Source organism: Nitrospira sp. KM1, assembly GCF_011405515.1.
In the GTDB taxonomy this organism is placed as follows: domain Bacteria; phylum Nitrospirota; class Nitrospiria; order Nitrospirales; family Nitrospiraceae; genus Nitrospira_C.
On sequence record NZ_AP022671.1, the window covers coordinates 1,036,691 to 1,152,033 of the forward strand.

Below are 115,343 nucleotides of genomic sequence, written 5' to 3' on the forward strand. Positions count from 1 at the left end.
TCGATCAGAACATTCTGGTTGTGACTCATTTCCTTGGAGTGAATCCTCAGGAAAAAGTCAGCTTTCTCAGATAATCCTCGCAGCAAGTACGTATCGATGGTCATTTGCTCTGAATACTTCTGGAACACACTTTTTGCCTCCGCCACGGCTTTCGTCCGGGCATCGCGATCCAGTTTCCACCACTCGTCCCCAACCTTGAAGACGGCGAAGGTGGCATAGATCCCGGGTTCCTTCAATAACTTCTCCCGATCCGCTTCAGCACCAGCTATTTGCGCACAAAGCATGAAAGTCAAAACCATCACGGCGAGGATAGATCGCTGTCGCATCACTTCTCCTTAGGCATAAGGTTGTCCCATTGTCGGAACCGGTCCCGCTTAGTGTGAAATTTTCGCGGCGAGCACATCGACTTGTTCGATTTGTGGGGGTTTAGCCAACAGATCAGGAGCTTTCGCCATCAGGGCGGCCGCAATCTGCCCAGCCAGGTGCGCTTTACGCCCCGCCTCGTCAGCAAAGGCATCGAAGATGCCAAATGTGGTTGGCCCTAACTTTAGGGCAAACCAAATCGGTGTGGCGGCTTCCTGATTTGCCAAGGCAAGGCCACCTTCGAGAAAGCGAGCCACCTCCGCTTCCTTGCCTGGCTTGGCCTCCAACCGCACTAGCAATGCCACTCGTACCATGTTTTCCATCCTTTCAGAAATTAACTAATTGCTATGCGCATCCTAGCATGTGAGTTAAGGATTGGTCTATTGGCAATAATGCCAATTATGCTACAGTTCTCGCCATGCGAATTTACATCGTGGCACTACAGAACACCTTCGATACTGGCTTATCTACTCTTCTTGATACCTTCAGCGTGGCAAATGAACTCGCAGCATCTTCGAAAGCATTGACGACGCGCTTCGATGTCACCATCGTGGGTGTCCGATCCCGAGTGACCACGAGTCACGGCCTGTCGATCCCGGCAAGACGAGCAACGGGACTGGCTCATCCCGATATCGCCCTGGTGCCGGCCGTGGGGGCGAAGATGCCCGATACGTTGTCCCGCCTTCTTGACCAACGAGAGATCGTGGACGCACAAAGCCTCCTGCGGCACTGGTTCCAGCGGGGCACCATGCTTGGGGCTGCCTGCACGGGCACGTTTATCCTTGCAGAGGCCTCCCTACTCAACGGCCATCATGCGACGACTTCCTGGTGGCTGGCTCCTTTCTTTCGTGAACGGTATCCCCAGGTAGTACTGGACGAGTCGCGTATGATTGTCCACTCGTCACCCTTCATCACTGCCGGAGCCGCGCTGGCGCATCTCGATCTAGCATTGTGGCTCGTGCGCCACCGTAGTCCCGCATTGGCGGCCCTGACTGCCCGTTACCTTGTAATTGACTCGAGACCAATGCAGGCGACCTTCGCCATTCCTGACCACCTGGCTCACGCAGATCCATTTGTGGAGCGGTTCGAACGATGGGCCCGCCGTCGTTTGGGTGACGGCTTCTCGCTCCATGATGCCGCCCGTGCCGTGAGGACAAGTCCACGAACATTGACGCGTCGGCTGCACGCCGTGATCGGGAAATCTCCGCTTGCCTATTTCCAGGATCTTCGTGTCGAGCGCGCCGTCCATCTGCTACAGACCAGCAACCATAGTGTGGACCAGATTGCCGACCGGGTAGGCTATGCAAGCGGGGCCACGTTGCGAACCCTCATCCAACGGAAAATTGGACGCGGCGTACGTGAGCTGAGAGCACGGGCCTAGTAGTTGTGCAAGATTGGAGGTTGTTTCATAACTTACCACTTATGAAGCAAGGTACTTGCAGAGAATAATGGAGAGACAATCCACTTTTCCGAGGCAGCGACTCATCTGCATTGCCACTCACGGATAGGGTTGCTCGGCGAGCTGGTTGATCTTCGGCTTGCGCGAAAACCAGAACCGGCACGAGTACTAGAATGCATCCAACGACAATTCCCAAAAATACTTTGAGTCGGCCCATTGGTCCTCAGATTAACTGAATATCCAACCGTCTTTATACATCAGCAGTAGAAGAGAGGAGCAGAATAGTTTATACGAGCTTGGAAGTTGTTACAGAGGTTACCACTTACATAGAAAACGACCTTATCGGTCACGATCGTTTCCTCGGTTCCGCTCCATGTCCGGAGTACGGCCTCGTCCCCCGAGATAGCGCACCAGATCCACAGCGAGCTGCCGGTCTGCTCCTTGATCAGATCGTGCGAGCGTCTTCAGAACCTGCTCGTAGTGGTGCATGACCTCCCGCTGCTTCCTCGGCATGTGGGTGACTCGTCGCTGACGATCGAGCACCTTCGCCTCGGTCGTGCGATCACGTAGATGCTGAACCTTCCACCGTTCCTGTGTCGTACGGTGAATTCGGCTTGTCGTCGTGGCCTCAATGCCATGCTCCCGTAACGCCTCCGCAAATCCCTCCCGCCAGCGCTGCAGATCGGCCTTCCTGGCATTCAAACGAACTCCATCAAGACCTGCGGCTTTCACCGTCAAATGCACATGTGGATGTGGAGAGGGATGGGGATCCGGATCGGTCTCGAAGGTATGAAGCACCATTGCGTACTGAAACCCGGAGAACTCCCGTGTGGCGAAGTCACGGGCCGCCCGCTGCACTGATAATGGATCGGTCCTGGTCGGCATGGAGAGGACGAGGTGAAAGGCGTCGCGCATCGTCGAGTCTGCCGCGATGGGCATCCCGCCATCGCGCCATTCAGCTTTCAGATCGGCCACGGCCTCCTTCCCGACAATCACTTGGCCGCCTTGATCCTCGATCTCAAGCTGGCCATCACGCGAAATGTAGGTGAGGTTGTTCGAGATGCCCTTCATCCCCTTCGGTGCCCTAACGAGTTTCACCACGACTTGTGGCGAACGGCGAACCATGGCCTGAAGTTTCTGCCGCACATAGGTCGCACGAGCCTGTGCCGTGCTGAGCCGTCCGCCGGTACTCACGAACTTAGCGAAACTCAGACGAACATTCCTGCTGCGACGCGGTCGCGGGAGGGTCTCCGTTGAGACATTGAAGAGCCGACTCCCCCACTCATCCAACTTCTGGTCAATTTGGCTGCCTGTTGAACTCATTGGAGATGCCAGCGGTCCACGGACCCGCGTAAGACATCGGACACCTTCTTTGTATGGGCCTGGATCACGCGAGAGAGTTCGGTGATGACTTCAACCCGAAAGGCGGCTCGGTTCTGAGGCGCGGTATTCAAGACTTTGGTAATCTGGTTCAGGTTCCTCCCCAAGGCGAGGAGTTGTTGATTCGACCGGGCCAAGGTCTCCAATTCCGGCTGTCCGACCTGTGGCTGCCCGGTCAACTTGGTGCGGACCATCGCCACCAGCCATTTCGTCGGCACATAGCCTTCTTGACCGGCCATCTTCTTCAGGGCGGCGAGCTCTGAGGCTGTCAGGTTCAGTTCGATGCGAGCGATCGCCCGTTCTCGCTTCGGGGTGACACGACTCCGAGGCGTAGGGGCCGGGGTGGCTCTCCGATCCATGGTCTGCCGAATGGCGTTCCGCAACGCATGGCTCGGTGTGAGTCCGTGGGCCTGACACCAGGCCTGCCAGGGCACCTTCAGTTCCCCCAAATCCACAGTCACCGTGGTCGTCCGTTTCGCCCGCTCCCCCATCAACTCACCCATACCAGCCTAAATTTGGCCACCCCGCGCCCCTCACCAAACCGGTGTCGAAGTCTGGCTATCGGAGGGTCACAGAACAGTCGCACAAGGATACGATAAACCCATAATGTAAGACAACTACGGGCAACAGCCATATCCTGCAACCTCCTAAAATCGGCCTTACACCATGCCTACGACGATACGGATCTAAGACCACCGGTCAACCGTTCGCACTGGGCTAAGGACGTCAGAAATGGGCCCCGGATCGGCCGGTCGGTGGAGCCTCAGGCAGGCCGGGTATGCCGGCACCCCCGATCAGCTGGTATGGTTTCCAGCCATTCTGGGCTCCCCCATGTGAAGGAGATGCTCTTCTTGTTATCCTGAGACACAAGGCACCGCCTGTGCGTTATTGAGGCGACAACCATGCGCATGACCGGGCCGAACGTTCTTCGATGCCTTTTGGCCATCTGCTTGATGAGCGGGCTCGTGGCCTGTGGCAGCTTTGCCAACTGCTTCAATAGTGGGTTCGCTCCCGCCGCCTGTGGCGGGGGGTATAGCGAGAGCAACGTTGCTTCTCTACCGCAGCCCACGGCCACCTCGGCGGAAGGTCGCTGGACGGGGGTGACGCCCACAGGTCGCACCGTTTCTGGACTGGTCCTCGAGGACGGCTTCTACTGGCTGTTCTATACGGCAAGAGACCATCCCAACATTCTGGCTGGACTGGTGCAGGGAACTGGCACGTCCCACTCTGGCTCCTTCGGTTCCTCGAACACCAGGGATTTCAATCTGGAAGGCGCGGGCCTTCGCTCAGCGACAACGAATGGCAGCTATGTTCCGAACAAGAGCTTCCTCGCGACGATCGCGTATGTCACTGGCGACACAGAGAGCTTCACGAGTACCTATGATGTGGACTCGGAGCCTGCCCCAAACCTGAATCTGGTCGCCGGGACCTATGCTGGGCTCCGCGCCGACAACTCCACGGTCACAGTGACCGTGGATTCCACCGGGACGCTTTCAGGTCATTCCACAGATGGATGCACCGTTACGGGGACCTTGTCTCCTCGGGGAAAGGGAAACGTCTTTCATACCTCGGTGACATTCGGAGGGGGCGCCTGTCGCCAGAGAACCGAGACGGTCACGGGGGTGGCCTTGTACGATGCCGCGACCAACCGGCTGTACATTGCCGCGCTCAACAATGTCCGGACCACCAGCTATCTTTTCCTCGGCACAAAGCGGTAAGCCCCACCGGTTCGATGTTCTGCCCTAGGGTATCCATTTTGATGGGGCATGATGGGATCCCATCATGCCCCATGAATGGATCGATAAGATCACGAGGACAGGATCTCTCGAACCGCAGTAGAGGCAAAGAAGCCCTGATCCTTCAGATTGGCAAACCAGCTCTCGGCAAACTCCGTCAAGTCCTGTTTCAACGTGGGCAGGACATGGGTGTGTTTGCCCGCCTCGTCATACCGATAGACTTCTTGCACGATCCCCAGGTAGTCATTCCAAAAAGACACCGGTTCGGCTGCCATGCCATCGGGTACATTGTGAAACAGAAACACGATATCGGGATCTCGCATGAGGTCGCCGTTCTGTTCGCCGTAATGGCACAAGGACACAAGCCGGTATCCTTCTCCACTGGATCCAATCTCCTCGACCGAGAGTGGCATGTAGCCGGGCACGGTGATACGCACCGCACGTGCGCCATTGAGCAGTTGATTCAGATCCGTCGCAAAGGCTTGATACATATTCATCATTCTGTTCCTTTCTTCCGATGCAGGAAGCCCCCGGCGCGAGGGCCGGAGGCTTCCCGTGACGGTCAGCGGTCTGACCGCTCCGCGATCCAGCGTGTCGCCTGTTGGGCGACGACGATCAGCGCATCAAGGTCTGTGACTCCGAAGGAGTCGGAATTCTTCCAGACCCCATCCCGGTCCTTGTACGAGCGGGCCACAGTCACGTTGTAGAACGGACCGTTCATGCCCTCGTTCTTCCAGATGCTCGCCTTGATGCGGCTGCATCGCAGCGTGGTGACCGGCTGGGGTTTCTTGTCTTGAGGTGCCATAGTGTTGTCTCCTTTAAGTTAGAGTTGATGTGTTGGCCTCTCACCAGGCGTGGAGGCCACACAGCGACGACAAAGGAGCCAGAGAGGCCGCCGCCACCTGGTGGGCCGGTGGGCGCGAAGCGGAGGAATGCCCGCGGAAAAGGGCGCCCTCAGAGGCGGCGCGCGGGCGTGATCGACGCAGCCCGCCGGTGGAAAGCCAGGACGGCGACCGGATGCGCACAGGCACCGAACCGGAAACCATAAGCAGGTCCCCGCTCATCACCAGCACGGCAGAGCAGATTCAACGGACGAGGCGAGAAGGTCCGCTTCAGAGAGACCGAGACTAAGCCAGTTCGCCAAGATGGAAGAGAGTCAACGAATCGGCTTCGAGATGATCTTGAGCTTGTGGCGGTTATCAGCCAGCAGGCGACTATGCATATGTCACAGGAGTCGCTGAACGTGGTGGAAGACCGAACGGCCTGCGAGGCCGGAGGGGAACTGTCATGTGATGGGAGGCGAGAAGTCGTTGAGATGCGCGACTGACTGAGCCGGATGAACGAGTCGTCAGCGAGGTCGAGAACAAGCCATCTTCCTGGAAATGCCTCACCGGCCGTTGATACGGCGTCTGATCGTGTTCACACTCGCCGTCAGTCAAACAGGTCGGCGTGCGTGCCTGTCCGTTCGAGGATGAGGAACGTGGCCTCAATTCTGTAGATCAGAAGCCAGTCTGGCTGGATATGGCATTCTCGATGGTGGATCCACTCACCGGTAAGAGTATGGTCCTTGTTCTTGGGAGGCAATGGTGTTTGGGCCTGAAGAAGATCAACGATGGCTTCGAGTTTGTCGAGATCGTAGCCCCGTTTTTTGGCAAGCTTGAGGTCTTTGAGAAAACGGCTGGTGGTTTTGAGGAGCAGCACGACTTAGATGCCCGTACGGCTTCTGAGTGCGCGAAAGTTCTTGAACGAGGGGAGTTTCTCTGGATGCTTTGCTTCTTCAAAAGCCTCCAGCGTGTGCGCGTTCGGAATCATGAGAGGAAAAGGGATACCCTGGTGGAGTTCAACCTGGGCATAGAACAGGCGTATGGCTTCGGCTTCGGTCAAACCGAGTCGATCGAAGACTTTCACCGCCTTCTTTTTCAGACCAGTGTCGATACGAGTATTGATGCGATCTGACATTACGGTCTGTCCTGCTTTTCTCATGCTCCTATTGTACGCCATTTGTCGTGCGAATGAAAGATGATTCTCTGTGCTACTCATGTGTAAGAAGGTCAAGGACTAGAACGTGACAGTAGACCCTGCTACAGACCGACGGAATGATCAACAGACTATGTTTCTGACAGCCTTGAAGAAATCATACAGGTGGGGCCGATCCCGCAAAGCACCAGCGGGCTCCTCTCTCGGCCCTCCTCCCCTACCGAGGTCTTCGCGCACGACGAGATTCTCCAGGCACCCACCCGCATGGTAGACTTGCGTGGCACGACAAACGTCGCTACTGTCGAACGTGCGTGATAAGAGGATCATGGTGATGGCTCACGCCCCGGGTGGGCAGGACATGACGCGCATCATCTCCATGAGAAAGGCAAATCGCCGTGAGCAAAAAACCTATGATCAAGAGCGACCTGAAGCGACTGGACCGCATGACGGATAAGGATATCGACTACTCCGATATCCCGCCATTAGATGACGCATTTTTCAAGAAGGCCAGGATGGTCGCCTGGCCACCGGCGAAGCAACAAGTGACTGTACGTCTCGATGCGGATGTGCTCCGCTGGCTGAAGGCCTCCGGCAAGGGGTACCAGACACGGCTCAACTATATTCTCCGTGCGGCAATGGAACATCAGGGGCCGCGGCGACCGCGTGCCACAAAGCGCCGGCGCCCCCATGCGGCGTAAGGAAAGAGCGACGACATGAACTTCGCCAGCTCCACGGCAATCCCCACTTCCTGCTCCGCCTTCGCAAGAGCCTTGGCGAATTTTGGCTCCTTCCTCATCTGTTCGTTGATGTACTGTCTATGCGTTTTCATCGTGACGCCTTGCGCGTGACCTCCTCGTATCGTTGCTCCGCAATGGCGATGTCTCGTTCTCGCAGTTTCTGCCGTTTCTTCCGGATCGCATGCAGGATGACGAACCGCTGCCTTACGAATGCGGCATAAAAGAACCGGTACTCAGTCCCCGACAATTCCGGACGCAGCTCCCAGATCTTGCCTCGAACATGTGCCGCGATGGAGCGGATCCACGGTGATCCGTTCGATCAGACCGGGACGAGATGCACACTCGGTTGGTCTACGGAAGCATCTGACACACCGGACCATAGGGCTTCAAACTCGCATCACACGTGAGCATGCGCAGGTGTTCAACCTGGGCTTGCGCCACCAAGATACGGTCAAAGGGATCACGATGATGCAGCGGCAACCGTTCAAGCGCCAGGGTGTGGAGCACAGACACCGGTAATTCCTGAAACCCACTGTCCGCGATCTTCGCCGCGAGTTCGTTGGGATCCGCGGCAAGCTTGTTGAGTTGGATCTTAATGACGATTTCCCACAGGGACGCGGCACTGATATAGACCACGGGCGTGGTCTCGATCTGGTGATAGATGGTTTTCGAGAGTCGTGGAGACTGAATCACAAACCACAAAAACACGTGCGTATCTAATAACAGGTTCATGGCCCAGCCTCGAATGCAGCCATCATGTCCGGTGGTAACGGCGCATCAAAATCGTCAGAGATGGTCACGCGTCCTTTCAAAAGCCCCGAGCGGCGACGTGGTAGCTTGGCCTCAAGCGGTCCCAGCTCGGCCACCGGCATTCCATCTTTGCAAATCGTAATGCGCTGCCCTTTTGCAACGGCGGCAAGGAGTTTGGAAAAATGGGTCTTGGCCTCATGGACATTCACCGTTTTGGTGGCAACTTTCATACACCCCCCACATGGACTAAGATTAGTCTACTTCGGACTGGTGCGGGAGTCAATCCATTCGTTCCCGCGCACAGGAGGTCGCCCCCATGCGCCCATCATGATCCTTGAACATGAGGCACGCCTCGATATCCGGATTCCCGTCATGGAGGTAGTAGACTCGCACCTCTGCTCCTCGATGCTCCCTGAAGAGCCATCTCGACCATGAGTGGACTCAGACACCAACTCGCGCACCGACCTCTTTTCACCATCGTGTTGCGCCCCTCACCGACACCGGGGCGCAACAGAATCCCCCCAGTCTGTGGTCACGCACGACTGCAGGCGTGACACCGTCCTCACTGGCACGGTTGCCTCGGGCGTGCCACACCCCCTGACGGGCGACGGGTATTGGCTCGGCACGGTCGAGTCGCATTGTGAGACACGACGGTGCCAGACTTCACCTGGCACGGCGTCTCGAGACGCGGTGCCTCCGCAGACAATCGTGCGCCACTGCGCCGCTCTGCAGACCTAGGTGAGTGCCTCCCGGAACGCGGCCGGCACCAACACCGGAGTCCCTTCACTTCTCTGGCCACCCCTACTTTTTCGGTATGGTTATAAAATCTGAACCTTCTCATAAGTGCCTGAGAGAGCAATGACTGAACAGTGGATCACTATTAGGAAAGCGTTTCGAGACGATTCACTGAGTAGGCCACATCGGCAGGGTGCTGAGCGTTACCTAATTGGTCACTGAATGACGGAGCGTCCAGGATTTCTCCCACTGAAGGAAGCAGCTGTCTGGGCGGGCGTTTCTGCCCGTACGGTCAAGCGTTGGCTCGCTGATGGCTTACCGTGCTATCAAGCTGGCCATAGGACCAAGGTGCTTATTCGTCCGACGGATATTGACCAGTTTTTGACCAGGCGGCAGGTCACAAAAGTCGATATCGATGCTCTGGTTGAAAATACTCTACGAGAGATGCAAGAGGCGCGGCACAGGACGGATGTAGCCTAATACCCCATCATAGGTTTATCCTTTGACCTTGTACTTCTTGAGAAGGTCACGAACGGCTTCCTCCACTCTGGCATGTGGTCGCCGTTTTTGCTGAATGGGCAGGATCTTCGTCTGTATCGCTCACCGAGAATCGATGCAGAGATTAAACTGCTCCTTGGATGAGGTATCCTATTTCATTGTTCACACCCTACTGTGCCCTGCTATGGGCGTCAATAGCGTTGTTGCAGTGCCATTAGATATTATGCCAGCATTATAACATTACGCCACGTGTGGATGGATGACTGAGAGCAGGAAGAAAGATGGTGACAACATGTCAACCAATCATGCTGTAGGCAGAAACGTCTAATCCAAGGAGGATGAATTGGGAGTCAAAGTTACACAACGAACTGGAAAGTCTGGCTGGTGGGTTTCCATCATCCACAATAACAGCCGCAAGAGGAAGCGGTTCTCTGACAAGAAAGTAGCCGTAGAGTTTGCCAAGAAGATTGAGGCAAAGATCAGATGGGCCGAGGTCAATGGCAGTCCTGTAGTCTTTTCACAACCCGAACAGAACATGCCAACCCTGAAAGGGTACATGGAGAATTGGCTCAGTGCCTACGTGGATAACAACTGCAAATTCTCAACAGCCTCAGGCTATCGGCAGGTTTGTAAGAAGCACCTCTACCCTGCCCTAGGCTCTCGCACCTTGGATCACGTGACCAGAAAGGATGTGAAAGACTTGGTCGCCACCTGGAACAGCCAGGGGCTCAAGAAGCGGACGATTTTGAATATCCTGACTCCGCTGCGAGAAATGTTCAACCATGCCATTGACGATGGCACCGTTACCGCCAATCCTGTGTCCAAAGTTGGGATGATCGTGAAGGGATGTAAGGCCTCAAGCGCCCATATCGAACCGCTGACCGCAATCGAGGTCAAGGCTTTACTTGCCACCACTAAGGAGCGGTATTCGTTTCTCTATCCGCTTTTCCTTTGTGCCGTACGGACAGGCATGAGAGAGGGAGAATTGATCGGCCTCCAATGGGAAGATATTGACTTCCTGGGATCCTTCATTGAAGTCCGGCATAATGTTGTCAGGCGGCAAGAGACATCCACCAAAACCAACCGGATTCGGCGCGTAGATCTCTCTCCCCAGTTACAAGCCGAGTTGCTCAAGTTGAAAGAAAATCTTCAGCTTGAAAGCTCGATGAAGGGATACGCTTTCCCGAAATGGGTATTCTTGACGCCACATGGCAACCGTATGACGAATGAGGTCCTCAGGAAAGGCTTCTACGCCTGTCTCGAAGCGGCTGGGCTGCGTCGGGTACGATTCCATGACCTGCGGCACACCTTCGCCAGCCTGTTGATTCAACAGAATGCGAACGTAAAATATATCCAACAACAACTCGGTCACAGTAGCATCAACATCACGTTGGATGTATACTCGCATCTCTTTGAGGGAGACCATCGGCACCAGGTCCAGCGTCTGGACGATGAGCTATTGGAGACAAGTCCGAGGAGGTTAACTAACCCAGAAAACGCGCCCCAGCCGGACCCTCACCGAGAAGGGGCTCAGACGCCTACCAACGAAACAATTGAATTTACAGCGAATCTAAGACACGGAGGGGTGACGGAGTGGCCGAACGTGCCGGTCTTGAAAACCGGAGACCTCGCAAGGGGTCCGCGAGTTCAAATCTCGCCCCCTCCGCCATATATCAGGAGGTTCCCTCAACCTTGCCCGTAGCAGACCTCCTTCATGGTCACCTGGTCACGGTTCGGTCACGATCATCAAGTCTCTGTCCACCACCTTCGAACAATGATTCAGTGTCTCTTGTCGTCCTCCCATCGCTGTGGTTATGTTGGCTTGCGGAATGACAGGCTCACGACGTTGTTGGCTTGGTCAGGGGAATCGTTGGATCACAATAAAGTAACCCCTATCATATTATCGACATGCGAAGTTCTTAAATATTTCTTCTGTGCGTTCACCAGAGCATTAGGCCGATGCCATTCGATTCGAGGTCTAAAACAACGCAAACGCAACCAGGCTCAGAACGGCAGAAATGGCGACCACTATAAGCCAAGATCTTGCGATCTCCTTGAGTGCAATTTCAGCTTCGTCAGCATTCCAGATAGAACTTATATACGGTGACCACCGGTGAGGTGCTTCAGCTGGAACATTGCGGTGTGATGAGGGGAGTGACTCATGAACCCGGGAAGATTCATTTCCTTCCATGGCTCCCTCCCAATCGCTCCCCTGTTGTACGCAGGATTTCTGCTTGGAATATATAGAACGATTGGGGGGGAATGCTTTTGGAACTGACGGCTAAAAAGACCTGAAATTCGACTGGACGTTCTTAGGTGACAGAGCGCCACCGCCGGTAAATGAGGTGATTACCCTGCCCGACGTCTTTTCCGACTTGAGGCGAATCAGAGCTATAGGAGACCCGTATGATTGCCTGGGTTGAATGCCCGTCACTCACGGTTAAGGAAGAGCATGCCGCATTGGTGGCCGCCATATACCAATTTACAAACGAACACATGCATGTCAGTGCGCCATACGAGGAATAACCATGACGAGTTGCACGGCCTTGCGCGCTTTGTTCTCCCAACGGTGGGGGGTGCCGGCCGGGATAGTGATGGCATCGCCACGTCGAAGAAGACTTGTCTTCTCATCCAGCTGAAGCCACACTTCTCCAGAAAAAACGATGGCGAACAGTTCTATCTCTCGGGAGTGGAGCCGCCCTCCGCTGAATCCCTCCGGACGTATCGTGATCAACAACGCCTCTAACCTACTGCCTGTCGATGCAGGACCTAACGACTCGATTTGTGAGCGCGACCATCCACTCTGGAGCATAAGTCGCTGTGAGGCTTTGATGACGGCCGGAGCATGGGGCTCGGCCGCCTGAAAGAATTCTCCCAGCGTGACCCCAAGTCCGGCTGCAATGCGTTCGAGAGACGACAAGGATGGCGAAGCTTGATTTAATTCAACTTGCGAAATGAAACTGGCTGAAAATCCGCACTTACTGGCCAGTGTTCGCACGGACAGCCGATGTGTATCCCGAAGCCGCCGAATCGCCGCACCGAGAGATTGCTCGATTGGACCACCCTCTTTGTGGCTCGCTCGGCCGGCTGATGCACGTCGGCTTCCCTCTTTCTTTTGTTTCGGCATAATCACCCTTTGAAATCTACATTGTTAGCTCGCTCACGAAGAAACATTGAAGAGTTGTTGATATACCGATTGGAGTCGCACAAGCATTCCCTGCAGAGTACGCGATCTTAAGTAAGCATTGCCCATCTATGCCGAGCCACTGCCCTGAGTAGATCGTTCTCCAGCAATATGTAGTTCCCCCAAAGGACGAGCCATCTCATGGTCCATCCTGCCTTTTTCTATACATAATAGTGCACGATAGTGCACGACATCGTGGACCAACGCAAACGATGTCATACTCACTTGGGTTCCGACCGCCGACGCTTGCATGGGATGCATGGAAACCATGTCTGTTTCCACGGAGACAGCGCGATATCAAGCGACCTCATTGCCGAGATTCTCATCCTGGCGATAACTCAAATAGTAGCACTCGGTGGACACCGCCTGGCCGCGCGATTTGCGAATCTTTTGCTTCAATTCTTCCGACGATGACGTACGGCACATTCTGTCTCGCGAGAGGCTCGAGTGCTGCTCCGCGAAATACAGTGTCCTTTGTAGTCGCACATAGGACACTATTACCGATTTCTTGTCCACTCGAAAATAATCAAGCAGACAGCCGAAGATCCCTTGAATAGCATGTAAAAATATCTGTACAGTAATACTGTACATTTGTCTTGTAGCGGCACGGAGACCGTCCGGAGCCGGTTAGCAGCAGTGAGTCTCGCGCTCACGAAGGAGGCACATCGTCATGAACAATGATCAGGGTCATGGAGATTCATTCGAAATTGTGTTGGCATTTCTCATTGGAGCGGCTCTTGTCTCCGTCGCCGACCCACAACTCACGACGCAGTCCGCGGCGGACTCACCCGAGCAATTGCCCGGTTATACGGAACGCATCGGAGATGCTGTGGAGTCTGTCTCGGGACGGGTCAACGAAACATTTACAGAGGTGGTCAACCAGGGGAAAGAAATGCTGGAGGAAATGGGCGGTGCTAGTTCTAAGGCCTCCGCCTCATGACCTGTCTGCAGTCCATCGGGGTGCCACTCTGCTGGAGGGCCTTCCTTCAATGAATCTCTCAGCGCTGCACCTTCCTGAAGTGACTTCTGAAGCACCCTTCTCTGAAGCACCGCCTCATTGTTAGACGGACGACTTTGCCGCTTCTTGAGCGCGTAATCCGAGCACCTATCGACTCTTGGCCGGATTGCCCATGACCGTCACACCGGGCGCGATATCACGGGTAACCACGCTGCCTGCTCCGATAATGGCGTCATCGCCGACCGTCACGCCGGGTAGAATGATCGCCCCGCCCCCGATCCACACATTTCTCCCGATGCAGATCGGTCTGCCAGATTCAAGACGCTCTCTTCGCAACGCCGGATCTCTCGGATGGTCCGCCGTCAAGATTTGAACGTTCGGTCCGATCTGGCAATCGTCACCAATGTCTATCCTGGCAACATCGAGAAACACACAACCGAAGTTCGCAAAGATTCCTGTACCCAGACTGATGTTGTAGCCGTAATCGCAGAAGAATGGCGGGCGCAGAATAACTCCCTGCCCTATCGAGCCCAATAACTCTTTCAGGATGGTCAAGCGTTGCTCCGTCTGATCCGCCCCCGTTGTATTATACGCACGCAACAATCGATCGGCCCGTAGTTGATCCGAGGCGATTTCCGGTCCCTCTGCCCGATAGAGCCGGCCTGCAAGCATCTTTGTCTTTTCACTTACCTCGGATTGCGTGAGCGCCTGTGCAGATTTCGATTTGGACATGCCGCCTCCTTCTCTCTCATCATCCATCATGGAAGACACTGTATGAAAGAGGTCATCATATCAACCTCTAGCTGTATGACATACCGGATGACAGTCTGAATCGGACGTTGAAGGGAGAATCAGTAACCTGTTCGTTACGTCTTGAGAAAGACCGAGAGATGGCAACCTTTTTCCAGGCTAGCCCTGGCATGGAAGCAGGATATCGTGAAGCCTCCGCTATCTCGAACGGTAAACAGATAGTTGATTGCGCACTGAGTGCATAGTGCGAAATCTCACAGTTATTATGAATGCTCGATGAGTTCGCACGAACCCCATATGGCTGATCGGCGTAAGTAAATGATTTTAAATTGTTTTCATCTCCACCAAAAATGTAATGCAACCGGCTTGTACCTGCTCAAAATGGCACTGTATTTGCTCATGAAAGCATCATCCAGCTTGCACGCCAATTCAGGAATACAAACCAGTCTGGAATAAAGGAGCAAAAGCGACATGAAGTCAATTTGCAATTTCTGGAGGATGCTCATACCGCTCGGCTGCATGCTGGGAATCCTGGCAACAAGCGATCCGATTCAGGCAGAATCTCTGACAGTCGGAGCAACCCATACCCTAAAAGCTGCGTTTGAAGAGATCATCCCCTTGTTCGAACGGGAGTATGGCGCAACCGTCGATGTCGTGTACGCTCCGTCCAAGACGCTCCGTCGCCAGATCGAAAAGCGGGCTCCGATCGATGTGTTTCTCCCCGGATCAGTTGATGAGGTCATGAAACTTCAGAAGAAAGGACTAGTCCTGGGGGACTACCGCGTGTATGCACAGACGTCCCTGGTCCTCGTCATGCCGACAAATTCTCCGGCTACTCCCATTTCATTTCGTGAGGGTCCACCGAACCGTGTGACACGCATCGCCGTGGGCGATCCTCAAACCTCGGGATTGGGAGACATCACCGCCAAAGCGCTGACGCAAGTTGATCCTGCGTACATGAGCCGATCGCATTTTGTGCAGGCGCCGCACAGCCATGATATTGTCGACCTCGTACGCTCGGGTGCGGCTGACGTCGGTCTTTTGTATCGTGTCGATGCAATCAATAGCGCACAAATGCGCATCATCGATGAAATACCTGCCGGATCGCATACTTCCGTTCAGTTTGGTCAGGCTATCCTGTCAACCTGTCGCAGCGAGTCATTGCGGGTGGCGGAACGATTTCTCGATTACATGATGAGCGCCCGCGTGCAAAAACTCCTGCTCAAATATGGATTCGATGCTGCCCATATAACCACCTCGCCCATGGCTCAGCTCATACGCGAGTAGCTGCGATTCGTGCCCGACTTATGGTGACCGGATCGAACAGCCCCGCGTTGATATGGCGGATACACTGCGACCTGTTCCCTATAAAAGACTCATTCTCAGATCATCATCACTTTAACGCTTGACCAATGGTCTTTCGGCAAGAGTATGCCGCAGGAAGCATGCTGTTTCCAGTCTGCATGGTACCTTCTCGTTCACTTGACGGTGACCCAACAATAAAGCCTTGTGATTGTAAGCGATTCTGCTTCGGTCCCTATGTCGTCCGCGCATGCTGACTCGTACATTAGAAGAGATCCCTAGAGATGAAATACTCATATCATCGGCACGGCATGAGGTCTGGGAAAGTCCTGCCCCCTCAGACCCTCAACCATCTGATGTTTCGATCAACCATCAATGTATCTTGCGCTTCACATTGTGGTATAAACAGCTCCCGTCGCCATGACCCTCACCACCATTCGGGGCCGGTCATGAATGCCGCTTTTTCCTGGAGTGGTGTGACAAAGCCGTTTTTTGGTACACTCCGCGCATGAATGAAATTGTCCTCATTGCCCTGCGAAGGCCGTATACCTTCGTCGTTATGTCCATTCTTATCGTGCTGTTGGGCACCAAGACGGTGCTGCACATGCCGACCGACATCTTCCCGAATATTACGATTCCGGTCACCTCCGTGGTCTGGATTTACTCCGGTCTGCTGCCGCAGCAGGTGGAAGGACGCATCACCTATCTGTTCGAACGCTTCCTGACCTCAACGGTGGAAGGCATCAAGTACATTCATAGCCATTCCTACTTCGGCAGCAGCATCACCAATATTTATCTCCAGGACGGAGTCGACGTGGGAAGAGCCGAAGCGGATATCGTGGGCATCGCGCAGAATGTCGTGAAAGCTCTGCCGCCCGATATCTCCCCGCCCATGGTCATGCGTCTCGCACCATCCTCCATACCGGTGGCCATGCTCCAAATCAGCTCCGATAAAATGACGCCCGCGGAGCTCTATAATCTTGTCTATATGCGAATCCGCCCTCTCCTCGTGACGGTGCCGGGCATCGTCCTGCCCCACCCATATGGCGGCCAGGACATGCAGGTCATGGTCAACCTCGATCAGCAGAAATTACTCGCGAGACAACTTACTCCCGCGGACATTCACAATGTCCTGATGAAGCAATATCTCGTGCTGCCGGCGGGTGACATCAAGATCAAGCAAACCGATTGGATCGTCCTGACGAACGCATCACCGTTGAACATTGATCATTTCAACGATATCCCGGTCAGGCGGGAAGGCAATGCCTATGTCTATCTGCGTGACGTCGCCACGGTGCAGCTCATGGGACGGGTGCAACAGAACGCCGTGCTGGTGAAAGGCAAACAGACCGTCATTCTCGTCGCGATGAAGAGCACGGAGGCCTCCACCTTAGACGTGGTTGATGGCATCAAGAAGATGATCCCGCGCGCCGAGCAAATCTCTCCGGAAGGCGTGGAGATCAAGCTCCTCGACGACGCCTCGACCTTCGTAAAGGATTCGATCTCGGACGTCCTGCATGAGATGCTGATGGCCGGCGCGTTGGTCGGCCTCATTGTGCTGTTACTGCTCGGATCATGGCGAGCCACGCTCATTGTCTGGACATCGATTCCACTCTCCATTCTGACCGCAATCATCGGCCTGCATCTGCTCGAAGAAACCATCAATGTCATGACCTTGGGAGGACTGGCGCTGGCCGTCGGCATTCTGGTGGACGATGCGACCGTCATGATCGAGAATATCGATCGCCATATCGAAATGGGCAAGCCGCTCGAGACGGCCATCGTCGACGCGGCCAATCAGATCGTCGTCCCGACGCTCGTCGCAACGCTCTGCATTGCCATCGTCTGGCTCCCGCTCTTCGAACTTGGCGGGGTCGCCGGCTACCTGTTCAAACCCATGGCTGAAGCCGTCATCATCGCCATGATTGCATCCTTCATTCTGTCGCGTACGCTGGTACCGACCATGGCTAAATATTTGATGAAGAGTGAACATGCCGAACATGCCGAACCCGCCTGAATCTCACGGACAGACCGGCGCTGCGCCGTCAGGGAACATTTTCGTCCGGTTCCAAAAGGGGTTCGAGCGCCGCTTCAATCGGTTCCGGGAACGCTACGGCGAGCTGCTCGAACTGTCGATCGCCCATCGCAACACCTTCGTCACAATCTCTTTGGCCGTTGCCCTGGCCTCCTTGTCCCTCTTTTTCTTCCTCGGACGCGATTATTTTCCCGAGATCAGGTCTGGAATTATTACCATGCATATGCGGGCACCCCTCGGAACACGTATCGAGGTGTCAGGACGCATTGCCACGTTGGTCTCGAATAGTATCGAAGAATTACTGCCCGGTGAGGTCGAAAACGTCGTCAGTAATTGCGGCCTGCCGGTCGGTCCGCATAACCTCGCGTTCATTCCGACGCCGACGATCGGCTCTCAAGACTGTGACTTGACGATCCTTTTGAAGGATGAAAAGTCTCCGGTATGGGACTTCCGCCGTATCCTCCGCAAGGGATTGAGGGAACGCTATCCCGGCACTGAATTCACGTTCCAACCGTCCGATCTGACCGCAAAAATTCTCAACTTCGGGGCTCCGGCGCCGATCGATGTGCAGGTCAATGGGCCGGACGTGTACCCCAGCTACGAGTTCGCCCGCAAATTAGTGGGCAAGTTTCGCGAGATCCCCGGAGCCGCGGACGTGGTGATCCAGCAAACGATGCGCACCCCCACGCTCATGGTCGAAGGCAATCGCACCTTTGGACTCGGCGTCAACAGAACTGAAAAGGATATTGCCGACAATCTGCTCATGACGACCGCCGGCAGCCAACAGGTGGACCAGGTCTACTGGCTCGACCCCAGTACCGGCATGTCCTATCTGATCAATGTCTATACGCCACAACCGCAGATCAACAGCGTCAACAGTCTCAATACCATTCCGGTCGACTCATCGGATAATTCCTCCAACGATCGTTCGGTGCAGCTTCTGGGCAATTTGGCGAATATTACAGCAGAGGGAACACCGGGCGTGGTCACGCACGGGAACATCATGCCATTGTTCAATATCTATGTCTCCGCCGAAGGACGTGACCTCGGTGGGGTCTTGGCGGATGTGCAGGAGGTGACGAAGAGCATGGAGCACGAACTCCCTCGCAGCGCAGCCATCGAAATTCACGGCCAGGCCTCGCTGATGCATGACGCCTATTTCGAACTGATCTTTGGACTGCTCACCGCAGTCGCGCTGGTCTATCTCCTGATCGTTGTCAACTTCCAATCATGGCTTGATCCGTTTATCATCATTACAGCCTTGCCAGGCGCGCTGGCGGGCATCGCCTGGTCGCTGTTCCTGACCCACACCCGGCTGTCAGAACCCGCGCTGACGGGCGCAATCATGACGATGGGTACGGCAACTGCGAATTCGATTCTCGTCGTTTCCTATGCGCGCGAGCGGCTCGAAGAGCACGGCAATGCCATCCAGGCCGCGATCGAGGCCGGAACGACCCGCTTCCGTCCGGTGCTCATGACAGCTTCGGCCATGATCATGGGGATGGTCCCTATGGCGACCGGGTATTCCGCGAATGCGCCGCTGGGTCGCGCCGTCATCGGCGGCCTGTTTGTCGCCACATTGTTCACTCTGTTCTTCGTGCCCTGTGTGTACGCCATCCTCTATAACCGGCGAGCGACTCGGCAGAAGGGACACGTTTCATCATGAAAACACTCAATGGAAGACACATCGCCCTGTTCGCGGTTCTGCTGTGTGTGCTTTACATTGGCTATCGGATCTATGAAAGTAAAAGCGACGCCGCGCTGTTGCGCGAAAAGACGCTCGAAGATGCCATCCCCACCGTTGCCATCATCAATCCAAAGCCGGCGGATCCGACTGAGACGATTACGCTTCCCGGCAATATTACGGCTTGGTTCGAAGCGCCGATCTATGCGCAGGTCTCCGGCTACGTCAAGATGTGGTACAAGGATTATGGTGCGCTCGTAAAGGCAGGCGACATCCTCGCCGAAATCAATGCGCCGGCTCTCGACGCCCAATACGCGCAGGCCAAGGCGGATCTGGAGTCTGAGCGAGCGAAATACGCTCTCGCCGATGTGACCGCAAAGCGCTGGCTGGCGCTGCGCAAAAACCATGCGGTCTCGGAACAGTCGATCTCCGTCCAGGTTGCCCATGCGAAAGCCGAAGCCGCCAAGGTCAAGGCCGCGGAGCAAAACGTCAGGAATTTTGAGGCACTGATCCGATTCAAAACCATCGTCGCGCCCTATGATGGCGTGGTCACCGTACGCAATATCAATGTCGGCGACTATGTCAATAAGGAAGGAACGATCAGCGCGCCCAGTGCCGTGAGCAACCTTTTCACCGTAGCCGACGTCAGCATGATGCGCCTCTTCGTTTCGGTGCCCGAATCCTTCGGCCCATTTCTCAATCCAGGCCTGACGGCGACGGTGACCGTACCGCAGTTGCCTAACCGTCACTTTACAGGAAAATTCCTGACTGTCGCCCGTGGATTTGATGTGAGCACACGCACTGCCATCACCGTTTTCACGGTCGACAACGAGGACAGAGCTCTTTGGCCCGGCTCCTTCGCCAAGGTTGTGCTCACGGCGCCGGTGGATCGGAAAGTCTACATGATTCCGTCTACCGCACTGGTGTTCCAGGAACACGGCACCCAAGTGGCGCTGGTGACGGAGGAGGACCGAATACACTTACAACCCATCACCGTGAGCCGACTCCTCGACAACGCAGTCGAAGTCTCTGAAGGGATCTCCCAAACCGACCGCGTGGTCAACAATCCCAGCGCGGCGCTTCTCGAGGGTGACAAGGTACGCATCGTCACACCGGCGCCCGGATATGATCTCACTACCGGGGGAGGGAGTTCCGAACAGAAAGCAGCACCGAAGTCCCCGCCGAAGTCCCCGCCGACATCACAGCACGTGCCGGTCCCGCCGGAAACGCCTGGGGAGCAGGACACTCCGGCACCACCGACGCAGCCTGCAAAATAGCGGCTACAAACACATGATCGAACGTGAACGAGCGAAATCACTAAGACTATCGCGCATGCGCCTCAGCCGTCAGCTGTGCGGCGGCCTGTTGCTGGCAGCAGGGCTATCGGCATGTAATGGATTTCCCGCTGCCGATCTGTCTCCTACCTACGAACCTCCTCAATTCGTTGTGCCGGATTCCTGGTCAGGAATCAGTCCCTTCGTGAAGGCCAATCCAGCCGATGATGAGTTACGCCAGGACTGGTGGAAACTCTACAACGATCCGGTTTTGGACAACCTTGAAGAGCAGGCGATGGCCGCGAACCCCGACCTGCAGGCCGCCGCCGAGCGCTTCGTCCAGGCTCGCGATATGATGATGAAGGCCAGGTCCCAATATCTTCCCAAGCTCGGCGTCGGGTTCGACGCCTCGAACAATCGACAGTCGGTCGATCGTCTCTTTCGTGCTCCGGACATTCCCAACCAAGAATCCAGCGTGATTGCGGGCGGGATCGCCTCATGGGAACCTGATTTCTGGTCCAAGCTTCGCAATGCCATGCGCGTGGAGTTGTATCGAGCTGAAGAACGCGCAGCCGATTATGGACTGGCGAGGCTGAGCCTGCAGGCCGAAGTCGCGACGAATTATTTTGTATTGCGTGGCTATGATGCACAAGTAGCGATCTATACCCAATCCATCGACTACTATAGAAGCTCCTTGGACATCGTAAACGCCCAATTCGCCGGCGCCATCGCGTCCGCACTGGACGTCGCGCGCGTGGAATCCCTGCTGTTCAGCACGGAAACAAAGCTGGCGCAAATTCAGGGTTTGCGCCAAGTTACCGAGCAGTCCATTGCGATTCTTCTGAACCAAGCTCCAGCCGGTTTCAAGATCAAGCCGGTGGATATCCTGCGGGTGGCCAGCTTCAACCTCCCGCGTACGATTCCCTCCACGTTGCTCGAACGTCGACCTGATATCGCCGGGATGGAGCGTCGCATGGCGCAAGCCAACCGCGCCATCGGCATTGCGAAAGCCGCCTTTTTTCCGGACGTGAGCTTTCGGGCTGGCGGAGGGTATGAAGACGCCGGTTTCAACCTGGTCTCTCTCGCCAATAGCTTCTGGTCCTACGGCGCCGGCGTGTCGCTGCCGATTTTTCAAGGCGGGTATCGGCGAGCCCAGTTGCAACAATCCTGGTCGGCATACCGCGAGACGGAGGATCGGTACCGATCGACGGTGCTGAATGCCTTTCGTGAAGTCGAAAACAACCTCAGCTTGACCAATCGCCTGACGCTTGCAGCGAATCGGCAGGATGCCGCTGTCGGGGCGACGCTCAAGACGCAAAACCTGACGATGGAATTGTATACGGGGGGACTGATTTCCAGTCTGGATTTGATTTATGCGCAGCTCAATACACTTGTCGCGCGCATTGACTCGGTGGAGATCAAGGCCGATCTGCTGAAGTCTTCAGTGGCGCTGATTCGTGCCTTGGGTGGCGGCTGGAACCGGAACCAATTACCGACCGACGATCAGATTCAACCCTTCGGCACGTTCCAATACGCTGACCTTGATAAACCGCCGCCGGCCGGAGGAATCGACGTCAACGCGGTTAACAATCGAATCCACAACGATTTGACAAAGCCGGCCTCTCGATAGCCCGTCCGCCGGCCATTGAAAGAATCTCTGATCCTTTAATCGAATTCACTCCATCGGCCCCCGATCAATAGATGATCGGGGGCCGGTTCTCATCGATCACCAGCATCAATCGACGATGCTTGAGTGGTCGATCAGGGTCTCTCGTGTAATGTGTCGGATCTTCCGAAACTTCGATTCGACTCAACGTTATGGAAATATTCTGCTTCAGATGCGGGACGCGGGTCTCAAGAGCCAAATCGACCGATTCATCGCTGCAACCCGTCACCTCCCCATTGAGATCCCGCTCGTCCCGAAAATGTACCGAGACCCTTTCCTCAGGATCAATCCAGGGACGGATCAGTTTGGACTTTTCTTGATTGGTCATTCGTCCCCTCCAGATCAATCAGACATGCAGACATGCCTGGAAAGATGCCGGTGCCTGCCGTTTGCTTGGAGCATTTAAGAGGCGCCGGACTCGATCGACACTCCGAGACCGATCCAAGCCCTGAGCAAATCATGCCGTGTAACAGAATACGCAACTTTACCGCCCTGTATGACAGGGAGGCTCAACAGACGCTTTTCCTCCATGGTTTTGACAGCCTGGTCGATCGTGGTATCGCTGGTGACTGAAATTCGATCCTTGGCCATCACATCTTCAGCGGTCAAGGAGTTCAAATCTCTCTTGGCTTCCAACGCGCGAAGAATATCGAACTCACTGACAAAGCCGATGAACTCGTCATTCTCATTCACGACCGGTGCCCCCGGCATGTGTTCGGACAATAATTCGACCGCTACCCCCATCGCATTTTGACTGCGGCGAAAAATCAGATCGTTGGTTGCATGAATCTGTCCAACGGTCTTAAATCCTCCGACAGGAACCCCTGGTCTCGTGAGCGTCGTCATGTCTACCTCCTCTTGTTGGTGCGCACGATGATCACAATGAGCGCTATCGTCCCTTTGCGATAGATGTGCCTTGCTGCGATCGATCGTCCCGAGAAATATCGATGCGCAAGCGCCTGATTTCTTTATTAAGACTATTTGCAAATGGTTTCCATTCAGCAACATCAATCTCAGCTTGAAAGACAAGAAAGCCTTCACTCGTGCAAAATGTCCTCCGTACGCACCGTGAAAGGAGTTTGCCGCTTTACAGCCAGAATCGCGGATCAACCACTGGAAACAATCTGTCAGAAATGCAATAGCGGTCTCGTTAGTGTCCCTTGTGAGCCGGCCCTATGCAAGGATCTCCAACCTAGGTCTTCTACTAGCTTGCCGATGGTCACATTCCCTTGGTTTAATGAAAGTGGGCGGAGGTGTCTGCTTCGGTGTGCCCACCCCAGAGCAGCAAGAGGTCCCTGCTTCCTCCTGGGGGACCTGCCTCCGCCCGCCATAGCAATCCGGAGCCTTCCATACATCCTCGTTACGGGTCTACGTGCTTTCCGTTCTTAGATTACCTCTCTTTATCGTTTGAGTAATCTACATAAGAATTTGATATTTAAGGTTTAAAATTATCATGATTGCAAGGCCACCCATCTTTAGTCTTAACTCACCTACCTCCAAGGTATTTTCAAACTTCTGATTCTGCATGAAGATCGGCCATCCGACATTCGATCGCCAAGCGCGATTTTTCACGGAGGGTGTCATGCAGAAACAACTGGGCAAGATCGGCGCAATTCGAAGAGAGCTTCGAGGAAAAGCCTGCCCCTGCTGCGGAAGCCGAACCTACCAACTGGTATTACGAAGCGATGTCCCTGCGCAGACTGGAAAGCTGTATGCCAGATGCACACAATGCCAGAGGCCTAGAGGAATCGATGAGGACCTAGGTCGCATTTTGTGGATGTAATCGGCAGGCAGTTTATCAATGAGGTGAAATCATGTCAGGATTGGCATCACCCATTCATGCTGTAAGACACCGCCTCGCCCGGCGCAGACAATTACGCACCGCCTTACGGATGTTGTCGGCGAGCGGCGTGATCCGTGCCGGCCATGTCGAGCTTCGCTACGCCTCACCGATTACGAGAAAAGGGCTCGCCCCTCAATATGCGGTTCGCACGGAAGCACGGCCTGCTACCCGAACAGCAACTTTTCCGTCCTTCAGAAGTATGAAATCCGGACTTTCCCGGGTCAGACAGTGGGCGATCGGAGTGTCTCCGAGCGTTCCATTGACAGGAGAGTAGCCTTCTCCAAAGGCACATTCGTCTGCTCGCCCAACAGCGACTCCTGTTGCACTTGTACCGCATAGGCCGCTCAGGTATTATCACCTCACTTGCCGGCAATCCCGCGATCGTCGCCTTCAACGATGGTCAGGTAACCCGCGCACATCTGGAATGTCTGGAGAGGTGGCCGAGCGGCCGAAGGCGGCGGTTTGCTAAACCGCTGTAGGGGCTAAAACCTCTACCGAGGGTTCAAATCCCTCCCTCTCCGCCATCCACCATCACAAATCCATAACATAGGGGACAAGTATTACAACCAGCGGCCCGGAGGCCAAGCAGATGCTATCGCTCTTGAACTGGCCGACAGAGCTGGGAGCAGAGATATCTTGGAAGGAACATCCAAACAGCATGCAGTACTTTCAGATTGCTACAAATTCTTGTGCGAATTCTGCCATCCTAATTGTCATTCTTTCGCTGTTGCTTTTGGAAAATCGTCAGGAACGAATGAATTTGTGATGCAATACGGAGAGGAGCTGACGAAACGTGAACTAGGCATTATGGGCGGCCTTGTATTGTCTGCCGGTATTTTTTCCGCACTGTACAACCGCGTTGGGGAAATAGTTTCAACCGCATGGCCGCCTCAGCAAAGGCCAACTGTCCATCCTGTGACTGATGGCTGGCAAAACGCAGAACCGCAAGAAATCCTGCCCCTAAACTGTCTGCATGAAGCACAAGGACGGCATCCCCCACATTGGGTCGAGCGCAGCAACACTGCCAGCGCCCTGAAAGAAAAGCTGATCCGGACGAATCAACCAAACTTCACGGCTTCCCTGTATTAAAACGGCATCAGGGCCATTTAACTTTGCCATTATTCATGTAGGGACTATTCAAGAGGCCCAGATCTCGTTACCATGAATGAATTACCAGACCAATAGGAGACTGCCATGGGGTAAACATCCTGGTTATCGATGGGAACGATGCCGACCGCTCGTACTTCGTCGCTTGCCTCCAACAGACCTTCCCTGACTGTCGCATTCTAGAATCGATCACAGGAGAACAAGGATGCCTGGTGCTGCGACGGGAGCGCGTCGATTGTCTCGTGCTTGAGTTAGACCTGCCTGATATGTCCGGATTTGAAATCTTGATCAACGCAGTGCCGTTAGTGGGCAAGCCCTATATGCTTGTTCTTGTACTCACGCGCGTGCCCAATCCCGCCATCTGGGAATTGGCCGAGAAGAACGGCGCGTATGCCTGCCTACGGAAGTCCGATACGACAGGTGACAGTCTCTCTCTTGCCGTGGCGAGAGGCCTCGCGCACATCGCCCCGCGATGGAAGGATCAAATTACGCCACTATTCCCATTAGCGCAGACTCAGTAATCGAATCTTCCTTTTCCGAGGAGAGAGGTGGCCTTATGCCGAGACCTGGTGTTCCCTCGCTTCGTTCTGAGATACACAACTTCGTCCTGTCCAACGAACGGCTGCTCTCCACCATGTCGTCACACACATCGACACCTCTCTCACAAGAAGAGGTGCAGATCGTGAAGTACTACGTGGTTGAACTGACAAAAAGTCTGATGCCCTTGTACGCGACGGTGGAAACGGCCGACAAAGCAAGACAAGGTGCCTTGCAGAATATCCTTGAGCGTCTGAGATAGGTATTTCATGGCAGTATCTCTCTAGCCTGGCCAATCTATCGGTTCGATCCGAAGAAAATAAGCACGTAGCTTGGCTGATACATGTTTCAGACCTTGCAAAACCCGGGTTCAGCTCTTCCCTATCGAAAAATCGTTCGAAGTCTGTGAAAGAATCTCTGAATTCAGACAGCAAAATTGGCCATTGCACCCGTCCTTAATCCACCGCCCAGTTATACAGCGATTTGAGGAGCGTATTCGCCGGCCGGAGGTGCCTTCCGAAGGCGTGTTGGTACTGGCACAACTCAAAGATACGTACCGTTGACTAGCACAGTGGGGAAGAGTAGGCTGACCGCAATCTCCCAGCCTGGTCATCAACCATGGAGTGAATGGAGAGGGATCGATGCCTTCAATGCAAGCGTTCTTGCGGTGGCGTCCGATGATCCTGACTTGGCTGATCGCCTGGGTTCTCGCGGTTCCACTCTTCCATACACATGTTCCTGATACAACTGATCTCTGGTCGACACTTCAGAGCGGAGGAGTTCATACTGTTTTTTCGCCGGACTTACCGGGCGAGTTCTCTCCTCCCAGAGCGTCCGGTGAGCAGAAACATTCCCGCCATCTGACTCAGCGTGCTGTTCACTCGCCCGAGCTTGAAGTTTCCATTTCAGATGACAAATCCGAAGATAGAAAAATAAAACGCTTACATTGGCTCAATATTCCGCATCACTTCCCCGATGCGCCGCTCCAGTCCTTTGCCCTTGATGTTTCAAGTGACCGCAACAACCGGCATCTTTCTGAATCTTTCTCCACATCGCGCGCTCCACCTCATTCCTTTATATAAACCTGCCTGGCGACAGTCTGGCCGCTTTCGGCCCGTCATGCCGGGACGGGTGCCGGCCGGCGTCCCTCTACCTTGCTTCCTACGAGAAAAGAGGATCGTCATGGTAACCGTTCACGACATACCAACAGCAAACTCGAAGGCCGTACTCTTTATTGACGGCAACGATCAGGATCGTCATTTCTTTGCAGACCGGCTCAAGACCTGTCTTCCTGGCCACCGCATTATTGAGTCGGAGACAGGACAGGCCGGCCTGTCCCTCTACCAATCGCGTTCGATTGATTGCGTCGTTCTCGAACTGGATTTGCCGGACATGTCAGGGTTTGAAATTCTGTTCGAGCTGATCCCCGCCTTTGAGCTTCCGGACTTCGCCGTGATCGTGCTCACGAGGTTCACGAACCCGGATATTGCCGCACTTGCGGTCAAAAACGGAGCCATGCAAAGTTTGGTCAAGGCTCGCACAACCGGTGAAGTCCTTTGCCAAGCAGTCGTCGGAGCCATCGCACATGCAGCCGCAAATAAGGCGGAGCGATATCGACGTGTCGATTCTCAGCCGTGTGAGACGCTCTAGCTTTCTTGGAGCGGCGTGCGCTGAAAAAAGACTACCGGCAATACATCTGCGATTCGACAGGCGTGTTCAAACCCAGGCAGGTCATGCCGTTCGGCGTGGGACGATCGACCTCATGATCGAAGAATGATCCGGCTCTATTGGAGTAGGCGACGCAATCCATTTGCGAAGATGGCCTCTCGGCTGAACCCTGGCGTGCCTGATTGAGCCGTTCGCAAAAGTTGTGCGCCTGCTCATACCCATTAGGCCCGTCGGCGCAGCCTGATGCGATCAACATGACAACGGTGGCAAGCAGCTTTCTCATGTCGCCATTATATGCTCCCCAAGATTCTCAAATCATCAACGAATCTCTGCACCTCCCTGTGAAACTCACCATATCCCCTTCCTTCAGGAGACGCCTCTCACCGTGCAGAATACGGCTGGCGCCGCTCAAACTGCCCGTCACGACACGCTGAGCGCACCCATACGGAAGCACCACTCGTCGGGACGCTTATCAATCCGAGACTGTATATCAAAAGAGTAACTGATCAGGCCGGCGACTCGATCGCAGACACGCGCGACATTGGCGAAACAGGCGTCCGACATTCCCACGCACTCCAGCTATAGTCTGTGGAAATGACTTGGAATTCCCTCAACTTCGTGAAACCTCCATGCCCTTCCAGATAGGATTCTTCGACCGGACAGGCATACGCCACCAACACTTGATGGCCGGTTGTGACATGAAATTGATGGAGCCGGTCAAGGACGCCTTGAAATACAGGCCCCAGGAAGGGTCGATACATGTACACGAACAGGTCCGTGCGCGGGAGATCGAATTCAAGCGCATTGCCGCAAATCACCCCAATGTCTTTACACTGCATCCTGTGCTTTTCGATACGGTAACGAGTCAGATTGTCGACGGCCGCTTGATAAAGCTGAGAGGACAATTCCACTCCGACGACTCGCTTGAAGGGAAACTGTCCCGCAATGATCAAGGTCCGCCCCTTGCCGCACCCCAGATCTACGAACGTGCTCTGACGGATCAGAGTCATGTCGCAGGCATTATTGAGGATATACTTCATGACGCATTCCCGAGTCGGGACATATTCCACCGCGTAACGATCGGCAGCCGGCGTCTCTTCTTCTCGGCCCGTGCCTTTCGGCTGATATATCGTGCCGACATTGTAGCGTTGGTCGAAATCGTCTTCCGGTCTGTCACCCAGTAAATAGAGGATGATCTCTCTGACCGTTTCTCTAAGGCCGAGGAGTTTGTACGTGTTCATGACGATCCGAAGTTTTTCCCTTGTCCCGGGATCAGTATTCATGATGGCTCATCGCATCATCGCGTTGAGGATCGCTCATTCACGCCATTCAGGATTTCGCTGATTCGCTGATGCACCTCGATGCTTTGGACGGCTTCCATGTGATCGCCGTCGATCGTATGACATCTCACCGCTCCTACAGTGTACTGCTGCCAATCGAGAGGAGCGTTGCCATGTCGCTTCAGGGTTCGACTCGTCCACCAGGCATGGATTGGTGCGCGCAAAGCACCTGTGGCGATCGAATTCAGTACGCAAGCCGCGCTTTTGTCCACTGCATATCCGATCTTCAGTGCCTCGACGGACGCATCGGACTCCTCTGACGAGAGAAGACGATGCTTCTGTGCCCAGCGAATCGCGAACTCCACACGTTCTTCGACCGGACGCTGGAGTAATTCTGCGCGCAGCCCTTCGCCTTCCGACTCCAACAGCGCAGAGGCCTCCTCTCGTCGCTCCCATTGCAGGTACGCCATGACTTCCTCGACGACGTCAGGGCTCTCGTACGAATAGATCTCCACCGGCAACTGCGTGTCGAGAATGCCAAGAAATTCTACTGTCTGTCCCTGACTTTCCAGAATTCCAGCGATCGCCAAGGCGGTCACACCTCCATTTGACCATCCCAGCAGCCGATAGGGGCCGGCTGGCTGGTGAGTCCGTATGAGACGAGCCGTGTCCGCGGCGATCTGAGCAATCGAAATATCCGCCCAGCGGAGGGAGAAGATCCGATCGAGCGAAATGCCGTACACCGGCTGATCGTTTCCCAACGCATAGGCCAGGGGTTGATACGCTAAAACGTGCGTGCCTGTCGGGTCGATGCAATACAACGGATTCCTGGTGCCTTCGGCTTGCAGGGTGACAAGCGGCGAAGACGGTTGACGGGATTTCGACACCAGAGACGACGCCAGCGTCGCCACCGTCGGATATTGAAAAATCGCCAGCAGCGGTACCGGGCTCCCCATCGATTGTTGCAGCCGATGCACCAGTTGAACCGCTAAAAGTGAATGCCCGCCGAGGTCGAAGAAATTGTCGTGGATTCCCACCCGTGCAACTCCCAAGACGTCAGCCCACATCTCGGCCAATGAGGTCTCCATTGGAGACCGCGGCGCCGCGTAGCCGTTTGCCAGTTCACGTTCGAGATCGGGAACGGGCAAGGCTCCGCGGTCAACTTTTCCGTTCCGGTTGCGCGGCAGTCGATCAAGTTCAATCAAGATAGACGGCACCATATAATCGGGCAAGTGTTCCTGCAGACAGCGCCGCACATCTTGTACGCCATAGCCTGCCGCGCCTCGCGAAAAATAGGCCACCAGGCGCCGGTCGCCCGGACGGTCTTCACGGACAACGGCCACCACTTCCTGCGCAGCGGCATGACGTACCAACACGGATTCGATTTCGCCCAACTCGATCCGAAATCCGCGGAGCTTGACCTGATGATCCACGCGTCCAAGAAATTCGATCGTGCCATCGCTCCGGTACCGTGCACGGTCCCCTGTCCTGTACAGGCGGGCTCCTGCCTCGGGCGAAAATGGATCCGGTACGAACATGCCGGCGGTCCGTTCGGGCTCGTTGAGGTATCCACGCCCCACCCCGATGCCTCCGACGCAGAGTTCTCCCGCAATGCCGGGAGGCACCGGGATCATGGCGGATGAAAGAACGTAGAGCTGAATGTTTCTCACAGGGCGGCCTATGGGCACGACGGTGTCATCTTCATGGGGTGAGCTCATGATCGAATGCAGCGCCACGTCGTCAGCGCATTCTGCCGGGCCATACGCATTCATGAGGGGGATGTGTGGGAATCGAGCCAACCACCGCCGGCACAACCCAGGGGAGAGGGCTTCCCCCGTGGGAAGCACCCACCGCAGTCTCGGCATGGGGCCCCCGGCAGTGGTTTCGGCTGCATCGAGAACGCCCTGTATGAGTGCCGGAACCGTTTCCCATACAGTCACCCCGGCCTCGGCCACATACTTGAGCAGTTGAGAGGGATCATGGGCGATCTCATCGGGGACAATGCAGATCTCCGCCCCGCACAACAATCCGGCGAGGAACTGCCAGACCGAGATGTCGAAACATTGCGACGCCGTCTGCGCCACCACATCTTCCGATGACAACTGCAGCGTGACGCACTTTTCGGCCAAATGATTCAGCAGACCGCCTTGTTCAACCATCGCGCCCTTTGGAGTTCCCGTCGATCCAGAGGTGAAAATCACATAGGCAAGCTGCCGGTATGAGAATGAGGGACTCTCCATACCGCTTGATGTGGAATCATCGACCAACCGTTCGATGACAGACATGGGTGGAATAGAACCGGTCCCATCGGACGCGAGATCACGCGCGAGTTTATCCGCAATGGACTCGCCAATGAGCATGTGGGCGGCTCCGCTCAGTTGCAATGCCCGACGCAGGCGATGTGGCGGATGACCAGGGTCCAATGGGAGGTACACCCCGCCGACTTTGAGCAGGGCGAGCATCGCCGCTAACAGTCCGATGCCTCGATCCGCTATCACCGCCACAATCGTTTCGGGACCGATGCCGTTTCGGCGTAACGCCCGCGCGATTCGATCGGCCTCACCGGACAATTGACGATAGGTCCGCGTGCAGTCGCCGCACCGAACCGCAATGGCATCGGGAGTCTGTTTGACTCGAGCATTAAATAAATCGGCAAATCCGAGGCCGGTGAACGGCTTCGCAGGAACATTCCATTCGCCCAACTGGCGCTGCTCCTCCTCCGTCAGCATCTCCAGATCCGTGATGCAGTCATCAGGCCGGCGCACCATGCTCCTGAGCAATCGACGAAAGTGATCCGACATCCGTGAGATTGTCGACTCATCGAACAGGTCGGTGTTGTATTCGATCGATACATCGAACTCGGCGCCGGTGTCCAAGACGGTCATCGAGAGATCAAACTTAGCGCTTGGCGTCACAACGGGCAGAGCGCGGCATACAAGCCCGGGAATCTCGGGTGCCGGCGGAGTGGCTTGCTGGAAATCGAACATCACCTGAAAGATCGGCGATTGGCCGACCAGCCGTGCCGGCTGCAACACCTCGACGAGCTTCTCAAAAGGCACATCCTGGTGACCGTACGCCTGAAGACAAACCTCCCGCACTCGTTTCAGCATCTCCTTCGTGGATGGTCTGTTCGCCAGATCGATTCGCAGAGCCAGCGTGTTGACGAAAAACCCGATCAAGGACTCGATTTCTGGTCTTGTGCGGTTGGCAACCGGCGTCCCGATAATGATGTCTTCGTCTTCCGTATAGCGTGAGAGCAGAACAGAGAAGGCAGAAAGCATGAGCATGAAGGCCGTTACGCCGTTTCGGCGGGCGAAGTCCCTTTGTGCATCGCTCTCGTCAGTCGGCAACCTCATCGAACGGAGCGCGCCGTGCGAAGTTTGTGCGGACGGTCTCGCCCGATCGGTCGGCAGCTCGAGCTGCGGCAATTCCCCTCCGAGCACGTTCCGCCAATAGGCCAACTCGCGATCGAGGACCTCTCCATCGAGCCATGACCGCTGCCACACGGCAAAATCCGCATACTGCAATGTCAGCGTGGGCAACGGTGACGGTCGCGCATAAATACATGTCTCATAGAGCGCGGTGATTTCACGAACGAGAATTTCGGCCGACCAGGCATCGGAGATGATGTGGTGCAGTGCGACCAGTAACACGTGCGACTCGGCCGCCAATCTCAGTGCGCTGATACGGATCAACGGCCCGTATTGGAGATCGAACGGACGCTGCGCATCGGCAACCGCAAGCCGGGACACCGCCGCCTGCCTTGATTCGTGATCCAGGTGACGCAGGTCGATAAGGGGCAGCGGGACCTCCAGCGATGGTGCGATGTCTTGAACAGGCAACCCTCCGGCGACTTTGAACGTGGTACGCAAGATCTCGTGACGCCTGACGACCTCCGCGAAACTTCGCCGGAGGGCTTCGAGATCGAGCGGACCGTCGATGCGCAGCGCGATGGGAATATTGTAGGCTGTGCCGTTCGGATCCAGCTGAGCTAACACCCACAAGCGTTGCTGGGCGAAGGAGAGCGGAAGCGGTCCGTTCCGTGTGGCCGGAAGGAGAACCTCGGCCGGCCGGGACGTGATTCTGGCCGAATCGACTGTTCTGGCCAACTCCTGCAAGTCGGTGGCTTCAAACAGCGTCCGCAGCGGCAGATCGACGGAGAACATCTGCCGGAGCCTCGACATGACCTGGGTGGCCAAGAGCGAATGCCCTCCCAGGTCGAAGAAGTTGTCACGGATGCCGACCCGGTCACGCTTGAGGATATCGCACCACAGACCGGCCAGAATTTCTTCCGTCACGGTATTGGGAGCGACAAACGTCCGGGCATTGACTGCCATCTCATCCGGGGCAGGAAGAGCACGGCGATCGATCTTGCCGTTGGAGGTCAGCGGCAACGCCGGCAACGAGGTCCAGCACGCCGGCACCATGTAATCGGGAAGACGCGAGCGAAGGAATTCCTGAACCGCCGGCAGATCGATGGCAGACCCGCGCGCGACGAGATATGCGGAAAGGAACGGCTCTCCCTGCGCATCCTCTCTGACAGTCACAACCGCCTCTTGAACCGACGGGTGCTGTGCCAGCACCGCTTCGATCTCCCCTAGCTCGATCCGGAATCCTCGGATCTTGACCTGATAGTCCACCCGCCCGAGAAACTCAATCGCGCCATCGGGCCGAAATCTGCCCAGATCGCCCGTGCGATACAGCCTCGCCCCCGGAGATTCTGAGAAAGGGTGCGGAACAAAGCGTTCTGCCGTTCGATCGGGTTGACCAAGATACCCCCTTGCCAATCCATCTCCCCCGAGATACAGCTCACCCGGCGCACCAACCGGCGCAATCTCGAGACGGTCGTCAAGCACATAGGCTTCCAAGTTGGAAAGCGGACGTCCGAGCGCAACGGTGCCTGAAATTTCTCCCGCGGTGCCATCCACCAACGCGTGAGTCAACGCACCCACCGTCGTTTCGGTCGGACCATAGTGGTTGACGATCTTGCAATCCGAACGAAGCTCGATATCCTGCACCAGAGCCCGGGTCAGCCGTTCACCGCCCAGGACGAGATACCGGCGAGGGCATACTTGGCTGTTCTCAGCAGTTGCCAGCAAGGCTTTGAAATGTGATGGCACAATCTTCAAGACATCAATGGCATGACGCGCCATATAGGAGGCAAACAATCGTCCGTCAGTGGCCGTCTCGTATCCAACGACGTGAACGCACCCCCCGGTCAGAAGCGCCGGGAAAATGGATGTGTTGCCCAAGTCCGCGCTAAGCGTGGACACCGTTGCGAAGTGCAATGGATCGGTAATGTTCAACCGGCTTGCCAACGCTTGCGAATAGTTCATCAGATTGCGATGCGAGACGGCTACCCCTTTGGGCATTCCGGTGGAACCGGATGTGAAGATGACATACGCCAGTTCGTCGGCAGACATTGATAGGTCCAAGTCGGCCGGGTCTTCCCCGATGAATCCCCCAGCCACGGAGAACACCGTGCCTTCATACCCTGCAACGGATTCCAGGTGAGTCACCAGATGTACCGCCCCTATTTGAGACAATTGCGGCACGAGGCGGACTCCCGCGTGCGCGGGATCGATCGGCACATAGGCCGCTCCCGCCTTGAGCACTCCCAATAGTCCAACGACCATGTCAGCCGATCGTTCCAAACACAGACCGACCAGCGTTCCCCTATACACCCCCTGGCGTCTGAGCCCATGCGCCACCTGATTGGCTCTCGCATTAAGTTCGGCATAGGACAAGATGCAGTCGTCCGCTGCGACAGCCGGTGCATCGGGTCGGCGCCTCGCGTGTTCCTCCACCATCCGGTGCACGAGCAGCGGCCCGTCCGGCTGCCACACGGTACGGTCACATCCCGCCTTGAGTCGGTTCCGCTCTTCATCACCCGCTATATCCAACGTTTCAATCGATTCAGTTGGTTCCTCCGCGGCACTCTTGAGCAGCCGGACAAGTTGATCGGCCACGATGGAAAGCGTGGAGGAGGAATAGCGGTTCGGATCGTAGTGCCACGTCATGCGGAGCATCGGCCCTGCATGCGTACAAGACAGACGGAGTTTGAACGGTTCAAGAGACAAAGCCATGCGCTCGATGATCATCCTGCCGGTTGCAATAGGAATGATTCCAAGACCGGGGTCATACTCAAATGCAATGCCCTCCGGCGATCTATCGGCTTCCGTATTGGGATACGGACCAGAGAAGTTTTCCTGCCGTTGTTCCGCCTCGGTCAATGTCTTAACGCTTCTGGATAGGACATCGTCAAACGACAGACTTCCGTCGACGGGCATGGCCACGGGAATCCATTTCTCGAACAAGCCGATGCCGGACGCCAATTCTTCGTAGCTACGGCCGTCACATCGCCACCAACACAGTAGATTTTGCTCATGGGTCAGGCGTCTGAGCAGGATCAGCCACGAGGCGAACACAACTCTGCCGATTGACCGGTTGGCCGTACAACGTTGTTGAAGAGGCAGTAGCTCCTCCGGATTGACCTCGCGCTGTATCGTGTCTTGAGGTATCCGGCCTCCGACAGGTGCGGGTGGTTGTTCAAATGGCAGCGTCACCATAGGATAGTCTTGCAACGGCTGTTTCGCCCACCATTGCCGTCCTTCTTCCGCTTCGGCTTCTGTCAGGAGTTCATTCTGCCACTCCGAAAACTGCGTGTATTGAATGGGTTCCTCGTTCGTACTCTCCGCATATGCCGAATCGTATTCCAACGCGATCTCACGCAGAATATTGTGCAGCGAGGCGCGGTCGGCACACAGTCCTGAAATGTCCAGGCACAGCCATGTACGTGTCTGTTGCAGGCTATAGAGCGTGGCCCGCACGAGCGGTCCGCGTTCCACATCGAAATCGACTCTTGTCTCAATGATGGAATCGGTCCATATGGCATCTTCGCCGAGCGCGCTCGCCGGCTTGATGAGCTCCACACACTTCCAAATCGGATCACATTCTTCGGAGACGATTTGAAACGGCATCTTCACGCCCGGCTCACGATAAAAATTCGTCCGCAAGCTTTCGTGCCTGGCGATGATGTTTCGTATCGCCTGCCGAAGTCGATCGGCTGTAAATATTCCCTCCAATCGGACGACAACACGTCCGCCCTCCCCAAAGCCGCTTTCGCGAAGCGTCCATAACCGCTTCTGGTGCGGTGACAGTCGATGTCCCTGAACGTGGATGTCTTGTCGCATGCCTGCTCCGCTAGATCATCATCGACTGCCCCATGGGCTGGCCGATCATGTCACCCATGGCGACTACAATTTTTCTGGGCCCTACGAACGGATCGCGTGCATGGGCAACCAGCATGTTGTCCAACATCACGATGTCGCCCTCCTGCCAGGGGAACCGCACCGCGGTTCGTTCGTACAGCGCGCCGATTTCATCGACGATGGCATCGTCGATAGGAGAACCGTCTCCGTAGTACACGTTGCGCGGGACGGAATCTTCGTCGAGCATCGACAACAACGATTCGCGCACGGCCGGTTCGAGGCATGACACATGGTGAAGTTGAATCTGGTTGAAGAACACGGATTCCCCGGTCACAGAGTGCTCGATCACGGCCTTGCAGACCTGCCTGGTGCGGAGCACATCACGCTCCAGCCACTGACAGTCCATACCGTTTTCTGCACACAACCCCTCGACGACCGACTTGTCGGACGTCCGGAAGAAATCCTGCCACCGGACATCGACCCCCGGCACGAAATTGCGCACATACATGAGCTGCTTCTCGCGCAGCCGGTCACGTATTTCCGGACGGAGCCCCCGCAGCATGGCCCTGCAATCAACGAGAGGCGTCGCACCGCCTTCCACCGATGCTTGCTGACAGAAAAAGAACTGTCTCTGCGGCCAACGATGCATGTGGGAGCTTTCGTTGTGAAACAGGATCGCCTTATCGGACGGGTATGGCGTCGAGCCATAGACGTGCCGGCCGCTCTTCTCCCGCGGCAAGTCTCCGTATTCCCCGAACAGTTCGTCGCACACCGCCTCGGCCACGCTTTCGAAATCTCCCGCCGTTCGTATGGCGAAGCCGCGAAATAAGAGCGCTCCGTACTTCAGGAGTTCTTCGCGCAAGCGAGACCTGTTTTCGCGAGCCCATCCGGCAAGATCCACGTCATCCACGGCCGGACTGAACATCAAAGGGAGAGGATGCGCATCTGAGAGCAGACGACTCGCGACCAGCGTCCGTTGCGACAGATTGACGGCTTTCGGTTTGATGCGTCTAAGCCGCTGGAGCTTGAGATCGCTCTGTTGTTTGCTCTCCATAGCGCGTGATTCCTTTTCTTTCTCGGTGAGTAGGTCGAATGAATCTATCCCGGACTCCGGGGCCCGTCCGATGTGCGAGAGCAGCGTGACGAATTGCGTCGACATGCGGATGATCGTGTCAGGTTCGAAGAGATCCCGGCTGAACTTCCACACACCCTCCAACCCTTCGCTGGTTTCCTCCATGAAGAGGCCCAGGTCAAATCGCGAAACGTCATGCTGGAACTCAAGCGCCTCGACGGTCATGCCGGGCAGTTGGAAGACCGGCGGCGGCACGTTCTGCAGGACCAACAGTACTTGGACGAGCGGATTGCGGCTCGTGTCTCTGACCAGCTTCAGCGCTTCCACGATTTTTTCGAAAGGAACGTCCTGGTGGGCGTACGCGCCCAGCGCCGTGTCGCGCACCCGTTCCAGGAGCGAGACGAAGGAAGGATTACCGCTCAAGTCCGTGCGCAGCGGCAGCAGATTGACGAAGAATCCGATCAGACGTTCGGTTTCGGCACGGTTGCGATTGGCTACGTCGGTGCCGACCAGGATATCCGTTTGTCCACTCTGGCGGGACAAGAACACTTTGAACGCCGCCAGCATGGTCATGAATAGCGTCGCCCCGTGACGCCGGCTCAACCGTTTCAATTGCCCGGCAATCTCAGACGGCACCTGAAACGTCACTCGGCCACCGTGGTACGTTCGCCGGTCAGGCCGAGGATGGTCTGTCCGCAACTCCAGCTGTGGAGGGTTGGACCCCAGACGCTGTCTCCAATAGTGCACCTCCCGTTCGAGCACGTCGCCCTGCAGCCAGCGCCGCTGCCAGGAGGCGAAATCCGCATACTGCACCGGCAGGACCGGCAGGTCGGCCAATGCATCATTCAATGCGAGGTCCGTCCCTTTACCTGCGTCGAGCCCCGCGTAAATCGTCGCCACCTCTTCCGTCAAGAGCGCCAGCGACCAGGCATCGGCCGCAATATGATGGATGGTCACGAGCAGGACGTGTTCCTCCATACCGGTCCTGACCAAAGTGGCGCGGATCGGCAGCTCCCCTTCCAAACTGAATGGGCGGACGGCCTCCTCTTCGGCCAGATGCCTTACGGCTTCGCCCCATTCCTGCTCGGGCAAGCCGGACAAGTCCTCGTCCGTCATGGCGAAGGTCTCCGGCGGAACGACGGCCTGAAACGGGGCTCCGTCCGAGGACGGGAACGTCGTCCGCAAGGTCTTGTGGCGACGTATCACTTCCAGAATACTTCGCTCCAAGGCGTCTCGATCGAGCGCACCTTCAAGGCGAAGCGCAAAGGGAAGATTGTAGTTGCCCTTTTCCGGATCCATTTCCGAGAGAAACCAGATCCGCTGCTGAGCAAAGGACAACGGGGCCTGCGCTGATTCCACCATCGGCACGAGCGGTGGCGCGGCTAACTGCTCGCCATCTGCCAAGGCCCGGCCGATCGCGGCGGCAAATTCACCGACGGTCGGATGATCGAAGAGGCTGCGGAGCGGAAGTTCGATCTTGAATGACGCGCGGACCCGTGACATGACCTGCGTGGCCATCAGTGAATGCCCGCCCAGTTCGAAAAATTGGTCTTCACGGCCGACGCGGTCCATTCCGAGAATCTCCCCCCAGATGCCGGCCACGAGATCTTCAGTCGGCGTGGCAGGCGCTTGAGTCTCCGACACCGTGCGATCGTTCTCCGGTTTCGGAAGCGCCTTCCGATCAATCTTTCCGTTGGGGGTGAGCGGCAAGACGTCCAGGAAGATCACGGCCTGTGGAATCATATAGTCCGGCAGGGTCCGCTTCAGGAACCGCCGCAGTTCGTCGGCCGTCAGCTCTCGTCCGGCGACGACATAGACAGCCAGCTGCCGGCGGCCCGGCTGAATTTCCACCACCATCGCGACGCATCGCTCGACATCCGGATGCTGCGCCAACCGCGACTCGATCTCGCCTAACTCAATGCGAAAGCCGCGAAGCTTAACCTGATGATCCCGCCGGCCGATGAATTCCAGTGTTCCATCCGTTCGATATCGGACCAAATCGCCCGTCCGATAGAGCCGCGTCCCGGATTCCCGCCCGTATGGATCGGGCACGAATGCCGAGGCGCTTCTTGCGGGATCATGCAGATACCCGCGACCGACTGCGATGCCGCCCACACACAGCTCGCCGGCCACACCCGCCGGAACGAGATTGAGCTGCGGATCGACCACGTAGAGTCGAACCCGGTCTATCGGCCGGCCGATCGACACGCGTGTCTCACTGTCGTCCGGACTCTCCCTCATGCAAGCCATCGCCACGTCGTCGGAACATTCCGCCGGACCATACGCGTTCATGAGCGGGATCTGCGCATAGCGGGCAAACCATTTGCGGCACAGCTCGGGTGAAAGCGCCTCGCCTGTCGGCAGCAGCCACCGCAGTCCGTTCAGTTTCTTCCCGTCGCTTTCCAGCATTCCGGCAAGCAACGACGGCACGACTTCCAAGATCGTGACGCTCCTGGCGACCACTTCAGCCTGGAGCTGCTGCGGATCGCGTACGACCTCGTCCGGGATGATCTGCACTCTGGCACCACACAACAACGGAGTCAGAAACTGCCAGATCGAAATGTCGAAACATTGCGACGCCGTCTGACCGATGACGTCGGACGGCGAAAGCGCCAGCATCGGAATCTTGCTGAGCAGATGGTTGAGCATGCCTCGGCTTTGGACCATCGCGCCCTTGGGAACGCCGGTCGATCCGGAGGTATAAATCACATATGCAAGCTGATCCGAGTTCGCCGTCGGCAGCGATGGATTTTCGGCGAATGGCCGCTGCCGTTCGATGGTTTCGACCGTCAAGACGGTCGGTCTCGACTGCTCCGGCAACCGCGCGACGACCGAAGCGATCAGGTCGGCATGCACGTCCGTGGTCAACACGACCTGCGCACGGCTGTTCGCCAGCACTTCCACAAGCCGCTCCTGCGGATGATGGGGATCGAGCGGAAGATAGGCGCCACCGGCCTTCAATGCCCCGACGATCATCGACAACAGGGCGAGCCCTCGCTCATCAAACACCGCCACGATGCTGTCCGTCCGGATTCCGGCTCCAAGCAGCGAATGGGCGATCCGGTTCGCCGCACGGTTCAGACCGTTGTAGGTGAGCGTCTGATCTCCGCATTGAACCGCCAGGGCCATCGGCGTCTTCACCACCTGAGCTTCGAACAGCGCGGGAAACTGTGCCTCCGCCCAAGGCTCCGGTTCGTGGTTCCACTCTTCGAGCATCCGGTGAATTTCGCGGTCGCCGAGCATCGGCAATGAATGCAGCGGCGCCTCAGGGTTCGCTGCCATGGCTTCGAGCAACGTCTTCAAATGCCCCGCCATGCATTCCACTGCGGCGTGGTCGAACAAGCGGCGATCGTAGGACAACCGCACGCCCATCGTGTCGCCGGGATACCCGACCACGGTCATGGGGTAATTGGTGTGAACACGATCTTGATCGTATGAAACGGTCCTGTCGGCCCGTTCCTCGCCAAGGCGGGCGTCCTTGGGAGCATTCTCAAAGACCATCAGGCTTCGGAAGAGCGACTGTCCGGGTGGAATCTCGCTCCATTGTTGAATGCTGACCAACGGAGCATATTCGTACTGCCGGATCCGGTAATTTTCGGCCAGCACGTGCTTGAGCCAGCCCATCAGCGACGCCTGCGGAGAAACGGTCAGACGAAGCGGCAGCGTGTTGATGAACAATCCGATAATGCCTTCGATGCCAGGCAATTCCGTCGGCCGTCCCGCCACGGTGACGCCGAAAAGAATCTGCTCATCGCCGCTGTAACGGCTCAGCAACAGAGCCCATGCGCCCTGGAGAAAGGTGTTCGGCGTGATCTGATACCGCTGCGCCAGTTCTTTCAATCGGACAGACACGTCCGGCGACAGCTCCATGAAGACGTCGCCGACCGAGGCCCCCGCTCCAGATTGATCGGGATCGACGCGCTCGATACCGAGCGGGGTCGGAGCAGCGAAACCCGCCAGCTCGTTCCGCCAGAACCGCTCGGCGGCGTGCTGATCCTGTCGTTGCAGCCAGGCAATGTAGTCTCTGTATGGGGCGGGCGCAGCCTGTTTCAGCTCCCGGCCTTCGACGAAGGCTTCGTAATATGCCAAGAAGTCCATCATCAGCAGGGAGAAGCACCAGTCGTCGGTCAGAATATGGTGAAAACTCCGCACGATGGCATAGCGGTCCGGCCCGCGTCGAACCAGGCGCATGCGCATCAGCGGCGCTCGGGTGAAATCGAGCCCTGCGGCCAATTCCTGTCCCATCACTTCCGTCATCTTGACCCGTTGCTGCTCTTCATCCAGATGCGTCCAATCGAGATCCTCGATGACCTCGGCGGCGTTGACGTTGCGATGCACCGTCTGGAGCGGTCGCTTGAGATCCGTCCACATGAACGAAGTCCGCAGCATCGGATGACGGTCGATGACGCACTGCCAGGCGCGGCCGAATGCGTCCCGATCGAGGCGGCCGTCCCACATGTAGAATTGCTGCATGAGATAGATGCCGGAGCCGGGATGCATCAACGTGTGGAACAGCATGCCTTCTTGCATCGGCGACAGCGGATAACAGTCTTCGATGCCGTCCCAATCCTTCCGTAGAGGCGCAAGCTCGGCCGGCTCCAATCCAGTCAGCGGATACAATGGAAGCGCGGGAGTTTCGCCCGACTTCTGAACGGGAGAAGACTCGCCGGATGGAGAACTGCCGTTTTCCTCCCCTTCGTGGGACGCTGATGCAGGCGCCGGTGGAAGGGATTTCTGTTCGGCAGTTTTCGTCATGCTCGCCGTGGCGGCGGCCGACGCCACGGTCTGATGTTCGAATAATTGCTTCGGCGTCAGCTTCACGCCTTTCTGGTTTGCTCGCGCAATCACTTGGAGCGTCCTGATGGAATCCCCGCCGAGAGAAAAGAAATTGTCGTGAACGCCGACCCGCTCCACCTGCAGCACATCTTTCCAAATTCCCGCGAGAATCTCCTCGGCGGGCGTGCTTGGCGCCACGTACGCAGGTTCAGGCAATGATGCCTGCATCGGCGGCTCCGACAGCGCTGCGCGATCCAGTTTGCCGTTGACTGTCAGGGGAAACGCATTCAGCCGTACGATCGTCTGCGGCACCATATAGTCCGGAAGCTGGCGGGCTAGATCGGAACGCAAGGCATGTGGATCGACCTCCGAATTCCCCGTCACATACGAAACGAGCTGCCGGGTTCCATCCGCCGCCTCGCGAACGAGCGTCACCGCCTCATCGACCGCCGGATGTGCCCGGAGGCGGGCATCGATTTCTCCCAACTCGATGCGAAATCCTCGAATCTTGACCTGGTGGTCGACACGACCAAGAAATTCTATTGCTCCGTCGGCTCGATACCGTGCCCGATCACCCGTGCGGTACGCGCGCGCTCCCGGTTCCGTCGCGAAGGGATCCGGCACGAACCGCTCCGCCGTCTTGTCTGATTGTCCGAAATACCCGCGCGCAACGGTGTCTCCGCCGATATACAGTTCACCAGGGACGCCGGCAGGCGCTAATTGCAGCGCCGCATCCAACACATAGGCCCGTGCAAACGGCAATGGCCTGCCGATCGGAATGTCGCGCTCTCCACCGTTCTCGCTGCTCAAGAGATGCGTCAGTACGCCGACCGTCGTTTCCGTAGGTCCATAGTGATTGACGACGGCACAGTCCGGGGCGAGTGCTTTGATACGCGCCAACAGATCACGGCGTACCGCCTCGCCGCCCAAAATCAAGCAGCGCTTCGGCAACACCTTTTCCGGATGTTCGGCATGCAACAAGCCGCTCAGATGGCTCGGAACGATCTTGAGAACCTCGACACCTTGTCCATCTATGTAGGCAGCCATGGCATCGGGGTCGAACGCGTGATCGGCTGATATGACATGAAGCGGACGACGGGAGCAGAGCGCACCGAATAGAGCGGTATTGCCCAGGTCCGCCGCGACGGTCGAAACCGCGGCCATCCCCACGCCCTCCGGAACATTCAAACGCTGCAACACTCCGCGCACGTATGCCGCCACCTGACGATGCTCCACGGCGACACCCTTCGGCCGGCCGGTCGAGCCGGACGTATAAATAATGTAGGCAAGATTCTGCGGACCGGCGGTATCCGCAGGCGCGCGATCGGACAGCTCCGCAATCACTTCGGCCTCTCGGTCCACCAGAACCAGCTTTTCGGCCATCGCCGATAATCCCTCGGCAGACTTGCCGTCACTCAGCACCAGACGCGATCCGCTATCCTCGATCATGTGCGCCAACCGATTGACCGGATAGGTGGGATCGAGCGGCACGTAGGCCCCCCCGGCCTTGAGCACCGCTATGATGGCGATCACCAAATCCAGCGAGCGTTCGAAACAGAGCGCCACTGGCTCGTCTGCTCCGACGCCGCGCGCGCGGAGATATTGCGCCAGGCGGTTCGCCCGCCGGTCCAATTCCCGGCGCGTCAGGCGCTCGCTGCCGGTGATGACCGCAATGGCCTCCGGAGTTTCCTCCGCAAGCGCGGCGACTACCCGGTGGATGCACGTCGTCTCGCCGAGTGACTCCCGATTGGCGGTCTCCCATGCCTGGAGCTGCTTACGTTCCGCATCGGTGGCAAGAGGCAGGTCGCACAGCCGCGTTTCCGGTGACGCGATGATGTTGTCCAACAGCGCTTCCAGACGGACGAGCAAGTCCGACATGGCGTCGTGTGCAAACCGTCCGCACTGATACGACACGATGAACTGCATATCGATTCCAGGCTCGATCATGAGAGAGAGCGGATAATTGTTGCGGCCCGACGTCAGCGCATACGCGTCGCGCGATGATCCGGATGACAGCGCTTCCACCGTCACGGGGAATGTCCCATCCTGATCCGCGGCCGGGTAACTTTCGAAGACGACCAGACTGTCGAACAGGGGTTGTCCGTTCGGAATCTCACTCCATCGCTGGATATCGGCAAGCGGCGTCCATTCATATTGGCTGAGCCGGCTGTTCCGGTCTTGCAGATCACGCAGCCAATCGGTCAACGGCATCTCCTGGCGAATCGCTACACGGACGGGCAGAGTGTTGATGAACAGGCCGATCATTTCATCCGATCCGGACAATTCGGCAGGACGGCCGGACACCGTGGCGCCGAACAGGATGTCGGTGGAACCGCTATACCGATGAAGCAACAGGGACCAGGCTCCCTGAACGATCGTATTGACCGTGAGCCGCAGTCGCTTCGCCAGCGCATGAAGGGCGGCCGTGCGCGTTTCCGTGATCCTCCTGGATTGCTCGGCGAATGGCCGCGCTTCAGGCATGGTTCCCGAAGCCGGCCCATCGAAACTCAACGGGGTCCGGCTCTGAAATCCCGCCAGGCTCTCTCTCCAGAACGATTCGGCTTCGTTCATGTTCCGTTTGCTGAGCCAGGCAATGTAGTCACGGTAGGGGCGCGGAGAAGATAACTGCACCGCCGCTCCTCGTTGTTGCCCTTCATAGGCGGTCAGCAAATCTTTGAGCACCAGGGCCAGACTCCAGCCATCCACGATCAAATGGTGATGACTGTTCACCAGTATCCACTCTGCAGCCTGCACGCGTATGAGTTGCAGACGCATGAGCGGCGCCATGAGCAGATCGATACCGGCCGTGCGGTCCCGATCCAGGAGAGCGTCAAGCTTCTGCACATGCTCGGACGCAGGAATCGCCGTCCAGTCGTGCCGTTCGATTCGAACATCGGCATGGCGTCGAACAACTTGCACGGCCTTGTCCAGGTTTTCCCACGCGAACGCAGTTCGCAGGACTGCATGGCAGTCGACCACTTGCTGCCAGGCACGCTCGAATGCCTCGATGTCGAAAGGGCCCTTGAGTGTATAGCGATACTGATAGAAATATGGGTCGGCGCCGGCGTCCGTAATCCGGTGGAAGAGCAGTCCCTGCTGGAGCGGGGACAAATAATACATGGCCTCTATTCGAGGTTTGTCTCGCTGCTGTTTATCTTGCATGGCTCTGTTCCATTTTTTCCAGAATGGCATCCAATGCACCTTGCTCGATTGCCACGTCCGGAAAATCCGAAGGTGTATACCCCCCGGCTTCCTCCGATGAGCAGTGCGCGATCAGTGCGCAGAGGTTGCGTTGATAAGAAGCGGCCAGGGATTCTATCGTCGTGCGGCGATACCGTTCGCCGCCGTACACCCAGGTCAGTCCCAACCGCCCGTCCACGATCTCGGCTTGGAGGGTCAGTTCATACCGCTGCGGATTCGACGGCGCGTGTTCTGTTCCGGGAGAATCCTGGCAAAGGGAGAAGAAAGATTGTGCGGGCGTGCCTTGATCGATCTGCCCCAGATAATTGAAGCAGAGCTGTGAGGGCGGATGTGTGCGCAATTCCGCGGCCTCCGGCATCTTCGACAGGTAGTGAAGCACTCCGTAGCCCGTACCCCGTGAAGGAATATCTCTGAGCTGCTCCTTGACGTCTTTCAGAACGTCTCCCAAGGACCCCTGCGGCAGTCGGAGAACAACGGGGAAAATGCTGGTGAACCAGCCAACCGTTCTCGAGACATCCACATCGCCAAACAGTTCCTCGCGACCATGACCTTCCAGATCGAGGCGCAGATGGTCCCGACCCGTCCATTCGGCAAATGTCTGAACCAGCGCTGCGAGCAGCACGTCTGAGATCTGCGTCTGATAGGCGGCGGGCACCTCCCGCAAAAGCGCCGTCGTATCTTTTTCCGATAACGACGACGAAACCGCTTGGGCCTGTCGTTCATCCTTGATGCCGGCCGGATCATCGACCGGCAGAGGCAGAGACAGTCCCTGTTGCGGCCTCGTCCAATAATGCAATTCTTCCTTGAGTCGGTCCGACTGCGCAAAAGCCTCCAGCCGTTCCGCCCAGTATTTGACGGACGTCGTTTTGGGCGGAAGCGAGATGATCTGATCACCGTGCTGCTGCAAATAGGCGTTTTGCAGGTCTTCCAGGAGAATCCTCCATGAGACGCCGTCTATGACCAGATGATGGGCAACCAGCAGCAGCCGCGGCGGTCGCGCCTTTCCTAAATCGAAGACGGCCGCCTTGAAGACCGGTCCTTCACTGAGATGCAGGCTGCACTGGAAATGTTCAGCGGTCTGCTCGACCGCTTCGGCTTCGCCTCCCGCAGGGACGTCGGACAGATTCACATAGCTGAGGACCCGCGTGCTGTCTTCCGCCGGCAGAATGTTTGCGGCTTGGCTCGATGCCGTCATGAACCTGGTCCGGAGACCGTCGTGTTGTGCGAGCACCTGTTCGATCGCCGGCTCTAAGACCGCGCGCTCCGGTACTTCCCGCATAGTGACGAGGATCGACTGGTTCCAATGATGAGGATGCGGCCAGGCTTGTTCGAAGAACCACCGTTGCGCCGGGGTCAGCGGTGTCGTTCCTGTCACCGCTCCCTGTTCGGCCTCAACCTGTGGAGTCTGATCCTGCTTGTCGTCCACCATGCGCGACAGTTCGGCCACGGTCTGATGCTGGAACACATGACGAGGAGTTAGAGATAGACCGGCCTCGCGCGCACGTGAGATCACTTGGAGAACCAGAATCGAATCGCCGCCGAGTTCGAAGAAGTTGTCGTGGCGGCCGACCTGCACAAGCCCCAGCACCTGCGCCCAGATGGCGGCCAGCCGCGCCTCCGTCTGCGTCGCCGGCGGCTCAGAGGCCGTCGCCCGCCCCGCCTCCGGCGCCGGGAGCGCCTTGCGATCCACCTTCCCGTTCGGACTCAACGGCAGCTGCTCCAGCGCGATGATGACCGCCGGCACCATGTACTCCGGTACGCGCTGCGCCAAGCCCTGCCGGAGGGTGGCTGTCTCTCCAGCCCCCGCTCCCGTCACATACCCCACCAGCCGCTTCGTCCCCGTCGCCTCCGTCCGCACGACCACCACCGCCTCGCGGATGCCCGGCTGCGCCAACAGCGCCGCTTCGATCTCGCCCAGCTCGATCCGGAACCCGCGGAGCTTCACCTGATGATCGAGCCGCCCCAGATACTCCAGCGTGCCGTCGACCCGCCACCGCACTTGATCGCCCGTCCGGTACAGCCGCTGCCCCGGCTGCGCACCCAACGCATCCGGCACGAACCGCTCCGCCGTGAGCCCCGGCCTACCGTGATAGCCCCGCCCAACTTGCTCCCCCCCAATGTAGAGTTCACCCGCGACGCCGACCGGCACGGGATGGATGTGCCGGTCCAGCACATAGATCTGTGTGTTGGCGATCGGCCGCCCGATCGGAATCACCGCCGGCGCCGGCACCGGACACCTCCATGCCGTGACGTCGATCGCCGCTTCCGTCGGCCCGTACAAGTTATGCACGGTCGCCCCCGGCAGCACCGCCTGCGCCCGCGCCACCACGGCCGCCGGCAACGTTTCGCCGCTACAGACGATCTGCCGCACGCTCGTGCACCGCTCCACCCCCGCCGTCTCCACCAACGCCTGCAGCATCGGCGGCACGAAGTGCAGCGTAGTGATCTGGTGCGTCACAATCCGGTCGATCAGCCGCGCCGGCTCCTTGTGCTCCCCCGGCGCCGCCAGCACTAATTCCGCACCCACCATCAAGGGCCAGAAGAATTCCCATACCGACACATCGAAGCTGATCGGCGTCTTCTGCAGTACCCGGTCGGCTGCCGTCAGCCCATAGGCCTCCTGCATCCACTGCAGCCGGTTGCGGAAGCCCCCGTGCGTGTTCCCCGCCCCCTTCGGCTGCCCGGTGGACCCCGACGTATAAATCAGGTAGGCCAGCTGCTGGTCCGCCCATACCCCCGGCGGCGCACTCGTCGGATAGCCGGCCCACTGCGCCCGGTCGCGATCCAGGCACAGCAGCAACCCCGTATACGGCAGCTGGGCTTGCCACGCGGCCTGCGTCAGCACCACCGGCACGGCACTATCTTCGAGCATGTAGGCCAGCCGCTCGGGCGGATAGCTCGGATCCAGCGGCACGTAGGCGGCCCCGGCCTGCAGCACCCCCAGCAGGCCCACCACCAAGTCCAGCGAGCGCTCCATCGCGATGCCCACCAGCATCTCCGGGCCCACGCCCCGTTCCCGCAAGGCCCACGCCACTTGGTTCGCCTGCGCGAGCAGCTCCGCATAGGTCAATGTCGCGGCGTCCAGCCGCACGGCCACCGCCTCCGGCGTCCGCGCCGCCTGCGCCGCAATCTGCTCCGGCACCGCCCCCCGCTCCGCGTACCGCCGCCCCGTCGCATTCCACCCCGCCACCACCGCCGCCCGCTCCTCCCGCCCCAGCACCGCCACCGCCGCCAGCGATTGCTGCGGCTTGGCCACGACGGACTCCAGCACAGATTGGAAATGCTGCGCCATTCTCGCGATCGTAGCCGGCTCGAAGAGATCCGTGTTGTATTCGAAGAATCCGGTCAGTCCAACCGGTCCGCCGGCTGACCCGCCAGGTTCGAGCGTCATTTCGAGCGAGAGATCGAACTTCGCGCTGCCCGGATCGATCTCCAGCATTTCGATCTTCAGATCGGGAACCTCCAGCGTTTGGCGTCCCAACGTCTGCAAGGCGAACATGACTTGGAATAAAGGAGAGTGGCTCAAGTTGCGCGCCGGACGCAGCGCGTCGACGACATGTTCGAACGGCACGTCCTGGTGGTTTTGAGCTCCCAATACCACCTCGCGCACGCGTTCGAGCAAGTCGACAAAACGCGGGTCTCCACTCAAGTTTGTTCTGAGGACCAGCGTATTGACGAAAAATCCGATGAGCTCTTCCACTTCGAGGCTCGTTCGATTCGCCACGGGAGTACCGATCGACAGATCGGTCTCACCGCTGTACCGGTGCAGAAGAAGTTGAAATGCCGCGAGCAACGTCATGAACAACGTGGCCCCATGACGCCGTCCGAGGACCTGAAGCTCCGCAGTCAGTGAAGGAGGCACGGTGAAGGCATGGCGGGCGCCACGGAACGTTTGCACCGCGGGACGCGGAAAATCCGTGGGCAGCGACAAGAGCGCCGGCGCACCGGCCAATGTCTGTTTCCAATAGTCCAGTTGCTGCTCGAGGACATCTCCCTTGAGCCAATCGCGCTGCCAGCGGGCATAGTCGGCATATTGGAGGGCGGGTGCCGGCAGACCGGCGGCACGGCCGGCCGCCAGTTCGACATACGCAGTGATCATTTCAGACAAGAACAAATTCAAGGACCATCCGTCCGCAATGGCATGGTGAAACGTCACGATCAAGACGTGCCGCAAGACACCCCGATGGCCTTCGAGTTCAAACAGACGGGCACGCCACAATACCCCGCGCTCCAAATCGAATGCCTGCTGCGCCTCGTCCGTAGCCAGCCTTTGTTCGCACGCTTCAAGCGATTCATCTTCTGATCGGCCGACGGCAACGGTTTCGAACGGAATCGGCGCCGTTTCCACAACCACCTGGACGAGTTGTCCCTCGATCGTCGTGAACCTCGCCCGCAATATGTCGTGACGGCCGACGACGGCTTCAAACGCCCGTCTGAGCGCTTGAACGTCGACATGACCTTCGATACGGACGCCGAACGACAAATTGTAGAACCAGCTTTCCGGATCGAGTTGAGCGAGAAACCACAGCCGCTGTTGCGCGAACGACAATGGCGCCGGTCCGCTTCGATTGGTCGCCGTCAGCGGAGGAGCGGCCCTTCCGGCTCCCTTCGCCCGTATCTCGTCGACCACGAGCGCCAATGCCGATACCGTTGGACATTCGAAGGCCGTCCGGAGCGGCATGTCGATCTGAAACGTGCTTCTGATCCGAGAGACAACCTGCGTGGCCAGGAGGGAATGGCCGCCGAGCTCAAAGAAGTTGTCTTCCACGCCGACCCGCTCGGCTCCCAGAATGTCGGCCCAGATACCGGCCAGCAATTCTTCCGTAGCGCTGCGCGGTGGGACATATCGTGCGGCAGCCAGTTGTTCGGCATCCGGCGCCGGCAGCGCTGCCCGATCCACTTTCCCGTTCGGCGTGCGCGGCAGTGTCTCAAGCGTGACAAAAATCGCCGGCACCATATAGTCAGGCAACTGCGCTTGCAGCGCCGCCTTTACCTGTGCGATGTCCAGTAGCTGTTGATCGTACCCGGCGACGTACGCGACCAGCCGCTTGTCTCCCGGCCGGTCTTCGCGGACGATGACGGCGGCTTCGCGAACCGATGGATGCGCGTCCACATGAGTCTCGATCTCTCCCAGCTCGATGCGAAAGCCGCGGATCTTGACCTGGTGGTCCAGACGTCCCAGATACTCGATCGTGCCGTCGCTCAGGTAGCGGGCAAGGTCGCCTGTGCGGTAGAGGCGCGCTCCCGGTTGGCCGCCAAAGGGATTCGGCACGAACGATTCCGCCGTGCGCACACAATCCCGTAAGTACCCTCTGCCCACACCGACTCCACCGACGCACAACTCACCCGGCACTCCGGGCGGAACGAGCGCCAAAAACCGGTTGACGATGTATAGGCTGATATTCTGAATCGGACGTCCGATGGGTATCTGGTTCACATCGCTTGCGGGCATCGCATCGATGGCGTGAACCGCGACGTCGTCGGCGCATTCCGCCGGCCCATAGGCGTTCATCAACGGTATTTCCGGATAGCGCGCGAACCACTGGCGGCAGACGGAAGGCGGGAGCGCCTCTCCGGTCGGCAACACCCACCGTAGATGGGACAATTCCGGAGCTGAAGGCGAGTCATCCGCCAGATCCAGCAGCGCCTGCAGCACCGCCGGTACGGCCTCGAACAGGCTGATGCGGGCGTTTTCCAAATGGGGAAGCAGCCGCGCGGGCTCGCGGACGATATCGTCGGGAATGACGTGCGTCCTGGCCCCGCACAGCAGCGCCGTCAGCAACTGCCAGACGGAAATGTCGAAACATTGCGATGCCGTCTGCGCCAGGACGTCGGACGATCCTATTCGAAGTGAGCTCAGCTTGCTTTCCATGTTGTTGAGCATGCCCCGCTGCGTCACCATCGCACCCTTTGGCACGCCGGTGGAGCCGGAGGTGTAAATGATGTAGGCGAGTTGGTCCGGCCGGGTTGGCCGTTCCGGATTCTCATCGACGCCCTGTTGCGACATAGCCTCGGTAAGCGAGAGGACTGCCGGTCTTACTGATTCGGGCATAAGGGTCAGCACGCGCTCGAGCTGAGCCTTGAGGCGGCCGGAAGTCACGACGACCGGGACGCCGCTCAGTTCCAGCACTCGCGCCATGCGTGAATCGGGATACCGGGGATCGAGGGGCAGATATGCGCTTCCGGCCTTGAAGATGCCGAGGATCATCGTCACGAGATCCACTCCGCGTTCGTCGAGCACCGCCACGATGGTATCCTGTGCAACACCGGCCGCAATCAGGGAAGAAGCAATCCGGTTCGCACGCCGGTTCAACTCGGCATAGCGAAGCGGCTCTTCTCCCTCGCAGCTCACCGCAATTGAGTCCGGCGTGCGGCAGACCTGTGCTTCGAAGCGTGCCGCAAAATTTCTCTCGTCCGTCCCGGCGGCCGGCTCCGCATTCCATTCCGTGAGTAGTTTTGTGGTCTCGTCGGACGCCAGCATCGGCAATTCCCCGATCCGGGCGTCCGGTTTGGCAATGATCCCTTCCAGCAGGCGCTTGAGATGCCCGATCATCCGCAGCACGGTGCCGGAATCGAAGAGGCGTCGGTCGTACGACAGCTTCAGTCCCAATTCCCTGCCGGGCCAGCCCATAACCGTCATGGGATAGTTCGTGTGAACCCGATACTGTTCTTCTTCGGCGCGGAACATGATCCGGCCTTCGCAGAGGGCGGGATCCACCGGCGCGTTCTCGAAGACGAAGAGACTGTGAAAGAGCGCCTCGCCGCGCGGGATTTCGCTCGAACGCTGGATCCGCACGAGTGGCGTGTACTCGAATTGCCGCAGCCGGACGTTCTCGGCCAGCAGATCTTTCAGCCACCCGAGGACGGGACAGTCCTGAGCCACCGGCACCCGCAGCGGCAATGTATTGATGAACAATCCCAAGACCGATTCGACGCCGATGAGTTCCGTGGGACGTCCCGCCACCGTCACGCCGAACAGCACATCGCGCTCGCCGCTGTACGCGCTCAGGAGAATCGCCCAAGCCCCTTGCACGAAGGTGTTGGGCGTCAGCCGATGCTGTTGTGCCAGCGCCGTCAATCTGGCCGTCATGGCCGCGCTGAGATGCAGACAATGGTCGGCCGCGTCTTCGTTCTGATCCGCTAATCCTTCCGGAGCCCGATCGTAGGCCAGAGGAGTAGGCGTGCGAAAATCTAGGAGATAGTCCCGCCAAAACGTATCCGCCGCATCCATGTCCCTCGTCTGCAGCCATGCGATGTAATCGCGATAGGGGCGCGGAGCCTCTGCTTCACAGGCACGGCCCGCCGCGCACGCCTCGTAATGCGCGAGAAAATCCATGAGCAAAGGGGAAATGCACCATTCGTCCAGAAGAATATGGTGAAAGCTGTGCACGAATTGCCAGGTTTGGTCCGTCAGCCTGATCAAGCGCAGCCGCATGAGCGGCGCCTTGGCAAAATCGAATCCGCTGTGCAGTTCGTCCTGCAGTATTGCATCGAGCCTGACGATTTGTTGTTCACGGCATTCGCCACGCCAATCCATCACGTCGAGCGGCACGTCGACGGCTTTATGAACCGCCTGGAGCGGACGCTTCTGGCTTTTCCAGACGAACGAGGTCCGGAGGATCGGATGTCTGGCGATGACCTGCGCCCAAGCCCGCCGGAACACATCGGGATCGACATGGCCTTCCACGTAGTACCGGTTCTGCATGAGATAGATGCCGGTCCCCGGATTCATCAGGGTGTGGAACAGCATGCCTTCCTGCATCGGAGACAGCGGATAGATCGCCTCCAGGCTCTTCGCGGCATCGGTCTTTTTCGTCTGCGGCGGCTCGATCGTCTTCACGCGTTCTCCTATCCGATCTCGTTCAATAGATTTTCCATCTCGTCGTCCGACAATTCGACGTCCGCGATACCGGATGGCGGTCTGTCGGAAACAGGCATGGCTGTGGGCGCAGCCAATACCGCCACCGCAGCCGCCGATGCGATGGTGGGCTGTTCGAAGAGCTGCTTCGGCGTGAGTTGGATGCCGTCGCGGTGAGCCCTGGCGAGAATCTGCAGGCTGTTGATCGAATCGCCGCCGAGTTCGAAGAAGTTGTCGTGGCGGCCGACCTGCACAAGCCCCAGCACCTGCGCCCAGATGGCGGCCAGCCGCGCCTCCGTCTGCGTCGCCGGCGGCTCAGAGGCCGTCGCCCGCCCCGCCTCCGGCGCCGGGAGCGCCTTGCGATCCACCTTCCCGTTCGGACTCAACGGCAGCTGCTCCAGCGCGATGATGACCGCCGGCACCATGTACTCCGGTACGCGCTGCGCCAAGCCCTGCCGGAGGGTGGCTGTCTCTCCAGCCCCCGCTCCCGTCACATACCCCACCAGCCGCTTCGTCCCCGTCGCCTCCGTCCGCACGACCACCACCGCCTCGCGGATGCCCGGCTGCGCCAACAGCGCCGCTTCGATCTCGCCCAGCTCGATCCGGAACCCGCGGAGCTTCACCTGATGATCGAGCCGCCCCAGATACTCCAGCGTGCCGTCGACCCGCCACCGCACTTGATCGCCCGTCCGGTACAGCCGCTGCCCCGGCTGCGCACCCAACGCATCCGGCACGAACCGCTCCGCCGTGAGCCCCGGCCTACCGTGATAGCCCCGCCCAACTTGCTCCCCCCCAATGTAGAGTTCACCCGCGACGCCGACCGGCACGGGATGGATGTGCCGGTCCAGCACATAGATCTGTGTGTTGGCGATCGGCCGCCCGATCGGAATCACCGCCGGCGCCGGCACCGGACACCTCCATGCCGTGACGTCGATCGCCGCTTCCGTCGGCCCGTACAAGTTATGCACGGTCGCCCCCGGCAGCACCGCCTGCGCCCGCGCCACCACGGCCGCCGGCAACGTTTCGCCGCTACAGACGATCTGCCGCACGCTCGTGCACCGCTCCACCCCCGCCGTCTCCACCAACGCCTGCAGCATCGGCGGCACGAAGTGCAGCGTAGTGATCTGGTGCGTCACAATCCGGTCGATCAGCCGCGCCGGCTCCTTGTGCTCCCCCGGCGCCGCCAGCACTAATTCCGCACCCACCATCAAGGGCCAGAAGAATTCCCATACCGACACATCGAAGCTGATCGGCGTCTTCTGCAGTACCCGGTCGGCTGCCGTCAGCCCATAGGCCTCCTGCATCCACTGCAGCCGGTTGCGGAAGCCCCCGTGCGTGTTCCCCGCCCCCTTCGGCTGCCCGGTGGACCCCGACGTATAAATCAGGTAGGCCAGCTGCTGGTCCGCCCATACCCCCGGCGGCGCACTCGTCGGATAGCCGGCCCACTGCGCCCGGTCGCGATCCAGGCACAGCAGCAACCCCGTATACGGCAGCTGGGCTTGCCACGCGGCCTGCGTCAGCACCACCGGCACGGCACTATCTTCGAGCATGTAGGCCAGCCGCTCGGGCGGATAGCTCGGATCCAGCGGCACGTAGGCGGCCCCGGCCTGCAGCACCCCCAGCAGGCCCACCACCAAGTCCAGCGAGCGCTCCATCGCGATGCCCACCAGCATCTCCGGGCCCACGCCCCGTTCCCGCAAGGCCCACGCCACTTGGTTCGCCTGCGCGAGCAGCTCCGCATAGGTCAATGTCGCGGCGTCCAGCCGCACGGCCACCGCCTCCGGCGTCCGCGCCGCCTGCGCCGCAATCTGCTCCGGCACCGCCCCCCGCTCCGCGTACCGCCGCCCCGTCGCATTCCACCCCGCCACCACCGCCGCCCGCTCCTCCCGCCCCAGCACCGCCACCGCCGCCAGCGGCGCATCCTCCACCTCGGTCATGCCGCGGAGAAGCATATGGACATGCCTTGCCATCCGTACGGCGCCGTCGTGTTCGAAGCGGGATTTTTGATACCAGAACGACAACATCAGCTCGGCGCCCGGCATGACGTTCACCGTCAGCGGATAGTTGGTCTGCCCGTGCAACTTCACCCGTTCGACGTACAGATCCGAGATCCCTTGCTCCAAGGTTTCATCCATCGGGTGATTGTCGAAGACGATCAGACTGTCAAACAGCGACTGGCCGCGCGGCACGTCGCTCCATGCCTGGATGTGCGCAAGCGGTGTGTGTTCGAACTCTCGCAATTCGCTGTTACGTGTGAGCAACTCGCGGAGCCATGCGGACAGCGTGAGAGCCGGAGGCACTCGAACACGAAGCGGCAACGTATTGATGAACAGTCCGACGGCAGTTTCGATGTCCGGAATATCAGCCGATCGACCGGACACGGTCGTACCGAACAAGACGTCCTCATCGCCGCTATACCGGCTCAGCAGCAGAGCCCAGGCGCCTTGGATGATCGTATTGACCGTGACTCGATGCCTCTGTGCGCATGCGCGGATGCTGGCGGTCGTCTCCGCCGAGATCGTGACCGAGACGGTGCCGCAGGCGCCCTCGCCGGAGGACTGTTCGGTGACCGTCTTGCCTCCCAACGCCGTCGGCGCGGTGAATCCCTTCAACGTGCGGCGCCAGAACGTTTCCGCAACCGAGCGGTTCTGACGCGCGAGCCAAGCGATGTACCGGCGATACGGGATCGCCGGAGCGAGCGATGGTTCTGCTCCGAGCTTTGCGGCCTCATAGCACTGGAGCACTTCCCTGAGAATGATCGGCAAACACCATCCATCCATGAGAATGTGATGATGTGTCCACAGGACATCGTGCATATCCGGGGCGGTGCGGACCAGCGTGATCCTCATCAGAGGCGGGCAGGCGAAATCGAAATCAATGCGACGGTCCTCCTCCAACAGTTGCTGAAAACGCCGGCCCACTTCATCGGCAGGCTCATGCGCCCAGTCCAATTCGGTCCACGGCAGCTCCGCGGCCGGCGCGACAACCTGAACGGGTGTCGTCCCCTCGCGCCAAAGAAATCCGGTGCGCAACACCGCGTGCCGTGCGATGGTCCGCCGCCATGCGTTGCGAAACTCCGCCGCGTTCAACGTTCCGCATAGACGGCAGCTGAACTGTTCGATATAGACGCCGGACCCAGGAGCGTACAGGCTGTGAAACAGCAGCCCTTGCTGCAGATGACTCAAGGGGTAGGTTGTTTCGAACTCCGGATACGCCGCCCGCACCATACCGAGCGCTTCCTCATCGACCGAAGGCTGATCCTCCGGCACCTCTCCGATAGTGAAAGCGCTCGCACCCCGTTGCGGCTGAATTTCAGCAAGCCGATGCGCCAACTCAGCCACAGTCTGCGCTTGAAACAGACAGCGCGGCGTCATGGAAAGGCCGGCCTGTTTGGCCAGGTTCACAACCTGCAAACTGAGGATGGAGTCGCCTCCGAGTTCGAAAAAGTTATCGTCGATGCCGACACGGTCGAGATCGAGCACTTCCGCCCAGATGCGGGCGAGCGCCTCCTCGCCGGCCGTTCGCGGGGCCATGTAGACACGCGGCTCTTCCTTGGCCGGCGCCGGCAGCGCCGCCCGATCCACTTTTCCATTCGGCGAACGCGGCAGCGCATCGAGCGGCACAAAGCAGGACGGAATCATCGCCTCCGGTAAATGGAGACGAAGCGCGGTGCGCCACGCATCATCGGCCTTCTTCTGTGCCGACGACGCGACCACATAGGCCGTCAGCCTCTTGCGGCCGGAGGGCTCGTCGCGGAGTACGGTCACGGCGTCGTCGACACCGGGAATCTCGCGCAGTCGCGCGTCGATTTCACCCAGTTCGATGCGGACGCCCCGCAATTTGACTTGATGGTCCAAACGGCCGATGAATTCCAGATTGCCGTCGGCACGGAGCCGTACGAGGTCGCCGGTTCGATAGAGGCGCGCGCCCGGCTGACCACTGAAAGGGTCCGGCACGAACGATGCCGCTGTCCTGAAGGGATCGCGAAGATAGCCGCGTCCCACTGCGACGCCGGCAATGCACAGCTCGCCGGGCACACCAGCAGGAACCGGTGTGAGCCACTTATCGACAACGACGAGACGGACGTTCCTGACCGGCCGGCCGATGGGAACCGCCGCCCCGGCCGTCGGAACGGACGTGATCTCGGCCATGGCCACGTCGTCGGCGCATTCGGCCGGGCCGTAGGCATTCAGCAGCGGGACGTCGGGATACCGCTCGATCCATGCACGACACACCGAGGCGGCAACGGCTTCACCGGTCGGCAGCATCCAGCGTAAGGCAAGAAGCCGGACCTCAGCGGACTGCTGGGCGGCTGCGAGCATCTCCTGCAGCAAAACGGGAACCGTTTCCGCAACCGTCACTCCCGACGTATCCAAACAAGCCAGCAGTGCCGAGGGATCACGCGCGACGTCGTCTTTCACGATCAGTGTCCTGCCTCCGCAGAGCAGCGCTGCAAGACACTGCCAAACGGAAATATCGAAGCAGGCCGACGCCGTTTGCGCGATGACGTCGCTGTCGGTCAGTTTCAGCATTTCGAGCTTGCTCAGGAGATGATTCATGAGCGCCAACTGTGTGACCATCGCTCCTTTGGGAATACCGGTCGAACCGGAGGTGTAGATGACGTACGCGAGTTGGTCAGGAGAGGAGCGGCGGCGTGGATTATCCCACTGGACAGGTTGCGTGCTTTGCACCGCAACCTGTTCGATGGTGAGCACCTGCACATCGACCCGCAACAGATCGGGCGTCGCGTCCATGAATCGCGCCCGGTATTTTTCGTCGGTCAACACGACCACTGCGCCGTTGGATTCCAGGTACTCGTTCCAGCGGGCAGGCGGGTGCGAAGGATCGAGGGGCAGATAGGCCGCGCCGGCCTTCAACACGCCAAGCATCATCGTGAGCAACGGCAGATCGCGATCGGTCAGCACGGCCACGACCGAATCGCCGCCGACTTGGTGGTCCATCAACGCCCGCGCCACGCCGTTCGCCTCGCGATTGATCGCTCGATAGGAAATCGTTCGCCCGTCGCACTCCACCGCCACATTCTCCGGCGTATGCTCGACCTGCTGCTCGAAGAGATCAGCAAACGTGGCGTGTGCAGGCGGAACGACCGGTCCGATGAGAACGGTCTCCCTGCGTTCCGGTTCGGTCAGGAGAGAAAGCTCCGTCAACCGTGTGCCGGGTGAAACACCAATGCCCTCCAGCAGGCGCAGAAAATGATTGCCCATCCGGATGATCGTCGATTCGTCGAACAGGTCGGTGTTGTATTCAAATGTCCCTTCCAATCCTTGCGCCGTTTCCGTCATATCGAGGGACAACTCGAACTTCGCTGCGGCCTGATCGACCTCCGTGATCTCGGCCTCGACACCGGGAATCCGGATGGCATCCGAGAGGGCGGTCTGGAGCACGAACATGACTTGAAACAGTGGAGAATGGCTGAGTGCACGGGCCGGCTTCAGCACCTCGACCAATTCCTCGAATGGAAGATCCTGATGCGACTGTCCGCCTACGACAACGTCCCGTACGCGCCCAAGAAGGACAGAGAACGGTGGATTGCCGGCGAGGCTCGTCCGGAGCACCAGCGTGTTGGCAAAGAACCCGATGAGGTCTTCCGTTTCTCGCCTGGTCCGGCAGGCGACGGGAGTTCCGACACAGATATCCTCGATGCCCGTGTACCGGGACAGCAGCGTCTGAAACGCGGCCAGGAGCACCGTGAACAGCGTCGCGTTCTCCTGTCTGCCAAGCTCCCTCAACCTCATGGCGATCGGAGCGGGCACGATGAACGTATGCCGGCTGCCCGCCGACGTCTGAATTCCTCCGCGCGGCCGATCAGCCGGAAGTTCGATGACCGGCAGTTCACCTTCGAGCTGATTCTTCCAGTAGCTCAGCTGTCGTTCCCGCACATCCCCCTGCATCCAGCGCCGCTGCCAAGCAGCATAGTCGGCATACTGAATCGGCAGCGGTGGCAACGGCGAGGCAGAGCCAGCCCGCATGGCGGGATACAAGGCGGAGAGTTCGCGGGCAAGTATCTGAGCAGACCATCCGTCACAGACGATATGGTGCAGAGTCAGCACGAGCACGTGATCGTCGGACCGAATGGCAAACAGGCAGGCCCGCATGAGCGGACCTTGCTGCAGATCGAACGGGCGGCGCGCCTCTTCGGATGCCGCATCTTCAACCGCTTCCTTGGTTCCGGCAATGGGAACCACCCGGAGATTGATTCGGATGTCCGGTGCGATGATCTGGACCGGCTCTCCCGCTTCGTATGCGAAGGTGGTACGCAACACCTCATGCCGCTCGGCGATGGCGTTGAAGCACTTTTCCAGCGCCGCCCTGTCAAGGATACCCCGGAGCCGGACCGCAATCGCGGTGTTATAGGATGCACTCTCCGGTTCGAGCTGCGACAGGAACCACAACCTTCGTTGCGTAAAGCTCATCGGGAACACGTCGTGATCCACGGTCACTGCATCGTGTTCACCCGCACCGCTGCTTCCTGTGTGAGGTGTCACCGACATGGATGCTGCGCTCCATAGGGTTCGGCCATGGCCACGAGAATTCGTCTCGGCCCCTTGAACGGCATCCGTCCGTGGGCCGTCAGCATGTTGTCGAGCATCAGCACGTCTCCTTTACACCACGGAAATCGCACCGCCGTCCGGCGATAGACGTCACGGACTTCGTCGAGCGTCTCGGTTTCGATCGGACTGCCGTCGCCGAAGTACGCGTTGCGAGGCAGGTCCTCTTCGCTCACTGCGCACAGCAACGCTTCTCGAACCAACATTTCCAAATTTGAGATGTGGAACAGGTGCGCCTGGTTGAACCAGACCGATTCTCCTGTCTGCGGATGGACCGCGACCGCCTGCGCGATCTGTTTAGTCCGGAGTTCCCCGTCCTCTTTCCATTCATAGAGGATGCCGTTCTGACGGCAAAACGCTTCGACGGTCTTCCGATCCGTCGTATTGAAGACCTTCTCCCACGGGACATCGAGCCCGTTACCGTAGTTGCGCACATACATCACACCCTTGCTGATGAACCGGTCGCGGATCGGGGGCGGGATCAACTCGAAGACGCGGCGGCTGTCGGCAATCGGCGTGTCTCCGCCTTCGGGAGACGCCTCGGCACAATAGAACCAAATCTTCATCGGCCACTCGGTCGTGTAGGCCATCTCGTTGTGCAACGGGATGGATTGATGCGGCGGATACTCCGTGGAGGTGTAGATCTGGTTTTGGACTTGGGAGCGCGGGGTCGAACCGAAATCATAGGTTGACAGATCCCGGCGGACCGTCCTGACGACGAACTCGAAGTCTTCGACCGAAGCTACGGGAAAATTGCGGAACAGCACCGCGCCCGAACCGGACAGCAGCGTCTCCGCTGAACGTGCAATGACGCCGGCATAGTCCCGGAGCGGCCGCACGGACTTTGGTGTCACGGCCGTCGGAAGCCCCTCTCCAGGAAGGAGCGGACCGGTTTCATACCACTGTGTGCCGGTCGATTCAGTTGTCGTGTCTGTGTCCTCAATCGGTGCGGTCTCAGGCTGAGTGTTCATAGTGACACCTCTTCGTTGTTCTCAGGAGACGCCGCCGGATGCCCGTGCACACAAGCGTCCCATTCTCCCCGATCATATGGGGCAATCGGATTGCGGCAAGAAACGCGGCAACGACTCTCAGCTCACCGGCTCATCACACCTGTGCCGTTGCTCTGGTGCAAACCAGCGAGAGAGCATCCAGCACCGCCGTCTGCGAACTCCGTACAAAAAAATGGTCGCCCTGGAACATGGTCCATTCGAATGATCCGTTGGTATGCCTGCGCCAGCCTTCGAGCTTGGCAAAATCGACTTCCCTGTCATCCATCCCACCGAAACAGGAAATCGGACAGTCGAGCGGCGGTTCCTCCCTGTACTCGTACGTATCCCGAAGCGCGAAGTCGGCGCGGAGCACCGGCAGCAGCAACTGCATCAGTTCCGGATGTTCCAACACCTCCTTCGGGGTGCCGTTGAACCGCCGCATGTGCTCCAGAAACTCAGCGTCCGGAAGATCGTAGAGCAGTTCGCCTATCGACGATTGGGGCGCCGGACAACCGGACACGAACAGATGGACCGGCTCGAAGCCATAGCGCCTTCGCAATTCCCGCGTGAGTTCGAACGCGATCAGCCCGCCGATGCTGTGGCCGAATAGGACGATCGGCCGGTCGAGGACACCCGTGATCGCTTCGGCAAGCTCATCGACCACGTCCCTCAAATCACGGATCGGTTCCTCCTTCATGCGGCCTTCACGGCCCGGCAACTGTACCGCGCATAATTCGATGTTCGATGGAAGTTCCTGCGCCCAGGACCGGAACATCGCCGGTCCGCCTCCCGCATAGGGAATTCCGACGACGCGCACGCCTTCTGCGCGGCGGCAGGTGACGATCCATGACTGCCGACCGGCCGTGGTCAGCATGATGCCGCCGTCTTCGCGGCCTGTTCGGCCATCCATTTGCGCAAGCTCAACGGCCGCATGTCCGTCCATACGTCCTTGATATAGGCGAGGCATTCGTCCTTGGGTCCCGTCTTGCCTGCGTCCCTCCAGCCCAGCGGGTTCTCTCGGTAGGACGGCCAAATGGAATATTGTTCTTCATGGTTCACCACGACTTTGTAGATCGTATTGTCTTCGCGTTCGTCCTGGCTCATGACTCCTCCTGATGGTTAAAGAACTGGTTCCTGTTACGCCCGTCCGTCTGCGGTGGACGGACTCAGTATCAATCTGTGCATCGGTGCCCCTGACAGCAATGGCAATGCAATCCCCCGGCTCCAATACCGCTGCTGATCGCGATAGTGCGGCGAGAGCGGATGGCCGGACTGGCCCCCCGGCATATGAAATATTCCGTCCTGCTGCTGTGCCGGCGAGACGACCATCCGTTCACTCGCCGCGAGACCGTCGCTGATGACACGGATACATTGCGCGCAACCGGCGGCATCCTCCTCGGGCATGTTCAGCCACATCCCGATCAAGGGAATCGCCTCCGCCAGCGGATGCGCCATTCGAATGCGATTCATCTGTCCCCACGTCATGGCCTCCACATCGGCCACGCGATCAGCAGTTTTCAATTCCGACACCGTCCGCTCCAGCACGCTCAACAAGAAATCAGACCAGCTCTCGTGATGTTCAGGATCAGGCAACAGTTCGGGCGGTTGCTCGTTCAACAGCGTTCGGAGAGGTGTGTCGAGATCTCCGTCATAGACAAATCGGGCGTCACGCTCGCGGCACGTCTCCAGAAACGGCGCAAACACCGAGGAAGCCAGGTTCCGGCGGAACACGACCAGCACGCCGAATCCCTTGCTGTCGACATCAGCCCTTCCATCCCACGCGTCGACGGCATGCCGCACGTGGACGAGATTCGGCTTCTGCGACAGGATGGTATCCGTCAGGACACGATCGACGACGTCGCGGTAAAACTCGTAGAGCGCGCTCCTGGTGTCCAACTGCAGCGTGAACAGATCCGACTCACGTACCCGGTCCATGGTCTGTAATCGCTCCGTGATGCGATAGGCCCGGTAGCCGTTCACGAATGAATGACCGACGACATGACCAAAGTCGTCGCCCGTCATGCGATGATTCGCGCTCACGAGGAAACCGGCGGGAGGATCCACGATCCTCGGCAGTTCGTCGGGCGGGAGAAATCCCTCCCAACCGGTTCGCCCATCCGTCCATGCCATGCTCACCGACCCGTCGAAGCCCCGGCGGAGAGGAATTCGCCCCATATAGGTCCACCCGATGTGCCCGTTCGAATCGGCCAGAATCACGTTGTTCGGGGGTCCTCCGGCGCGGTTCGCGACGCGCATCGCTTCCGGAAGTGAGCGGGCCTCGTCCATATGCATCAGGCCCAGGTCCACGGCCTCGGGATCGAGGGCTGTCCAGCGCACGGCCACCGGCTGTCCCATGAGGTCATCGGCCGCCAGCGGACCCCAGATCGTTTCCTTCACGTCGATCTCATGTGGCCGGCCGTTCCGCACAATGATCGTTTCACGTCTCACTGTGAACGGCCGGCTTCCGTCCGCTGTCACATAGTGGTTGGGATGGCGTTCGTCCAATTCGACGCGCACCAGATCCAAAAAATCTCCCTCCACGTTCGTCATACCCCACGAAATGGCGCCGTTGGATCCGGAGATCATGACGGGAATGCCCGGCACCACGATGCCGGCCATGTCGACGCGCCCATAACGCAGCTGCACGCGATACCACATGTTGGGAACCGTCATGTCGAGATGCATGTCATTTGCGAGGATGGCCCGGCCGTCAGTAGTTTTCGATCCGGCGACGGCCCAGGCGTTCGAACCGAGCGGGCGCTTGCGATGCGCGACCATCGATGCTTGCATCGGTGTCCCCTTCACAACCGGCCGGCGCAGCGCGGCAAGACTTCGAACGGGAACGGATGCAGGCGGCCGTTGGGCGATGGAGTCGCGGAGCAGTACGGCGGTATAGGGATCGATCGATGGAATCAAGAACTCCGTCACGTCGGCGGGAAGCGAAGCCTTCATCACCGTCCGCATGCGTTCATCGTCTTCATAGCCGTTCAGCATTTGGAACATGGCCAGAACGACGAGCAGGCTGTCGGCGGGCCTCCACGGCTCCGGCCGGTAGCCCAGAAGTAGAAACTCGAACGGCGCGACGGTCATTTGCGTAAGATACGCATTCACGCCTTCGGCGTAGGCGTCGAGCGCGTCGAGCTGTTCTTTAGGTAAGCGCGGCAACAGCCGGTCGGCAGCCTGCGATAATCCCAGACGCCGCTGTTTCACATCCTGTGCAACGACTGTCTCGCCGAACACCTCCGCCAACCGACCGGCGCTGCCGCGTCGGGCCAGATCCATCTGAAACAGGCGGTCCTGCGCACTGACATAGCCCAGAGCCCGCAAGGCGTCGGCTTTGGAGTCTGCCGTGACCGTCGGCACACCCAGCTGGTCGAACTGCACGGCGGCCGGTGCAACGAGCCCCTGAACGGTTCTGACGCCGTCCAGGGTCGGCAACGAGGCGCGCAGCACGGCGATCACCGAACCGACGGCCAGGCCGGCGACCACGCCGGCAACCAACGTTATGCGGGCACTCGTCCTCATCGATCTCTGCCGGCCTCCGCCGCCTTGACGGCTTCGAAAAAAATCGTAGCGATGGTGTCGATCTGCTCCGCCGTCACGATGAGCGGCGACAGGAATCGGACCACGCAATTGTTGCGGCCGCCGAGTTCGAGGATCAGACCGCGGCGTAGCGCTTCATGCTGGATCCTGGATGCCACGGCGGGAGCCGACGGAAAGCAGCCGGGAGCTTCCGGAGCCTCGTCCCGATCCACGATTTCAACTCCGATCATGAGCCCGCAGCCGCGCACGTCTCCGATACTGTTCGACTCCGTCTGGATGCTCCGGAGCCGCCCGGTCAACCGCTCGCCCATGAGCGCCGCATGCCGGTCGATCCGTTCGTTTTGAATGAACTCCATGGTGGCGAGGCCGGTGGCCATGGCCAGTTGATTTCCCCTGAACGTCCCCGCGTGAGCCCCCGCCGTCCAACGGTCCAATTCAGGCCGGTACACGACGACGCTCAGCGGCAATCCACCGCCGATCGCTTTGGACATCACGACCACGTCCGGAATGATGTCCGCCTGCTCGAAGGCAAACAGCGTCCCCGTCCGGCCGAGTCCGGTCTGCACCTCGTCCACGATCAGCGGGATGCCGCGCTCGCGCGTGATGCGGCGAATTTCCCGCAACCACGGGATGGGTGCCGGAATGACTCCGCCTTCACCCTGCACGACCTCGAGAATCATGCCGGCCGGTCCGACGACTCCGCTGTTCGGATCGTCGAGCAGCCGCTCGATGTACGAACTTGACAGCCGGTGTCCGCCTTCCCCGCCGACGCCGAAAGGACAGCGGTAGTCGTAGGGATACGGGAGGAAATGAACGTCGGCCATGAGCCCGGTCAGGGCATGTTTGGGTCCAAGGTGTCCCGTCAATCCCAGCGCGCCGTGCGTCATACCGTGATAGGCCCCGTGGAACGCAAAGACCGTCCGCCGTTCGCGGGCAATCTTCACAAGCTTGATCGCCGCCTCGACGGCGTCCGCTCCCGACGGTCCGCAGAACTGGATCTTGGCGCCGTCGGCGAATTTGGTGGGCAGGCATTCGAACAGCCTGTCCACAAAGAGGTCCTTGATCGGCGTCGTGAGGTCCAACGTCTGGAACGGCAAGCCGTCGCTCATCATCCTTCCGATGGCATCGACGACCACCGGATGGTTATGTCCCAATGCCAGCGCTCCTGCGCAGGCCAGGCAATCGATGAACGTCCGTCCCTCCGTGTCCTGGACGTAAATGCCCTTCCCCTTCTTGAGGGCGAGGGGCAACCGCCGCGGATAACTGCGGGCGTTGGATTCACGGGCGGCCTGCCGTTCCAGATAAGGATTCCCGGCCGAGATATCGTCAGGCTGCACAAATCCGGTGGGTTTGGCTTGCCACATCTCATCGACATGCACGGTCATCGCGTCACCTCCTCGCAACGAATGCAGACTTCACTTGAACAACTCCAGATCGGCGGGACTGGATTCCATGTGGGTGAATGCGGAATCCGCAGTCCCCATCGATCCATCAGACATACCGACAATCTTTCCGAAATCCATCCGGATGCACCGGTCCGCCAGCGCGAAATATTGATCGTCGTGGGTAATGACCAGCACCGCTTTCCCACGCGCGCGCAGATCCGGAAGAATCTCGGTATAGAACACTTTTCGGAACACCGGATCCTGATCGGACGCCCATTCATCGAAGAGATAGAAGGGACGATCCTCGACATAGGCCGTCAATAAAGCCAACCGCTTCCGCTGCCCCTGGGAGAGCGCCTGCGTCGAGAACGTCCCGCCCTCGATCCTGACCTTGGACCGCAGCTGCAGCCTCTCGAGATAGGTCGTCGCTTCCCCATCCAAAGTCTCCCGTTCCAATCCGATGAGCGACTCGAACAGGAAGTAATCGGACAAGACCGTCGAAAAGATCTGCCGGTAGTCTTCCCGATTCGATTCGTCGATCGTCATGCCGTCAAAACGGATGACGCCGGACTCCGGCGGATAGAGCCCCAACAACACCATCGCAAGCGTCGTCTTGCCGCTCCCGTTGCCCCCGATGAGAAACGTCACCTCACCCGGTCGGAACGACAGATCGATGGGACCGATCTGGAAGTGCGCGTCACCCGGCTCGTGGTAGTAGCGGTGTGTGATGCCGATCAACTCGAGGTGACGCCAAAGCGGCCTGATGGGTTGAACGGCCTGCGGCTTCTTCTGCGCCGCGGCATCCGTTGCGTCCGATGCCGTCAGCGACAAGCCGAGCGCGTCGACTTTTCTCATGGCCACGTTGGCGCGTCCGACGCCGGGAAGCAGTTCCACGATCTGGGAGAACGGCCCCATCATGTACAGCAAGACGAGCGCCGCGCCGGTGATGGTCTCGGCCGGCGTCTGCCGCCAAACGGGCCACAGGAACAGGACGATGCCGATGACGGCATAGAAGAGAAAGACACCCCAACTGGACGCGAAGGAATACACCGTCATGCCGCCGACAAAGTCGCGTTCATAGGCCCGGACGGTTTCACTGAGTTGCGTGGTCAGAAAGACCTCCCGGCGCGTTCGATGGAGCTTGAGCTCTTTGATGCCGGAGACGATCGAGCGAAAATGCCGGAACAGCGCGTCATTGGTTTCACGAGATCGTTCGAAGAGCCGCACGGCACGCTGCTCCTGCCATTGAAAGGACAGCGCGCCGAACGTCATGAACCCAACCACCAGTAGGAGGACCGGCCAGGAGAGCCATCCGAGATAGGCCAGGCAGCCGAGCGTCGTCGCCGCGTTGATGCAAATCAGCGGAAGTTGCACGTAGGCTTGGGCAATGACATCGGTATCGTCGCTTAACGCGGCCAGCAACCGATGCGACCCCAATTCTTCGACCTGGCGGAGCGGCGCGTTCAGGATATTTCGACTCAACTGTAATCGGAGTTCAGAAATCGTCGATTGACCCAGCCTGGTCAGGAGAATTTCCGACAGAGCCTTGGTTCCGGCGACGAGCACGGCCAGACCGAGAAAACCCCATGCCAGTGTCATCGTGGACGCGGATTCGCTCATGCCTTTGTGGATCACGGCGATGAGTGCGGCTCCCGCGAGCCCGCTGACGAGCCCCGCGATGAGAGATCCGACCACGAGCTTCCAAGATTTGCGCAACAGAAAACGGATGAGCGTCATTGGATCGTGACCTGCCCTTGCCGAACGATGGTCGACCGCTTCATACGGACACCCCGCGAGACGAACGGGCCTTGCGCGGAACCGGAGTGATTTTCGGCTCCGACGGTGTGCCGGCCGCCTGTGATGACCGGATTTGCCTGACGATGCCGGCGACCGTAGGCGTGCCGAAAAACTCTTTAAGGGACAGTTCCGCTTGATAGGACTCCTGCACGCGGTTCAAAATCTGGAGGGCGCTCAGCGACTCGCCGCCCAGCTGAAAGAAATCGTCATCCAAGCCGATCCGCGGGCTGCCGAGGATCTGCCGCCAAATCTCGGTCACCTGTTCTTCGAGTGATCCTGTCGCACGGCCTACGGTCTCTGGCGCAGCCGAAGATCCCGTGCCTTCCGCCGCTCCCCTGCCGGCCGGCCGTTTGAACTGATCCAGCGACATTCGTGCAGCTGATGCAGCCACGGCAGGGAGAGCGCGAATTGATTGCACCACTTGTGGAAGATCCGGGCCGTGAAGGATGCGGTGCACCGCATCGACGGCCTCCGGCGCGGTCATGCCATCCAGATCGCTGTCGGACAGTCCCAATGCCTTGAACCGCGCTTCCGCCTGTGCAGCCATGCCGACTCCACGCCACCGGTCGAAGTTGATCGAGAGGTATCGTTTCCCCTGCTTGCGTGCGGCATGGGCAAGGGCATCGAGATAGGAATTCGCGGCACAGTAGACACTCTGACCCGCCGCCCCGACCAGGGCCGTCAACGAAGAACACAACAGGAGAAAGTCCAATGGCAGTTCGCGGGTCACGTCGGCGATCACCCGCGCACCTGCCGCTTTTGCCTGAAATTCATCGTGAACGGCCTGTGGCGTGATCAATTCGATCAACCGCCCTCCGGCCAGTCCCGCGGCATGGATGACGCCATGCACCGTCTGGAACCGGCTAAGCGTTTGATCGATGACCGCCTGCATCTGGAGACGATCGGACACGTCCGCCTGGAGCGGCAGAACGCTGCCGCCGGCCCGTTCGAGATCTTCAAATCGTTTACGCTGCTCGGGGGTAGGGACCGTGCGGCCGGTCAAGACCACGCGGGCGCGAACAGTCCGGATCAAATACTCGGCAAGGAGCAGGCCCACGCCGCCCATACCGCCGGAGATCACATACACACCGCTCTCGCGCAATAGCGGAGGAACGCCGTCAACGCTTGGAAGCCGTAGCGGCTCAAACGTCTGAACCCAGCGATGCGGGCCGCGATAGGCGATGACCGTCTCGGTGTCCGGCGCGGCACATTCGGCGGCCAAACGGTCGCACCAGAACGCAGAGAACATGCTACAGGCCGCTTCACGATCGACGTCGATGACGCGGCAATGCAACGAAGGATACTCCTGTGGCAGGACACGGCACGCCCCAAGCACCGTCGCTTGCTCGGGACCGATGGTTTCTCCCCCGGTCACGTCATACAGTTCCCGGGTGACAATGAGAAGTGGCAAGCGACCGCTGCTCTGTTTTCCAAAGATCCTCGCGAGAAGGAGAAGATGGAGAAATCCCCGTTCTTGAATCTGCGCGAAATGACTCGTCGCATCCCGGCCCTCGCCGTCGGATATTGCCCAGGCATGGATGATCCGAGCCGGATATCGATTGTGTGCCGTCAATTCTTTGAGCAACAGAGCATGGTCGTCGCCGGACTCGGGTCGAACTCGATACGTCCCGTCCGCGCATTTCATGAACCGGTCGCCGGGGGCCACCGCTGTGATGGAAGAGCCGTCGGCTCCAAATGGTGCGGCAGGCATCCCGCTGACCTGCCGCTCGTCGACGAACAAGAGCCACTGCGCTGGGTGTGCGGCGACATCTTTCCGGTCGAGAACCGACCGCTTCCAGGAAGGATGGTAGAACCATTTCGACGGATCTGACTCCCGGCCCGAAGCCAGCGCCGGTGCAGGACCGACGGGAGCCGACTCAATCCAATAACGCTGACGTTCGAACGGATAGGTCGGCAAAGGAATGCGATGGGCTCCATCGGCGCGAAGGGGCTTCCATTTAACCGGAAGGCCGGCTCCCCAGAGCCCACCGAGCGCCGTGAGGCAATCTGTCACTTCGTCATGAGCACTTTCGGTCGAATAGATTCCGCGGAACGAAATGAACGAGGGCACGTCCGCCGCTCCGGGCTGTCGTTGGGCCAAGCTGTGCAGCGTTCGTCCCGGTCCGACCTCCAGCAATACGGTTTCTGCAGGCTGCTCCAATATGGTGCGCAGGCCGTCGGAAAATCGTACCGTCGAACGGAGATGACGGGTCCAGTACGAAGGATCCGTGGCTTCCTCCGGACGGATCCAGTTTCCGGTCAGGTTCGATACCCAAGGAATCTTTGGGACGTGAAAGGCCATCGTTCTCAGAAAAGATTCGAAGCGGGGCAACACCGGATTCATCAACGCCGAATGAAACGCGTGTGAGGTCTTCAGACGCCGCCCCTGCAGCCCCATGGCGGTGAGACGCTGCTCGACTCCGACAATCGCTTTCTCTGGACCAGCGATTACACATTGACCGGGCGCGTTCACCGCAGCGAGGTCGAGTCCGTCGCCCAGCAACGGCGCAACTTCGGCTTCGGTCATCGGCAGGGCGAGCATCACCCCGTGAGGAGCCTCCTGCATCAACTTGCCGCGCATCGCGACGATGGCCAGTGCGTCTTCGAGAGAGACCACGCCTGACAAGCAGGCGGCGACGTATTCTCCGATGCTGTGGCCGATCATCGCTTGTGGAATAATTCCTAACTCCTCCCACATGCCAGCCAACGCATATTCCACGACAAACAATGCCGGCTGCGTCAGCGCTGTCTGATGAATGAGGTCCGCATCGGCCGGCGCTTCAGGAAACAGAACGGTTCTGATGTCGCGGTTCAAGGACGGCCCGAGCAGCGAAGCGCATCGGTCTATGTGCTGACGGAACGTCTTGTTCCATTCATAGAGCGCACGGCCCATGTGGGAATATTGAGAGCCCTGCCCTGTGAACGTGAACACCGTGCGGGTCTCGGTGCGTACCGACGCTTTTATGCGAGACTTCGATGCGTCCTGTTGCGCGAGAGCCTGTTTGACGTCATCGGCCGTCCCGGCGACGACCCATCGACGGAAGGGAAAGGCCTTGCGTCCGGCCTGCAACGTGTAGGCGACATCATCGAGATTGATAGCCGGCCGTGAGTCAAGATGCTCAGCCAGGCGCGTACTCATCTGGTCGAGCGCGGTTTCGGAACGCGCGGACAGCACGAGGAGCCACGGACCGCCGCGATCGGATTGTGCCCGCTGAGCGGTCGGCGCCTCTTCGAGCACCACATGCGCATTGGTACCGCCAAGACCGAACGAACTGACGCCGGCGCGCCTCGGCATCGGACCGCTCTGCCAATTTGTCAACGCGCGGTTCACATGAAACGGGGTTGCGGCGAAGTCGATGGCGGGATTCGGATTCTTGTAATGCAAGCTGGCCGGAATCTTCTTGCGCGACAGCGAGAGAATGACTTTGATCAGACCGGCTATCCCGGCGGCCGCGTCCAGGTGGCCGATATTGGTCTTCACCGAGCCTATCGCGCAAAATCCGGTTCGACCCGTGCTCGCGCGGAATGCTTGGGTCAGCGCGGAGATTTCGATGGGATCACCCATCGGCGTTCCCGTGCCGTGAGCTTCGATATACGAGATGGAGCCGGCGTCCACACCAGCCGCAACATGCGCCGCCTTGATGACCTGCGCCTGCCCGTCGATGCTGGGGGCGGTGTATCCCACCTTGGAAGAGCCGTCGTTGTTCACAGCGGATCCCTTGACGACCGCCAGGATATGGTCGCGATCACTGAGGGCGTCCTCCAGCCGTTTCAGCAGGACCAAGCCCGCTCCGCTGCCTCCGACGGTGCCTTCCGCCTCGGCATCGAACGCGCGGCAGTGGCCGTCCGGCGAGACGATGCCGCCTTCCTGATAGAGGTATCCGACCTTTTGAGGAACGGTCACCGACACTCCGCCGGCCAACGCCATCTCGCACTCGCCGCTGAGGAGCGCCTGGCAGGCCAAGTGCACGGCGACGAGGGAGGTCGAGCAGGCCGTCTGCACGGCCAGACTGGGGCCTTGAAGGTTGAGCTTGTACGACAGGCGCGTGGCGAGAGAGTCCTTTTCCACCCCGAGCATCGCCGACATTTCAGCCGGAGACTGCAGCAGGAATCTCTGAGGAAACAGATTGAACAAATATCCGCTCGTGCTCGATCCAGCATAGACACCGATCGCTCCGTTGTAGCGCTGCGGATCGTAGCCGGCGCTTTCAAGGGTTTCCCATGCGCATTCGAGCAACAGTCGCTGCTGAGGATCGGTGCTTTCGGCCTCCTTCGGCGTCATGTTGAAAAAGGCCGCATCGAATAAATCGGCGCCTTCTAACACTGCACGGGCCGGCACGTAGTTGGGCCTTGCCGCAATCCTGGGATCGACCCCGGAGGCCGATAATTCCTCGGCGCTAAGGAGAGAGACGGACTCGATCCCTCCGCAAAGACTCGTCCAGAAAGATTCGACGTTTGGCGCGCCGGGAAACCGGCCGGCCATGCCGATGACGGCAATGTCCATTCCCTCTCTGGACTCCGGCTCAATGGTCCTCTGCTGGACGCTCATTCAGTCCTCGATGCCTGTCGCTGTGAACGGCGCTGTTTCAACCGGCGCACTCCCGCTTCCCGCGTCTCTTTCAACCGCCGGACATCGTCACCGCCATCCGCACCCTGCCCGCCGTCAGCAAGGTAGGCGGCCAGCGTCTGAACGGTGGGATACCGGAACAGATCCATCATGGACACCTCCTTGCCGCTGATGGCCCGCACGTTCGTCAAGACGTTCGGCAGGAGCAAGGAATGCCCGCCAAGATCGAAAAAATTATCGTCGCGGCCCACTGCGCGAAGGCCCAGCGCGTCTTCCCAAATCGCTGCCACCGCCTGTTCATGCTGATTGGAGGGAAGATTTCTGACTGATTTCTGTTCCGGCATGGACCGCGCACGGCCCAACAACGCTCCCCGATCGACTTTTCCGCGCGAGGTCATCGGGAACGTGTCCAGAAAGACCCAGGTGCTCGGCACCATGTATTCAGGGAGCCGTTCGAGCAGAAACCCTCGCAATTCCGCCGCAGTCAGCGATGCCTGCCGTCGCGGAACGATATAGCCGACGAGACGCGGCTCGCCGGACCGCTCGACGCCGCTGCGGCCCAGGCGCAAACGAAGCAACCGCCGCTGGGGTTCGCTGAGACGGCCGATGCGTGTCGACAGATCGACCATTACTTCACCGCCTTGGCCGCCATGGAATCCGCTTCATGGATCTTGAGATACACATCGACTTCCGGTTGCCGTTGAATCATGGTTTTTCTCCGTTCTTCGGGGCCCGATTCCAGGTCATACAACCACTGCGCCTCGGCCGCTCCGATCGACTCGATCTCGCTCAGAACGCTTTCCTGTTGAGCCTCGCTCAGACCGGCGAGAAGAGCGGACCAGTCGGCAGGCGCCCCGGCCTCCATGAACACCTTGCATTCAATCACCAGCGGATGCGTGCGCAGATGGAACTCTATGTCGGCCAATTCCACACGGAACCCTCGAATCTTGATCTGATCATCGCTGCGGCCGAGAAATTCCAGGTTGCCGTCCGATAAACGCCGCGCGCGATCACCGGTCCGGTACAACCGCTCTCCGGGATGACGGCCGAACGGATGAGGGATAAACGATGACGCAGTTAGAGCGGGCAACCGATGGTAGCCGCGTGAAAGGCCGGCTCCGCCGATGTACAGATCGCCGGGGATACCGTTCGGAACCGGCTGCAGATGCCGATCAAGCACATACATGGTGACATTCGCGATGGGGCGGCCGATGGGAACAGCGCGTAGCGGTTTGTCCGGCAACTCGCAGGCATTGTATATACTGGACGTAATCGTGGTCTCGGTCGGCCCGTACGCGTTACACCAGGCAATCCGGTTGTTCGCGATCCGCCGCCAGAGCAGAAGGCTTTCGGGCAGGGCCTGCTCGCTGCCGACGATCACGAGCCTGACCGACGGCGGCACGTTCGCGCCGGTCTGCTCCATGTCCTCGGTCCATCCTGCCCAGTACGGAGTGGGAAGATTCAGCACGGTGAGCTGATGCACCCGGACAAACCCGTCCAGATCGGAAAATGCCGGCACCGGCTCATTCGGCCGCAGACATACGGTGCCGCCTGCGATCCATGTCGGGAAGCATTCTTCGGCCGCCACGTCGAAACTGACGGACGCGAATTGCAACACCCGATCGGACGGGCCGAGACCATAGGCCTTCACCATGGCAACGGTGTGGTTGACCAGCGAACGATGCGTAATGCCCGATCCTTTGGGCTGGCCAGTCGTGCCGGACGTATAAAGGATGTATGCCAGATTATCCGGCGAGGTGAGCAACGACAGATCCTCCGCCGGCATCGGTTCGACGAGCGGCCAATCCCTATCCAGCGCCACGATCGGCACGTTGAACCCGGACAGCGCGGCGGCGTAGCACTGCATGGTCACGATAAGCTGAGGCCGGACGTCTGCCAGCACGGCGGCAAGACGTTCCGATGGATACGAAGGATCGACCGGTACGTAGGGCGCGCCGGCTTTGAGGCAACCCAACAGGGCGAAGGCCATTTCGAAAGACCGGTGCAGACACAGAACCACAGGTGTTTCACAGGCGGCGCCACGCGTGTGCAGGTACGACGCAAGACGGTTGGCTTGCCGGTTGAGCGATGCATAGTCATAGACGACTCCATCGGACACCAGCGCCGGGGCCTCGGGAGTACGCGCAGCCTGCGCTTCGAACAATTCCTGCAAACAGGCCTGTTCTGGAAATGGAGCCGCCGTTCGATTCCAATCCTCCAGGACGGACTGACGTTCGGGCTCGGCCAACATCGACAATATACTTGCGCGGGTGTCCGATGAAGCCGCAATCTGTCGGAGCAGTTCCTGAAAATGCCCGGCCAGCCGACCGATCGTGCCTTCGGCGAACAAGTCCGTCCTGTATTCGAACACCCCCGCAATACTCCCGTCGGTCCGCTGCGCCATTTCGAGCGTGAGATCGAACATGGACGTCTGCGTGTCGACCTTCATGCGCGCACTGTCGAGGCTTCCGAGTTTCTGTACATCCGTCGACTCGTCCTCGAGCACGAACATGGTTTGAAACCACGGCGTGCGCCCGAGATCCCGGGAAGCCCCCAACTCATCGACGAGACGCTCGAACGGAACGGCGTCGTGGGCCTTGGCCCCGAGCACCGTTGCGCGTGTGCGTTCGAGCAATTGCGCGTACGTCGGATCACCGGACAGGTCCAGGCGCAGCACAACGGTATTGACGAAGCAGCCGATGAGCCGTTCGGATTCCCTCGTTCTCCGGTTGGCCACCGGAGTGCCGATGCAGAAGTCGCTCTGGCCGCTGTAGCGAGACAGGACGAGGCCGAATGCAGTAAGCAGATTCATGAAAAGCGTGGCACGACGGCCGGCGCCCGCCGCCTTCAGGCGCTGCACGACGGACGATTCGATCTGCCATTCGTGACGCGCTCCCCGCTGCCCCTGCACCGCGGGGCGTGGGTAATCGTACGGAAGGTTCAGCACGTGAGGCACATGCTTCAGGCGGTCCTGCCAGTAGGCCTGAAGCTCGCGGAGCCTGTCGTCGGAAAGCCGGTACGGCGGTCCGGCCATCAGATCGCCATACTGCACAGGCAGCGAGGGAAGAGACGGCGTCCGTCCGCTCTTGAATGCCTCGTACAGAACGGCCAGCTCCTGCCTCAGCAGATTCATGGACCAGCCGTCCGCGGCGATATGGTGGACGGTCAAAGACAGCGCATGGTCATCGGAACCCATCCGGAACAGTCTCCACCGCACGAGCGGGCCGGCGGACAGGTCGAACGGTCTGCGGGCCTCTTCGCCGGTGAGCTGTGCCAGCCGCTCCTCCTGGGACGGGGCGGTCAGTGCGCTCAGATCTTCGGATGGAATATCGGCGTACACATGTGGCGCAATGCTCTGTACCGGACGGCCCTGCTCCAATCTGTATGTCGACCGCAGGGTATCGTGCCGCCTGATGACTTCATTCAGCGCGCGAGCCAGTGCATCTGTATCCAGATCTCCATGAAGTCTCAGAGCAACGGGAATATTGTTGATCGCACTGCCTGGGGTAAGCTGATCCAAGAACCAGAACCGCTCCTGAGCGGTTGAAAGCGGCATGGTGGTCTGACCGAATGTGGGCCGTGACTGTGGGGCATCTGAAGCAGCGATCGATCGGGGCATCGTCGCCACGAAAGCGACGAACTCGCGCAACCGCGGATGCTCGAACAATGCCTCCAGCGGAGCATCGATCTCGAACGCATCACGCAAGCGCGACAACACCTGAATCCCGCGCAACGAATCGCCACCCAACGCGAAAAAGTCGTCGTCCGGTTCGACGGCCGGCCGCTCCAACACCTTCGCCCATATGTCCGCCACACCAGTCGTCAAACTCGCATGTCTATCTTCTTCAACAGCCACTGGGTTCGACTGTTCGGTCAAAGAATCCGCCACTCCAGACATCGATGCATGGATCACCGTCAACTCGCCGGCAATAAATCGTGTCCGGCACAATCGTCGCTGTACCTTCCCGCTGGAAGTCTTCGGCAGCGTCCCCGCTTTGATGAGCACCACCGTCGCCACCGCAACCTCGTGCTGCTGGGCGACGGCCTTGCAGATCGCTGTCACGGCGGCTTCCCAGTCGAGCGCTTTCGCGCGCGGCTCCACTTCCTGAACGACTACCAACGTCTCTTCATCCACCACGACCACCGAAAATGCCGCACCACCTCCAGCCCGAAGTCCCGGATAACACTCTTCGACCGTCCGTTCGATATCGTGCGGGTAATGATTGCGGCCACGGATGATGATCAGATCCTTCAAGCGGCCGCTCACGAACAGTTGGTTCTTCTCGATGAAGCCGAGATCGCCCGTTCGCAGGAATATTTCGTCTCCCCCGTCGGCCACACGCGCGGAGAAAGTCGAATGCGTCTCCTCATCCTTTTCCCAATAGCCGCAGGCGACGCTCGGCCCGCTGACCCAGATTTCGCCGGTGCGGCCGTCGGGACATGCCAATCTGGTTTCAGGATCGACGATGCGAACATGCGCTCCTGGCCTAACTGTGCCGCATCCGATCAGCGAGTCGGCGGCGGGACGGTCCTGGCCACATTGCGACGGATCCGGAACATGCATATTGAGGGGTTCGCCACGGCTCCCGCCCGTCACAAAGAGCGTCGACTCGGCAAGGCCGTAACAGGGATAGAACGCTCTCCGGCTGAATCCGCACGACGCAAAACGCTCCTGAAAACGAACGAGCGTCGCAGCGCGTACCGGCTCCGCGCCGTTGAACGCCAGGGTCCAGGAACTCAAATCGAACGTCGCCCGCTGCTCATCGGTGATCTGCCGTACGCACAGGTCGTACGCGAAGTTCGGTCCGCCGCTCGTCGTCGCGCGATATCGCGTGACGGCCGACAGCCAGCGAGCCGGTTTTTGGAGAAAGTGCACGGGCGACATCAGAACGCACGGTACACCCAGGTAGAGCGGTTGCAGCACGTTTCCGATCAATCCCATGTCGTGGTACAGGGGAAGCCATCCCGCGATGAGATCCTGTGAGGTATGTCCAAACGCTTCGCGAATCAGCTGCTGATTGTGCAGCAGGTTCGCGTGACTGACCTTAACGCCCTTGGGCAGATCGGTGGATCCCGAAGTGTATTGCAGAAATGCCAGTGTCCCGCCCGAAATGTCAGGCTCCCGCCAATCCCGAGCGAGATCGCCTGGCAACTTATCTGTTTCAATCCATCTGGATTCCGTGAATTCCTCATACCCGCGCTGCTCCGCGGACGTCCGCAAGATCTCTGCGCGAACCGAAGACGTGGTCAGCACAAATGTCGCCTGTGAGTCGGAGTGCATGACCTGCACTCTCGGCAGACCCCGTTTTCGATTCGGAGGATATGCGGGAACGGCAATCACCCCAGCATAGAGACATCCGAAAAATGAGGCGATAAAGTCGAGCCCGGGTGAATAGAGAAGGAGCGCACGCTCTCCAGCGGCGCGCGATTCTTGCAGAACAGCCGCGATGGTTCGCGCGGCCCGATCCAATTCTCCATAAGAGAGCGCGCTTTCATCGGTTTCTCCGTCGCGAAGATACGTGTACGCGGTTGCACCAGGGCAATCCGCTGCGCGCATGCGGAGAAGTTCCATCAGAGTAGAAACAGAATCTGGATCGCGTTTCATATTTATGAGATGAGAACTCATATCGTGGCCTAATCGACAATACGTAGTAGACGGTCATGGCCTCACCTACCTCACAGAGAAAACGCATGTTTATTTTCCTGTTGCGCATGTTTATTTTCTGGATTCCTCCGTCCGTTTTTTAGAGTAAGCTGTCCCTATTCACTTCATGGCCGAAAACAATCTGCAGGTGTCGAATCACTCAGTTTCCGGTGAATGAGGACGGACTGCACGCGCGTGGCGATCCCTCGCCACCTCCATTCGCCCCTGGCGCAGATGGCATTTCATCTCTAGCGAACGATTGCGGTAAGAAAACATGAGTGCCGATTCAGCGAGCCAAATTTTTATTGGAAGAAGCAGGGACGAAATTCAGGAGCAATGATCAAGCCCGATGGGAATGGATGTCATACCGCGCCACCGGTGCAGGTGCAGATAGTCCCGTGAATTCTCAGCAGGACGCCTCCAGTTTTTCAAGAGAAGAGCCCGCTGGCTTATGAAAGTCATGAGCTTGACCGGAGCGAAGCTCGTAAGGTAAGGTGCATCGCTTCAAGTGCTATGGCGATCGCCAGATCGCTATATATAGAGCTAAAAATACACAGTTGCCGAGGTAGCTCAGTTGGTAGAGCACAGCCCTGAAAAGGCTGGTGTCGACAGTTCGATTCTGTCCCTCGGCACCACTTTTCTCTCTCGTTTGTACTTTACTAAGGGTTTAGACGGTCGGAGCAGAGGCAGGTGTCATTAGCGTGTTAACGGCAGCATCAAGGCGAGCCATCGCGGCATCTAGGCGCTCCGGCTTTACACTCCGATAACGAGGATACATCTCCACCGATCGGTGACCCGTTATCGCCATAATCGTCTCCGCGTCCCCCCCGCATCTGCCAGGTTCGTGGCTGCACAATGCCGGAGATCATGAAACACAAAGTTCTCTATCTGTTGTTCCTCGCACAGCTCCTGCACTAATCGGTACGTGTGGTTGATCTTCTTCCCATCCTTCTGAACGATCAATCCTTGAATGCATACGACGCCGCCGTGAGCACGAAGCCGCTGCAGTTCACGCCGTAACGTCGGTGTGAGTGGGGACAAATCGTTCTCTGTTTGTCTTAGGTGTTTGGGAAGAAACAGTGGACTTCTCCTTGACCAGCTCACACTGCCGCTGGTTTCCACAACTTACTTGATATATGTTCTGCGCCTGTGGTTTCTGAACAAGACTTCATAGTGGGGAGGAGGTGTACGGTGAACATCAGATTGCTGATCCTGTGGCTGGCGCTAGGCCTGCTCGCTGCTGGAGGCTGTTCGAAGGTGAAGGCGATGTACGAGGATAAGAGGTACGAGATCAAGGTACATACGGATTTCGACCCGTCCGTCGACTTCTCTTCGTTTCATACCTTTGCCCATTCGGGGATGACGGACAGAGGGCGACAGATCGCAGCCACTGACAACAAGTCGCCCTTGAGGATGAGGGTGAAGGAAATCGTCAACAAGCAACTCGTGGCCAAGGAACTTCGGCAAGTCGGCTTGGAAGACCACCCAGACCTGCTGGTACACTTGTTATTCGGCGTGAATGATGCCGATAAATTTCAGGAAGCCACCTTGGTCGTGAATCTGGCTGAATCGTCGAAAAAGAGGCGGGTGTGGCAGGCCGTGATCACCGAAACGATAGGAGAGAGCTTGGAGAAGAACTTTGAAATGGTCGACAAGGGAGTCGCCAAGGCCTTCAAAGACTATCCTCAGGCCAAATGAAGGGATCGGATGATATCCCTACATCAGTCGCGGCAAGACGCGACCCTAGCCGCTCAGGTTATGATTACCGAAGAAGGCTAACGACCAAAACGACATAGATGACAAAAAGGGAAATAGTACCCGTTGACTCTCCCTCGAAGAGTTTAGAACCGCAGGCCCACCGTGGCTAGCACGGTACGCGGGTCGCCGTAGAAATACCCCGTCAGGCTGTTATCTGCATAACCGACGTACCGCTGATCGAGCAAATTACGGAAATTCACAGCGACGTTTATTTGCTTTGCTTTCAGCCAGTTGTTAGGCTCTAAATCGCGGTTGTAATAAAGAGCTGCATTCACAATCACGTACCCCGGCACATTGACTTGCGGATCAAAGATCCAAACATTGCGTCCTGTATAGCCGATCACTCCCCCGCCTAAGCCAAATCCCTTTAACGATCCCTCTTGGAAATGATAGGTCGACCAAAGCGTCGCCTTATTATACGGAATCATCCCTAAACGCCTATTCACGAGCGTGGGATCGTTGTCTTTTGTCACTTCTGCATCGGTATACGCATAGCTGGCAATCACGTTCCACCCATCGGCCAAACTAGCTGTGACATCCAATTCAATACCTTGGCTCCGTTGCTCCCCCGTTTGCACAGCAAAACCTTGAGCAGCACGAGCAGGGTCTGGATCGGGCGTCACCAGATTTTCGCGCGTCAAATGATACCAGGCGAGACCAAGTGACAATCGATTCTGAAAGAAGAAGGTCCTTATACCAACTTCGTACTGGGTAGATCGCTCCGGTTTAAACAGTTCGCCGGTTGGATTGAACGACCCAGGGGAGTTTGGCAAGAACCCTCGAGTCCAAGAGGTATACAAGGAGACCGGCTCGATTGGTTGGTAGACCAACCCCAGTCTAGGACTTACACCGGTGTCGTCCGAGGTCTGCTCAGGTGGGTTGGCCGCAACAGTGCCCGCACGTTGAAACTGATGCACGTAGTCAAACCGTACCCCACCAACCAATTTCAAGTTTGGCAGTAAGGCAATTTGATCTTGGAGATAGACCCCTACGAGCTTTTGTTCCGTTTCAAAAAGTCTCACTGCACTAATCGGCGCGCTGAACGGATTGATACCGTAATCTGGATTATACAGGTCCAAATTCAAAGAGGGTCCCGTGCGCGTTGTAATCTGTATTGGGTTTTGCCGTACCTCTCGTAGTTCGACCCCAGTCAGCAACGTGTGGTCCATTTGCAGCAATCTGAAGCGGCCTACTATATTGGTTACCATGCTGTGGAGATGTTGGCGAGAGATGCTGGTTTCACCAGGGCCACTGCCCCAAAATCTCGACACCGTTCGCTGATCTGGCTCTAAGGCTAGAATACCCCCATTTATTTGATCACTTTGCAGAATGGAATAGCGGTACATGTTTCGAATTGACCAATTATTATTGAATTGATGAGAAAGATCATAACCAACACGATAGACTGTGCGGTCGTTTCTCCCAAAATTTCCCATGCCTGTAAAGCGATTACGAGGGATATCACCATTGATGTTGGGCAACACCGTCCCCTCGGAGGGAAGGCCCGGAATGCGCTGAGTCCATCGTTTGAAATATTCGCCATCCACAGTCAGCGTCGTACGAGACCCCATGATCCACGTAATGGAAGGGGTAACTCCCACCGCATCGCGATTGGCGAAATCGACGAAACTCAAGGCTTTTTGGCCGACAACTGTTAAACGATAGAGCAGCGTCTTACTGGCATTCAGTGGACCAGTCGCATCGAGTTCTGATCGGTAGAGATTATAGTTGCCGAGAGTGACGTTAGCAGAATAAGCCGCATCTGGTAATGGCTTACGAGTCACGATATTTATGATGCCGCCTGGATCGCCCAGTCCGTACAGGACCGACGCCGGCCCCTTTAACACCTCTAGACGTTGTACATTGTAGGTATCGGACGCAAGCTGTGCGGAGAAAAGATCGAATAACCCATTGCGAAACATATTGTTATTGCCTATAGCAAAGCCTCGAATGAACCACGCGTCATTGACGTCAGCACTTTGTGAAAACGTAGAGATCCCGCTGATATTTTGTAGAGCATCATCCAGCCGAATGGCCTTCTGCTCCTCAATCACTTTTCTTGTGACCACCTGAATTGATTGCGGCGAGTCACGTATAGGTGTATCGGTACGCATAGCCGTATTTGCTTCCTCTGCGACGTACGATTTTGGATCGCTTTCACGTTCGCGTATATCCTTCACCAGAATCTCCGGCACCTTGACTGGTTTCTGAGCGTTACTCGGGGCTGTGTCAGTCGCTCCGTTTCCTGAGGCGGCCGCCGCTCCAGCAGCCCCAGCCCCGACCAAGCCAGGCACGACAGCTCCTGAACTGTCGCGTTTGAGCGTCACAATTTTCGGTCCGACGAATCGATACGTCAGACCGGTACCGACCAATAGACTTTTCAACCCTTGTTCTGGTGTAAGTGAGCCAGTAACCCCGGGAGAACTCATATCCGCAGCGATTTCAGAGGGAATACTCACCTGCCAGTCAGTAGTGTCTGCAAAACTATGCAGGGCTGATGAGAGAGGTTGAGAGGGAATATTAAACATGAATTGACGCGGTTCACTTCCTGCCCCTATTCCATCTTGCGCCAATGCCGGTATCATCGAGAGACTCTGGCATGCGATGAGCAGATGGACGGCTAGAGTGTAGGTGAATCCCTTTGAAGTGAAAACTTTCAACTGAGTTTTGCCGATACTCATCGAGGCGCCTCCTCCTTCGTCAGAATGCAACGTATACGTTGCCTTGACGGAAAGAGGCCCTGACACCCCACATGGGAAAAATAATATTATGAGTGGATCAATAGAGAATGGTCAGGCGATCGGTCACCGCGACCATGTGAAATGGAAGGGTTTTGGAAAGAGTCGCGAGAAGGGCTGCCGGTTCATTGAGATGATAGGTCCCAGTGACATGAATCAGTCTCAATTGTGGATTCGCGATAATAATCGTTCCTGGGTAATAACGACGGACCTCGTCAATCACATCGCCTAACAGCGCCGATGTGACCGTTAATCTATTCCGTAACCATCCGGTGGCTATATGGACCTCGATCGAATGCGGTTCTTCTGAGCGGTCAGCCTGAACACGTACTTGCTTTCCCGCCTCAAGGGCAATGTGTGGCCACGAACCGCGAGCCTCAGAGACTTGCACTAGTCCCTCGACCACTGTCACTTGGACTCCTGAAGATTGGGTTTGCACGTCGAACTCAGTCCCGACAGCGCGGGTCGTAATGCCGTTATGTTCTACGATGAAAGGACGTTGCGTATCGGGAGCAACTCGAAAGAACGCTTGGCCTTGCAGGAGATGCACTTTCCTGGTGTGGTCTTCGTACCTGATGGCCACAGCGGTCCGCGTATTCATGGTGAGGGTTGAGTGATCTGGCAACTCGATGGTGCGCCGTTCTCCCACCGACGTGTAATAGTCTGCTTGCAGGCGCGTGAACAGGTCCCACTGTTCCGCGGCCAAAATGAATAAGACGAGTATCGCAGCCGCTCCGATCGCATGCCAATAAGATGGCAGCCAGCTGGTTGCAGGAACGTGATTGAGATGGTCTGTTGATTCGGCCGATCGGCGTGCGGCTGTTTTGAAGATCGGGTGATCCCAGGCCGCATTGACCTTGCGAAATGCACGTTCGTGCATGGGGTCTTGCTGACACCAACGCTCAAACGCCTGTCTTTCTTCAATCGTGACATCGTCTGCACGCAGCCGTCCAAACCAATCAATGGCCTCATCGACAATTCTGCTGTCTTGAGCTGTGGACTGAGGGGAATTCACGTTGTTGTCGGATTTCGACATGCCTGACTTTCGTGCCAGAGGATCATGCCTTCCAAGAGACACGTGGAGTATATGCTATGACGGAAATGCACGTCACCACCCCATCCTGGGTTATGGAAAGTCGAGGAGATCGAGTGAATTCCAACACTGCTTCAATGCGCGAGTAATCAACTTCTCGACCGCACTTTTCGATATTCCAAGCTCTCTTGCAATTTGCACGTAGCTATACCCCTCCACTCGGTGCAGGAGAAATGCGTGCCGGCATCGTGGAGGGAGTTGATCTATCACTGCCTGAACTTGTTGCAATTGTTGTTTGGCCGACAGCTCACGATCAGGCGTGGGGATGAGAGAAGCGACGTTCAGCGCGGCGTCCTCAGTCACAGGCTCCGAGAGGGAACACGTAGGCGTCTTACGACTTCTGAGGTGATCAATAGCGAGATTAATCGCCGTTCGATACAGAAGCGATCGAGGATAGATGACGTTCTCTTTCCCGGCAATACCGAGTATGCGGGTAAAGGCTTCTTGGACGAGATCAGTCGCCAACTCTTTGGAACGAACCAGACGTGTCACGTGCAACGTCAACACGTGGCGTTGCTCGTCAAAGAGCCGCTCAATGTCGGAATAGGTGAGATTCATGGTCCATCACTGGAACGGGGGTTGGATGATAGCAGTTCTCAAAATCACCTGCAACTAACTGACTCTGAACCTGCTGCAGTATGGAGTGATTACTGAAGCGGAGCGCTTTCCAACTTCTGAAGACTCCATGCCTAACCATTCCGGCACTTCTTCTTCCTGAACTCCCCGGTGGAATCTGCGCCGGATCAGCCCGTAGACCGACCTAAGCCACTCTCGCATTCATTTCCAAGATCTCAAGTACCGTATCGTTGGGCGCATGACTTGTTTAAGCAGGATGGTGACGTAACACTCATGACCGGGAGAACCCTTAGTGGCAGCTCTAAAAGTCCCGAGCAGAGAAAGTCTCCGTGCTCTCGATACCCTCAACATATTCTTGGCAGATGTTCGCGACGGGGTTGGTCCCTATCTCGCCATCTATCTTCTGACAGTCCAACAATGGGACCCAGCGAGCATTGGGGTAGCCATGTCCGCCATGGGCATTGCCAGCGTTGCCGCTCAAACCCCATGCGGCATCCTAATCGATACCCTCAACCAGAAACGATTGCTCACCGTCCTCGCGTCCCTGTTTGTCGGTATCGGCTGCACGGCCCTCACATTCCATTCCTCATTTGAATTCGTACTCGGCGTCCAGTTGTTCAATGGGATTGCTGCAGCGATTTTTCCGCCGGCTGTGGCGGCTATTACCCTCGGCTTAGTAGGTCCGAACCTCTTTCCGGTTCGAATGGGGCGTAATGAAGCCTTGAATCATGCTGGGAATGTCCTGTCTGCTCTGCTGGCAGGGATCGCTGGCCATGTCCTCGGCGTGCAATGGATCTTTTTTCTCGTCAGCGCAATGGCCGTGGGGAGTATGGTGTCCGTCCTGTTTATCCGGGAGCGTGATATTGATCACGGTCGTGCACGTGCTGCCGCTTCGAACGGGAATGCATCGGAACGCATCTCTGGCCTCAGCATCTTGTTCCGCAATCGAACCCTTCTCATTTTCGCTCTCAGCACCGCGCTCTTTCATTTTGCCAATGCCGCCATGCTTCCGCTCGCAGGCCAACTTCTCTCTCGTGATAATCCCGAGGTCGCTTCGCTGTCGATGTCCGCGTGCATCATTGCCGCCCAGATCATCATGATTCCTGTGGCTGCGGCGGCAGGCCGCTTAGCCGGGACGTGGGGACGCAGACCGGTGTTCTTAATCGGATTCGCTGTGCTTCCTATACGCGGGCTTTTGTATACGCTGAGTGATGCCCCCCTGTATATCGTCGCGGTTCAGCTATTGGACGGCATCGGGGCAGGCATCTTTGGGGTTTTGTGGGTGACCGTGGTCGCCGATCTCATGAAGGGAACTGGACGGTATAATTTCGCCCTGGGGGCGATCGCCACAGCCCAGAGTATCGGAGCCGCACTCAGTAATCTGGCTGCGGGGTATGTAGTCGGCCTCTGGGGATACGGCGCGGGGTTCCTCATGCTCGCAACTGCCGCGGTGGTCGCGCTGCTCCTGTTTGTTTGGAAAATGCCGGAGACGGGTGGTTATCAATCCCCGGCACAATGATGGCGTCGGATCTTCGCCATTTACTTGATATTGAACATTCGAGCCATTTAAAAACCTTGACCGTCCTTGTTATTTGCCCTTGGTTTCTCCCGGTACTTCCTGAAGGGGAGAAGAACGGTGTCAAAACCAATCAATTCACCGATGTCAGCTTGCCATGGCTGCGAATCCATGAGCTGGACGGGTTGAGATGTAATCCTGTAGTTCCTGTAAGACGTCTCTTCACTCATCAGGCTGGTGATACTCCCTACTGGTCTCCATGCTCCGGAGGGTCCAATCGTATACCCGTCTCATATCACCTATGGTGATATACCGGTCACAATAGTTGCTCCCCCACTCAGCGGCAGGCACGGCTCCGCAATACGTGCAGCCCTAGTAATCCGTACAAGTCCAAACGCAAGTGACTGGACCGATTGATGCTTTAAAGGGAAGGCTGCCTGGGACTCAACGCTAAATATTCTTGACCATCAAACGCCTAGGAGGCGTTTTACATCTCCACGGACGGTTAGTTCGAAGTTTCTCTCGCGGCTCCAGCCATACCGGTCTTCCAAGTTATCGGGGATTGTCAAAGATATCAGGCCGCGCTTCGACCGTTATCGTACAGTCGCTTGATTAGGGGTCATGAGAGAGATCAGCAACATACGAAGTCAAAAAACTGACCCCATTGATGTGTTGACTGACCCTGATGCTGACTTATGTGCTGGGCGGCTCGTACATGTCCATTAGATTCACGCCCACTATTTCTCCATTAATGATCCGTTGGCCATACGTGACACCGTGCACATCGGCCTCATGCTCCGTGGGCCAGCTACTACCGTTCAAACGAAATTCTTGTGTAGAGAGAATTTCGCTCACAGCTTTACTGATGAGAATCCGTGGAATCCATCCCAAGCCTCGATGCCAGTGCGGTAAGGAGACGATTGTATGGTTCTTATATTGGACCTGAGTCGCCATGGCTTACGTCACCCGTGTCATGGTTCGGCACTGTAAACTTAAAGCATATGTGTATGATCCGCGCTTAGTTCCATCATTCATTGTTATGCCACGGCACTGTTGTGTTCCTTACGGGCGCAATGGAGCATTTGCATGATCTCAATGACGTGGCAGACACCATATACCGACCGCGAGGACGAAACTGACTCCAATAAACAGCGTGATAGTGACCCTCAACGAATTATCCGCATCCCTTCGTACTCTGCCGGCAATCTCCGCGACGACTTCGATCAACCGTTCCAATTCGTTCGTTACGCTCACGAATTTCATCCCGGATTCTATGGCCATGTTGCGTTCCGCCTCATCCCGCCATTCAACCGCCCGACCCTCCGATCCCGATTGCCAGACTTTTTCCATGATCTGAATCGTGCGCTCCGAGGAGGCCATATACTCCTCCAGCTTCGCTTGAACCGCCTTAACCTCCTCAAGCTCCCTGTTATCGATGTTCTGCTCGGATGACGCTCGATTGCTGACTCTGATGAATCGCTCCAGCGCCGTATCGATGCGCGATCGCTTTTGAGCGAGAGAGTCCACAATCCGTCTAAACTCTCCTTGCGTATCGGTTTGCACGGCACGGATGACGGACGTTCGATATCGAACGAGCTCTCCGTTGATGTAGCTCAGATCCGTAACCGCCAGCGTATATTCGGCATACATGACACGAAGATTCTGATCCACACGGTTTAAGACGCGGGAGCCCACGAGGCCGCAACCGATGATGAGAAGACTGACGAGCACATGCATCCATAGAAATCGCGCGCGCAGGTTCATTCCGCTCTCGATACAGAAAGGGCAGAGTGCCTTGCGACATCTCTGCCCTGTGAGATCTCTATCTCGAATGATCGAGTAAGGGAATCCCCGATCGATCATTCGACAACGTTGGCTTTACAGCCAGTTCACCCGTTCGGCGGGGCGAATGTAGATGGGCTCTTCGACCTGGATGCGGGCCACTTCCTTGCCCGACTTGTTGAAGCCCAGCACGGTATCGTTGTACATCTCAAAGCGCTTCCCGTGGATCTGGGTTTCAAACACCTTCGGGCCCGGAATGACGTCGTAGCGGAAGATGATCTGCTGGCTGGCCCGCCAGAGTTGGAGGACGGCCAACAGCTCCCGGCTCGGCACCAGGTACTTCTCAATGGCATTGTCGACGCCCGGGCCGAACATCTGCCGCGCATAGCCCCGGGGGGAATGCCGCGGCGGAATGTAGAAGCCGTTGGGCTCGGTGCCCCACTGCGGATACAAGGGCAGCGCCACCTGCTCCACCCGAATGGTGTAGTACAGGGGATGCCACCGGTCCTCCGCCCACAGGCCGTCTTCGCCGATGCGCACCAGGCTCTGCATGCGGATCTTGCCCACGCACGCCGCCATACAGCGCGTCTCCATCGGCTCCCCGCCCGTCAGCGGATCCTTGCCCTCGATCCGCGGATAGCACGCAATGCACTTCTCCGACACCCGGGTCGTCCCCCGGTACATCGGCTTCTTAAACGGACACTGCTCCACGCACTTCTTGTACCCCCGGCAGCGGTTCTGGTCGATCAACACAATGCCGTCTTCCGGCCGCTTGTAGATCGCCTTGCGCGGACAGGCCGCCAGACACCCCGGGTATGTGCAGTGGTTGCAGATCCGCTGCAGGTAGAAGAAGAACGTCTCATGCTCCGGCAGGCTGCTGCCCGTGAGCCGCCACGGTTCATCGCGCGAGAACCCCGACTTATCGATGCCTTCCACCAAGGAGCGCATCGAGGTGGCGGTGTCCTCGTAGATGTTCACGAAGCGCCATTCCTGGTCCGTCGGGATGTAGCCGATCGCCGCCTGGCCCACCTTGGCCCCCGCGTCGAAGATCGTCATCCCTTCGAACACCCCATAGGGCGCATGGTGCTTGCGGCCCACCCGCACGTTCCACACCTGCCCCCCCGGGTTCACCTGCTCGATCAACTGCGTGATCTTCACGTCGTAGAACTGCGGATACCCCCCGTAGGGCTTCGTCTCCACGTTGTTCCACCACATGTACTCCTGCCCCTTCGAAAACAGCCACGTCGACTTGTCCGCCATCGAACAGGTCTGACAGGCCAAACACCGATTGATGTTGAACACAAAGGCAAACTGCCACTTCGGATGCCGCTCCTCGTACGGGTACAGCATCTTCCGTCCCAGTTGCCACTTGAACTTCCAGGCAATCGCGTGCTTGCCCGGGAGTGAGTCGGTCTGGTGCATCGGCATCAGCCACGACCGGGTAAAGGACTGTTGGGCCCCATACCGGAAGTTGGATTGATAGCCGGTGTCCACCGCGATCGCCCGGCCGTCCGGCCGCGTCTCGTGGCCCTTCACCGACTTCGCCGTCGACACGTACGGAGCGTGTTTCGCCATCGTCACGTGATACGGATAGGCCGGGTTGTACTTCGCGCGAATCATCAAGCGCGCGACCTTGTAGAACGGATCCGAGGGCTTCCAGCCCCGATAGGGCCGGTCCACCGGGTTGCCGTCCACATAGACATAGTCGCCGTCGTTGATGCCGCGGTCTTTCGCCGCCTGCGGGTTGATGTGGATCTGGTGCTCGCCGACGCCCGGCGTCCGTTTGTCCATGCGGTACGGATCGCCGAAGTTCGACTCGTAAATCTGCACCCAATCGTTCACCGACCACTGGCTGTGCACCCGGTGCCGGGTCTTGGGCGTCACGCAGTAGAACTGGTACCCCTTCTCCCACAACGGGTTGGAGTGCCGCTTGATTTCCTGCCACGGCAGCTTGATGTTGCGCACCGTCTTATCGTCGTGGTGCTGCGCCGTGATCGGAATCCCATAGTCGTCCGGCCGGATGTACGGGTTGCTCGTCATGATCGCGTTCGGCAGATACGGCGTCGCCTCCGGGCCTTCCCGGTGCGAGATGAAATTCTCGCCGTACTCGATCGCTTCCGGCTCCGTCCGGTAGGTCTCATACCGGCCGGTTCGTGTCCACATGGGTTTGGATTCGTTCGTCTCCTCCCAGAACGGGTGACGCGGGTAGGTGCGGGTCATGACCATCCAGCCCTTCTCCGACTTCAAGAGCACGTCCGCGCTGTAACCGTAGAACGTGGATGAAGCATCTAAAAGACGCTGCACATAGACGTCCACCCGATTGTCATAGACGAACTTGAAGTAATCCCGCATCCGTTTGTCACCGGTCATCTCCGCCAACTTGGCGGCGACACCGGCGAACGTATCGAGGTCGTTGCGCGTGTCGTACAACGGCCGGATGCCGCCCTTCCACACCTGCACCCAAGGATTGGAGACCGTCACCGTCATTTCCGGATAGGTGAACTCCATCCAGGAATTGCACGCAAAGGCGATATCGTTGTGGTTGACGTCCGAGGTCATCTCGATGTCCTGCGTGATCAGGGTCTCGATGCTCGGATCTACGTTGCGCACCATGTCGTAGTGATGTTTCGCATTGTTGAGCACGTTCACGTTGGTGACCCAACGGAACTTACTCGGAGTCGGCATATGCGTTTTGCCGGTGAAGACCTTGCGTCCGTACTTGGGGGTGTTCACGATCAGCGCGGTGTCGCCGTGGTTCCAGTAGCCGACTTCCTCGCCATAATAGTAGGACTTGGTCTTGATTTCTTTGCCGTGTGCATTCGGATCCAGCGAGATGTTGAACGGGTCCTCACCCGTGTGTACGGCGAGCCCGGCGCCCGACCAAGGCGTTGCCGCCCATGTTCCGGCTTTATAATTGCCGGCCCAGGTATGCTGACCGGTTCCGAATTTCCCAACGTTGCCTGTGGCGATCAGCACCATTGCGGCTCCCCGGGAATTGACGGTCATGTGGAAGTAGTGGTTCGTCCCTTCACCGTTATGAATCGCGGCGGGCTTGATCGTGCCGGAATCCCTTGCCCAGCGGACCAAGAGATCTTTCGGTGTCCGGCAAATCTGGTGGACCGTATCCAGGTCATAATCCTGAAAATGCACCGTGTACAGCTGCCAAATCGGCATCACGTCGATCTCGCGGCCGTTCAATAGCTTGACTCGATGCGTGCCGGTGAGCGCGGCGTCAATGCCGCTGTGAGTGTAATGCCATCCAACCTGTTCGCGATGAAGCGGCACGGGCTGGTTTTTGTTGAGATCCCAGACCATCATGCCGCCCAACCGTTCGATCTGCTCCTGTTTCAACGACTGAATGCGGCCTGAATAGCTCTTGGAAAAATCTGGGAATTTGTAATCGCGAATCACATCACGAGGGTCCAAGTGCTGGAGGGTATCCGTACGCACGAGGACCGGTGCATCGGAATAGCCTTTCAAGAAATCGACATCATGAAGATTTTCATCGACGATGATCTTGAGCGCACCCAGGAAAATCGCGCCGTCCGACTGCGGCCGGAGTGGCATCCAATAATCGGCACGATACGCGGTGGGGTTGTACTCCGGGGTGATCACGACGATACGGCCACCCCGCTCGATCGACTCGAGTTTCCAATGCGCTTCGGGCATCTTGTTCTCGACGAAGTTCTTTCCCCAGCTCGTGTTGAGCTTGGAGAACCGCATATCGGAAAGATCGATGTCAGACGCCTGTGCGCCACACCACCAAGGATTTGATGGGTTCTGGTCGCCATGCCAGGTATAGTTCGACCAATACCGGCCACCCTGGGCTTGATCCGAGGTGACCTTCCGAATCCATGTATCCAACAATGCATTGACACCACCGTTCATTCTCGTATTGCCCATTTTCCCGATGATTCCCAACACGGGCATCCCGGCCCGGTGTTTGAAGCAGCGCGTACCGGCGCCCTTCATCATCTCGATCATTTCCGGCGCATAGCCCTGTTCGCGCAACCGCCGCGCGCCCGCCTCACCGCTATATCGCGTCGCCACGATGATCATGGCCTTTGCGGCGTAGGTGAATGCCGTATCCCAGGATACGCGCATCATGTCGTCGAGAAAGCGGCTGTCGAATTTGTATTTGCGCTTCACATCCGGCGTCAGCTCAGGTGAGCCGGCATCCATCCATTCCTTCCACCCTTTCCGCATCAATGGCCCCTTCAAGCGATACGGGCCGTAGACGCGGCGATGGAAGGTGAAGCCCTTCAGACACATCCGCGGGTTATGGGCGAACGTTCCGCGATTGCCGTACAGGTCTTCATACGTTTGGTGATCGTAGTTCTGCTCCACCCGCATGACGACGCCGTTCCGGACGAAGGCACGGATGCGGCAGGCGTGGGTGTCATTCGGTGAGCAAACCCAGGTAAATGAAGAATCATAGCGATATTGATCGTGATACACCCGCTCCCATGAGCGATCCGGATAATCACCGAGTGGATTGCCTACCTCGATGACCGGTTGCAGCGCCGTCAGCGCCAACACCTTGTCTGCAAGCGCGACTGCCGCGATCGTCCCAGTCGTCACTTTCAAGAACTGTCTACGCGATAACACCATTGTCCTGTCCCTCCCTGCTAAAGTTCTGGCATACAGTTCCTCAACTCGAAGCCATTCACCTCCCTTCATCCTGGTTTTGGATGCTTCAGGCGGCCCACCCCCTGTTCATCTGGAGGGTGACTCTCAGCAAGGAGATTGCCAGGGATAATGATGGAATGATCGGAACGATGAAATTCAGCGCAACAGCTTGATATGCAATGTTAAATTGCACTGTTGGTAAAATTCATGCAGTAGGAATGGATTATTTCGAAGCTACGAAAAGGAATATGCAGATATGCGGAAGCAGAGTCGGAGATGGGGAAATTGGATACTCTTCAAATCCTTTCAATGATTTTTGTCAGCATATGCGAATATGCGCGGCGGGCTATGTCTGCGGAATAGGCCGATTTAGTAGTGGACAGCGTCGTTGTCGAAGAGAGCAGCGAGTAAATGAGTGTGATGTGGCAGAAACTTAATCTGCTTCATCACCCTCGTGGCCCAGGAACCGTTTCATGAGAGTGGAGAAATGCTGGCGCGGAATGCCGCTACTCTCCGCTGCCTTGGTAATGACACCCCCGTGTTGGGAGAGTTTTGCCTGAAGATACGACTTGGTAAATTCATCGATCGCGAGTTCTTTGGCCTTCATGTACGGAAGAGAGACGAGCGCAGTCCCGTCGATCATGACTGGATGCGCCGGCAACAGCGTTCGAATGCTCTTCCCCGTGATCACGTCTCCGGTCGCATAGATAACCGCCCGCTCCACCACGTTCCGAAGTTCGCGGCCGTTCCCCGGCCAGGAGTATCCCGACAGAGCCTCCACGGCAGACTCGTCAAAATAACAATTCATCCTTCCCAACTTGGCTCTCAGCGTGCTCAGGAGCTTGCGGGCGATGATTGGAATGTCTTCCGGCCGCTCTCTCAACGGTGGGACGGCAATGGAAATCACGGCCAGCCGGTAGTACAGATCCTTCCGAAATGACCCTTCCCGCACCCGCTCCTCGAGATTGCGGTTCGTCGCCGCGATAAAACGCGTGTCGATTCGGCGAACCCGGGTTCCTCCGACCGGACGGACTTCATTGTCCTCTAGCACGCGTAACAGCTTGGATTGGAGAATCAGGGGCAATTCACCGATCTCATCGAAAAATACGGTGCCGTCCTTCGCCAATTCGATCAGCCCCGGTTTGTCAGCAATGGCTCCGGTGAAGGCGCCACGGGTATGGCCGAAGAGTTCACTCTCCATGATGCCTTCTGGAACGGTCGTACAATCGATGACCTGAAACGGCTTCTCCTGTTGGAGACTCTGCTGGTGGATAGCCCTGGCAATCAGTCCTTTCCCTGTTCCCGTTTCACCTGTGATCAAAACCGTGGATTGGCTTTGTCCGGCGATCTCGATACTCCGCTGGACCTGATTGAATGATCGGCTGATTCCTACGAAACTCTTGACGACCGTGTTCCGGCGACCATGTTCTTCATAGATTTCTTGTCGGCGGAGGATCTCCGAAATCCGAATTGCCCGATGGAGCCTTATGCCAAGATCTTCGGCATTCACCGGCTTCAGCACATAGTCGAACGCCCCTCGACGCATCGCTTCGACGGCCTGCGAGACGGTGTTCATTCTCGAAACGACCAATACCGGAAGGTTGGGATCGATCTGTTGAAGTCGACTCACCAGATCCAAACCGTTCATGCCCGGCAGCATCATATCCGTCAGCACAAGATCGACGGACCGCTCCTGAAGCAGGTGTAACGCCCCTTCGGCGTTCGCGCGGACTTCCATTTCAAATTCGCCGCCCAGTGGCTGCAGGTCGGCCTCTTCCAACGCATGCAGCATCAATTCGATGTCCGTGGGATTGTCCTCGACGACCAGGATCGTAAAGGGAACCTTCGCGCGTTTCTTCGAGGCTGCAATGTCGAGGACGTCGTGATGTGTCATCAACGCATCTTAACAGAAGCCTTTGATCGAGCCGTCTACGATCTCCGCGGGATTTTCCCTGGAGGAACCGAAGCCGGCCGCTCCTGCATTATCTTTCAGACAAGGAACCGTAAATCGGACCGCACACCCGTCAAACGTTGCCGCCTCAATCCAGACGCGGCCGCCGTACAGCTCGACAATTCGTTGCACGATCGCCAGCCCAATTCCGCTGCCTGGGGCATTCCCTGGCGCCAATCTGATGAACGGCTTGAACACGTCGCTTCTGCGAGATTCGGGGATGCCGATGCCGCGGTCTCGAACGGTAAAACACGCCATATTCTGGTCTATGCGAGCGGAGATATCGATGACCGGACGCTCTTCCGGACGTGAATATTTCAATGCATTCGATAGAAGGTTGTCGAACACCTGCCGGAGGTAGGCGCCATGGCAAGCCACCAGGGGTAATCCCCTGCCGACCTCGACATTGGCGTGCAGCCGTTCGATTTCTCCGGCATGGGCTTTGAGCACCTCTTCGATCACGAGCGCAGGATCCACAGCGGTGACGGGCCCCTGCCCCGAGCCTACCCGTGCAACAGCCAGGATTCCCTCGACACGTTGGACAATGTCGCTGCCGTTTTCCTGAATCAATCTCAACCACTTGGCCGTACGTTCATCGATGTGTCCGGTAAATTTTTGCGCGAGCAGCCGGGCCAGTTCTTCCATTCTCGCACCGGGACCTTTGAGATCGTGCGCCAGCGTTTCCGCAAGGCTTTCAAGATGTCGTAACCGCGCCAGCAATCCTCGCTGCTTTTCCTGAACCGCATCGTACAGCCGAGCATTCGCAATAGCCAGCGCGGCTTGCTGCGCAAGGCCTTTCGCCAGACGGATGTTCCAGTTGCCCGTCGGTTCATCCCTTCCATTGATGAGCGAGAGCACCCCGAACGGAACACCTTGCGCCATCAGCGGAATGGCCAGCATGGAATCCCCGATGAGATTCCGCCTGACCACGTGAGGACGCCGGTCGGCGCGAAATTGATCGCCGGTCGCCACGTCACCGCTTTCAAATGCCAGGACACATACCGGCAACTCCTCCCAGAGCATCACCGACTTTTTCAAACGGTCATTCCACTCTCCAGAAGCCGCTTCGACGACCCAGCATCCCATTCGCTCGTCCCGGATCAGCACCAGGCAAGAACTCGTGCCGATCAGCTCGACCGCACGATCCAGAATCCGCCGCAAGACGCCGTCCAGTCCGTCGGGTCCAATGGTATTGATGTCCTGCCCGATTGTGATCAGCACTTCCAGTTCGTCCACGTGGGTATGGATTCGTCTGGCCATTTCGAGGTACGCATGGGCAAGCTGCCCAAGCTCGTCCTGCGATGCACGCAATGGAGTAAACAAATCGTCGATCTCGGAGAGAGGAATGTGGTTCCCCATCCTGCCGGTTGCGGCCCTGAGTCGCGAAATCGGATCGGTCAGGGAGCGCGCTAACATCCTTGAGCTGATCCAACCCAGCATCACAACGCCCCCTAACGCGATCCAGAGACCGACGAATGTGCGCTGGGACAATATCTCCGTATCGATGTTGAGCGCGATTCGTTGGCCGTCCAGCCTGTCCTCGATCAATCCGAGGTCCTCGCGGAGCCGGTCGGACAATCTCATTCCCTCTCCCGACCGCACATAGGTTAGGGCCTGGTCGGACCTTCCGCTCTGAATCTGGGCAATCAATTCGTGTTTGGACCGGAGAAACGCCTTGAGCTGCTGCTCGATCCGCAGTATATCGATGGATGAATCCGCCGCCCCGTTCAATCGAAGTCTGGCTTCGGACAGGGCTTTATCAATTTTAGATTCCGCCTCGTGCAGCGGCGTCAAAAATGTCGCATCCTGCGTGATCATGTACCCCCGGAAGCCGCCCTCAATATCGGCGGTCAACCGCCGCAGGTGGTGTACGTGCGCATGGTCAAGGATGATTTCCTGGCGCTGTTGTTGAAGGGATAAGAGTTGATTGACTACGTAGAGATGGATCGTCAATCCAATGAAAAGCGGCACGCAGAGTAGAAGGAGCACCGTCCAGACCTTGTGTTGGATCCGGAGCCCATCCCACCACTGTGCAATGCTTAGAGGCATACGACTCCTGCTAATCTTAAGACAGCGTAGTTAGTAGCATTAAGGAGCGTATCAAGAATGTCAACTACCCGGCCATCGCCGCATTTCCAGCCTGACGTCCTCCCAGAAAACTGGACCAGCGAAAGCTGGAGTGATGAGCTAGTCTTCCAGCGGAAGGAGAGCATGAAAAAGAGCAAGTTTTCGGAGGAGCCGATCACCAAGCAGAGTGATGAACGGTGGACGATGGACGTGACGCCTAGTCTCTGCGGACAAGATGGCTGGGCACATTTGGCCGCCGTGATCGACTGTCATGATCGGAAAGTGATCGGCTATGAGTTCGCACTGCGGAGTCGGGCTCAGGAGGCTGAACGGGCGCTTGAAGCGGCCTGCTTGACTTGGCACGGTTCGGTACCTTGCGGCCGGGGAGCCCCGGTCTTACGAAAGCGGCAACGGCCTGATCACTCAGAGTCGCCGCTTCCGGCAGCGTGTCGAGACTCCCGGTTGCAGCAGGAATTCATCACTCCATGAGGGCACTATATGCCGGTGCAGAAAGGGATCATCGAACGGTTCTATCGGAGTCTGAAGGAGGAGCCTCTGCACCGCACGTTCCAAACGTTTGAGGAGGCACGGCGAGTCATTCGGGATTGGGTGCAGTGGTACAACCACGAGCGGCCGCATCAGACGCTCGGCTATCGGAGCTCTATCCAAGTTCGGGCCCAACAATTAACCGAAGTGGCGTGATTTCAGGGAGCACTACACGACCTTTCGAAGCCTTTCGTCGAATCTCCACCGATTCTCTGTGCTTCTATTTAAGACACTTGGTGGCAGGCAGGCACATCTACTATAGTTAGGGACATGACGATCAAGAGAATGGACCATGTCAGCGTCGTGGTCGACGACCTCACAGCCGCCATCGCCTTCTTCACCAATCTCGGCATGTCACTGGAAGGCGAGAGGCCGGTCGAGGGAGCCTGGGTGGACCGCCTCGTCGGGCTCAAGGGCGTCAAGGTCGACATTGCCATGATGCGAACCCCGGACGGCCACGAGCGGGTCGAGCTGACGAAGTTCTGCAATCCGGAGTCGGTCTGGGCCGAGCCGGCGATCGCTCCGCCGAACACGCTGGGCCTCCGGCAGATCATGTTCGCTGTCGAAGACCTCGACGACACCGTGGCCCGCATGCGTGACCATGGCGCCGAACTCATCGGCGAGGTGGTCCAGTACGAGGACATGTATCGGCTCTGTTACCTGCGAGGCCCGGCGGGCATCATCGTCGCACTGGCCGAAGAACTCTTCTGAAGCGTTCTCCCCTTCCGGCAAAGCGGCGGGGCGCTCCTTCGCCTCCGAATCAGGGTTGGCAACCATCCTTCTTTCTCGCCTGCTTGCGCTGCGGTTTTGTTAGGCACTAACTGACACGCTCAAATTTTCCTTCGTCTTGCTTATAGACCTTCGTCGTGTCGCTCTCCATGAGATTCTTCGATGGATTGTCCCAACGAATGACATAATGGGACGATCCGTCAGGCTCCCAGTGACAGCTGACGACGTGCGCCCTGGCACCGGCAATACCAGGCCACCATTCCTCTTTGAGTCTGATTTGGTCGCCTCGATTAAAGGCGAGATCATCGGAGGACATGCATCATTGTACGAAGGAGCAGGACCTTGCGAAACATCTGATTAGATACGTCGGCTTTTACTGCCGTTTTGGCCGGGGGCTAGACGTTGAGGACGGGCTAACCTGGGGGACGTGAAATCAAAAAAGCGAAGAGAATGTCTTACGGCACCATCGGCTCAAACCGATGTTCGTCACGTTTAGAAATTTTGGAGTGTGTGCCCGGTGAGACATTGGACGACACATGGTCCCAGCGAATTAATGTGTATGGGCTCTGCGGTGCCCAGACGATCGCGAGAACGGTGACTGTCGCTCCCAAGCTGAATCTCGCACTGACGCAAGGCCGGAGGCACATCACCACCAGGCCTTGCGTTCCCTACATCTTTGCTAAATCTTTCTAATAGCGATCACTCGACCATCGGCATCGACTTGAGCCCGCACATAATCACCAGACTGCATATTCCCCAGCACATCCGGTGTAAACCACACCGGAGTTTCCGTGCCATTTCCCTCTCGCAGGACATAATGACCGCGTCCATCCGCTCTTGAAGTAGCATCGGCTCGAATTAATTGGCCATCGAGAGTTCGAGCATTCGCAGCCGCAGGCAGGCGCGTGTTCTTAGGATTGATGCCCGCCGCCTGGGACAACAGGATACGAGCCTCTTGTACATGGTTGGTGGCGTCCATCAATGAATAGCGGGCCGGACACTCGGGATCGTCATACACCATGTTACCGTTGATATCCGCATGGGTCGCGCAATGACTTCTGAGTGTCCTGCCCCTGGTCGCAACCTCATGGGCTTCGGGTCGGAGCGGCATGGCTAATGTCTCTCTCAGCGCCACGATGCCTTCACTTAAGCCGGGAACATTTCCGGCGCGTTGAGCTTCCTTGGCATTGTTCAGAGATAACTCTGTATGGCTGAACATCTCTGCGGCATTGCCCTGGCTGCCGGCGGTCTCCGCCTCACGAGCATGCTTGACCGCTTTTTCGATATAGCGGTCAAAATATGCGCTTTCTCTGGTCAGTGCCACGTTCTCATAACTGCTTCCCATTTCCTGGAGCGGCTGACGACCGCGGGCTGGACAGGAAGGATCATCATAGACGACATTGCCCCTGGAATCCGTATGAGAGCGACAGACGGTCTTTTGCCTGGCATCTTTATGAGGATTACCGGCCATGGGCCGATTCTCGGGCCTACAGTCCGGTGACGCTGTCATGTCGCCCTTCTGGTCCGCGCAGCCGACAACGCGCTCCGAGTCCAACTTATTGTCCCCAGCTCCAGTTGGGTTGATCGGCACAGGACGTTCAGTCACTGCCGGACCGGCGTCCGATGGGTACGTACGGTCGGCCGAGCGTGTCTGCTGTCGCATCGAGCAGGAAGCGCTCATCACTAAAGCGATGGCCAATACGCCTACTGGCACTATGGTCTGAATTCGCAACGACATGTGGTCCTCCAAGGTTTTTCAACTGGCTCTCGTGAATAAATGCAGCCCTTGTTCAAGTGTTCAAGAACATCTTGAAACTCTAAGAGGGGCGGCAACATTGTAAGGAATCAGTGCAAGGGTGGGACCTGATGCAGTATGCCGCAATGAATGACTGTGATCACGCGCACTTATCTATATTTGTGTTTGTGTGTTGCGCCCTTATGGGAAGGACAGAGCGCGCATGCCCTTTAGGATGATCACGCGGAAAACTACAGTGCGGAGTTCACGTCTGAGAGCACATCAGAGGAATTCGTAAACGGGTGCAAAACAGAGCATGATTCGATTCTCCAAGATGCGCGAACTTAAAGAACTAATATTTTCCCTTTAGACTGTTTTCAGGACACAACGTATCTGCCAAGACAGCTTGTCATCGAGATCAGACGGTGCAAGATTTCTTTCGCTCGGTACTCTAGAACATCACTAACATCACTCTGGCGCTTCGTACGCTTACTGCATCACGGCATGATTGTTCACTAGGAACCCGTACCGTCCTACTCACCTCTTTCATACGGCACCAAGATAATAGGCGGCTAGTACAGCCTTACGTAGTTGTCTCCCCTTGAACACAGGATGACAACAGGTCTAGGCTAGCGCTGCCCGACAGTGGGAGATGCTTGCAGTTCACCGGGAAACGGCGGGATGCCATGACCATAGATGACATTTTCGGAATGCTCCTGTTTATCGGCGGGGCTCTCGGAACGATCGTCCTGTTCGTGCTTCTTTATCTGGAGTGGGGATTCAACAACAGGCCCAGCCAGAGACCTCGGCGACGTTCCTTCGTGACCGTCACAGGTGATCACCTCAGGTTTCTGCTCGGAAATAAGCCGTCGCGCTCGAGATGAGCTATTGAGGGTATCAACCGCCGCAGCTACCTTCGCTCAAGGCTAGACACCTTGTCTTATTAGGAGCCACATGTCCCTGACACATGAGGCAATGATATTCAAACGGCGTCCACAATCTGATCGGCACCCGAAGTCTTCGGCACAATGTACACAACTCCGGCATTCCATGGTATTATCCCTGCCTATCGCTCGCCATGTTCGACCCCGCTATCAATAGCTCCTTCGCACTGTGACAGCACGAGACCGGAATCTGACGAGGCAGGCTGCCCGGCATCTCCTGTTCTATGTCTGGATCATCGCACTGCTGTTGCCAGCGGCTGCGACGCCTTGTGACGCATTCGACTGGGTTCCGTCCGACGAGGAGATTCAAAAATACAGAAAGAGCTGGAATCCGTTTTCGGAAGGCCCCCTATTGATTCAGTCCGTCGATATTCATCCGGCAGGCCAGTTGTCCGTTCGGCCGTTTGTCTTCTCTCAAGTGGCTGAAAAAAGTTATGGCAACACACTCTCGCTGCCTTCCGAGGCTAAGGACGGTCCGGTGCATACGTACGCCGTCTCGCCGCTCGTGACCATGACCTATGGACTCTCGAATCACTTCGAACTGGGGGCGGCGACGTCGATGATCGCTTTCTGGTCGAAAGACACGACTTCGGCCAATGCGGGGAACGGCGGCCCGTGGACGACCGACGCGGGTATGGGCGATACCTCGATCATCTTGAAGTACCGGCCGGTGGTTCAGGATCCAGACAGCGCGAGGCCGTCCTTCACGCTCTATCAGCAGCTGATCTTGCCGACAAGCCGATGGACCGGGACGGAGCGCCCGCCGGGTGGTGTGGCGCCGCTCGGACGATTGCCCTCCACGCGGTTCGGCGAGTTAGGATTTACGGAAGGCGCCACATTCAGAAAAAATCTGAAACCATTCCGGCTGAGCGGCGGAGTCTACTACACGTATTCGGCTCCAGGCAGCGACAACAACCAAACGACATACGTTGGAGACGTCATCAATACTCGGTTGGTTTTCGAACACTTTCTCAGTGAGAAACATGGTTTTGCCTACAACCTGGAACTGGCAACGGTCCATACCGGCACGTGGCGACTCGACGGCCATTCAGTCAATCGAGGAGCAGTGAATGGTTCGACTGTCATAGGAATCGAGCCGGCAATCCAATTCAAATTGACCGACTCAATAGTAGGTGCTCTCGGCGTGCTGTTTACCGTCGCCGGGCAAAATGCGGCCGATGCCATTTATCCGAACTTTGCCTTCCAATGGTATTGGAACCAAGGCAAGAAAGTAATCATGCGCTAATGGAGTGCCCTTTCGGACGATGCACGCATTGCGCGTCATAAGAGATGGGGGAAGAATCTACGTCACTGTCACGCCCGGGACCTGGCCGTCGATGATACTTTGGCCGTAACGAATACCCCGCAAGTCGGCCTCTTTCTCCGTAGCGCAAGTCCCCAGTGGGGCGATATGGCGGATAGCGGTTGAACCGCTCTCCATCCAAATCAGAATGATCTTCGGACGCCATTCATCGTTATAGAGGCGGTGGGGAACCGATTTCACCGTGATGTTGTGATAGGTGATTGTTTGCGCCATGACATGCCTTTTCTTGTTTCGGATTTTCCTCTGGAAATGCGTTCTCCGGCCGTCGTTGGTCGTCCGAACTTCAAGGGATGAAAATCAAGGCTCGACAGACTCGATAAGATCAATTATGACCAGTCTGAGCTGATTTCAAGGAGAACGAACTCTAGCAGAGAGTCGCAAACCTGATCAATCGCAGAATGCTTCAAGAATAAATACGTGGTTTCGCGTTACAAGGACGCTCGAATTTTGCGCTAAGTATCTGGAAAAGCTAACGAATCCACGTCTGCGGAGGACCACCGTGGAGGGCTACAATCCTACGACTGCAGGGGTCAAGAAGTTGGTAGTTGGTAATAGAAGACCGGTCGATGCATATTCTTACACCTGTCACATGTCCCGTCTGTTTCTCGAAGACTGTCTGGATAAAACTTCGTGGCGTAGAAGAAATCTTCCTCATAGCCGGTAGATGGGTAAAGCCTGATCAGGTGAGAGCAGGATAAACAATAATGAGCGGTGGTACGCATAAACCCAAAATGGAAAATGACCCTATGCATAATACACCTAATCGGCTCTGGTTGCACTAGGGCATGCACCGGGTAATCCTTAAAGTCATCGAAATTGGTCTTTGATGTCACTTGCCGGCAAGAGGCAAATTCGCCACGCTTTTTTTCACACCCTGCCGGGCTGCTATTGTCTGGCGGGATCCATGACGGAGGAATTCAAATAACATGAGTAGATACGTGACCATCGGCATGATGCTTGGAGTGCTATCGCTTGCCGTCAATCTTGGGTGTGTATCCACTAAGGACCGCGAGCGCCGTGCATTGACCGCCGAGTTCAATAAGGGCCTGGGGCAATACAAAGATCATCGAATCATAGAGGCCGGGCCTCCTGACAATTGCATGGTGAAGCAAACCGGAAGAGGAGAAGTCTGCGAATGGAAGACTACTGACCACTCGGTGCGCTACTACTACGACGCCGGGGGAGTTGCAAGGCAGTGGACCTATAAGGATTCGCAGGTGGGAACCTTAGAGGGAGCTCAGGATCCTTCGGAATCTTCCGATCACACGGGCGAATCGGAGAGTGTCAAACAGTCGATTAAGGACGTCATCGATGACATGCGATTCACACCGGGTTTCAGCGGCCACTAGAAACCATATACCGAAAATCATTTCATGCTCCGGGTCGCGCCACCATTTCTTCAGGCATTGAGTGGCCGGACAGTCTAGCCGCGGCATCCACCGTTGGCACCCTCAGAACGATCGACACACCCGGCAATAAGAACGCATCCAAATATCCCTCCGACAAATTGTCTAATCCGGACTATCTGTCTCCTTATTTTTCAGATTTTTCAGTTTTGAATATCGGTTTACCTAGGGAATCATATGAGACCCGGAGGTATCCTTTTTGCTCACTTCGCCTACGGAAGTGGGAATAATGGCCCCTTAACAGAGGAGGAGCAGCAGCACAATGAACTGGAGACTGATTCTGACAGGAACAGCCGTGACTGCTTTATGTTTCGGCGCTCCGGCAGGGACTACTTTCCTCGCTCATGCACAATCTGGGGCTGCACAATCCGACAAATCACAGCAACCGGGATTGCCGAGATCAGGAGATACAACGAGTCCGTCAGGCATCGACCGCAATACCATCCCGCATGCCGGGCCCAGCGAAAAACATTCGACGCCGGGTAGCGGAGGGAATATGGGAAGCACTGGAACGTCCGGCACCCCGAGCCCCGTTCCCCCGGTTCCAGGGCACGGTGCCCCAATGCCAGGGCACGGCACTCCAGGGTCTCCTGGTGCGGGAAGCCCCTCCATGGGTGGTTCGACTGGTGGCTCGGGTGCCGGCGGTGCAGCGGGAGGAGGCGGCCGGTAAAATCAACAATGCCTCGCGTACGATTTCAGGAAGTTTTCGATGATTCGATGACTCTTGCGTAAGACAACCGGTATTAGATTACTCGGAGCGATGGGCATCTGAAAGGGAGCCGATGATTGAATTTTTCAGCCAGACCGCCGTGCGAAAATTCTTCATGAGCATGGCGCTGCTGCTTTTCCTCACCGGATGTCAATCGTACACCGAAACGTACGGCGGTCAGGAACGCAAGGCAACCTCGCCTACCAAAAAGGAAATCAAGGCCGGCATGACTGCGACCCTATCGCGGGCGGACACTGACATGCAGGCGGTGCTTACGGCCCTGCAGGATCTTGCTCCGAAGCCGATTGAATCACTCTCAGCCGAAGAGGCTAGAAAACAGCCCACACCAGCCGATGCCGTGATGATATTGCTCAGAAAGCGATCCTTAATCGTTCAACCTGAGATTGTCGGCCTGGTCGAAAATCGAACGATTCCCGGTCCTGATGGAGCCAATATTCCCGTCCGAGTGTATACGCCACTGGGGAAGGGGCCGTTTCCCATGATCGTGTACTTCCATGGAGGCGGATGGGTGTTCGCGACCCTCGACACATATGATTCGTCCGCGCGGGCGCTGACGAATGCGGCTGGAGCCGTGGTTCTCTCTGTAGAATATAGAAAGGGGCCGGAGCATAGATTTCCTGCAGCCCATGAAGATGCGTTCGCCGCATATCATTGGGCCCAACAGCATGGTGCCGAAATCCATGGCGATCCCGCTCGTGTGGCAGTGGCTGGAGAAAGCGCAGGCGGGAATCTCGCTGCTGCAGTTCCCATCATGGCTCGAGAACGGAGGGTGCCTCTACCGGTCCATCAGCTATTGATCTATCCCGTCACGAGTCAGGACTTGAATTCCCCCTCTTACCGGGAAAATGCCGATGCCATACCGCTGAACCGCGCCATGATGCCTTGGTTTTTTGAGAAGTATTTGAACACGCCACAGGAGGCTGAGCATCCATGGATTTCCGTTGTCAATGCCAGATCGTTAAAGGAGCTGCCGCCGGCCACCATCCTCACTGCCGATATCGATCCTCTTCGTTCGGACGGAACACGGTATGCAGACCGGCTTCGGGAAGCCGGCGTACCGGTTCTGTACATGAATTACGAAGGTGTGACGCATGAATTCTTCGGCATGGGTGCGGTCGTGCTTCAAGCCAAACGGGCGGTAGAAACAGCAGGCACTGAACTTCGACACGGCTTCGAAACCGGTGCTCCGGCCGTTGGAGTTCCCGCGAACGATTCGAAGTAGCGGACGGCAGGAATGGCAACAGCTAGAATATTCTTTCGTGCCTCTTGTGCTGAAGGAATAGTCTAGATTGGAAGCGAGTCTGCTTAGGCCTTACCCGCTGCTGCCTTGACAGGCAGGGTGCTCGCACGGACAGTGCCCCCCTGGCGGGGGGGCCAGGGCCTGCTCGCATTCATCACTGCAGTACGAACTATTTCCCCGGACCTCGCAGGTGCAAGCCTGATGGCCGCAGTGTTTCGGATAGTCGATCGTGGGCGCAGGTTTTGATTTCATGATGCCGTCACGATGCGCCCCCGAGGCGAGGCATTCAGGGTTTCACCACCAGATGACCACGGCGATTCTGCTGATGGCATGACTCTGAATGCGTGACGCAAAAAGGGCGTTCCTTGCCATAGGATACGACCGTCACACGCTCCGGTTTCACTCCCATTTCCATCAAGTAATTTCGCACCGCCTTGGCGCGCTTTTCGGCAAGCACGAAGTTGTATGTTGAACTGCCTCGCTCGTCACAGTGACCTTCCACTTTGACCTGGGCCAAGCCGTGCGCGCGAAGCCACTCGGCATCGCGATTCAGGATTTCCCGGCCCTCCTCATTGATGGCCCAACTGTCGTAGCCGAAGAATACGTCGCGCATGCCGGCGGCCGTCGTGGCGTTCTGCTCGGCGCGGATTTCATCAAGCTGACGTTTCGCGCGCGAAGGATCGGCCTTCGCCAGAATGGGATAGCCGTCCAGGCGATCCACTCCGTTGGAGGACGCAGAAGACAGATCGTTGGCCGTCGGCGGACGGGACATATTGCCGCCGGATTGCATGGTTTTTCCCGCGCAGGCGGACATCGACAGGGCGACGAACCCAGCTGCGAATAGGCATCCAATGCGAGAAACGGTCTTCATGACTTCCCTCCTTATTCAGTTATGACTTCCGGCGAGGCAAGAGCCGTTTGCGTTCCAGACCCTGAACGTGAACTTCGCAAAGTTCCTGAACGTACTCGCCCAATGTTTTCTGATGCAGAGCGGCCGCTGCTTTGAGTTTGGCCAAGAGCTGACGCGGCATCCCCCTGACAAACAAAACTGCGGCATCATTATCTAGCTTCGCTAGCCTAGCCATCAGTGCTAGCATATACAAGCTTATTGGGTGAGTCAACGCTGTTTGCAATTCTTGAACTGCTCGCACTGTTGTCTCAAGCACACCATGAGCATGCGCTGGCCTCAGCACGTCATTCCGCCAGGCCCATGGATCTCCGGCTCGTGAACTGGTTACCAAATTCTCCCCCCCCGCCTCGCCTAGGATCTACTCGTCAGGCTGCTCTTGCGCAAGGACCGTTCTGAGTTTACCGTGGTGACAGCGTTGACTGGTCGAATTTGAACGGCAAAAACATCCGGTGTTGGGTAAATTTCACTTCCGTCGGGAAGGGGCTGGCAGAAGAAGCGAGCCTTGTATTAGGATCGAGGCATATTCCGCTTTGATTGTCTCAGGGAGACGGTAACGCTACCGTATGATGATCGTGGATGAACAACCGCCGATTCACACTCGCACGGCCGACTCCCAGACGTCCGGCCATAACGCTCGATTGATCCGAGTGCTCATCGTGGACGATCACAAATTGATCCGGGAAGGACTCCGCAGCATTGCCAGTTCGTTCAAAGAGCTTGAAGTCGTCGGCGATGCAGACAGCGGGGAGCGTGCGGTTCAATTGACCCGCGAGTTGAAGCCGGATGTCGTGCTCATGGATATCGGAATGCCTGGTATGAGCGGCATCGAGGCGACCCGCTACATTAAATCGGAATTTCCTCAGATCGCAGTCGTCGGTTTATCCGTGCATGAGGAAATGGAAGTGGTACAGGAGATGGCTGCGGCGGGCATCGAAGGATATCTCGCGAAAGAAAACGCCGCGGATCATTTATATCAGGCCATTCAATCGGCCGTGCGGACGCTTCGGTAACGGCCTTCTCCATCTTTCACGATGGAGACCCGTCTCGGCGACGTCTTCGCCTCTTATCTCACGTTCATTTCCACTCATTCGAACCCAAGCGTTCACGGAACACCTTCACGTTCTCGCCAGGTCCCGCCAGCTTATATTAGACCCGAACGGTCATGCGGTGTTTTGGGAAGATGACGGCACGACCACGCTCCATAGGCCAGTTGCAGAATCTGCATATGATTTTCGATCGACAACTGTTCCTCGATATGCAATCTGGGGTCTTCCTCCAGCAATTTGGCCAGATCTCTGGTGGATTTTTGAAATTCTGTCAATACGTGTTGTAACGGCGTCATCCTCAGCTCCTTCAAATTTAAAGCTTGCCACATGGGTGACGGTCCATGTCAGACACTGAGCAACGAAGATCGCGAGCCTGAAGGAGGAGGGTGAAATACGCCGGACTGCCGAAGATATCGGTACTCCGAGTCTATGGAGAAGACGATCGCCGAACCGTGGACCATGAGAATCAGCGGGCGTTGACCGTCAATGAGCGCAAACGCTTCTTGTATGGATTTACCGAATTCGTCGCCCGAGTCCGCGAGATCTCCGAATGAGATCGACACACCCACGATGAACAATACGATCGCGATGCTCAGCGAGCCGACAATGATCACGGACCATCCCGAGCGAGCGTTCCGAATCGCGCGAGCACTCCAGGCCATGGTACGGTCGAACAACAGCATTGGAGTGTATTGCCAAATAGCTGAGTCTTATTCAAGGCCGCGATGAGCCTGTAGTACAGCCGACGACAAACATTGGCGGGAACCAGGACTCTGAGGTAATGAGGCGATCTTACAGAACCGTCTGTGATCATCAGAGGCATGTTACCTTGGTTTTTTGGTCGTCTCCGCACTTCGTTCGAGGGCCTCGAGCCGCAAGTGCAGTTCTTCAATTCGGATCAACAACATACTCAATGCATCATCCATTGCCTCGAGCTTCAACGCCATGGTCGAAAGATCGGGACCCTGATGTTCATTGGAATCAGGATACCCGCTCTGCGCAGCCCACTGTTCCAACCTTCTCGTTCTATGTTCAAGGCTTTCAGAACGAACTTGCATATCCTCTTGTTTGCCTTGAAGGTCGTACGCCTGATGCTGGGTGGTTTCCAGCTGCCCCCTCAGACTCGGCAACTCCTCTTCTTTAATGACTGACAATTCCTGATGTTGCCTCGCTCTCGTGCGCATGAGTTCTTCATTGGATTGCTGAATTTTCTGATGAAGCGTATCCACTCCGGGTGGAGATACGGTCTGCCGCTCTCCGGAGCAGTTGCTAAAAACCGCAATGAACAGGACAAAGATCAGCGATCGAAGGGGCGCTCCGTTCATCACGGAGACGGATAATTGGACCATGTTATCGGTTTAGACGGACGCGGGATTCATGTTTTCGGACCGGAACATCATAAAACTGATAAATCACGACTTCCTGCTGGCTGAGATCCGGCCAATTATTCTTATCAAACCCAGGAGCATTCTTGAGATCTTTCTTGCTGACGTCCAAGAGGAGATATTGACCGCCCTGGTCCAGCTCGAATGCCTCCCAAGGAACTGCGAAGTATTTGTCACCGATTCCAGCGAACCCGCCGAAGTCGAGCACGGCGTAATCCACCCCTCCTTGCTCCGGGTCGATCACGAGATCCTTGATGGTTCCCAGCGAGGCACGGTCGAGACCCTGCACTTTCATCCCCAACAGGTCGCTCGCCTTCAATACTCCGCTTTTATCTTTTGCTGATACCGGGAGAGCGCTCAGGGCAAGTAGAATCACTATCATCAGGAGTCGTGCCGTACGATCTATGAAACATCCGTCCCAAGGTCTCTGCCTTCTATTCCATCGATCCATTAGTGCCGCTCCTCCATAGCCTCTTGCTATCTTTCCCCAAGCTTGCGTTCGAGTGAAACCGCCAAAATGAGCACAATGAAAGCAACGCCTAAGAACATATAGAAAAGCACCTTGGCTATTTCAGTTGCCCCCACGGCAATGTCGCCGAATCCAAATGCAGCGGCCACAATGGCAATTCCGAAAAAGATCACCGACCATCGGAGCATTATAATGCCCTCCTGTGACTAAGTGCTATGCACTCAATTTGGTATGGATAACTGATCACGAGCGTTTCGAAGGGACCTTAGCGCCCTTGCGTCTGGCTTCCGACAAGCCTATCGCGACTGCCTGTTTCCTGCTTGTGACCTTCTTCCCACTTCTTCCACTTTTTAAAGTTCCTGATTTCTTTTTGTGCATCGCACGTCTGACAGATTTTTGAGCTCTCTTGCCATAGCGCGGCATAGAACCTCCCTTGAAAACGACAACGCATGTCCGTTTCGTTGTTCCCGGCGACGGAGGCTGCCAACGTTAAGCAGCCTCCGGATGAGGAGCACAACCAGTACATGCTCCTCTTCTTGGGACAATGTCTCCTATTACTTTCCACCTTCAAATTGCGGTGCTTCTCCCTTTGGTAATGCTCGTGGGCCGCTCGGTCCAGCTCCACCCGCTTTGTCTTCACCCTGCGAACCACCTGCTGCCGGCTCATCAGTTACCCCAAGACCTCTATGCTCCATTTTCGACTCACGTTCACGGATGTTTTTGAGTTCATCCTCGAATACTTTCTTCACATCCGGCGACGTGTCGGCGGCGGCCACGCTGGGATTCAGTTGCTCCTTGGGTATATTCAGCTGAACCTGGCCCTTCTCCTTGTCCACTTTGAAATTGCTCCAGGGAAACGCCTGATACTGGCCGCTGTGGCCGATCTCGATCATCGCATATTCAATGCGTTTTGTTTCAGAATCCATGATCACGCTCTTCAGCTGCCCCAGTTCTTCCCCCTTCTGGCCCACGACTTTGTCGCCCACCAGCGAGCTCTCGACCTCCACCTTCTTGCCGCGGGCCACGGGCAACACGGTATATTTGCTCGGGACCCCCGTATCCCCCGCCGAGTTCGTAATGTTCGTCGACCCCGGGGATGTCTTTCCCCGTTGTTGCTCACGCTGATCGGCTGATGAATCCGCTCCGACCACTGCCGGTTGCAGCGGCCACGCCATCAACATGAACGCGCCCACGGCACTCAAGACACAAGTTCTGCTTTTCATAACCCCTCCCTCGTTCTAAAAGTGTGTTCCCACGAAATGACTGACGATGTAGTTAAAACGGTCTTGTGCAAGGAGAAGGCCGAAGAGTTGACAACGCGGGTTTTGAAACGTTCGTAATCACTTACATGGACGTCGATTCACAAAATGAATCTTGTTGCCGGACAAATTGTCCGAGCAGGACAACTTGTCGATAAAGTCGTATGCAAAAATTAAACAACCGTTTCAGTTCCTCATTAGGATCCGCGGTGTCTTTTCTGCCTGGACAAATTGCCTCTGTGATCGCCTTGGGCGATCAGGCTCATCAATTTCCAGTGCCGCAATCAAAAAACGGTTAACATGCAGCGGCAATGGGCTCACTCTTTGCAACAGCTTCCCACAAATATAGAAACTCGTTCACACCGTGATACTCAGAGGCCATAACGTCTTCGTGGGAAGGGATATGAGTAGAAAACTGGAATACGGAGGATATCTCATCGAATCCGCGCCGACTCAGATCGCCGATGCGAACGCATGGAAAGTCAAGATCTACATCTCCTGGGGCGAGGGGGATAATCGGGTGACGCGAACATTTTCGTCGAACGAGGTGAGCGCAAACGAGACCGCGGCGGACGATCAGGGAATTCTCTTTGCTAAACAAGTCATCGACGGAAGCGAAAATCTACTGTCCCATGGTTGATCTGATGGAAGTCTGATGAATGCGCTCTTCGCTCAATTTCGAATCGAGGCCGACGCCTTCGCCTGCATACCCGTTAGGATCATTTCGTACAGATAGTCTACCGCGGTCTCTTTGCTGAGAAGCGAGACGGCGCCGGCCGCCCGCATGGCGGTCTGAACGGGCTCGGCGTCATGGACCGAGAGACCAATTACGACCACCTCTGAGTGCTTCCGCTTGATCTGGCGCGTGGCTTCGATGCCGTCCATTTTGGGCATGGTGACATCCATCAGAATCACATCCGGCAGCAATTGGCTCGCAAGAAGAACGGCATCCTCTCCATTGGCGGCCTCACCGATCACGCGGACGTCGGGATACGCTTCCAATAGCGAGGAGAGACCTTTTCGAACCATCGCGTGATCGTCCACAAGGAGCACCCGGATCGGCGGGCGATCGGATCCGGACCCGTTGGCAAGCAGGCGATCTTCCCGTTTCGAGATGGGGCGCTCCTCCGAATCAGATACGGGGACCTGTTGCTCTAAAGGAGCGGAGACCTGATGGGTCCCGACCGCACCATGACTTTTGCCCGTCGTGATCGGCAGAACGAGCGTGGCGACCGTGCCGTTTCCAGGATCCGATTGCAAATCGAATCGCCCCCCGAGCGAGAGCATCCGCTCGCGGATGCTGAACAGTCCAAAGCCATGACCTGCTGAGTTCGTCACGCGTTCCTCGGAGGCCGTTCGCGTAGAATCAAAGCCCACGCCCCGATCCGATATTGCGATATGCAACATGCCTTCGCGCTGCTCGAGGAGAATTCCTGCGTCCTTTACCTGCGCATGCTTCACGCAATTAAAGAGAAGCTCGCGCACGCATTGAAACAACAGGAGGGCCTGGTCCTCCGGCAACCAGGAAGGATCGGCCCTGATGTCCAATGCCACCTGCAGGTTGCGTTTGGGCATATCCTGCGCCAACCATTCCAACGCCATCGCCAGACCAAATTCGTGAAGTACGGGGGGACTCAACTGGGACACGAGCGTTCGGGTATAGGCGATGGACTTGTCGATCGACTCCTGAACATCGGCGATGATCTTGGCGAGCATGGGACTCATCGGTTGCTGTCTCGTCTGACTCAATTTAATTCGGCTCAGGGCCAGAAGCTGCCCCAGATAGTCATGAAGCTCACCGGCCAGACGTTTTCGTTCTTTTTGTTCCGTCAAATTCAGCTCCGAGGCCAAGGCACGAAGCTGTTGTTGAGACTGCATCAGCTCCTGCGTTCGCACGTTGACCCGTAATTCCAAATCGTCGTTCATTTCACGAAGTGCGACTTCCCCCTGCTTTCTCTCGATCAGGTCCGCCGCTTGTCGGGCCAAAATATCAAGCAGTCTGAGGGCCCGCTCCGATGGAGCGTGCGCCTCCTTCCAATGGGTTGAGATCATGCCGACGAGCTGGCCGTTCCGAGAGAAGAGCGGCGTGGTCTGAACCGAACGAATCCCCGTCTCGCGATAGGTGTTCCTCAGTTCGTCAGGGAGCAGGATCTGGCCGATGTCAGGAATGATGCAGCGTTTGCCCGTTTGGAGCACCCTGCTGCAAACGGGCTGATCCTCTGGGCTGATCGACTCCCAGCGCTTCGCCGCCTGTGGCGTAAATCCTCGATAGCCAAGCAACTGTAAGCTGCCCTGCAAACCGGGCTGCAGGTGATACATCTGCAGGCTGGCAAAATCGGCGTGCGTCACGCCGACGGCAGCATCGAGAATCTTTTCATACAAGGCTTGGACATTGTCTTCTTGAATCAAGATGGCGCTGATGGCGTGCAGCAAGTTTGTGTCGGCCAATTCTGCTTTCAACTGCAATTCGCTGTTCCGAATCGCCACTTCGGCCTGTTTCCTGCCCGTAATATCCCGCGCGATTATCGAAGAGCCGACGACGCGGTTGAGACGGCCGCGTATGGGCGAGACAGTCAGCGAGATGTGGAGATGTGAACCGTCCTTTCGTCGTCGGATGGTTTCATAGTGTTCCAGCAGCTTCCCGCTGAGAATGCGAGACTCTGCATCTCGGAGATCCTCCGGAATGAGCCGGCTCATCGATTGACCGATCATTTCCTCCGCGGTATAGCCGAACAGACGTTCCGCACCAATATTCCAACTGGTCACAATGCCCCGAGAATCTCTGCTGATGATGGCGTCGTCGGACGATTCTACAATCGCCGCGAGGCGGCCACGTGCTTCTTCGTCCTTCTTATAATGAGTAATGTCACGGGTAAAACAGCGTGTATGGACGAACTTGCCGCGTTCCATCAGCACATTCGAGCTGATGAGTACGTAGAGGAGAGCGCCATCCTTACGACGCAGCTTCGCTTCACAATTGTGGACGGTCTCCCCCGCCTGCAACCGTGCGAGCATATCCTCGATGAGAGGTTGATCGGCATGGAATTCTTGAATATGGTGACCGATATACTCAGCGCTGGAATACCCAAGCATGGTGAGTTCGGCCTTGTTGGCCCAAAGGATGGTGCCGTCCCATCCCACCCAATGCATGGCGACAGGGGCATTCTCAACGAAATCGCGCAGTGCGTCCGCCTTGGGTCTGTTCTGTCGGCTCATGTGGATGCGCGAAGTTCAAACAGTCGGGAAGGAGTGGCTTGTGATGAGTGAATGTGTACTCTAACAAAAGAATCGGGCGTCTTCAACAGACCTTCGCATTCCTTCATGCCTTCTGCGGCTCGCGTGAAATGGCACTCGCATTCTCACATGGCACGGAGTAGGATAGAGCTCCATCGCGTCCACTGCGGTGCGCGGAGAACCGCTCATGCACCTGCCCTTCGTCGTCACGGTACTCGGCGTATTCATGATGACCGGTTGCGCCGAACGTGCGCTCAAGCCCCAAGAACAGTACGCCCGAGACATGGCCGCAAAACGTGAATGGCTCCGAGGGCCAATGGTCGAGAGTTGCCGGAGTCTTCCGGGACCAGAAAGCCGGGTTGCATGCGTGATGGTGATTCAGAGAACCCTGACGAAATTGCGAGGAGACTCTCTAACACGCGAGGACCACTTCCGCATCGAACTGGCCAGAGCGAAAGGAAGCGACGAAACTATGCAACTCTGGACTCGAGCTCAACAGGAAGCGTGGCTTCGAGGACCTCGGACCAGTGCATGCAATATCGCTCCTTTTCCGGGCGAAATGAGGTGGTGTCTGGATGGCGTCCAGACCGATTTGGAAGCACTCAACGAACCCGATCATGAAGCTACGTATCCGCCTGATATCCGTGCGACCCATGCCGTCGCCCGCATTGTGGCGCGCGAGCAGGAGCGAGCCATCCAGCAGCAGCGCGCGCATGAATTGGATCTCGCCCAATTGCAGGCCGCCGGCCATAACCTACCGGGATTTGGTATTAGCGGCGGATTCTTCGGAATCTCGACCGTTTCTCCCGTGGCTCCGGGGACACCGCTCTATCCATTAACGGCCCCAACACTGCCGCAACCCCCCGTTTCGTGCACCAGTCATCATGTCGGGGTGACCGTCCAGTCAGACTGCTACTGATCCAGTCTTTCCGTAGAATCAGCCACCCCTTTCCCACCGGCGGTATCCCCACAGTCACAAACAGATTATGCGCGCAGCTACGCCGCGCTTTTCCGCTTCCCGCCCGAAGACTTCTTTCCTGCCCCTTCGTACTTGTGAGTGAGTTTATCCCGCCGCGCAGAGACTTCTTCGGTCAGTGCTTCGGCATCGATATCCGCTTCTTCAGCCTGAGGGAACATTTCGTTCTCTTCTTCTTCAATATGATGACCGACCAACTCGCCCAGCACTTTGAATTTTGTAGCATATCCCTTGTCTCCGACGTCCATTTTACGCAGCTCCTTAATGAGCAGCTTGACGACGTGATGCTCTTCCCGAGCCTCATCCACAAGATCTTGCTCGTCTATCACTTCAGCGATAGCGGGATAGACCAGCTCTTCCTCTAGAGCCGAATGGATTTCGAGAGCCTTTAACACCTCCTCAGCGATGGAGGTCCGGGCACGTTTATCCCCCTCTTCAAATTTTTTGAATAGCTCTTGCACCTTGCGGTGATCGGCTTTTAATTGTTCAAACACTTCTCCAGACGCTTTTTCTCCATCATCATCCGATCCCTCTCCATCATCCTCATCCATCTCTTCTTCATCTTCTTCGCCTTCATCTTCATTATCGATATCCACATCCTCTTCCATATCCGTTTCGGGCCCAGTTTGGGTTGTCTGGTTTTTCATGAATTCCTCCTTGATGGGTTTGGAATTGACATCCAACCAAATTGCTGAGTTCACGTGTGCAAAGCAGAGACCAGTCTCTCTCTCTGACCCTTCTGCAATAAATCCGAGGTTTGATCAGTATGGCCAACCCGCCGGATGAAGGATCGGGACAGGGTGTCGGAAAACAGGTTTGAGTTTGTGAATTTTGAAAGTCTTATAGGTGGGACAGACTGTCGAGCGGGGACATGATGCCCGAGAGATTTTAGAACTAAATTAGATGCTTAATTATTTTTGTTGGTTAAACGGCTGGGATGCACCTTCCTACCAAGATCCTACAAAAAGCACTCCCGCCGGTTTAGTCAATCTGATGCCATTCCCGTCCAGATGATTAGGTGTGGCGAACGCAGGACAAGATGTCGAATGAAGACAAAACGCGCACACATCTAATCAAAATGATTTCTCTGAAATTGTCGCCCTGACACGCGCCATTCGCGTTACAAGCCTTCCAATCATTCATAAACGTAGGAGGTTTTGGACTTGGCTTTTATACCTGGATTCCTGTTCGATCTGTCAGTTTTTGGAAACGGTCACGAGAATGACGAGGTGCATTTTTTGCACTAGCCAAAATTTGGGTTAGGAAACGTATGAGGTTTACCATGAGGAGCAGATATTCGGGAAACTTCGTTGCATCAGCACTTATTCTTTCCGCCACAACTATTATCACGACTATGTGGGTGAGCCTGGATTCTGCCCTTCTAGCCCAATCGACCCTTGACGCTAAAAAGGCACAGCATCAATCTTCGGGATCGGGTAATGCCGGCGCAATCGAACATGCGAAAGAAAAGGGGTTCGATGGCGTAGATTTCTCCTACGATCTCTTCGGTGCCTCTCCCGCTCAAAACGCGAATAAAGCTTTTGAACAGGTAATGAAGAAAGATGTGGCGGAGAAACCGGGGGTGATGAAACAGCAGCACCAGCTTTTGCACGACCGTTACGATTTGAGCTGTAGGACCTTGGACGGCGTGACCATGACCAAGGGCAAACCACAGCCGATCGGTCCTACGGTGAAGCTGCCATCGGGACTTTCATGGGACCAAGTCGGAGAAATGGGTGCGGAAGATATCAGGAAAAAGAAGACCTTTCCGCCAGGGTTTGACAGGCTGCCTCATGTCAAACATGCCGTAGGAGGGCAAGTCTTC

The 115,343-nt window shown here is 57.4% G+C and carries 77 protein-coding genes, 3 tRNA genes and 2 pseudogenes (2 of these 82 running past the window's edge); 33 read left to right on the forward strand and 49 right to left on the reverse strand.

From position 1 onward, the window contains the following. Together W02_RS04885 and W02_RS04890 are read right to left on the reverse strand one after the other, a co-directional pair. On the reverse strand, nt 1-326 hold the beginning of the coding sequence (locus W02_RS04885) for a chlorite dismutase family protein (RefSeq protein WP_173045353.1). Its footprint begins 460 nt before the window's first position; the window shows 326 of its 786 coding nt (coding positions 1-326); the start codon lies at nt 324-326; its stop codon lies off the left edge, out of view. 48 nt (nt 327-374) lie between these two features. Then, nucleotides 375-677 carry a putative quinol monooxygenase gene (locus tag W02_RS04890; protein WP_173045355.1) on the reverse strand — a complete coding sequence of 101 codons (303 nt, stop codon included), beginning with the start codon at nt 675-677 and terminating at the stop codon, nt 375-377. Between the two features lie 104 nt (nt 678-781). Here W02_RS04890 and W02_RS04895 point away from each other — a divergent pair, with 104 nt between their 5' ends. Then, complete coding sequence (locus W02_RS04895) at nt 782-1,744, forward strand: GlxA family transcriptional regulator (protein ID WP_173045357.1); 963 nt, start codon at nt 782-784, stop codon at nt 1,742-1,744. 357 nt (nt 1,745-2,101) lie between these two features. Here W02_RS04895 and W02_RS04900 read toward each other — a convergent pair whose 3' ends face one another. Together W02_RS04900 and W02_RS04905 are read right to left on the reverse strand one after the other, a co-directional pair. Beyond that, nucleotides 2,102-2,956, reverse strand: coding sequence for a hypothetical protein (locus W02_RS04900; RefSeq protein ID WP_173045359.1), 855 nt, complete (start codon nt 2,954-2,956; stop codon nt 2,102-2,104). Nucleotides 2,957-3,081: 125 nt separating this feature from the next. After that, entirely contained in the window at nt 3,082-3,645 is a 564-nt protein-coding gene (locus W02_RS04905) for a hypothetical protein (protein ID WP_173045361.1), read from the reverse strand. Between the two features lie 399 nt (nt 3,646-4,044). Here W02_RS04905 and W02_RS04910 point away from each other — a divergent pair, with 399 nt between their 5' ends. After that, nucleotides 4,045-4,860 carry a hypothetical protein gene (locus W02_RS04910; RefSeq protein ID WP_173045363.1) on the forward strand — a complete coding sequence of 272 codons (816 nt, stop codon included), beginning with the start codon at nt 4,045-4,047 and terminating at the stop codon, nt 4,858-4,860. Between the two features lie 89 nt (nt 4,861-4,949). Here the strand turns inward: W02_RS04910 and W02_RS04915 are convergent, their stop codons facing one another. The 4 genes from W02_RS04915 to W02_RS04930 form a co-directional block, all read right to left on the reverse strand. Then, nucleotides 4,950-5,378, reverse strand: coding sequence for a hypothetical protein (locus tag W02_RS04915; protein WP_173045365.1), 429 nt, complete (start codon nt 5,376-5,378; stop codon nt 4,950-4,952). 62 nt (nt 5,379-5,440) lie between these two features. After that, nucleotides 5,441-5,683, reverse strand: coding sequence for a hypothetical protein (locus W02_RS04920; RefSeq protein WP_173045367.1), 243 nt, complete (start codon nt 5,681-5,683; stop codon nt 5,441-5,443). A gap of 626 nt (nt 5,684-6,309) precedes the next feature. Next, complete coding sequence (locus W02_RS04925) at nt 6,310-6,579, reverse strand: type II toxin-antitoxin system YafQ family toxin (RefSeq protein WP_173045369.1); 270 nt, start codon at nt 6,577-6,579, stop codon at nt 6,310-6,312. Nucleotides 6,580-6,582: 3 nt separating this feature from the next. Further along, on the reverse strand, nt 6,583-6,861 hold the full coding sequence (locus W02_RS04930; protein ID WP_232068651.1) for a type II toxin-antitoxin system RelB/DinJ family antitoxin: 279 nt from the start codon (nt 6,859-6,861) through the stop codon (nt 6,583-6,585). A gap of 437 nt (nt 6,862-7,298) precedes the next feature. Here W02_RS04930 and W02_RS21740 point away from each other — a divergent pair, with 437 nt between their 5' ends. Beyond that, a complete protein-coding gene (locus tag W02_RS21740) occupies nt 7,299-7,553 on the forward strand; it encodes a BrnA antitoxin family protein (RefSeq protein WP_173051366.1) in 255 nt (84 codons plus the stop codon). Nucleotides 7,554-7,680: 127 nt separating this feature from the next. Here W02_RS21740 and W02_RS22010 read toward each other — a convergent pair whose 3' ends face one another. Genes W02_RS22010 through W02_RS04950 form a run of 3 tightly spaced genes read right to left on the reverse strand, consistent with a single transcriptional unit; the run spans nt 7,681 to nt 8,572 of the window. Beyond that, nucleotides 7,681-7,893, reverse strand: a complete 213-nt coding sequence (locus W02_RS22010) for a type II toxin-antitoxin system RelE/ParE family toxin (RefSeq protein ID WP_173051367.1) — start codon at nt 7,891-7,893, stop codon at nt 7,681-7,683. Nucleotides 7,894-7,943: 50 nt separating this feature from the next. Beyond that, the gene (locus W02_RS04945) at nt 7,944-8,324 is read right to left on the reverse strand and encodes a type II toxin-antitoxin system VapC family toxin (protein ID WP_090899549.1); all 381 of its coding nucleotides are present in this window, start codon (nt 8,322-8,324) and stop codon (nt 7,944-7,946) included. Further along, nucleotides 8,321-8,572, reverse strand: coding sequence for a type II toxin-antitoxin system Phd/YefM family antitoxin (locus W02_RS04950; RefSeq protein WP_173045372.1), 252 nt, complete (start codon nt 8,570-8,572; stop codon nt 8,321-8,323). The genes W02_RS04945 and W02_RS04950 overlap by 4 nt, the downstream gene beginning before the upstream one ends. A 727-nt stretch (nt 8,573-9,299) precedes the next feature. On the opposite strand from W02_RS04950, the gene W02_RS22015 reads away from it, so the two are divergent. The 3 genes and pseudogenes from W02_RS22015 (at nt 9,300) to W02_RS04970 (ending at nt 11,244) form a co-directional block, all read left to right on the forward strand. After that, on the forward strand, nt 9,300-9,557 hold the full coding sequence (locus W02_RS22015; protein WP_173045374.1) for a helix-turn-helix domain-containing protein: 258 nt from the start codon (nt 9,300-9,302) through the stop codon (nt 9,555-9,557). A gap of 553 nt (nt 9,558-10,110) precedes the next feature. Next, nucleotides 10,111-10,929: pseudogene (gene xerC / locus W02_RS22020) on the forward strand (tyrosine recombinase XerC); the annotation flags it as partial. Between the two features lie 225 nt (nt 10,930-11,154). Next, nucleotides 11,155-11,244: transfer RNA gene (locus W02_RS04970), tRNA-Ser, on the forward strand. A gap of 834 nt (nt 11,245-12,078) precedes the next feature. On the opposite strand, the gene W02_RS04975 is transcribed toward W02_RS04970, so the two are convergent. After that, nucleotides 12,079-12,702, reverse strand: coding sequence for a helix-turn-helix domain-containing protein (locus W02_RS04975; RefSeq protein WP_173045376.1), 624 nt, complete (start codon nt 12,700-12,702; stop codon nt 12,079-12,081). A gap of 727 nt (nt 12,703-13,429) precedes the next feature. Here W02_RS04975 and W02_RS04980 point away from each other — a divergent pair. Next, a complete protein-coding gene (locus tag W02_RS04980) occupies nt 13,430-13,699 on the forward strand; it encodes a hypothetical protein (RefSeq protein ID WP_173045378.1) in 270 nt (89 codons plus the stop codon). A 165-nt stretch (nt 13,700-13,864) separates the two neighbouring features. On the opposite strand, the gene W02_RS04985 is transcribed toward W02_RS04980, so the two are convergent. Further along, nucleotides 13,865-14,449 carry a sugar O-acetyltransferase gene (locus tag W02_RS04985; RefSeq protein WP_173045380.1) on the reverse strand — a complete coding sequence of 195 codons (585 nt, stop codon included), beginning with the start codon at nt 14,447-14,449 and terminating at the stop codon, nt 13,865-13,867. Nucleotides 14,450-14,938: 489 nt separating this feature from the next. Between W02_RS04985 and modA the strand changes: the two genes are divergently transcribed. The 4 genes and pseudogenes from modA (at nt 14,939) to W02_RS05005 (ending at nt 22,392) form a co-directional block, all read left to right on the forward strand. Then, a complete protein-coding gene (gene modA / locus W02_RS04990) occupies nt 14,939-15,754 on the forward strand; it encodes a molybdate ABC transporter substrate-binding protein (protein ID WP_173045383.1) in 816 nt (271 codons plus the stop codon). Between the two features lie 523 nt (nt 15,755-16,277). Continuing rightward, nucleotides 16,278-19,470, forward strand: a pseudogene (locus tag W02_RS22025) (efflux RND transporter permease subunit). Further along, a complete protein-coding gene (locus W02_RS05000; RefSeq protein ID WP_173045385.1) occupies nt 19,467-20,765 on the forward strand; it encodes an efflux RND transporter periplasmic adaptor subunit in 1,299 nt (432 codons plus the stop codon). Before W02_RS22025 ends, W02_RS05000 begins: the two are co-directional and overlap by 4 nt. A gap of 55 nt (nt 20,766-20,820) precedes the next feature. Further along, nucleotides 20,821-22,392 carry an efflux transporter outer membrane subunit gene (locus W02_RS05005; RefSeq protein WP_173045387.1) on the forward strand — a complete coding sequence of 524 codons (1,572 nt, stop codon included), beginning with the start codon at nt 20,821-20,823 and terminating at the stop codon, nt 22,390-22,392. 64 nt (nt 22,393-22,456) lie between these two features. Here the strand turns inward: W02_RS05005 and W02_RS05010 are convergent, their stop codons facing one another. Both W02_RS05010 and W02_RS05015 read right to left on the reverse strand, forming a co-directional pair. Further along, the gene (locus tag W02_RS05010; RefSeq protein WP_173045389.1) at nt 22,457-22,756 is read right to left on the reverse strand and encodes a hypothetical protein; all 300 of its coding nucleotides are present in this window, start codon (nt 22,754-22,756) and stop codon (nt 22,457-22,459) included. A gap of 74 nt (nt 22,757-22,830) precedes the next feature. Then, nucleotides 22,831-23,274, reverse strand: coding sequence for a CBS domain-containing protein (locus tag W02_RS05015; protein WP_173045391.1), 444 nt, complete (start codon nt 23,272-23,274; stop codon nt 22,831-22,833). A 1,427-nt stretch (nt 23,275-24,701) separates the two neighbouring features. Between W02_RS05015 and W02_RS05020 the strand changes: the two genes are divergently transcribed. The 6 genes from W02_RS05020 to W02_RS05045 all read left to right on the forward strand — a co-directional run bounded on the left by W02_RS05020 (nt 24,702) and on the right by W02_RS05045 (nt 27,565). Continuing rightward, nucleotides 24,702-24,795: transfer RNA gene (locus tag W02_RS05020), tRNA-Ser, on the forward strand. A 112-nt stretch (nt 24,796-24,907) separates the two neighbouring features. Beyond that, complete coding sequence (locus W02_RS05025) at nt 24,908-25,360, forward strand: hypothetical protein (RefSeq protein ID WP_173045393.1); 453 nt, start codon at nt 24,908-24,910, stop codon at nt 25,358-25,360. A 230-nt stretch (nt 25,361-25,590) separates the two neighbouring features. Continuing rightward, nucleotides 25,591-25,899: a hypothetical protein gene (locus tag W02_RS05030; protein WP_173045395.1), complete on the forward strand. Its 309-nt coding sequence runs from the start codon at nt 25,591-25,593 to the stop codon at nt 25,897-25,899. 35 nt (nt 25,900-25,934) lie between these two features. Next, nucleotides 25,935-26,177: a hypothetical protein gene (locus W02_RS05035; protein ID WP_173045397.1), complete on the forward strand. Its 243-nt coding sequence runs from the start codon at nt 25,935-25,937 to the stop codon at nt 26,175-26,177. A 379-nt stretch (nt 26,178-26,556) separates the two neighbouring features. Beyond that, nucleotides 26,557-26,997 (forward strand): hypothetical protein, encoded by a 441-nt coding sequence (locus W02_RS05040; protein WP_173045399.1) that lies wholly within the window; start codon nt 26,557-26,559, stop codon nt 26,995-26,997. Between the two features lie 100 nt (nt 26,998-27,097). Beyond that, the gene (locus W02_RS05045; RefSeq protein ID WP_173045401.1) at nt 27,098-27,565 is read left to right on the forward strand and encodes a response regulator; all 468 of its coding nucleotides are present in this window, start codon (nt 27,098-27,100) and stop codon (nt 27,563-27,565) included. Between the two features lie 31 nt (nt 27,566-27,596). Here W02_RS05045 and W02_RS05050 read toward each other — a convergent pair whose 3' ends face one another. The 15 genes from W02_RS05050 to W02_RS05120 form a co-directional block, all read right to left on the reverse strand. Then, nucleotides 27,597-27,866, reverse strand: coding sequence for a hypothetical protein (locus tag W02_RS05050; RefSeq protein WP_173045403.1), 270 nt, complete (start codon nt 27,864-27,866; stop codon nt 27,597-27,599). 223 nt (nt 27,867-28,089) lie between these two features. Further along, complete coding sequence (locus W02_RS05055) at nt 28,090-28,866, reverse strand: class I SAM-dependent methyltransferase (protein ID WP_173045405.1); 777 nt, start codon at nt 28,864-28,866, stop codon at nt 28,090-28,092. 14 nt (nt 28,867-28,880) lie between these two features. After that, a complete protein-coding gene (locus W02_RS05060; RefSeq protein WP_173045407.1) occupies nt 28,881-36,056 on the reverse strand; it encodes a non-ribosomal peptide synthetase in 7,176 nt (2,391 codons plus the stop codon). A gap of 10 nt (nt 36,057-36,066) precedes the next feature. Continuing rightward, nucleotides 36,067-45,114 (reverse strand): non-ribosomal peptide synthetase, encoded by a 9,048-nt coding sequence (locus W02_RS05065; protein WP_232068653.1) that lies wholly within the window; start codon nt 45,112-45,114, stop codon nt 36,067-36,069. Beyond that, the gene (locus tag W02_RS05070; RefSeq protein WP_173045409.1) at nt 45,074-52,963 is read right to left on the reverse strand and encodes a non-ribosomal peptide synthetase; all 7,890 of its coding nucleotides are present in this window, start codon (nt 52,961-52,963) and stop codon (nt 45,074-45,076) included. Before W02_RS05070 ends, W02_RS05065 begins: the two co-directional genes overlap by 41 nt. Before the next feature lie 8 nt (nt 52,964-52,971). Further along, nucleotides 52,972-59,493, reverse strand: coding sequence for a non-ribosomal peptide synthetase (locus W02_RS05075; protein WP_173045411.1), 6,522 nt, complete (start codon nt 59,491-59,493; stop codon nt 52,972-52,974). Further along, nucleotides 59,484-60,521 (reverse strand): TauD/TfdA family dioxygenase, encoded by a 1,038-nt coding sequence (locus tag W02_RS05080; protein WP_173045413.1) that lies wholly within the window; start codon nt 60,519-60,521, stop codon nt 59,484-59,486. The genes W02_RS05075 and W02_RS05080 overlap by 10 nt, the downstream gene beginning before the upstream one ends. A gap of 133 nt (nt 60,522-60,654) precedes the next feature. Further along, nucleotides 60,655-61,449, reverse strand: a complete 795-nt coding sequence (locus W02_RS05085; RefSeq protein ID WP_232068654.1) for a thioesterase II family protein — start codon at nt 61,447-61,449, stop codon at nt 60,655-60,657. Then, nucleotides 61,407-61,643 carry an MbtH family protein gene (locus tag W02_RS05090; RefSeq protein WP_173045415.1) on the reverse strand — a complete coding sequence of 79 codons (237 nt, stop codon included), beginning with the start codon at nt 61,641-61,643 and terminating at the stop codon, nt 61,407-61,409. The genes W02_RS05085 and W02_RS05090 overlap by 43 nt, the downstream gene beginning before the upstream one ends. Before the next feature lie 33 nt (nt 61,644-61,676). Then, nucleotides 61,677-64,064, reverse strand: coding sequence for a penicillin acylase family protein (locus W02_RS05095; protein WP_173045417.1), 2,388 nt, complete (start codon nt 64,062-64,064; stop codon nt 61,677-61,679). Next, on the reverse strand, nt 64,061-65,446 hold the full coding sequence (locus W02_RS05100; protein ID WP_370467977.1) for a diaminobutyrate--2-oxoglutarate transaminase: 1,386 nt from the start codon (nt 65,444-65,446) through the stop codon (nt 64,061-64,063). Before W02_RS05100 ends, W02_RS05095 begins: the two co-directional genes overlap by 4 nt. A 51-nt stretch (nt 65,447-65,497) precedes the next feature. Continuing rightward, nucleotides 65,498-67,204 (reverse strand): cyclic peptide export ABC transporter, encoded by a 1,707-nt coding sequence (locus W02_RS05105; RefSeq protein ID WP_173045421.1) that lies wholly within the window; start codon nt 67,202-67,204, stop codon nt 65,498-65,500. 40 nt (nt 67,205-67,244) lie between these two features. Beyond that, a complete protein-coding gene (locus W02_RS05110; protein ID WP_173045423.1) occupies nt 67,245-71,813 on the reverse strand; it encodes a type I polyketide synthase in 4,569 nt (1,522 codons plus the stop codon). Further along, nucleotides 71,810-72,460, reverse strand: a complete 651-nt coding sequence (locus tag W02_RS05115; protein WP_173045425.1) for a phosphopantetheine-binding protein — start codon at nt 72,458-72,460, stop codon at nt 71,810-71,812. The genes W02_RS05110 and W02_RS05115 overlap by 4 nt, the downstream gene beginning before the upstream one ends. Next, nucleotides 72,460-77,388 (reverse strand): non-ribosomal peptide synthetase, encoded by a 4,929-nt coding sequence (locus tag W02_RS05120; RefSeq protein WP_173045427.1) that lies wholly within the window; start codon nt 77,386-77,388, stop codon nt 72,460-72,462. Before W02_RS05120 ends, W02_RS05115 begins: the two co-directional genes overlap by 1 nt. 646 nt (nt 77,389-78,034) lie before the next feature. Here W02_RS05120 and W02_RS05125 point away from each other — a divergent pair. Together W02_RS05125 and W02_RS05130 are read left to right on the forward strand one after the other, a co-directional pair. Then, a tRNA-Phe gene (locus W02_RS05125) sits at nt 78,035-78,110 on the forward strand. 556 nt (nt 78,111-78,666) lie between these two features. Next, entirely contained in the window at nt 78,667-79,173 is a 507-nt protein-coding gene (locus W02_RS05130) for a DUF4136 domain-containing protein (RefSeq protein WP_173045429.1), read from the forward strand. Between the two features lie 143 nt (nt 79,174-79,316). Here the strand turns inward: W02_RS05130 and W02_RS05135 are convergent, their stop codons facing one another. The 3 genes from W02_RS05135 to W02_RS05145 all read right to left on the reverse strand — a co-directional run bounded on the left by W02_RS05135 (nt 79,317) and on the right by W02_RS05145 (nt 83,622). Then, nucleotides 79,317-81,914 carry a TonB-dependent receptor gene (locus W02_RS05135; RefSeq protein ID WP_173045431.1) on the reverse strand — a complete coding sequence of 866 codons (2,598 nt, stop codon included), beginning with the start codon at nt 81,912-81,914 and terminating at the stop codon, nt 79,317-79,319. A 97-nt stretch (nt 81,915-82,011) separates the two neighbouring features. Next, complete coding sequence (locus W02_RS05140) at nt 82,012-83,007, reverse strand: FecR family protein (protein WP_173045433.1); 996 nt, start codon at nt 83,005-83,007, stop codon at nt 82,012-82,014. A 90-nt stretch (nt 83,008-83,097) separates the two neighbouring features. Further along, a complete protein-coding gene (locus W02_RS05145; RefSeq protein WP_173045435.1) occupies nt 83,098-83,622 on the reverse strand; it encodes an RNA polymerase sigma factor in 525 nt (174 codons plus the stop codon). Nucleotides 83,623-83,932: 310 nt separating this feature from the next. On the opposite strand from W02_RS05145, the gene W02_RS05150 reads away from it, so the two are divergent. Continuing rightward, a complete protein-coding gene (locus W02_RS05150) occupies nt 83,933-85,159 on the forward strand; it encodes an MFS transporter (protein WP_173045437.1) in 1,227 nt (408 codons plus the stop codon). A gap of 1,089 nt (nt 85,160-86,248) precedes the next feature. Here W02_RS05150 and W02_RS05155 read toward each other — a convergent pair. From W02_RS05155 to W02_RS05175, 4 genes are all read right to left on the reverse strand, one after another. Further along, complete coding sequence (locus W02_RS05155; RefSeq protein WP_173045439.1) at nt 86,249-86,920, reverse strand: MCP four helix bundle domain-containing protein; 672 nt, start codon at nt 86,918-86,920, stop codon at nt 86,249-86,251. 114 nt (nt 86,921-87,034) lie between these two features. Further along, nucleotides 87,035-91,519 (reverse strand): 4Fe-4S dicluster domain-containing protein, encoded by a 4,485-nt coding sequence (locus W02_RS05165; protein WP_232068714.1) that lies wholly within the window; start codon nt 91,517-91,519, stop codon nt 87,035-87,037. Nucleotides 91,520-92,000: 481 nt separating this feature from the next. Then, a complete protein-coding gene (locus tag W02_RS05170; RefSeq protein WP_173045441.1) occupies nt 92,001-93,461 on the reverse strand; it encodes a sigma-54 dependent transcriptional regulator in 1,461 nt (486 codons plus the stop codon). A 9-nt stretch (nt 93,462-93,470) separates the two neighbouring features. After that, nucleotides 93,471-95,567, reverse strand: coding sequence for an ATP-binding protein (locus tag W02_RS05175; protein ID WP_173045443.1), 2,097 nt, complete (start codon nt 95,565-95,567; stop codon nt 93,471-93,473). A gap of 162 nt (nt 95,568-95,729) precedes the next feature. Here W02_RS05175 and W02_RS05180 point away from each other — a divergent pair, with 162 nt between their 5' ends. From W02_RS05180 to W02_RS05190, 3 genes are all read left to right on the forward strand, one after another. Next, the gene (locus W02_RS05180) at nt 95,730-96,074 is read left to right on the forward strand and encodes a DDE-type integrase/transposase/recombinase (RefSeq protein ID WP_173045445.1); all 345 of its coding nucleotides are present in this window, start codon (nt 95,730-95,732) and stop codon (nt 96,072-96,074) included. Nucleotides 96,075-96,083: 9 nt separating this feature from the next. Beyond that, a complete protein-coding gene (locus tag W02_RS05185) occupies nt 96,084-96,287 on the forward strand; it encodes an integrase core domain-containing protein (RefSeq protein ID WP_173045447.1) in 204 nt (67 codons plus the stop codon). A gap of 129 nt (nt 96,288-96,416) precedes the next feature. Continuing rightward, nucleotides 96,417-96,842: a VOC family protein gene (locus W02_RS05190; RefSeq protein WP_173045449.1), complete on the forward strand. Its 426-nt coding sequence runs from the start codon at nt 96,417-96,419 to the stop codon at nt 96,840-96,842. Between the two features lie 106 nt (nt 96,843-96,948). Here the strand turns inward: W02_RS05190 and W02_RS05195 are convergent, their stop codons facing one another. Beyond that, entirely contained in the window at nt 96,949-97,176 is a 228-nt protein-coding gene (locus W02_RS05195) for a hypothetical protein (protein ID WP_173045451.1), read from the reverse strand. Nucleotides 97,177-97,539: 363 nt separating this feature from the next. Continuing rightward, complete coding sequence (locus W02_RS05200) at nt 97,540-98,598, reverse strand: small metal-binding protein SmbP (RefSeq protein ID WP_173045453.1); 1,059 nt, start codon at nt 98,596-98,598, stop codon at nt 97,540-97,542. A 683-nt stretch (nt 98,599-99,281) separates the two neighbouring features. Here W02_RS05200 and W02_RS05205 point away from each other — a divergent pair. Both W02_RS05205 and W02_RS05210 read left to right on the forward strand, forming a co-directional pair. After that, nucleotides 99,282-99,479, forward strand: coding sequence for a hypothetical protein (locus W02_RS05205; RefSeq protein ID WP_173045455.1), 198 nt, complete (start codon nt 99,282-99,284; stop codon nt 99,477-99,479). A 229-nt stretch (nt 99,480-99,708) separates the two neighbouring features. After that, nucleotides 99,709-100,785, forward strand: a complete 1,077-nt coding sequence (locus tag W02_RS05210) for a hypothetical protein (RefSeq protein ID WP_173045458.1) — start codon at nt 99,709-99,711, stop codon at nt 100,783-100,785. Between the two features lie 57 nt (nt 100,786-100,842). Here the strand turns inward: W02_RS05210 and W02_RS05215 are convergent, their stop codons facing one another. After that, nucleotides 100,843-101,076 carry a hypothetical protein gene (locus W02_RS05215; protein ID WP_173045460.1) on the reverse strand — a complete coding sequence of 78 codons (234 nt, stop codon included), beginning with the start codon at nt 101,074-101,076 and terminating at the stop codon, nt 100,843-100,845. 713 nt (nt 101,077-101,789) lie between these two features. On the opposite strand from W02_RS05215, the gene W02_RS05220 reads away from it, so the two are divergent. The 3 genes from W02_RS05220 (at nt 101,790) to W02_RS05230 (ending at nt 104,221) form a co-directional block, all read left to right on the forward strand. Then, nucleotides 101,790-102,212, forward strand: coding sequence for a hypothetical protein (locus W02_RS05220; protein ID WP_173045462.1), 423 nt, complete (start codon nt 101,790-101,792; stop codon nt 102,210-102,212). A 401-nt stretch (nt 102,213-102,613) separates the two neighbouring features. After that, on the forward strand, nt 102,614-102,982 hold the full coding sequence (locus tag W02_RS05225; RefSeq protein WP_173045464.1) for a hypothetical protein: 369 nt from the start codon (nt 102,614-102,616) through the stop codon (nt 102,980-102,982). A gap of 69 nt (nt 102,983-103,051) precedes the next feature. Then, nucleotides 103,052-104,221: an alpha/beta hydrolase gene (locus W02_RS05230; protein ID WP_197742146.1), complete on the forward strand. Its 1,170-nt coding sequence runs from the start codon at nt 103,052-103,054 to the stop codon at nt 104,219-104,221. 304 nt (nt 104,222-104,525) lie between these two features. Here W02_RS05230 and W02_RS05235 read toward each other — a convergent pair whose 3' ends face one another. After that, nucleotides 104,526-105,110, reverse strand: coding sequence for an OmpA family protein (locus W02_RS05235; RefSeq protein WP_173045466.1), 585 nt, complete (start codon nt 105,108-105,110; stop codon nt 104,526-104,528). Nucleotides 105,111-105,712: 602 nt separating this feature from the next. On the opposite strand from W02_RS05235, the gene W02_RS05240 reads away from it, so the two are divergent. After that, a complete protein-coding gene (locus W02_RS05240; protein WP_173045468.1) occupies nt 105,713-106,159 on the forward strand; it encodes a response regulator transcription factor in 447 nt (148 codons plus the stop codon). 131 nt (nt 106,160-106,290) lie between these two features. Here W02_RS05240 and W02_RS05245 read toward each other — a convergent pair whose 3' ends face one another. Further along, nucleotides 106,291-106,491: a hypothetical protein gene (locus tag W02_RS05245; RefSeq protein WP_173045470.1), complete on the reverse strand. Its 201-nt coding sequence runs from the start codon at nt 106,489-106,491 to the stop codon at nt 106,291-106,293. Nucleotides 106,492-106,581: 90 nt separating this feature from the next. Between W02_RS05245 and W02_RS05250 the strand changes: the two genes are divergently transcribed. Beyond that, complete coding sequence (locus W02_RS05250; RefSeq protein ID WP_173045472.1) at nt 106,582-106,749, forward strand: hypothetical protein; 168 nt, start codon at nt 106,582-106,584, stop codon at nt 106,747-106,749. Nucleotides 106,750-107,019: 270 nt separating this feature from the next. On the opposite strand, the gene W02_RS05255 is transcribed toward W02_RS05250, so the two are convergent. The 5 genes from W02_RS05255 to W02_RS05270 all read right to left on the reverse strand — a co-directional run bounded on the left by W02_RS05255 (nt 107,020) and on the right by W02_RS05270 (nt 109,272). Further along, nucleotides 107,020-107,544, reverse strand: coding sequence for a hypothetical protein (locus W02_RS05255; protein ID WP_173045474.1), 525 nt, complete (start codon nt 107,542-107,544; stop codon nt 107,020-107,022). Between the two features lies 1 nt (nt 107,545). Continuing rightward, a complete protein-coding gene (locus tag W02_RS05260) occupies nt 107,546-107,962 on the reverse strand; it encodes a PRC-barrel domain-containing protein (RefSeq protein WP_173045476.1) in 417 nt (138 codons plus the stop codon). Nucleotides 107,963-108,057: 95 nt separating this feature from the next. After that, nucleotides 108,058-108,237: a DUF1328 domain-containing protein gene (locus tag W02_RS05265; RefSeq protein ID WP_173045478.1), complete on the reverse strand. Its 180-nt coding sequence runs from the start codon at nt 108,235-108,237 to the stop codon at nt 108,058-108,060. A gap of 55 nt (nt 108,238-108,292) precedes the next feature. Beyond that, nucleotides 108,293-108,472, reverse strand: a complete 180-nt coding sequence (locus W02_RS22030; protein WP_370467962.1) for a DUF6496 domain-containing protein — start codon at nt 108,470-108,472, stop codon at nt 108,293-108,295. A gap of 131 nt (nt 108,473-108,603) precedes the next feature. Then, a complete protein-coding gene (locus W02_RS05270) occupies nt 108,604-109,272 on the reverse strand; it encodes a PRC-barrel domain-containing protein (protein ID WP_173045480.1) in 669 nt (222 codons plus the stop codon). A 439-nt stretch (nt 109,273-109,711) separates the two neighbouring features. Between W02_RS05270 and W02_RS05275 the strand changes: the two genes are divergently transcribed. Next, the gene (locus tag W02_RS05275; RefSeq protein ID WP_173045482.1) at nt 109,712-109,948 is read left to right on the forward strand and encodes a CV_2116 domain-containing protein; all 237 of its coding nucleotides are present in this window, start codon (nt 109,712-109,714) and stop codon (nt 109,946-109,948) included. Nucleotides 109,949-109,980: 32 nt separating this feature from the next. On the opposite strand, the gene W02_RS05280 is transcribed toward W02_RS05275, so the two are convergent. Continuing rightward, nucleotides 109,981-112,524, reverse strand: coding sequence for a PAS domain S-box protein (locus tag W02_RS05280; RefSeq protein WP_173045484.1), 2,544 nt, complete (start codon nt 112,522-112,524; stop codon nt 109,981-109,983). A 205-nt stretch (nt 112,525-112,729) separates the two neighbouring features. Between W02_RS05280 and W02_RS05285 the strand changes: the two genes are divergently transcribed. After that, nucleotides 112,730-113,461: a hypothetical protein gene (locus W02_RS05285; protein WP_173045486.1), complete on the forward strand. Its 732-nt coding sequence runs from the start codon at nt 112,730-112,732 to the stop codon at nt 113,459-113,461. A 77-nt stretch (nt 113,462-113,538) separates the two neighbouring features. On the opposite strand, the gene W02_RS05290 is transcribed toward W02_RS05285, so the two are convergent. Next, complete coding sequence (locus W02_RS05290) at nt 113,539-114,165, reverse strand: hemerythrin domain-containing protein (protein ID WP_173045488.1); 627 nt, start codon at nt 114,163-114,165, stop codon at nt 113,539-113,541. Between the two features lie 635 nt (nt 114,166-114,800). Between W02_RS05290 and W02_RS05295 the strand changes: the two genes are divergently transcribed. Then, nucleotides 114,801-115,343 carry the start of a cytochrome B6 gene (locus W02_RS05295; protein WP_173045490.1) on the forward strand. It continues 942 nt past the right edge of the window, so 543 of the gene's 1,485 nt are visible here — the first part of the coding sequence; its start codon is at nt 114,801-114,803; its stop codon lies off the right edge, out of view.

What these genes read in the sequence shown, in the direction of transcription:
- W02_RS04890 (WP_173045355.1), bottom strand. Translation starts at nt 677, where the DNA reads ATGGTACGAGTGGCATTGCTAGTGCGGTTGGAGGCCAAGCCAGGCAAG.
- W02_RS04895 (WP_173045357.1), top strand. Translation starts at nt 782, where the DNA reads ATGCGAATTTACATCGTGGCACTACAGAACACCTTCGATACTGGCTTA.
- W02_RS04905 (WP_173045361.1), bottom strand. Translation starts at nt 3,645, where the DNA reads ATGGGTGAGTTGATGGGGGAGCGGGCGAAACGGACGACCACGGTGACT.
- W02_RS04910 (WP_173045363.1), top strand. Translation starts at nt 4,045, where the DNA reads ATGCGCATGACCGGGCCGAACGTTCTTCGATGCCTTTTGGCCATCTGC.
- W02_RS04915 (WP_173045365.1), bottom strand. Translation starts at nt 5,378, where the DNA reads ATGATGAATATGTATCAAGCCTTTGCGACGGATCTGAATCAACTGCTC.
- W02_RS04920 (WP_173045367.1), bottom strand. Translation starts at nt 5,683, where the DNA reads ATGGCACCTCAAGACAAGAAACCCCAGCCGGTCACCACGCTGCGATGC.
- W02_RS04930 (WP_232068651.1), bottom strand. Translation starts at nt 6,861, where the DNA reads ATGAGAAAAGCAGGACAGACCGTAATGTCAGATCGCATCAATACTCGT.
- W02_RS21740 (WP_173051366.1), top strand. Translation starts at nt 7,299, where the DNA reads ATGACGGATAAGGATATCGACTACTCCGATATCCCGCCATTAGATGAC.
- W02_RS04945 (WP_090899549.1), bottom strand. Translation starts at nt 8,324, where the DNA reads ATGAACCTGTTATTAGATACGCACGTGTTTTTGTGGTTTGTGATTCAG.
- W02_RS04950 (WP_173045372.1), bottom strand. Translation starts at nt 8,572, where the DNA reads ATGAAAGTTGCCACCAAAACGGTGAATGTCCATGAGGCCAAGACCCAT.
- W02_RS22015 (WP_173045374.1), top strand. Translation starts at nt 9,300, where the DNA reads ATGACGGAGCGTCCAGGATTTCTCCCACTGAAGGAAGCAGCTGTCTGG.
- W02_RS04975 (WP_173045376.1), bottom strand. Translation starts at nt 12,702, where the DNA reads ATGCCGAAACAAAAGAAAGAGGGAAGCCGACGTGCATCAGCCGGCCGA.
- W02_RS04980 (WP_173045378.1), top strand. Translation starts at nt 13,430, where the DNA reads ATGAACAATGATCAGGGTCATGGAGATTCATTCGAAATTGTGTTGGCA.
- W02_RS04985 (WP_173045380.1), bottom strand. Translation starts at nt 14,449, where the DNA reads ATGTCCAAATCGAAATCTGCACAGGCGCTCACGCAATCCGAGGTAAGT.
- modA (WP_173045383.1), top strand. Translation starts at nt 14,939, where the DNA reads ATGAAGTCAATTTGCAATTTCTGGAGGATGCTCATACCGCTCGGCTGC.
- W02_RS05000 (WP_173045385.1), top strand. Translation starts at nt 19,467, where the DNA reads ATGAAAACACTCAATGGAAGACACATCGCCCTGTTCGCGGTTCTGCTG.
- W02_RS05005 (WP_173045387.1), top strand. Translation starts at nt 20,821, where the DNA reads ATGCGCCTCAGCCGTCAGCTGTGCGGCGGCCTGTTGCTGGCAGCAGGG.
- W02_RS05010 (WP_173045389.1), bottom strand. Translation starts at nt 22,756, where the DNA reads ATGACCAATCAAGAAAAGTCCAAACTGATCCGTCCCTGGATTGATCCT.
- W02_RS05015 (WP_173045391.1), bottom strand. Translation starts at nt 23,274, where the DNA reads ATGACGACGCTCACGAGACCAGGGGTTCCTGTCGGAGGATTTAAGACC.
- W02_RS05035 (WP_173045397.1), top strand. Translation starts at nt 25,935, where the DNA reads ATGCCGAGACCTGGTGTTCCCTCGCTTCGTTCTGAGATACACAACTTC.
- W02_RS05040 (WP_173045399.1), top strand. Translation starts at nt 26,557, where the DNA reads ATGCCTTCAATGCAAGCGTTCTTGCGGTGGCGTCCGATGATCCTGACT.
- W02_RS05045 (WP_173045401.1), top strand. Translation starts at nt 27,098, where the DNA reads ATGGTAACCGTTCACGACATACCAACAGCAAACTCGAAGGCCGTACTC.
- W02_RS05050 (WP_173045403.1), bottom strand. Translation starts at nt 27,866, where the DNA reads ATGAGAAAGCTGCTTGCCACCGTTGTCATGTTGATCGCATCAGGCTGC.
- W02_RS05055 (WP_173045405.1), bottom strand. Translation starts at nt 28,866, where the DNA reads ATGAATACTGATCCCGGGACAAGGGAAAAACTTCGGATCGTCATGAAC.
- W02_RS05060 (WP_173045407.1), bottom strand. Translation starts at nt 36,056, where the DNA reads ATGCGACAAGACATCCACGTTCAGGGACATCGACTGTCACCGCACCAG.
- W02_RS05065 (WP_232068653.1), bottom strand. Translation starts at nt 45,114, where the DNA reads ATGCCATTCTGGAAAAAATGGAACAGAGCCATGCAAGATAAACAGCAG.
- W02_RS05075 (WP_173045411.1), bottom strand. Translation starts at nt 59,493, where the DNA reads ATGTCGGTGACACCTCACACAGGAAGCAGCGGTGCGGGTGAACACGAT.
- W02_RS05080 (WP_173045413.1), bottom strand. Translation starts at nt 60,521, where the DNA reads ATGAACACTCAGCCTGAGACCGCACCGATTGAGGACACAGACACGACA.
- W02_RS05085 (WP_232068654.1), bottom strand. Translation starts at nt 61,449, where the DNA reads ATGGATGGCCGAACAGGCCGCGAAGACGGCGGCATCATGCTGACCACG.
- W02_RS05090 (WP_173045415.1), bottom strand. Translation starts at nt 61,643, where the DNA reads ATGAGCCAGGACGAACGCGAAGACAATACGATCTACAAAGTCGTGGTG.
- W02_RS05095 (WP_173045417.1), bottom strand. Translation starts at nt 64,064, where the DNA reads ATGAGGACGAGTGCCCGCATAACGTTGGTTGCCGGCGTGGTCGCCGGC.
- W02_RS05100 (WP_370467977.1), bottom strand. Translation starts at nt 65,446, where the DNA reads ATGTGGCAAGCCAAACCCACCGGATTTGTGCAGCCTGACGATATCTCG.
- W02_RS05105 (WP_173045421.1), bottom strand. Translation starts at nt 67,204, where the DNA reads ATGACGCTCATCCGTTTTCTGTTGCGCAAATCTTGGAAGCTCGTGGTC.
- W02_RS05110 (WP_173045423.1), bottom strand. Translation starts at nt 71,813, where the DNA reads ATGAGCGTCCAGCAGAGGACCATTGAGCCGGAGTCCAGAGAGGGAATG.
- W02_RS05115 (WP_173045425.1), bottom strand. Translation starts at nt 72,460, where the DNA reads ATGGTCGATCTGTCGACACGCATCGGCCGTCTCAGCGAACCCCAGCGG.
- W02_RS05120 (WP_173045427.1), bottom strand. Translation starts at nt 77,388, where the DNA reads ATGCGCGCAGCGGATTGCCCTGGTGCAACCGCGTACACGTATCTTCGC.
- W02_RS05135 (WP_173045431.1), bottom strand. Translation starts at nt 81,914, where the DNA reads ATGAGTATCGGCAAAACTCAGTTGAAAGTTTTCACTTCAAAGGGATTC.
- W02_RS05140 (WP_173045433.1), bottom strand. Translation starts at nt 83,007, where the DNA reads ATGTCGAAATCCGACAACAACGTGAATTCCCCTCAGTCCACAGCTCAA.
- W02_RS05145 (WP_173045435.1), bottom strand. Translation starts at nt 83,622, where the DNA reads ATGAATCTCACCTATTCCGACATTGAGCGGCTCTTTGACGAGCAACGC.
- W02_RS05155 (WP_173045439.1), bottom strand. Translation starts at nt 86,920, where the DNA reads ATGAACCTGCGCGCGCGATTTCTATGGATGCATGTGCTCGTCAGTCTT.
- W02_RS05170 (WP_173045441.1), bottom strand. Translation starts at nt 93,461, where the DNA reads ATGACACATCACGACGTCCTCGACATTGCAGCCTCGAAGAAACGCGCG.
- W02_RS05175 (WP_173045443.1), bottom strand. Translation starts at nt 95,567, where the DNA reads ATGCCTCTAAGCATTGCACAGTGGTGGGATGGGCTCCGGATCCAACAC.
- W02_RS05180 (WP_173045445.1), top strand. Translation starts at nt 95,730, where the DNA reads ATGAAAAAGAGCAAGTTTTCGGAGGAGCCGATCACCAAGCAGAGTGAT.
- W02_RS05185 (WP_173045447.1), top strand. Translation starts at nt 96,084, where the DNA reads ATGCCGGTGCAGAAAGGGATCATCGAACGGTTCTATCGGAGTCTGAAG.
- W02_RS05190 (WP_173045449.1), top strand. Translation starts at nt 96,417, where the DNA reads ATGGACCATGTCAGCGTCGTGGTCGACGACCTCACAGCCGCCATCGCC.
- W02_RS05195 (WP_173045451.1), bottom strand. Translation starts at nt 97,176, where the DNA reads ATGTCCTCCGATGATCTCGCCTTTAATCGAGGCGACCAAATCAGACTC.
- W02_RS05200 (WP_173045453.1), bottom strand. Translation starts at nt 98,598, where the DNA reads ATGTCGTTGCGAATTCAGACCATAGTGCCAGTAGGCGTATTGGCCATC.
- W02_RS05205 (WP_173045455.1), top strand. Translation starts at nt 99,282, where the DNA reads ATGACCATAGATGACATTTTCGGAATGCTCCTGTTTATCGGCGGGGCT.
- W02_RS05215 (WP_173045460.1), bottom strand. Translation starts at nt 101,076, where the DNA reads ATGGCGCAAACAATCACCTATCACAACATCACGGTGAAATCGGTTCCC.
- W02_RS05220 (WP_173045462.1), top strand. Translation starts at nt 101,790, where the DNA reads ATGAGTAGATACGTGACCATCGGCATGATGCTTGGAGTGCTATCGCTT.
- W02_RS05225 (WP_173045464.1), top strand. Translation starts at nt 102,614, where the DNA reads ATGCACAATCTGGGGCTGCACAATCCGACAAATCACAGCAACCGGGAT.
- W02_RS05230 (WP_197742146.1), top strand. Translation starts at nt 103,052, where the DNA reads ATGATTGAATTTTTCAGCCAGACCGCCGTGCGAAAATTCTTCATGAGC.
- W02_RS05235 (WP_173045466.1), bottom strand. Translation starts at nt 105,110, where the DNA reads ATGAAGACCGTTTCTCGCATTGGATGCCTATTCGCAGCTGGGTTCGTC.
- W02_RS05240 (WP_173045468.1), top strand. Translation starts at nt 105,713, where the DNA reads ATGATGATCGTGGATGAACAACCGCCGATTCACACTCGCACGGCCGAC.
- W02_RS05245 (WP_173045470.1), bottom strand. Translation starts at nt 106,491, where the DNA reads ATGACGCCGTTACAACACGTATTGACAGAATTTCAAAAATCCACCAGA.
- W02_RS05255 (WP_173045474.1), bottom strand. Translation starts at nt 107,544, where the DNA reads ATGGTCCAATTATCCGTCTCCGTGATGAACGGAGCGCCCCTTCGATCG.
- W02_RS05260 (WP_173045476.1), bottom strand. Translation starts at nt 107,962, where the DNA reads ATGATAGTGATTCTACTTGCCCTGAGCGCTCTCCCGGTATCAGCAAAA.
- W02_RS05265 (WP_173045478.1), bottom strand. Translation starts at nt 108,237, where the DNA reads ATGCTCCGATGGTCGGTGATCTTTTTCGGAATTGCCATTGTGGCCGCT.
- W02_RS22030 (WP_370467962.1), bottom strand. Translation starts at nt 108,472, where the DNA reads ATGCCGCGCTATGGCAAGAGAGCTCAAAAATCTGTCAGACGTGCGATG.
- W02_RS05270 (WP_173045480.1), bottom strand. Translation starts at nt 109,272, where the DNA reads ATGAAAAGCAGAACTTGTGTCTTGAGTGCCGTGGGCGCGTTCATGTTG.
- W02_RS05275 (WP_173045482.1), top strand. Translation starts at nt 109,712, where the DNA reads ATGAGTAGAAAACTGGAATACGGAGGATATCTCATCGAATCCGCGCCG.
- W02_RS05280 (WP_173045484.1), bottom strand. Translation starts at nt 112,524, where the DNA reads ATGAGCCGACAGAACAGACCCAAGGCGGACGCACTGCGCGATTTCGTT.
- W02_RS05285 (WP_173045486.1), top strand. Translation starts at nt 112,730, where the DNA reads ATGCACCTGCCCTTCGTCGTCACGGTACTCGGCGTATTCATGATGACC.
- W02_RS05290 (WP_173045488.1), bottom strand. Translation starts at nt 114,165, where the DNA reads ATGAAAAACCAGACAACCCAAACTGGGCCCGAAACGGATATGGAAGAG.